The organism is Pseudomonas sp. UFMG81 (assembly GCF_015354575.1).
Taxonomy (GTDB): Bacteria; Pseudomonadota; Gammaproteobacteria; order Pseudomonadales; family Pseudomonadaceae; genus Aquipseudomonas.
On sequence record NZ_JACAFQ010000024.1, the window covers coordinates 1 to 90,831 of the forward strand.

Annotated in this window: 73 protein-coding genes, 2 tRNA genes and 1 pseudogene; 49 read left to right on the plus strand and 27 right to left on the minus strand. The window is 65.1% G+C overall.

Features of this window, described 5'->3' with window-relative positions; translation table 11 throughout:
• The 3 genes from IX761_RS17865 to IX761_RS17875 form a co-directional block, all read right to left on the minus strand.
• The coding region (locus tag IX761_RS17865) for a transposase (RefSeq protein ID WP_194790892.1) at positions 1–203 on the minus strand (203 nt) is incomplete at its 3' end.
• A gap of 885 nt (positions 204–1,088) precedes the next feature.
• Positions 1,089–2,375: a Zn-dependent hydrolase gene (locus IX761_RS17870; protein WP_194790893.1), complete on the minus strand. Its 1,287-nt coding sequence runs from the start codon at positions 2,373–2,375 to the stop codon at positions 1,089–1,091.
• A gap of 110 nt (positions 2,376–2,485) precedes the next feature.
• Positions 2,486–3,976, minus strand: coding sequence for an NCS1 family nucleobase:cation symporter-1 (locus IX761_RS17875; protein WP_194790894.1), 1,491 nt, complete (start codon positions 3,974–3,976; stop codon positions 2,486–2,488).
• Between the two features lie 602 nt (positions 3,977–4,578).
• Between IX761_RS17875 and hydA the strand changes: the two genes are divergently transcribed.
• From hydA to IX761_RS17895, 4 genes are all read left to right on the plus strand, one after another.
• On the plus strand, positions 4,579–6,018 hold the full coding sequence (gene hydA, locus IX761_RS17880) for a dihydropyrimidinase (protein WP_194790895.1): 1,440 nt from the start codon (positions 4,579–4,581) through the stop codon (positions 6,016–6,018).
• 183 nt (positions 6,019–6,201) lie between these two features.
• Positions 6,202–7,569, plus strand: a complete 1,368-nt coding sequence (locus IX761_RS17885) for an NAD(P)-dependent oxidoreductase (protein WP_194790896.1) — start codon at positions 6,202–6,204, stop codon at positions 7,567–7,569.
• Positions 7,570–8,844, plus strand: coding sequence for an NAD-dependent dihydropyrimidine dehydrogenase subunit PreA (gene preA / locus IX761_RS17890; RefSeq protein WP_194790897.1), 1,275 nt, complete (start codon positions 7,570–7,572; stop codon positions 8,842–8,844).
• 225 nt (positions 8,845–9,069) lie between these two features.
• A complete protein-coding gene (locus IX761_RS17895; RefSeq protein WP_194790898.1) occupies positions 9,070–10,683 on the plus strand; it encodes an ATP-dependent nuclease in 1,614 nt (537 codons plus the stop codon).
• 42 nt (positions 10,684–10,725) lie between these two features.
• Here IX761_RS17895 and IX761_RS17900 read toward each other — a convergent pair whose 3' ends face one another.
• Positions 10,726–11,346, minus strand: a complete 621-nt coding sequence (locus tag IX761_RS17900; RefSeq protein WP_194790899.1) for a TetR/AcrR family transcriptional regulator — start codon at positions 11,344–11,346, stop codon at positions 10,726–10,728.
• 114 nt (positions 11,347–11,460) lie between these two features.
• Between IX761_RS17900 and IX761_RS17905 the strand changes: the two genes are divergently transcribed.
• Positions 11,461–12,081: a LysE family translocator gene (locus IX761_RS17905; protein WP_194790900.1), complete on the plus strand. Its 621-nt coding sequence runs from the start codon at positions 11,461–11,463 to the stop codon at positions 12,079–12,081.
• A gap of 22 nt (positions 12,082–12,103) precedes the next feature.
• On the opposite strand, the gene IX761_RS17910 is transcribed toward IX761_RS17905, so the two are convergent.
• Entirely contained in the window at positions 12,104–13,654 is a 1,551-nt protein-coding gene (locus tag IX761_RS17910) for a DUF2357 domain-containing protein (protein ID WP_194790901.1), read from the minus strand.
• Positions 13,655–13,657: 3 nt separating this feature from the next.
• Positions 13,658–15,979, minus strand: a complete 2,322-nt coding sequence (locus tag IX761_RS17915; RefSeq protein ID WP_194790902.1) for an McrB family protein — start codon at positions 15,977–15,979, stop codon at positions 13,658–13,660.
• A 162-nt stretch (positions 15,980–16,141) separates the two neighbouring features.
• On the opposite strand from IX761_RS17915, the gene IX761_RS17920 reads away from it, so the two are divergent.
• Genes IX761_RS17920 through IX761_RS17950 form a run of 7 tightly spaced genes read left to right on the plus strand, consistent with a single transcriptional unit; the run spans position 16,142 to position 24,922 of the window.
• Positions 16,142–17,542, plus strand: coding sequence for a DUF3300 domain-containing protein (locus IX761_RS17920; protein WP_194790903.1), 1,401 nt, complete (start codon positions 16,142–16,144; stop codon positions 17,540–17,542).
• A complete protein-coding gene (locus IX761_RS17925; protein WP_194790904.1) occupies positions 17,539–18,429 on the plus strand; it encodes a DUF2950 domain-containing protein in 891 nt (296 codons plus the stop codon). Before IX761_RS17920 ends, IX761_RS17925 begins: the two co-directional genes overlap by 4 nt.
• A 36-nt stretch (positions 18,430–18,465) precedes the next feature.
• Positions 18,466–20,211 (plus strand): monovalent cation:proton antiporter-2 (CPA2) family protein, encoded by a 1,746-nt coding sequence (locus tag IX761_RS17930; protein ID WP_194790905.1) that lies wholly within the window; start codon positions 18,466–18,468, stop codon positions 20,209–20,211.
• A 36-nt stretch (positions 20,212–20,247) separates the two neighbouring features.
• Positions 20,248–21,345, plus strand: coding sequence for an AI-2E family transporter (locus tag IX761_RS17935; RefSeq protein WP_194790906.1), 1,098 nt, complete (start codon positions 20,248–20,250; stop codon positions 21,343–21,345).
• A 13-nt stretch (positions 21,346–21,358) separates the two neighbouring features.
• Positions 21,359–22,852 (plus strand): efflux transporter outer membrane subunit, encoded by a 1,494-nt coding sequence (locus tag IX761_RS17940; RefSeq protein ID WP_194790907.1) that lies wholly within the window; start codon positions 21,359–21,361, stop codon positions 22,850–22,852.
• Positions 22,849–23,922, plus strand: a complete 1,074-nt coding sequence (locus IX761_RS17945; RefSeq protein WP_228533684.1) for an HlyD family secretion protein — start codon at positions 22,849–22,851, stop codon at positions 23,920–23,922. The genes IX761_RS17940 and IX761_RS17945 overlap by 4 nt, the downstream gene beginning before the upstream one ends.
• Positions 23,912–24,922 (plus strand): DUF2955 domain-containing protein, encoded by a 1,011-nt coding sequence (locus IX761_RS17950; RefSeq protein WP_194790908.1) that lies wholly within the window; start codon positions 23,912–23,914, stop codon positions 24,920–24,922. Before IX761_RS17945 ends, IX761_RS17950 begins: the two co-directional genes overlap by 11 nt.
• Before the next feature lie 144 nt (positions 24,923–25,066).
• Here the strand turns inward: IX761_RS17950 and IX761_RS17955 are convergent, their stop codons facing one another.
• Both IX761_RS17955 and IX761_RS17960 read right to left on the minus strand, forming a co-directional pair.
• On the minus strand, positions 25,067–25,309 hold the full coding sequence (locus IX761_RS17955; RefSeq protein ID WP_194790909.1) for a hypothetical protein: 243 nt from the start codon (positions 25,307–25,309) through the stop codon (positions 25,067–25,069).
• Positions 25,310–25,407: 98 nt separating this feature from the next.
• Positions 25,408–26,109: a YoaK family protein gene (locus tag IX761_RS17960; protein ID WP_194790910.1), complete on the minus strand. Its 702-nt coding sequence runs from the start codon at positions 26,107–26,109 to the stop codon at positions 25,408–25,410.
• Between the two features lie 179 nt (positions 26,110–26,288).
• Between IX761_RS17960 and IX761_RS17965 the strand changes: the two genes are divergently transcribed.
• Positions 26,289–27,029 carry an alpha/beta fold hydrolase gene (locus IX761_RS17965; RefSeq protein ID WP_194790911.1) on the plus strand — a complete coding sequence of 247 codons (741 nt, stop codon included), beginning with the start codon at positions 26,289–26,291 and terminating at the stop codon, positions 27,027–27,029.
• On the opposite strand, the gene IX761_RS17970 is transcribed toward IX761_RS17965, so the two are convergent.
• Positions 27,030–27,644 (minus strand): dihydrofolate reductase family protein, encoded by a 615-nt coding sequence (locus IX761_RS17970; protein ID WP_194790912.1) that lies wholly within the window; start codon positions 27,642–27,644, stop codon positions 27,030–27,032.
• A 171-nt stretch (positions 27,645–27,815) separates the two neighbouring features.
• On the opposite strand from IX761_RS17970, the gene IX761_RS17975 reads away from it, so the two are divergent.
• Positions 27,816–32,231, plus strand: coding sequence for an NEL-type E3 ubiquitin ligase domain-containing protein (locus IX761_RS17975; RefSeq protein WP_194790913.1), 4,416 nt, complete (start codon positions 27,816–27,818; stop codon positions 32,229–32,231).
• Here IX761_RS17975 and nhaB read toward each other — a convergent pair.
• Entirely contained in the window at positions 32,188–33,690 is a 1,503-nt protein-coding gene (gene nhaB / locus IX761_RS17980; RefSeq protein ID WP_194790914.1) for a sodium/proton antiporter NhaB, read from the minus strand. The genes IX761_RS17975 and nhaB overlap by 44 nt on opposite strands.
• Positions 33,691–33,840: 150 nt before the next feature.
• On the opposite strand from nhaB, the gene IX761_RS17985 reads away from it, so the two are divergent.
• Positions 33,841–34,653 carry a crotonase/enoyl-CoA hydratase family protein gene (locus IX761_RS17985; RefSeq protein WP_194790915.1) on the plus strand — a complete coding sequence of 271 codons (813 nt, stop codon included), beginning with the start codon at positions 33,841–33,843 and terminating at the stop codon, positions 34,651–34,653.
• Positions 34,654–34,688: 35 nt separating this feature from the next.
• Positions 34,689–35,519, plus strand: a complete 831-nt coding sequence (nudC, locus tag IX761_RS17990) for an NAD(+) diphosphatase (protein ID WP_194790916.1) — start codon at positions 34,689–34,691, stop codon at positions 35,517–35,519.
• Here the strand turns inward: nudC and IX761_RS17995 are convergent.
• The 5 genes from IX761_RS17995 to IX761_RS18015 form a co-directional block, all read right to left on the minus strand.
• Entirely contained in the window at positions 35,513–36,346 is an 834-nt protein-coding gene (locus IX761_RS17995; protein WP_194790917.1) for an RHS repeat-associated core domain-containing protein, read from the minus strand. The genes nudC and IX761_RS17995 overlap by 7 nt on opposite strands.
• A 102-nt stretch (positions 36,347–36,448) precedes the next feature.
• Positions 36,449–37,228, minus strand: a complete 780-nt coding sequence (locus tag IX761_RS18000) for a TSUP family transporter (protein WP_194790918.1) — start codon at positions 37,226–37,228, stop codon at positions 36,449–36,451.
• Positions 37,229–37,511: 283 nt separating this feature from the next.
• The gene (locus IX761_RS18005; RefSeq protein ID WP_194790919.1) at positions 37,512–38,864 is read right to left on the minus strand and encodes a glutamine synthetase family protein; all 1,353 of its coding nucleotides are present in this window, start codon (positions 38,862–38,864) and stop codon (positions 37,512–37,514) included.
• A gap of 10 nt (positions 38,865–38,874) precedes the next feature.
• On the minus strand, positions 38,875–39,432 hold the full coding sequence (locus IX761_RS18010) for a helix-turn-helix domain-containing protein (protein WP_194790920.1): 558 nt from the start codon (positions 39,430–39,432) through the stop codon (positions 38,875–38,877).
• Entirely contained in the window at positions 39,425–40,714 is a 1,290-nt protein-coding gene (locus IX761_RS18015; protein ID WP_194790921.1) for an NAD(P)/FAD-dependent oxidoreductase, read from the minus strand. Before IX761_RS18015 ends, IX761_RS18010 begins: the two co-directional genes overlap by 8 nt.
• Positions 40,715–40,939: 225 nt before the next feature.
• Between IX761_RS18015 and IX761_RS18020 the strand changes: the two genes are divergently transcribed.
• From IX761_RS18020 to IX761_RS18030, 3 genes are all read left to right on the plus strand, one after another.
• Positions 40,940–41,827, plus strand: coding sequence for a LysR substrate-binding domain-containing protein (locus IX761_RS18020; protein WP_194790922.1), 888 nt, complete (start codon positions 40,940–40,942; stop codon positions 41,825–41,827).
• Positions 41,828–41,921: 94 nt separating this feature from the next.
• The gene (gene aguA / locus IX761_RS18025; protein ID WP_194790923.1) at positions 41,922–43,031 is read left to right on the plus strand and encodes an agmatine deiminase; all 1,110 of its coding nucleotides are present in this window, start codon (positions 41,922–41,924) and stop codon (positions 43,029–43,031) included.
• On the plus strand, positions 43,031–44,122 hold the full coding sequence (locus tag IX761_RS18030; RefSeq protein ID WP_194790924.1) for an extracellular solute-binding protein: 1,092 nt from the start codon (positions 43,031–43,033) through the stop codon (positions 44,120–44,122). The genes aguA and IX761_RS18030 overlap by 1 nt, the downstream gene beginning before the upstream one ends.
• A 2-nt stretch (positions 44,123–44,124) precedes the next feature.
• Here IX761_RS18030 and IX761_RS18035 read toward each other — a convergent pair whose 3' ends face one another.
• Entirely contained in the window at positions 44,125–44,304 is a 180-nt protein-coding gene (locus IX761_RS18035) for a hypothetical protein (RefSeq protein ID WP_194790925.1), read from the minus strand.
• 211 nt (positions 44,305–44,515) lie between these two features.
• On the opposite strand from IX761_RS18035, the gene IX761_RS18040 reads away from it, so the two are divergent.
• Positions 44,516–45,202 carry a peptidase C39 family protein gene (locus IX761_RS18040; protein WP_194790926.1) on the plus strand — a complete coding sequence of 229 codons (687 nt, stop codon included), beginning with the start codon at positions 44,516–44,518 and terminating at the stop codon, positions 45,200–45,202.
• 172 nt (positions 45,203–45,374) lie between these two features.
• Here the strand turns inward: IX761_RS18040 and IX761_RS18045 are convergent, their stop codons facing one another.
• The gene (locus tag IX761_RS18045; RefSeq protein WP_194790927.1) at positions 45,375–46,658 is read right to left on the minus strand and encodes an NAD(P)/FAD-dependent oxidoreductase; all 1,284 of its coding nucleotides are present in this window, start codon (positions 46,656–46,658) and stop codon (positions 45,375–45,377) included.
• A 201-nt stretch (positions 46,659–46,859) separates the two neighbouring features.
• On the opposite strand from IX761_RS18045, the gene IX761_RS18050 reads away from it, so the two are divergent.
• Positions 46,860–46,936, plus strand: a tRNA-Val gene (locus tag IX761_RS18050).
• A 274-nt stretch (positions 46,937–47,210) separates the two neighbouring features.
• Positions 47,211–47,663, plus strand: coding sequence for a hypothetical protein (locus tag IX761_RS18055; protein WP_194790928.1), 453 nt, complete (start codon positions 47,211–47,213; stop codon positions 47,661–47,663).
• Between the two features lie 129 nt (positions 47,664–47,792).
• On the opposite strand, the gene IX761_RS18060 is transcribed toward IX761_RS18055, so the two are convergent.
• Positions 47,793–49,370, minus strand: coding sequence for a winged helix-turn-helix domain-containing tetratricopeptide repeat protein (locus tag IX761_RS18060; protein ID WP_194790929.1), 1,578 nt, complete (start codon positions 49,368–49,370; stop codon positions 47,793–47,795).
• 245 nt (positions 49,371–49,615) lie between these two features.
• Here IX761_RS18060 and IX761_RS18065 point away from each other — a divergent pair, with 245 nt between their 5' ends.
• From IX761_RS18065 to IX761_RS18125, 14 genes are all read left to right on the plus strand, one after another.
• On the plus strand, positions 49,616–50,359 hold the full coding sequence (locus IX761_RS18065) for an SDR family oxidoreductase (RefSeq protein WP_194790930.1): 744 nt from the start codon (positions 49,616–49,618) through the stop codon (positions 50,357–50,359).
• A 38-nt stretch (positions 50,360–50,397) separates the two neighbouring features.
• On the plus strand, positions 50,398–50,811 hold the full coding sequence (locus IX761_RS18070; RefSeq protein WP_194790931.1) for a cupin domain-containing protein: 414 nt from the start codon (positions 50,398–50,400) through the stop codon (positions 50,809–50,811).
• Positions 50,812–50,840: 29 nt separating this feature from the next.
• Entirely contained in the window at positions 50,841–51,914 is a 1,074-nt protein-coding gene (locus IX761_RS18075) for an HlyD family secretion protein (RefSeq protein ID WP_228533686.1), read from the plus strand.
• Positions 51,911–53,488: an MFS transporter gene (locus IX761_RS18080; RefSeq protein WP_194790933.1), complete on the plus strand. Its 1,578-nt coding sequence runs from the start codon at positions 51,911–51,913 to the stop codon at positions 53,486–53,488. Before IX761_RS18075 ends, IX761_RS18080 begins: the two co-directional genes overlap by 4 nt.
• A gap of 106 nt (positions 53,489–53,594) precedes the next feature.
• Positions 53,595–53,671: transfer RNA gene (locus IX761_RS18085), tRNA-Val, on the plus strand.
• A gap of 246 nt (positions 53,672–53,917) precedes the next feature.
• Positions 53,918–55,978, plus strand: coding sequence for a type VI secretion system tip protein TssI/VgrG (gene tssI, locus IX761_RS18090; protein ID WP_194790934.1), 2,061 nt, complete (start codon positions 53,918–53,920; stop codon positions 55,976–55,978).
• Positions 55,975–56,793, plus strand: coding sequence for a DUF4123 domain-containing protein (locus IX761_RS18095; RefSeq protein WP_194790935.1), 819 nt, complete (start codon positions 55,975–55,977; stop codon positions 56,791–56,793). Before tssI ends, IX761_RS18095 begins: the two co-directional genes overlap by 4 nt.
• Positions 56,794–56,807: 14 nt before the next feature.
• The gene (locus IX761_RS18100; RefSeq protein ID WP_194790936.1) at positions 56,808–57,587 is read left to right on the plus strand and encodes a hypothetical protein; all 780 of its coding nucleotides are present in this window, start codon (positions 56,808–56,810) and stop codon (positions 57,585–57,587) included.
• A 40-nt stretch (positions 57,588–57,627) separates the two neighbouring features.
• Positions 57,628–58,401: a hypothetical protein gene (locus IX761_RS18105; protein ID WP_194790937.1), complete on the plus strand. Its 774-nt coding sequence runs from the start codon at positions 57,628–57,630 to the stop codon at positions 58,399–58,401.
• 3 nt (positions 58,402–58,404) lie between these two features.
• Positions 58,405–58,824, plus strand: a complete 420-nt coding sequence (locus tag IX761_RS27185; protein ID WP_228533688.1) for a hypothetical protein — start codon at positions 58,405–58,407, stop codon at positions 58,822–58,824.
• Between the two features lie 186 nt (positions 58,825–59,010).
• Positions 59,011–60,576 carry a lipase family protein gene (locus IX761_RS18110; RefSeq protein ID WP_228533690.1) on the plus strand — a complete coding sequence of 522 codons (1,566 nt, stop codon included), beginning with the start codon at positions 59,011–59,013 and terminating at the stop codon, positions 60,574–60,576.
• Positions 60,577–60,703: 127 nt separating this feature from the next.
• Positions 60,704–61,219 (plus strand): sigma-70 family RNA polymerase sigma factor, encoded by a 516-nt coding sequence (locus IX761_RS18115; protein ID WP_194790938.1) that lies wholly within the window; start codon positions 60,704–60,706, stop codon positions 61,217–61,219.
• Positions 61,216–62,136, plus strand: a complete 921-nt coding sequence (locus tag IX761_RS18120) for a FecR domain-containing protein (RefSeq protein WP_194790939.1) — start codon at positions 61,216–61,218, stop codon at positions 62,134–62,136. The genes IX761_RS18115 and IX761_RS18120 overlap by 4 nt, the downstream gene beginning before the upstream one ends.
• A gap of 184 nt (positions 62,137–62,320) precedes the next feature.
• A complete protein-coding gene (locus tag IX761_RS18125; protein WP_194790940.1) occupies positions 62,321–64,732 on the plus strand; it encodes a TonB-dependent siderophore receptor in 2,412 nt (803 codons plus the stop codon).
• A gap of 211 nt (positions 64,733–64,943) precedes the next feature.
• Here the strand turns inward: IX761_RS18125 and IX761_RS18130 are convergent, their stop codons facing one another.
• The 6 genes and pseudogenes from IX761_RS18130 to IX761_RS18155 form a co-directional block, all read right to left on the minus strand.
• A complete protein-coding gene (locus IX761_RS18130) occupies positions 64,944–65,858 on the minus strand; it encodes a LysR family transcriptional regulator (protein ID WP_194790941.1) in 915 nt (304 codons plus the stop codon).
• 17 nt (positions 65,859–65,875) lie between these two features.
• On the minus strand, positions 65,876–66,385 hold the full coding sequence (locus IX761_RS18135) for a flavin reductase family protein (protein ID WP_194790942.1): 510 nt from the start codon (positions 66,383–66,385) through the stop codon (positions 65,876–65,878).
• Positions 66,386–66,407: 22 nt separating this feature from the next.
• On the minus strand, positions 66,408–67,439 hold the full coding sequence (locus IX761_RS18140; protein WP_194790943.1) for a methionine synthase: 1,032 nt from the start codon (positions 67,437–67,439) through the stop codon (positions 66,408–66,410).
• 26 nt (positions 67,440–67,465) lie between these two features.
• Positions 67,466–68,452, minus strand: coding sequence for a DUF1852 domain-containing protein (locus IX761_RS18145; protein ID WP_194790944.1), 987 nt, complete (start codon positions 68,450–68,452; stop codon positions 67,466–67,468).
• A 592-nt stretch (positions 68,453–69,044) separates the two neighbouring features.
• A pseudogene (locus IX761_RS18150) lies at positions 69,045–69,266 on the minus strand (helix-turn-helix domain-containing protein); the annotation flags it as partial.
• A gap of 77 nt (positions 69,267–69,343) precedes the next feature.
• On the minus strand, positions 69,344–70,249 hold the full coding sequence (locus IX761_RS18155) for an AraC family transcriptional regulator (RefSeq protein ID WP_194790945.1): 906 nt from the start codon (positions 70,247–70,249) through the stop codon (positions 69,344–69,346).
• A gap of 180 nt (positions 70,250–70,429) precedes the next feature.
• Between IX761_RS18155 and IX761_RS18160 the strand changes: the two genes are divergently transcribed.
• Both IX761_RS18160 and IX761_RS18165 read left to right on the plus strand, forming a co-directional pair.
• Entirely contained in the window at positions 70,430–71,482 is a 1,053-nt protein-coding gene (locus IX761_RS18160) for an NAD(P)-dependent alcohol dehydrogenase (RefSeq protein WP_194790946.1), read from the plus strand.
• 483 nt (positions 71,483–71,965) lie between these two features.
• On the plus strand, positions 71,966–73,168 hold the full coding sequence (locus tag IX761_RS18165) for a sugar transporter (RefSeq protein ID WP_194790947.1): 1,203 nt from the start codon (positions 71,966–71,968) through the stop codon (positions 73,166–73,168).
• Between the two features lie 75 nt (positions 73,169–73,243).
• On the opposite strand, the gene IX761_RS18170 is transcribed toward IX761_RS18165, so the two are convergent.
• Together IX761_RS18170 and IX761_RS18175 are read right to left on the minus strand one after the other, a co-directional pair.
• A complete protein-coding gene (locus tag IX761_RS18170) occupies positions 73,244–73,876 on the minus strand; it encodes a cupin domain-containing protein (RefSeq protein ID WP_228533691.1) in 633 nt (210 codons plus the stop codon).
• A gap of 11 nt (positions 73,877–73,887) precedes the next feature.
• The gene (locus tag IX761_RS18175) at positions 73,888–74,043 is read right to left on the minus strand and encodes a hypothetical protein (RefSeq protein ID WP_194790948.1); all 156 of its coding nucleotides are present in this window, start codon (positions 74,041–74,043) and stop codon (positions 73,888–73,890) included.
• Between the two features lie 153 nt (positions 74,044–74,196).
• Here IX761_RS18175 and IX761_RS18180 point away from each other — a divergent pair, with 153 nt between their 5' ends.
• The 3 genes from IX761_RS18180 to IX761_RS18190 all read left to right on the plus strand — a co-directional run bounded on the left by IX761_RS18180 (position 74,197) and on the right by IX761_RS18190 (position 75,685).
• Positions 74,197–74,586 (plus strand): GFA family protein, encoded by a 390-nt coding sequence (locus IX761_RS18180; protein WP_194790949.1) that lies wholly within the window; start codon positions 74,197–74,199, stop codon positions 74,584–74,586.
• 36 nt (positions 74,587–74,622) lie between these two features.
• On the plus strand, positions 74,623–75,057 hold the full coding sequence (locus IX761_RS18185) for a bleomycin resistance protein (RefSeq protein ID WP_194790950.1): 435 nt from the start codon (positions 74,623–74,625) through the stop codon (positions 75,055–75,057).
• 226 nt (positions 75,058–75,283) lie between these two features.
• On the plus strand, positions 75,284–75,685 hold the full coding sequence (locus IX761_RS18190) for a hypothetical protein (RefSeq protein WP_194790951.1): 402 nt from the start codon (positions 75,284–75,286) through the stop codon (positions 75,683–75,685).
• 3 nt (positions 75,686–75,688) lie between these two features.
• Here IX761_RS18190 and IX761_RS18195 read toward each other — a convergent pair whose 3' ends face one another.
• A complete protein-coding gene (locus IX761_RS18195; protein ID WP_194790952.1) occupies positions 75,689–76,306 on the minus strand; it encodes a LysE family transporter in 618 nt (205 codons plus the stop codon).
• Between the two features lie 415 nt (positions 76,307–76,721).
• On the opposite strand from IX761_RS18195, the gene IX761_RS18200 reads away from it, so the two are divergent.
• The 8 genes from IX761_RS18200 to IX761_RS18235 all read left to right on the plus strand — a co-directional run.
• Positions 76,722–76,943 (plus strand): MbtH family protein, encoded by a 222-nt coding sequence (locus tag IX761_RS18200; RefSeq protein WP_194790953.1) that lies wholly within the window; start codon positions 76,722–76,724, stop codon positions 76,941–76,943.
• Entirely contained in the window at positions 76,940–77,659 is a 720-nt protein-coding gene (locus tag IX761_RS18205) for a thioesterase II family protein (protein ID WP_194790954.1), read from the plus strand. Before IX761_RS18200 ends, IX761_RS18205 begins: the two co-directional genes overlap by 4 nt.
• A gap of 59 nt (positions 77,660–77,718) precedes the next feature.
• Entirely contained in the window at positions 77,719–78,270 is a 552-nt protein-coding gene (locus IX761_RS18210) for a hydrolase (RefSeq protein ID WP_194790955.1), read from the plus strand.
• Positions 78,267–79,349: a DUF1615 domain-containing protein gene (locus tag IX761_RS18215; RefSeq protein WP_323744583.1), complete on the plus strand. Its 1,083-nt coding sequence runs from the start codon at positions 78,267–78,269 to the stop codon at positions 79,347–79,349. The genes IX761_RS18210 and IX761_RS18215 overlap by 4 nt, the downstream gene beginning before the upstream one ends.
• A 150-nt stretch (positions 79,350–79,499) precedes the next feature.
• On the plus strand, positions 79,500–85,355 hold the full coding sequence (gene mnxG, locus IX761_RS18220; protein WP_194790956.1) for a manganese-oxidizing multicopper oxidase MnxG: 5,856 nt from the start codon (positions 79,500–79,502) through the stop codon (positions 85,353–85,355).
• A 507-nt stretch (positions 85,356–85,862) separates the two neighbouring features.
• Entirely contained in the window at positions 85,863–88,139 is a 2,277-nt protein-coding gene (locus IX761_RS18225; protein ID WP_194790957.1) for a M60 family metallopeptidase, read from the plus strand.
• Positions 88,140–88,552: 413 nt separating this feature from the next.
• Complete coding sequence (locus IX761_RS18230) at positions 88,553–90,532, plus strand: cytochrome D1 domain-containing protein (protein WP_194790958.1); 1,980 nt, start codon at positions 88,553–88,555, stop codon at positions 90,530–90,532.
• A partial coding sequence (locus IX761_RS18235) for an SCO family protein (protein WP_194790959.1) occupies positions 90,529–90,831 on the plus strand: 303 nt, incomplete at its 3' end. The genes IX761_RS18230 and IX761_RS18235, both read left to right, overlap by 4 nt.

Here is a 90,831-nt window from a genome sequence, read left to right on the forward strand (position 1 = left end):
AGTTCGCTGTCTTCCTTGGTGATGGTTTTACGCTCGGGAGAGCTCAGCGGCAGGCCTTTACGCGTAGCATCAACCCAGTTGTCGAGCGTTTTGACGGACATCTCAAGCTGACGTGCAGCTTCAGTTCTGCCAACGCTTTCGGCTAGAGCTACGGCTTGCGTTTTGAACTCATCGGTGTAGTTGCGGCGAGTACGTGGGTACATGGCGACCTCCAAGAGAACGATGTAAGTATCGCTTCTTGGCGTCCGTTGTCAGGGGACAGGCCCACCAAAAAATGCTCGCTCCATTCATGCGGCCCCTACGCTGCGCTTCGGGGTTCCCTCACTCCGGTCTTGCTCCCGGGAGTACGCACCGAAGGGCCATCCATGGCCCATCGGTGCTCGACGGGCATCCATGCCCGTCGCCTCCCTCCGCAAGCCCTCCGATCGGCCTCCTGAAGTCGCGAAGTTAGGGGCGGTGCCTATATTGGCGCTGCTGTCGCTGGTTGATTATTGTGTTGGATATCAAATTGCATTCGCCGGCAAGCCGGCTCCTACGGTGTACGAACTTTTAATTGCACACTCCGTCCGTAGGAGCCGGCTTGCCGGCGAACAGGCCATTACCAACAACACATCAATAACAATTGAACACTCGCTGCTCTTGCTCTTGCTCTTGCTCTTGCTCTTGCTCTTGCTTCTAAGTGCGCAATAGTCCAGTCGCCGCCAATCGCGACTTCAGGAGGCCGAACGTAGGACTTGCGGAGCGGGGCGATGGGCATGGATGCCCATCGAGCACTGATCGGGCCATGGATGGCCCGTCAGTGCGTCCACGCGGGAGCAAGGCCGGAGCGAGGGAACCCCGGAGCGAAGCGTAGGGGCCGGATGATGGAGCAAGGATTTTTTGGTGACTTTTTGATCCTTCAAAAAGTTACCCGCCGTAAAGGCGGAACGGTGAATAAGCACCCCTATCGCCAATGGATATGCACTAAAAACTTAAAGTCGCATCCAAAGTTCAAAGTTCCAAGTTCCAAGTTCCAAGTTCCAAATTCCAAGTTCCAAGTTCCAAGTTCCAAGTTCCAAGTTCCAAGTTCCAAGTTCCAAGTTCCAAGCTCAAGCCGCCAACCGCCCCCCCGCAATCGCCTCCGAAGCCGCCAGCATGGCCCGCAACAGCACCGCGCACCCCGCCGCCAGATCCTGTTCCGAAGCATTCTCGATCTCGTTATGGCTGATCCCCCCCTCGCAAGGCACAAAGATCATCCCCGCCGGCCCAAGCTCGGCCAGGAAGATCGCGTCATGCCCGGCACCACTGACGATATCCATGTGCGGCAGGCCGAGCACACGCGCCGACTCCCGCACGGCATCGACGCAGGCCGTGTCGAAGTAAAGGGCCGGGAAGTCGGCGGTCGGGGTCAGTTCATAGCTCAGGCCATGCTTGGCCGCAGTCGCCTCGATCACCCCGCGCACCTCGCCGATCATCGCATCCAGGCGCTCACCTTCGAGGTGCCGGAAGTCCAGGGTCATGCGCACTTCCCCAGGGATCACATTGCGCGACCCAGGGTAGGCCTGCAGGCAGCCGACCGTGCCACAAGCGTGCGGCTGGTGGGCGAGGGCGGTGCGGTTGACCGCCTCGACCACTGCGGCGGCACCGACCAGGGCGTCCTTGCGCAGGTGCATCGGGGTCGGGCCGGCATGGGCTTCGACGCCCCGCAATGTCAGATCGAACCACTTCTGGCCCAGGGCACCGAGCACCACGCCGATGGTCTTTTGCTGATCCTCCAGGATCGGCCCCTGTTCGATGTGCGCCTCGAAGTAGGCACCCACCGGGTGCCCGAGCACGGCGCGTTCACCCGCGTAGCCGATGGCATTCAACGCTTCGCCCACGCTCACGCCCTGGGCATCACGCTTGGCCAGCGTTTCTTCAAGGGTGAACTTGCCGGCGAACACCCCCGACCCCATCATGCACGGCGCGAAGCGTGAGCCTTCCTCGTTGGTCCACACCACCACCTCCAGCGGCGCCTCGGTGTCCACGCCGAGGTCGTTGAGGGTGCGGATCACCTCGAGCCCGGCCATCACCCCGAAGCAGCCGTCGAACTTGCCGCCGGTGGGCTGGGTGTCGATATGGCTGCCGGTCATCACGGGCGGCAGCTTAGGGTTGCGGCCCGGGCGGCGGGCGAAGATGTTGCCGACTGCGTCGACCGTCACCGTGCAGCCGGCCGCTTCGCACCACTGCGTGAACAGGTCGCGGGCCTGGCGATCGAGGTCGGTGAGGGCCAGGCGGCACACACCGCCTTTCTGGGTGGCGCCGAGTTGGGCGAGGTCCATCAGCGACCGCCACAGGCGGGCGCTGTCGATGTGAAGGTGGGTGGATTGCAGGACTTCCTTGGCGGGCGTGCTCATCGGTATCTCCTCAGGCTGTTGTTTTCGCATGGTTTCATCGCGGGGCAAGCCCGCTCCCACGTCGTTCTGCATCCAGCGTGGGAGCGGGCTTGCCCCGCGAATGTCGTCCTTCAGGGCAACGGCTTGGCCAGGCGCGCCGGCCCACGCAGCGCCAGGCCACCAAGGGCGTAGTACAGCCCGCCACCGAGCAGCGAGCCGGTGAACCAGCCGTAGTCGTAGAACCAGCTGAAGCTGCTGTTGCCGATGGCCATCACGGTCAGCGCCACGGGCACCGCGAAGGCGGCGAAGCCGGCCCAGTTCCAGGCCGGGTACACGTCGTCACGGTACAGCCCGGCCAGGTCCAGCTGTTGGCGGCGCACCAGGAAGTAGTCCACCACCATGATCCCGGCGATGGGGCCGAGCAGGCTGGAGTAGCCCAGCAGCCAGTTGGAGTAGACGCTCTCAAGGCTCAGGTCGGAGACGATCCAGCCCAGCTTCTTGAGCAGCTCGTGGCCCATCAGCGCCAGGCCGATGAACCCGGTGAGCCACACCGCGCGGCTGCGCCCGATCAGGCGTGGGGCGATGTTCTGGAAGTCGTTGGTGGGCGAGACGATGTTGGCCGCGGTGTTGGTCGACAGCGTGGCGATGATGATCAACGCCATGGCCAGCGCCACCCAGCCCGGGCTCTGGATATGGCCGATCAGGCTGACCGGGTCGGACACCGTCTGCCCTACCAGAGAAGCCGAGGCGGCGGTCATGATCACCCCCAGGGAGGCAAACAGGAACATGGTCAGCGGCAGGCCGAAGATCTGCCCGAGGATCTGGTCCTTCTGGCTTTTCGCGTAGCGGCTGAAGTCCGGGATGTTCAGCGACAGGGTGGCCCAGAAGCCGACCATGGCGGTGAGCCCGGCGCAGAAGTAACTGACCACGCTGGCGCCCTCGGGGCGTTTCGGCGGTTGGGCCAGCAACTCGGTCATGGACATGTGCGGCATCGCCCAGAACAACAGGCCGAAACCGACCGCCACCAGCAGCGGCGCCGACAGGGTCTCCAGCCACTTGATCGACTCGGCGCCGCGCAATACCACCCACAGGTTCAGCGCCCAGAACAGCATGAAGCCGATCACCTCGCCGGTGCCACCCAGCGCCTTCCACTCGGGGAACAGCGAGCCGAGGAACAGGTGGATGGCCAGGCCGCCGAACATCGTCTGGATGCCGAACCAGCCACAGGCCACCACTGCACGGATCAGGCAGGGCACGTTTGAACCGAAGATGCCGAACGACGAGCGCAGCAGCACCGGGAACGGGATGCCGTACTTGGTACCGGGAAACGCGTTGAGGGTGAGCGGGATCAGCACGATCAGGTTGGCCAGCAGGATCGCCAACAGCGCCTCGCCCACGCTCAAACCGAAGTAGGCGGTGAGCACGCCGCCGAGGGTGTAGGTGGGCACGCAGATGGACATGCCCACCCACAGCGCGGTGATGTGCCACTTGTTCCAGGTGCGTTGGTGGACTTTGGTGGGGGCGATGTCGTGGTTGTAACGGGGGCTGTCGAGGACGTCGCTGCCGGCGTCGAGTTCGAACAGGCCATGCTGCTCGACCACTTGTGATCTGCTCTGTTGCATGGGGCCTTCTCCAGGGTTTTTTCTTTTTGTTCGCGCATCGGGCTAATGCGATGGCCGGAGTACACACACCACCAGTACTGCACCTGCGGTCCGGCCATGGCGGTTGTGGCCGGGCTTACAACAACCGTGCCGGGTTGGACTTGGCCGTTCCCAGTGGTCGCTGCTGACCGCAGGTAACTTACTGACTTGCAAAAGCATTCCTGATTGCTGCTGGAACGTGCGAATAACCGCGATGCTGACACAGGCCCGCACACCGTGATTCAAAGCGGTGCGGCCCGGCAAATCGGCTGCGCTGCCTGCGCCTGCCCAGCCGTTTTTAAACAGCTGAATTTGCGTAGAAAATCTTGACCAGATTTGCATCCTGTCAAGTGCGTCAAAATGGTGAAGGGGTGTTCCGTTTTGGTGATTTGCTCAATTAATTCATATAAATCAACAGGATAAAATTTTGAGTATTTGCATATATTTTTTCTTGAAGAATGCCAGATCCACAACTAGCCTCGATTCTTGTCAGGCCTGACAGGATTGATTCAAGCCCGCAGGCACTGGCCCATAAAAATTCCAAGAACCGGCCACAAGACCGGTCAGCCTGCGAGGAAGACGGCATGTCCCTGTTGATCCGTGGCGCCACCGTGGTTACCCATGAAGAAAGCTACCGCGCCGATGTCCTGTGTGCCGACGGCCTGATCCAGGCTGTCGGTGAACACCTCGAAGCCCCCACCGACTGCGAGATCCTCGACGGCAGCGGCCAGTACCTGATGCCCGGCGGCATCGACCCGCACACCCACATGCAGTTGCCGTTCATGGGCACGGTGGCCAGCGAAGACTTCTTCAGCGGCACCGCCGCAGGCCTGGCCGGCGGCACCACCTCGATCATCGATTTCGTCATCCCCAACCCGCAGCAGTCGCTGCTCGAAGCCTTCCACACCTGGCGTGGCTGGGCGCAGAAGAGCGCCTCGGACTACGGCTTCCACGTTGCCATCACCTGGTGGAGCGAGCAGGTCGCCGAGGAAATGGGCGAACTGGTGCACAAGCATGGGGTGAACAGCTTCAAGCATTTCATGGCCTACAAGAACGCGATCATGGCCGCCGACGACACGCTGGTGGCCAGCTTCGAGCGTTGCCTGCAACTGGGCGCGGTGCCTACCGTACATGCCGAGAACGGCGAGCTGGTCTACCACCTGCAGCGCAAGTTGCTGGCGCAAGGGCTCACCGGCCCCGAGGCGCACCCACTGTCACGCCCCTCGCAGGTGGAGGGGGAGGCCGCCAGCCGTGCCATTCGCATCGCCGAGACCCTGGGCACGCCGCTGTACCTGGTGCACGTCTCCAGCCGTGAGGCGCTGGATGAAATCACCTACGCCCGGGCCAAAGGCCAACCGGTCTACGGCGAGGTGCTGCCAGGCCACCTGCTGCTCGACGACAGCGTCTACCGCGACCCGGACTGGGCCACCGCCGCCGGCTACGTGATGAGCCCGCCGTTCCGGCCGCGCGAGCACCAGGACGCACTGTGGGGGGGATTGCAGTCGGGCAACCTGCACACCACCGCCACCGACCACTGCTGCTTCTGCGCCGAGCAGAAGGCCATGGGCCGCAACGATTTCAGCCGCATCCCCAACGGTACCGCCGGTATCGAGGACCGCATGGCGGTGCTGTGGGATGCCGGGGTGAACAGCGGGCGCCTGTCGATGCACGAGTTCGTCGCGCTGACCTCCACCAACACCGCGAAGATCTTCAACCTGTTCCCGCGCAAGGGCGCCATCCGCGTCGGCGCCGATGCTGACCTGGTGCTGTGGGACCCGCAAGGCACCCGCACCATCAGTGCCCAGACCCACCACCAGCGGGTCGACTTCAACATCTTCGAAGGCCGTACCGTGCGCGGTGTCCCCAGCCACACCATCAGCCAGGGCAAGGTGCTCTGGGCCGATGGCGACCTGCGCGCCGAGCAGGGCGCGGGGCGCTATGTGGAGCGGCCGGCGTATCCGTCGGTGTACGAGGTGCTGGAGCGCCGCGCCGAGCGGCACAAGCCGACGCCGGTTCAGCGCTGAACCCATCGCCGGCAAGCCGGCTCCCACAGAATCAGTGCAGGCCCTGTGGGAGCCGGCTTGCCGGCGAAAGGGGCGCAAAGCGCCCCCGATTACAACCCAGATACCCCTGTTGACTGCCATCCCCAAAACGGACGCGGCACCTGACCACCGCCGCCTCCAATAAAAACGAGAGAGGCTACAACCGTGATCGACGCCCTGAACCATTTGCCGCGCCCCCGGGCCGGCGCCGACCAGCTGGCCGAGGCCTTCGGCGACCTCGCGCCCCCGCTCACCGCCCGTCAGGCCGCCGTCGAAAGCGCCCGCTGCCTGTACTGCTACGACGCGCCCTGCGTCAACGCCTGCCCCAGCGAAATCGACATCCCCTCGTTCATTCACCGTATCAGCGACGAGAACCTGCAAGGCGCCGCCGAGCGCATCCTCTCGGCCAACATCCTCGGTGGTAGCTGCGCCCGGGTGTGCCCCACCGAGATCCTCTGCCAGCAGGCCTGCGTGCGCAACAACGCCCAGGAATGCGCACCGGTGCTGATCGGCCAGTTGCAGCGCTATGCCCTGGACAATGCCGGTTTCACCGAGCACCCGTTCCAGCGCGCCCCCGCCACCGGCAAGCGCATCGCCGTGGTCGGTGCCGGCCCCGCCGGGCTGTCCTGTGCCCATCGCCTGGCCATGCACGGTCACGACGTGGTGATCTTCGAGGCCCGTGAGAAGGCTGGCGGGCTCAACGAATACGGCATCGCCCGCTACAAGCTGGTGGATGACTTCGCCCAGCGCGAGGTCGAGTTCCTGTTGGGTATCGGTGGTATCGAGATCCGCCATGGCCAACGCCTGGGTGGCAACCTCACGCTGAGCGAGCTGCACAGTCAATACGCCGCGGTGTTCCTCGGTCTGGGCCTGGATGCCGTGCGCCAGTTGGGCCTGCCCGACGAAGACGCGCCGGGCCTGTTGGCCGCCACGGCGTACATCCGTGAACTGCGCCAGGCCGACGACCTCAGCCAACTGCCGTTGGCCGACCGCTGCCTGGTGATCGGCGCCGGCAACACCGCCATCGACATGGCCGTGCAGATGAGCCGCCTGGGCGCCCGCGACGTCAACCTGGTGTACCGCCGAGGCATTGCCGACATGGGCGCCACCGGCCATGAGCAGGACATCGCCAAGCACAACCAGGTGCGCCTGCACACCTGGGCACGCCCTGACGCGGTGCTGCTGGACGACCAGGGCCGGGTGCGTGGCATGCGTTTCGTGCGCACGCAGCAGGTCGATGGCCGCCTCGAAGACACCAGCGAGACCTTCGAGCTGGCCGCCGACGCGATCTTCAAAGCCATCGGCCAACGCTTCGACGACACAAGCCTGGGCGAGCCGCTGGCCGCGCAACTGGCCCGCGACGGCGAGCGCATCCGCGTCGACGCACACATGCAGACCAGCCTGCCGGGCGTCTATGCCGGTGGCGACTGCACCGCCCTGGGCCAGGACCTCACCGTCCAGGCCGTGCAACACGGCAAGCTGGCTGCCGAAGCCATCCATGCCCAACTCATGCTCAACGTGGAGGCTGCATAAATGGCCGACCTGTCCATCGTGTTCGCCGGCATCAAGTCGCCCAATCCGTTCTGGCTGGCTTCCGCGCCGCCCACCGACAAGGCCTACAACGTGGTCCGCGCCTACGAGGCGGGGTGGGGTGGGGTGGTGTGGAAGACCCTCGGTGAGGACCCGGCGGCGGTCAACGTGTCGTCGCGCTACTCGGCGCACTACGGCGCCAACCGCCTGGTGCAGGGCATCAACAACATCGAGTTGATCACTGACCGTTCGCTGGAGATCAACCTGCGCGAAATCACCCAGGTAAAGAAGGACTGGCCCGACCGCGCATTGATCGTGTCGCTGATGGTGCCGTGCGTTGAAGAATCGTGGAAGTTCATCCTGCCGCTGGTGGAGGCTACCGGCGCCGACGGCATCGAACTCAACTTCGGCTGCCCCCACGGCATGCCCGAGCGCGGCATGGGCGCTGCCGTCGGCCAGGTGCCGGAGTACGTGGAACTGGTCACCCGCTGGTGCAAGACCCACTGCTCGCTGCCGGTGATCGTCAAGCTCACCCCCAACATCACCGACATCCGCCAGTCGGCGCGTGCCGCCCATCGCGGTGGGGCGGACGCGGTGTCGTTGATCAACACCATCAACTCGATCACCAGCGTCGACCTCGACCGCATGGTCGCCCACCCCATCGTCGGCGACCAGAGCACCCATGGTGGCTACTGCGGCTCGGCGGTAAAACCCATCGCCCTGAACATGGTCGCCGAGATCGCCCGCGACCCCGAGACCCGCGGCCTGCCAATCTGCGGCATCGGCGGTATCGGTAACTGGCGCGACGCCGCCGAGTTCATGGCCTTGGGCAGCGGCGCGGTGCAGGTGTGCACGGCGGCGATGCTGCATGGTTTCCGTATCGTCGAGGACATGCAGGACGGCCTGGCGCGCTGGATGGACCAGCACGGGCACCGCAACCTGGACGCCTTCCGCGGCCAGGCGGTGGGGCATACCACCGACTGGAAGTACCTGGACATCAACTACAAGTCGGTGGCCCATATCGACCAGGCCGCCTGCATCGGCTGTGGGCGCTGCCACATCGCCTGCGAGGACACTTCGCACCAGGCCATCGCCAGCACCCTCAAGCCCGACGGCACTCATGCCTACAGCGTGATCGAAGAGGAGTGCGTGGGCTGCAACCTGTGCCAGATCACCTGCCCGGTGGAAAGCTGCATCGACATGCAAGCGCAGGACACCGGCAAGCCGTACATGAACTGGACCCAGGATCCGCGCAATCCCTACCGTGAGGTGGGTTGAATGCACGCAAGGCGGGTTGCCCTGAAGCACTGGACCGGGGCCACTCAGAGCCGTTACCTTGGGCGCACTGGGCGGTGGACATGCTCAAGCCCTTGCAATCTTCTGGTTGCACCTTGCTGACGGTGGTCGGTTCGACACTGCCAGCAAGTTGCCTACTGCGCCGCGTCCATCGCTCATATCAATGAAATCGGGTCGCTGGACGCGGCCCCTTGGTTCGGAAGTTTCATGCACATCAGGTTCATCGGATTCAAATCCATTCGCCAGCTCAACGCATCGGTTGAAGACAACTGGCCAGACTTCACCCAGGCATTCGAGCAGCTTCCTCGCCTGGAACTAGCCACTCTCAACATGCTGATCGGTGAAAATGGCGCTGGAAAGTCCACCGTCATCGACATGATTCGCGCATTGGTGACACCCGAAATCCTGCCCACGCTGGCCCGGGACAATCCTGAGTACGGGTGCATACCTGAGTTTTGCATCGAGCTTGAGGACCGGCGCGCCTTCCTCTACCGTTTCGTTACTTCGCCGCTGGATGGGAACTTTCAACGCATCATCTGCAAGATGGGCGCGAGAATGCCGGGAGGGCATTTCGAGAAAGTCGAACAATGCCTGATGAACCGCTTCATTCCAAACACCGGGCCGCGCAGGATTCCTCGGGTCGGGCGTGTCCGGGTGAACTACCTGGATTGCGCTCGCAGCCTGGAGAATTTCGATGCCAAGGCATTGGAACATCTGAATCAGTTTCCTGAATTGTTGACAGGACTGATCGATTGGAAGCGCCATGCCGGTCGCCGGGATGTACCGCTCGATGGTCATGCGATCACTGTGCGTGATGACGGTGTCGTTTCTACCTGGCTTGATCACATGGCGCATGCCGAAGAGCGGCAGCTGCGTATGCCGAATAATGTCAATGCCAGCGCCTTTCCGTCGGGCTGGAAGGTCTGCGCGGCGATCTTGCATTGGCTCACCAGCGCTGAACCTGGGAGCGTTTGTCTCCTGGAGGAACCAGAGGTGCACATGCACCCTAGGTTGCAGCGCAAGATGTTCGAATGGACACTGGCGATCGCCGAGCGCAAACGCCTGCAACTGGTGGTCAGCACCCATTCGGCGGTGCTGATCAATGCGGCGAGCAACCGCAACATCAAGATCATTCAGGCTCAAGGCGTAAAGGTTGTCGATGCTGACATAACGGGGGTCCTGGAACGCCTCGGTTACCAGGCCTCCGACCTGTTGCAGGCCAACTGTGTGATCTGGGTCGAAGGGCCGTCGGACCGTCTTTATCTCAAGGCGTGGCTGCACGCGAAGGACGCCAGCCTGAAAGAGGGGACGCACTACGCCATCATGTTCTACGGCGGGCGCTTGTTCAGTCATCTGAGCGCTGAACAGGCGCCGGAGGAAGACCTCATCTCGTTACGCCGGCTCAACCGCAACTCTGCAATCGTTTTCGACAGTGACAGGGCAAGGGCGACAGCGCCGCTGACTACCACCAAGCAACGCCTGCTTGCCGAGTTCTCCTGCAAGGATGGGCGCAGCCTGGCCTGGGTCACGGCTGGGCGGGAAATTGAAAACTACCTTGACGAGGCTGCCGTGAGGGCGAGCCTGAAGGCATTGTATCGGCACATGGTGCGCCCGCTGGGAAGAGGCAGGTGGGCGAACCTGCTGACCTATGAGGTGGACAGCAGCGCTTCCAGAGCCAAGGACCCGGATCCACGACGCAGTGGCAACAAGGTGGATGTGGCTAGCCATTACCTGCGGCACAACGCGGTCAGGCTGGATGTACTCGATCTGCAACAACGGCTTGATGAGCTCTGTAGCTTCATCCGGCGCAACAATACCTGAGCTTAGCGGCGCGTGGGGACGCTACGGTTTCGACGTCTGCGCTCAGGGCTCCAGGCCAATGCCACGCAGGATCACACTTGTCACTGTCTGCACCGCGCTTTCGAACGCCAGGTCGGTCAATGGCTCGCCCTCGTTGAGCAAGCTCACCTGATAGCCGAAGTCGGCATAGTGCTGGGTCGCCGCCCAGATCATGTACAACAAGGCCGATGGCTCTACGGGCAAGATCCGCTGGTCCTCCACCCAACTGCGGATCTTGGCCTGCTTGAGCTGCGCCCACGGCACGAGGGTGTCGTCCAGGGTGACGCCGAGCACGGGCGCGCCATGCAGGATCTCCTCGGCCCAGATCTTCGACCCCAGCGGCCGTGAGCGCGAGTGGCCCATCTTGGCGCGGATGTAGCTGGTCAGCACCACCCGCGGGTCGTCGAAGCGTTCGAAGCACAGCGCGTCCTGCTTCCACACGTCCAGCAGGTCCTGCAACACCGCGCGGTACAAGTCGTCCTTGGTGTTGAAGTAGTAATGCAGGTTGGAACGCGGCAGTTGCGCCTGCTCGGCGATATCGCCCATGGAAGTGGCAGCAAAGCCCTTGTCGGCGAACACCTGCTCGGCGGCCTGGAGGATCTTCTCGATGTTGCGTCGGCGGATCTCGATCTTGTGGTTGGCCATGGGCTTTCCGTGGTGACCTGAACGAGGCAAGGCTAACAGCTTTGGCAGGGGCGTGGTGAACGCTTGGCGGCCTTCTGTTACCGTGCTTGCACTCACCCGCCGAGCCCTTGCGCCATGCCCTTCGCCGACAACCTGATCGCCTTCACCCTTGCCGCCACCTTGCTCACCCTCACGCCAGGCCTGGACACCGCGCTGATCCTGCGCACCGCTGCCGTGGAAAGCCGCCAGCAGGCCCTGCGCGCCGCGCTGGGGATCAACGCTGGTTGCCTGCTATGGGGCGCCGCGGTGGCCTTCGGCCTGGGTGCGCTGATCGCCGTGTCAGAGCTGGCCTACAACGTGCTCAAGTACTGCGGCGCCGCCTACCTCGCCTGGCTGGGGGTGAACATGCTACTGCGTCCACGCCAGTCGATGGCGCCCGCCGCCGAGCACGGGCAGCCGGCGGGCAACTGGTTCGTCAAGGGCATGCTGGGCAACCTGCTCAACCCCAAGGTCGGTATTTTCTACGTATCCTTCCTGCCGCAGTTCATTCCCCAAGGGCAGCCGCTGGTGGCCTGGACCTTCGGGCTGGTCGGTATCCACGTGGTGCTGGGCCTGCTCTGGGCGGCTGGCCTGATCGCCGCCACCCGGCCACTGGCCGAGGTGCTGCGCCGCGAGCGGGTGATCCGCTGGATGGATCGCTGCACCGGGCTGGTGTTCGTGCTGTTTGCCGCCCGGCTGGCCTTGAGTCGGCGCTAGGCCAGCGGTGGCTGGCTTTCGGTCAGGCCGTCATCTGGACCGGCAGGCCAAGCCAATCCTCGAGGGTCTTGTGCAAGACACCTAGACCTGCACCATGAGGGTGGATTTGCCCGATTGCACCGACACGGTTGCGGATGATGAAGTCGTTTTGCCCAAGTTGCTGGTTGGCAAGTACGGCAGGGAGCATCAGCAAGCAACAATCCGGGCGGGCATCGCCGATGCGCAGGCTGTCATGGTAGAGGTGCGCAGACTCCATTGCCTCCAGCTCATGGTGCTCGCCGCTACGCCATTTTGCGTCGAGGATGAGCGAGCGTATGGTCTGCCCCTTGCGCTCGATGATCAGTATGTCGGGGATCCGTTTTCGACTGATACTGAAGCCCTCGCACCCTGGGCTTGGTTGGGTTTTGGGGAATACACCTTGGTAGAGCAGTTCGAGGCTGTGGCCTGGCGCCAGTTCGGCCCACCAGCACAGATCTGCCTCGACCGTGATCGGCGCTGCGGGGCGCAAACTGTTTGCTGTGCAGCTTTGAAGCGTGTGCAGCACTTGCACGAAGCACCACATTTCATAGATGCCCCAGGAATGGTTGGCATGCAGGTGGTCCCACAGTTGCTGGCCTTCAACGCCAAGCGCCAATGCCTGTGTGCCGAGCCGGTAGGCCTTGCCATATGAAGGCTGGGCTGCGACCTGGACAACGCCGGACGCGCTGCTCGCGCCTGCTGTGACACCTGGGAACGGATGCTGTCGCAGCACCCCCAGTACGCGCGCATCGAGTGCTTCGAGCAGTGCGATCCGGCGCTGGCTGCGCTGTGCCTGATGCTTTTTGGTGCCGTGCAGCGCGTTTGCCTTGACGCTGCGGTGCAGCGCGCAAACGGCCGCCCTGAACCTCTGGAGCAGGGCCAGCAAGGCGCGGTTGGCCTGAGTGTCGACACTCGCGCCAGACGTCCAGGCACTGACCGGCATGTTGCTGTGCTTGGCGGCAAGCGCAGGGTTGCGAATGAGGGCTGACAACTTGGGGTCTTGCAGCGCCGCCGGGTGCAGCCTTCGCACTTGCGAGAGTGGCAGCTTGCCCCGTTTGGCTTGCAACTTGACATGGGGCGTGCGTGCGACCTGTTCGACGGCATCGAGGAAGGCCTGGCCATGCTGGCGCAAGCGGGCCAGCAACACCATATCCGGAAATAGCGCGGGGCTGCCGTCACTGCCGAACGCCAGGGTCGCGGCACTCAGACCGCCCAGTTGGCGAGGGTAGAGGGCACGGATTTGTGTGACCATTTCTTCGAATGACAGGTTGTCGGCCTTGGCTGTCGACGCGCCCACGTGCAGAAAGTAGTCGTCAGCCGAACCCGTAGGCCGCAGGACTTCCACACGTACACGCCCGGCGTAAAGCGCAGGCGTCCAGTAAAACCATCCACGTGCCGACAACAGTTCCTCGTCATCGACATACAGGGTGCAACCCTCCTGGTCTGGCTTGAACGCGTAGTTTGCATCTTCCTCGAAACCGCCCAGTACAACGCCAATCTGTGCGACGACCTGCGTCTGCGCAGCCTGCCTGACACGCTTGCGAATGGTCAGCATGGTTCAGCGCCAGAAACGTGCAGAGCCGGTTTCAACCAGGTCGTCGAGCAAGGCCCGCACCTTCGCTTCGCAGCGTGCCAGGCCATGCTCGTGCAACACGTGATGAACCTGTGCGAGCGCTTTTGCGAACCGTGGCGAATGCTCGCCGCGCAACTTGGGCAGCACCTTGGCATACACCACCTCATCCAACGCCTTCATGTCGGCATCACTGGCATTGCAGAAGGTCAGGTAATTCAGCACATCGTTGATGGTACGCCAGCCAAAGTGCAGCCGAACCGGCTCCAGTGCCTGAACCAGCTGGGTCAGCAAGGTGCGGGTCAGTTGGCGCACGCTCTCGGGCAGGGCGGCGTTCGACCAGCCAGGAAAACGTTCGACATCAATGTCCCAGAACTCCAGGGTGTATGCCCGATCGAGTACCTTGTCCGACAGCCCGTGCGTGGTTTCATCCATGTTCAAGGTGCCAATGATGGCCAGGTTCGCCGGATAGCGAACGCGCATCGGAACTTGGCCGATGGCGTCGCCGAGCTGGTGGAGCTCGATATGCCCCTGGGTTTCCATCGCGGAGAGAATCGGTGCCATGTACTGTTCCGGATGGGACAGGTTCATCTCGTCGAGGATCGCCACGAAGGGAATGTCCGGGTTGTCCGCGGCCTGCAACAGCAGCTCCAGGAACGGGGTGCCCAGGTAGGTGGACTCCTGGATCGGGCTGACGTAGCCCAGCAATGGGCTGGGGTCGTACCAGCCGGGTTGCACGGGAATCATGCGGATCCTGTGCGTGTCGTGCGCTTGCACCTGGCACAGCGCCTGGGCGTACTTGAGTGCCAGCTGCGTCTTGCCGGAGCCGGATATCCCCGACAGCACCGCGAAATGCCGAACCGGGTGGCTCCAGAGGCCGGCGTGCAATGCACTGACCAGCCCTCCATCCAGCGTCAGTTGGTCGCCGAACAGCTGATCGAGACGTTCCTTGATGGTCGAGGCACTGGGAAGATCCGCCCGCTCACTTGCAGGCGCCGACGTTTGTTCATCCTCCAGTGCATCGGCTCTCAGGGTTTCCGGTACCCAATGGATCATGCTCGCCCAGCGTTGGCCGCGCTCGGTCAATTGCAGCAGCTTGCCTGCGGCCGGGACAATCAACCCCAGCGAGCTAAACCAACCGATGATCGACGAGGGTGCGAAGCTGGTGGTCCAGCCAGGATTGACCGACTGCAACAGCTCGATCAGTTGCACCTTGCGCCGTGGGCCGGTTGCCAGGGCCTTGAGCAGATGATCGGGACCCAGCACACGGGTCAGCAAATGTTCGGCAAACTCATCCGGATCCTGGCTTTCCAGCAGGTTCATGCCTCGCGCCGTCAGCTGGTAACTGTCGCCCTCGCGCTTGCACAGGTCGAATTCTCGGGAGATCACATTGATCATGGTCCCGATGCTGTTGTCGGCCAGGTTCGGGTTGTGCTGCCTGAGCAGGTCAGCAAACTCATCCCGGGTCACACCCTCATCGAGTTCCGGCAGCAACGCCAACAGGGTCTGCAAGCCTCCGCCCAGGGAGGTCAGGCCTTTGCGCCGCTTGAGTGCGGGGAGTGGGGAAAACTCATCCTCGTTTACGGCCAGCGAGGCGCTGCCCTCGGTCGTGTTGCTGGTGTCCAGACGCTCATACAGCAACCAGGGCATGCACACCCGAGTGACTTGCGATACCTCGCCTGCGCAGGCTTGCAATGCACGATCGGTCCTGGCGCGAATGGCCCTGTGCATGTGCACGGCATGGTCGTGGCGGTGACCGCCGAGCTTGCGGTGCAGTGTCTTGAGCCGCCCAAGATCCGCGAGCGTGGTGAAGTGTTCAGGGTACAGCGCGCACAGCACGCGATTGAGCTTCAACCACGGAATGCGGTCGCACAGTGTCCTGAGCCTGCTCACCAACCTGTCATACAACGCGATCAGATGAGCTTCCACTTGAACAGGATCATCTGGCAATTGCCGGGACACTGCGGATGCGAACCACACCACGAATGGCTCGTTGTGCAGCGCCGGTTCAATACGTACATGACCGTTGCCCGTGCTGGTTACTGGGTTCTCGTTCCAGAGTTTGTACAGGAAACGTGAATCATGCAGTTTGTAAGGCACTTGCTGGCGAACGTCGGCGAGGAATAGCTCAAGCTCGATCATCCAGCCGTTAGTGCCCTCGTTCAGAATCGAGCTGGCGAGGATGGACTCGATGTGGCCCTGCAATTCCTTTTCTGTCACGACACTGACGCTCACGGATCCCTCTGCTGTGCTTGTCCATTGACGAAGTCGGCATGCTAATGCCTTTGATGTCCTATGGCCATGATCCAATGCCGCTGGCTCGCGAAACAGACGAGCCTTTTATCCTCACAACCCTCTGCTACCCTTCACCCTCAGCACCGAGGCTGAAATCAGTCGCTCGCCGTTCCAGCGTTCACCTCCCTGGCTCCCACCCACTTCGTTCGAGCGTCACGACCCACCTGGGAGGTGTGTATGCGCACTCGATTCTCTGGTGTGCTGGCCGTACTGATGCTGTTGCAAGGCGCGCCGGCCCTGGCCGAAACCCAGGCCCCAGCGGCTGCGCCTGCCACTGCCGATGCCGCGAAAAGCACGGTGTTCAGCCAAGAGCAGTTGGACCAGATGCTCGCCCCCATCGCCCTCTACCCCGACCCGCTGCTGGCCCAGGTACTGATGGCCAGCACCTACCCCGGCGAGGTCGCCGAGGCGGTGGCCTGGTCCAAGGCAAACCCCAATGCCAAGGGCGACGACGCGGTCAAGCAGGTGGCCGGCCAGCCATGGGACCCGAGCGTGCAGGCGCTGGTGGCGTTCCCGCAGGTGCTGGCGACGCTGGGCCAGGACCCGGTGTGGGTGCAGCGCCTGGGCGATGCCTTCCTGGCCCAGCCGGACGACCTCATGAACGGCGTACAGCGCCTGCGACGCCAGGCCCAGGCTGCCGGCAACCTTACGAGCAACCAGTACCAGAACGTCACGGTGCAGGCGGCACCCGCTGCGCCTGCCGCCCAAGCTGCTCCAGCCAGCAGCGGCCAGCCCAGCCAGACCATCATCATCCAGCCCGCCGACCCACAGACGGTCTACGTGCCCACCTACAACCCCAACACCACCTACGGCACCTGGGCCTACCCGGCTTCACCCCCGGTCTACTATCCGCCGCCTCCCGCCTACTACCCAGGCCAGGCGCTGGTCGCGGGGCTGGCGTTCGGCACCGGGGTGGCGGTGGTGGCGTCGTTGTGGGGCGACTGCGACTGGAACGACCATGACGTCGATATCGACGTCAATCGCTACAACAACATCAACCGCAACAACCAGATCACCAACATCAGCAACAACAAATGGCAGCACAACCCTGTGCACCGTGACGGCGTGCCTTACCGCGACGCGCGCAACCGCGAGCAGTTCGGCCGCCAGCTGGCCGGTGCGCCCCAGCGTGTCGCCTACCGTGGCGACGACGCCCAACGTGCCCAGGCGCGGCAGAATGCGCTGAACTCGATGGACCGCCATGGCATCGAACGGCCCGCCGCCAACAACGTGCAGGCCCGCGAACGAGTACGTGAGGCGCAGAGCGAGCGCGGCGCCCCTGGCCTGGCCCAGCATCGGCAGGAGGCACCGCGAGGCAACCAGGGCGGCCAGCTCAACCAGCGCCGCCAGGGCGAGGGCCAGGCCCGCCAGCAACTGGCGCAACGGCAAAGCGCCGGCCACGCCCGCAACAATGCGTTCGACGGGGTGCGCTCACCCTCGCGCAGCAGCGCCCAGGCCAACCGCGGGCGTACCAGCCAGGCCTTCGCCCAGCGCGGCAACAGCCCGCGCGCGATGGGCCAGCAGGTGTCCCGACCCAGCGGCTTCGCCGGGCGTCAACGGGGAGGGGGACGGCGATGAGCAGGTTCAACGCAACGGCCGGGTGGCTGGCCTTGTGCCTGGCATGGCCAGGGCTGGCGATGGCCCAGGAAATGTTCGCCACCCCGGAGAAGGCCGTGGCCGCCTTCGTCGAGGCCCTGGGTGTACAACCGCCCGACGAGGCCCGCTTCGGCCAGTTGCTGGGCGAGGACTGGCGCACCTACATCCCCCGGGGCGGCGTGCAGCGCCGCGACGTCGACACCTTCCTCGAACAGTACCGGGCCCAGCATCGAATCGAGCGCAAAGGCCAGCACTCGGCGGTGCTGGCCGTGGGCAGCGCGCACTGGACCCTGCCCATCCCCCTGACCCACGGCGCCAACGGCTGGCACTTCGACCTCAAGGCCGGCAGCGCCGAGATCCGTGCCCGGCGCATCGGCCGCGACGAGCTGGCGGTGCTGCAATCGATGCTGGCCTACCACGATGCGCAGATGGAGTACGCAAGCCAAGACCGCAACGGCAATGGCGCGCTGGAATATGCGCGCAAGATCTTCAGCACCCCCGGCCAGCACGACGGCCTGTACTGGGCCGATGAAAGCGATGGCCAGGTCAGCCCACTGGGCCCGCTGTTCGGCCAGGAGAAAGCCGGCGACGACTGGTACGGCTACCACTTCCGCATCCTCGAAGCCCAGGGCCCCTCGGCGCCGGGCGGTGCCTACGACTACCTGATCGGCGGGCGCATGACCCGTGGCTTCGCCCTGGTCGCCTGGCCGGCCCGCTACGACGACAGTGGCGTGATGAGTTTCATGATCAGCCACGACGGTGAGGTCTTCGAAAAGGACCTTGGTCCCGAGGGCGAGCAGGTGGCGCGGGCGATGCAACGCTTCGACCCGGACAGCAGCTGGGAGTCGGTGGCGGTAGGCGACCAATAGCCGGGTGGGTGAGCGAGCGGTAAGGGGAGGGCAAAGATGCCAAACGACGGCAGCCTGTTGCAGGCGACGGTGGTTTTCCTGTTGGCGGTGGTGGTGCTGGTGCCATTGGCCCAGCGCTTGAAGCTGGGCGCGGTGCCCGGTTACCTGCTGGCCGGCATCCTCATCGGCCCCTCGGTGCTGGGGTTGATCGACAACCCGCACAACGTGGCGCGGCTGTCGGAGATGGGCGTGGTGATGCTGTTGTTCGTCATCGGCCTGGAGCTGTCGCCGCAGCGGCTGTGGACCATGCGCCGGGCGCTGTTCGGGGTGGGTTCGCTGCAGGTGGGGTTGACCGCCCTGGTACTGGGGCTGCTGGCCTGGTGGCTGTTCGGCCAGCCCCCCGCGACCGCTGCGGTGCTGGGCCTGGGCCTGGCGTTGTCGTCCACCGCCTTCGGCCTGCAAGTGCTGGCCGAGCGCAATGAACTGGGCAAGCCCCATGGTCGCCTGGCGGTGGCCATCCTGCTGTTCCAGGACATCGCCGCCATCCCCCTGATCGCCCTGGTGCCGTTGCTCGGCGGCAGCGTCAGCAATGCCGACGAAGGCGGTTGGCCGCTGCTGGCGGTGGTGCTGGGGATCGGCGTGGTGGTGATCGCCGGGCGCTATCTGCTGCGCCCGGTGTTCCGCTGGACCGTGGGTTCGGGGCTGCACGAACTGTCCACCGCCACCGCGTTGTTCCTGGTGCTGGGTACGGCCTGGGTGATGGAGCATGTTGGCGTGTCGATGGCGCTGGGGGCGTTTCTGGCAGGCGTGTTGATGGCCGAATCGGAGTTTCGTCACGAGCTGGAGTCGCAGATCGAACCGCTCAAGGGCCTGTTGCTGGGGCTGTTCTTCGTCGGGGTGGGCATGACTGCCGACCTGCGCCTGCTGGCCAGCATGCCCTTGCAGGTGGCGGGGCTGACGCTGCTGCTGGTGGCGGTCAAGCTGCCGCTGCTGTGGGGCATCGGCCGTCTGTTCGGTGGCCTCGACCGGCCCCAGGCACTGTGCCTGGCAGTGGTGCTGGCCTCGGGCGGCGAGTTCGCCTTCGTGGTGTTCAAGCTGGGGCTGCAATACCGGGTGCTGGCGCCGCAGGTCCACGACCTGCTGGTGTTGGCGATCACCCTGTCGATGGCATTGGTGCCGCTGGTGATGATGGCCCTGGCCCGTCAGTTGCGCCCGAGCGCTGTCGTTACCCCGCCAGCATCGTCACCGCCACTGGAGGACACCCCGCAGGTGGTGATCGCCGGCTTCGGCCGATTGGGCCGCGCTGTCGCCCGCATGCTGCATGCCGAAGGGGTACGCGTGGTGGCCCTGGATGCCTCGGTCGAAGCCTTGGCGCGCAAGGCCAGGCCCCGTGGCGATGGCCCGACGGTGTACTACGGCGACCCGTCGCGCTCGGAGATCCTGCGCGCCGCCAAGGTCGAGCAGGCGGCGCTGGTGATCGTTGCCGCGGACGATGCACAAGCCAACCAGAAGACCGTCGATGTGCTCACCCAACTGTTCCCCAAGGTGCAGGTGATCGCCGCCGCGCGCGATCACAAGGATGTCCTGCGCCTGCTCGACCAGGGCGTGAGCCCGGTGCGCGAGACCTTTCATTCCAGCCTGGAAATGGCCCGCCGCGCGTTCATCGCCCTTGGCCACAGCGAGGCCCAGGCGGCCGCCTGGGTGCAGCGCTATCGGCAGCAGGACGAGCAGTGGCTGCTGGCGCGTCATCGCCAAGGTGGCGCCTTGGATGAGGACGGGCTGCCCGCCGGTGAGCGGCACTAGGGCGCCTGCAAGCGAACTTCGACCTGGAGGTGAACCATGCAGCCGAGTTTCAAACTGGACAGTGCCCTGTCGCGAGGGCTGCTCGACGTACTGATCAAGGCGGGGCTGGTGGCGGCCTTGGTGCTGTTCGCCTACCGCGTGTTCCAGCCGTTTCTCAACCTGATGCTCTGGGCGGTGATCCTGGCGGTCACCCTGTACCCCTTGCATGGGCGGATCAAGCGCCTGGTGGGGCTGCGTGACGGCTATGCCGCGACACTGGTGGTGCTGCTGGTGTTGTTGGTGCTGCTGGTGCCGATCTACCTGGTGGTGGCGTCGATCATTGCGTCGGTGGACAGCCTGGCGACGCTGGTCAAGAGCGGTGCCTGGCACGTGCCGCCACCACCGGACACGGTGGCCGGCTGGCCGTTGATCGGGCCACAACTGCACGCCCTGTGGCAAGCGGCGTCCGAGAGCCTGAGCAGCGTGCTCGGCAACCAGGCCGCGCACCTCAAGGGCGCGGGGCTTGCGGTGCTGGGGGCTGCGGCCAGCGCGGGTGCGGCGTTCTTGATGTTCATCGGTGCGATCATCATCGGCGGGGTGATCATGGCCTTCGGCGAGAACGGCCAGCGGGCGGCGCAGCGCATCGCCATCCGGGTGTCCGGCGAGGCGCGCGGCAAGCCCATCGCCCAGCTGTGCACGGCGACGATTCGCGCAGTGGCCCAGGGGGTGATCGGTATCGCTTTCATCCAGATGCTGCTGATCGGTGTCGGCTTCGTGGTCAAGGGCGTGCCCGGCGCCGGCATGCTGGCGATCCTCATCCTCATGCTGGGCATCGCCCAGGCGCCGGCGACCCTGGTTACCCTGCCGGTGATCGCCTACGTGTTCTACAGCGAAGGCTTCACCGCCATGACCATCCTGTTCGCCGTCTACACCTTCGTCGCCGGCCTTGCCGACAACGTGCTCAAGCCGCTGTTGCTGGGGCGCGGGGTGGATGTGCCGATGCCGGTGGTGCTGATCGGCGCCCTGGGCGGGATGGTGGTGCAGGGCATCATCGGCTTGTTCCTCGGGCCGGTGATCCTGGCGGTGACCTACAACCTGTTCTGGCAGTGGGTCGACCAGCAGGTGCCGACGCCACCCGACGAGCCTGCGGCGTGAGCCCGGGTTCGCAATGTCTGGGCTCCTGCACGGCAGCGCGCTGAGCTTGCTGGCGATGCTGGCGGGGTGTGTCCAGGTCGGGCCGGACTTCACCCCCCCGCAGGATCCGTGGCTCGCGCACTGGGGCACGCCGCTGCTGGCCCAGGCCACCGGCCCTGGCGGTGACCTGCGCCAGTGGTGGGCGGTGTTCGCCGACCCGACCCTCGACGCGTTGATCGCCGAAGCCGACGCGCACAACGGCAACCTGCAGGTGGCCGGCCTGCGCATCGCCGAGGCACGGGCGCAGCTGGCCATCGTACGCACCGGGCGCTACCCGCAGTTGCAGCAGGTGCGTGCCCAGAGCCTGTACCTCAAGCAAGACCAGTCCGGCAGCGCGACAGCCCGTGATGTGGAGCTCTGGCAATCGAGCCTGGGTTTCGATATTGCCTGGGAGATCGATTTCTGGGGCCGCTTCAGCCGCGCCATCGAGTCGGCCGATGCTGCGTACTTCGCCTCCCGCGCCAACTACGCCGATGCCCTGGTGCTGCTGCGCGCGCAGGTGGCCGACAGCTACTTCGCCCTGCGCACCACCGAGGCGCGGCTGGACATCGCCCGCGACAACGCCCGGCGCCAGGCCCGCAGCCTGCAAATCACCGAGCGGCTGTTTCGCCACGGCGAGAACGACGAGCTGGACTGGCAGCAGGCGCGCAGCCAACTGCTGGCCACCGAGGCCACTATCCCGGAGCTTGAAAACCAGCTCAACGCCCTGCGCAATGTGCTCTGTTCGCTGCTCGGCCGCCCGCCGGGCCCGTTGCCGGAACTGGCCGCAGGCCATGGCCGGTTGCCGTTGCCGGACCGCGCCGTGTTGCAGGCGGTGCCGGCCGAACTGCTGCGCCGGCGCCCGGATATCCGCGCCGCCGAGCAGGCGGTGGCGGCGCAGTCGGCGTTGGTTGGGGTGGCCGAGGCCGACCTGTACCCGCAGCTGAGCCTGCTGGGCAGCATCGGCTGGAGCCTGGTGTCGGGCAGCCACCTGCCCGACAGTTTCGATATCGCCGCAGGCCCGGGGTTGATCTGGAACCCGTTCGACTATGGTCGGCGCAAGAACGCGGTGCGGGTCGAGGATGTCCGTTTGCAGCAGTTGATCACCCTCTACCACCAGCAGGTGCGCGAGGCCGCGCGCGAGGCCGACGACGCCGCCAGTGCGCTGGTGCGGGCGTTGCAGAGCGCGGCCATCCGCGACCGCGCCGCGGCGGCGGCCACCCGCTCGCTGGACCTGGCCAGCACCCAGTACCGTGAGGGGTTCGCCGACTTCCAGCGGGTGCTCGATGCCCAGCAACTGCTGTTGCAACAGCAGGATGGCTACCTGGTCAGCCGTGGCAACGCGGTGGGCAGCCTGGTGGCGCTGTACAAGGCCCTCGGTGGTGGCTGGGCGCGTCAGGCACCGGTGATCGACGCGCCGACCCGCCGGCAGATGGAGCAGCGCAGCGACTGGGGCGAGTTGCTCGACGAACGAGGTGCAGCCCAATGAGCGATACCCCCGACCGCAGCATGCGCTGGGTCCTGCTGCTGATCGTGGTCAGCCTGTCGTGGTACCTGCTGGCCGATCGCTTCACCCCCTATACCCAACAAGCGCGGTTGCAGGCCTACGTGGTGCCGGTGAGCGCCGAGGTGGCCGGGCAGGTGCAACGGGTGGCGGTGGGTAACAACCAGGAGGTCAGGCGCGGTGAGTTGCTGTTCGAGCTGGACCCGGCGCAGTACCGCATCGCGTTAGCCCGGGCCGAGGCCGACTTCGACGCGGCGCGGCGCCAGGTCGGCGCCCACAGCGCCGGCATCGAGTCGGCCCAGGCCTCGCTCGCGGCGGCCCAGGCCAACGAGCGCAAGGCGCGCCAGGACGCCGAGCGCTTGCGCCGGCTGTACCAGGAAGACCCGGGTACGGTGTCGGTGCGCCGCCTGGAAGGTGCCCAGGCCAGCGCCGAGCAGGCCCGCAGCCAGGTGGCCGCGGCGCGCGCCGAAGTCGCGCGGGCCCGGGAGCAGGAGGGCGGCAGCAGCGACGACAACGCGCAACTGCGCAGCGCCGCCGCCAACCTGGAAAAGGCCCGGCTCGACCTGGCCCGCACCCAGGTGCGCGCCGACTCAGAGGGGCGCATCACCGACCTGCGGGTGGACGTGGGGCACTATGTCGGTGCCGGCAGCCCGTTGATGACCCTGGTGGCCACCCACGACCTGTGGATCAGCGCCGACATGACCGAGAACAACCTCGGCCGCCTGCGCAGCGGCACACCGGTGCTGGTGGTGCTCGACAGCCTGCCGGGGCAGGTGTTGCGCGGCCGTATTCGCAGCATCGGCCAGGGCGTCAGCGTAGGCCAGGCGCCGCCGCCAGGGCAGTTGCCGACGGTGCAGAACAGCCGCGAGTGGCTGCGCTCGGCGCAGCGTTTCCCGGTGATTGTCGGGCTCGATGCGGAACAAGGGCTGGATGCCACCCAACTGCGTGTCGGTGGCCAGGCCGAAGTCATGGCGCTACCGGGCGAGGGCAATCCGCTGAACCTGCTGGGGAGGTTGTTCATGTTCTGCATGAGCTGGATGTCGTATGCCTACTGAGTGGCAGCGCCGCCGTGCGTTGCGCTTGGCCTGGGGTGCGGCGCTGAGCCTGGCGGTGAGTTTCGGCAGCGGCCTGCCGGTGCCGGTGCTGGCGCCAGTGTTGTGCGTGCTGCTGCTGGCCATGCGCAACCAGGCGTTGCCACTGCGCATGGCACCGGTGCTGGCGTTGCTGGTGTTGATCAGCTGTGGCAGCGGCCTGCTGCTGATTCCGGTTTTGCGCCATGCGCCGTTAACTGGTGTGCTGCTGGTGGCGGTCGGTTTGTTCCTGGTGTTCCGCTGGGCGCTGCGTGGCGGCAACGGCTTGCTGGCCAACCTGTTGGTGATCGGCCTGACCCTGATCGCCGCCGCCGGCACCAGCGATTTCACCCTGGCGCTCTCGGTGGTCGAGGCCATGGCCAAGGGCATGCTGCTGGCGGTGCTGTGCACCCTGGTGGCCCATGCGCTGTTCCCGGAGCCAGCGGATGCGCCGGCCGCACCGGTCGCGGCCAGGCCCGACGCCTTCGATGCCGGCTGGGTCGCCCTGCGCGCCACGCTGATCGTCATGCCGGCGTTCCTGCTGGCGCTGATCGCCCCGGATCGCTTCATGCCGTTGATCATGAAGTCGGTCAGCCTGGGCCAGCAGGCCGGTGAAACCGATGCCCGCCAGGCCGCCCGCGAGCTGGTGGGCTCGACCTTGCTGGCCGGGGTGCTGGCGATCCTGGTGTGGGGCGCGCTGAGCCTGTTCGTGCACCTGTGGATGTTGTTTCTGTGGGTGCTGCTGGCCGCCTTGTGGCAGGCGCGGCTCCTGCAACGGCTGGTGGCGAGCCGGCATGGCCCGGCGTTCTGGGTCAGCTGCCTGACCACGATGCTGATCCTGCTGGGGCAGTCGGTGCAGGACAGCGTGGCCGGGCAAGACGTGTATCGAGCGTTTGCCGTGCGCATGGTGCTGTTCCTGGCGGTGTCGCTGTATGCCAGCGCCATGCTGGTGTGGATCGACCGGCGTCGGGCCGTGCCGGGTTAGTGCGCGATACGTGGGCGAAGGTCGCTCGTGGAGCGCGTGGGCGCAACTGTCTTGCTCACAATTCAAAGACCTGGCGCGATCCCTGTGGGAGCGGCGGTTCGCCGCTGCGACTTGCCCGCGAACACGGGCGCAGCCCGTGCCAGGTTAGCCGCGATTGCCCGCAGCAGCGCCGGCCACCTCCGTGACCACCTGCTCCTGGCCCGCGCGCAGCACAGCCAGCCTGCGCTGCTCGTACTCCGCCTGGCTCAGCCCCTGGCGTTGCAGTGCTTCGAGCTGCAACTGGCGGGTTTCTTCGGCGGTGTACGGGCGCAGCTCGGGGTGGTTGGCACAGCCGCCAAGCACGGCGAGGGCAACGGCGGCGAGCAGCAGGCGGGAGAGAGTATTCATGGGGGCGTTCCGTCATCCGGGGGCGATGGTGCAAGGTTATGGCGCTCATCGGACGCGGAGAAATTGCCACGCTCGATAGTGACTATCGAGGCGCTTTGTCAGCGCGGCATGTAGCCCAGCTGCCACGCCCGCGGGATGAACAGCGTCACCAGCGCCAGCACGCAGGCCAGCGCGCAACTGGCCGAGAGAGCAAGCAGCCCGAGCCGCTGTTGCAGCCAGGCCCCCAGCGCAGCGCCCAGCAGCATGCCGCTCCACGGCACCAGCTGCACCCGCCAGCCATGCCGGCGCTCATCCAGCACCCAGCGCCCCAGGCCGCGACCAAAGCGCGACAGTGCACCGGTGACGTAGGTGAGGCCGATTGGCAGGCCGTTGACCTGCTCGACCACGGCGTTGAGCATGCCCATCGCCAGGATCGCCGCGACCAGTGCCGGGAAAGTCGTCGCCAGCGGCCAGGCGGCGGCGCACGCCAGCAGCACTGCGACCACCAGCAACAGCGGTGAGGCGCGGCGACGAAAGCGTCGGGCCAGCAACACACCCAAGGCGTTGCCCAGCACGAAGCTGAGGATCGCCAGGGCCAGGCGCAGCACCAGCGCGAAGTCGGCCTGGCTGATGGCCACCGCCAGGCGCGTGGTATTGCCGCTCATGAACGAGACGAAGTCGCCCATCGCCAGCAGGCCGATGGCGTCGGTCATACCGGCTAGTACCGACAGCCCGGCCACCAGCCCCAGGCCGACACGGCCGCGCAGCACCTGCAGCCTGGCGCGTCGGGCACTGTGGGATGAAGTGGCGGTGGGCAGCATGTGGCGTTCCCTGCATGGTCGGGGGCCCTGATCTTACACCCGCGCCGTTGACGGTGTGCCACAAGCGCAAGTGCGCCAGGGCAATTCATGGAATGAGCCGACGCAATCGGCCTGCGCTGTTCAACCGCCAGGGGCGACCGCATGCTGCGTTTTCCTTCCGACCGCCAGTGAGGTACGCAATGCCAGCAGGTACGCCCGTGGTCCTGGTCAATGGCCTGATCGGTTGCCTTGACCACCCTGTGCTGCACGCCACCCTGGCGCCCCGGGAGGTGTTCGCCCCCGACATGCTTGGCTACGGTGTGCTGCGGGAGGTGGCGCCTGCGCACGTCGACATCGTCGCCCAGGTCGCGCACCTGGCGCGGCAACTGCAAGCGCGCAACATAGCGCGGGTGCACCTGGTGGGGCATTCGGTCGGTGGCGTGGTGGCGATGCTGTTCGCTTACCGCTACCCGCAGCGGGTGGCCAGCGTGATCAATGTCGAAGGCAACTTCACCTTGAACGATGCGTTCTGGTCGGCCTCGGTGGCGCGCATGGAGCCCGAAGCGGTCGAAGGGCTGCTGGCGGGTTACCAGGGCGATGCCCGAGGGTGGCTGGCCGGGGCCGGTATCACAGTCGATGCGCAGCGCCTGGCCCTGGCGCAACGCTGGCTCGCCCATCAACCCGCGAGCACCTTGCAGGCCATGGCGCGCTCGGTGGTGGCGGTGACCGGCGCCGCGCGCTATCCACAACAGCTGCAAGCGGTGTTCGCGGCGACGCCTGTGCACCTGCTGGCCGGTGAGCGCTCTCGCAGCGGTTGGGACGTGCCGCACTGGGCCGAGCGCGAGGCGGCGAGCGTCACATTGTTGCCGGGCGTTGGCCACCTGATGATGCTCGAAGACCCGCAGGGCTTTGCCAGCGTCATCGCCCGCCTGCTGGGCTGATCAGAACGATCCCGTGCGCACCTCGCCACTGCGCACGTAGTGGGCGAGCAGGACGCCTTTCGGGGTCGCGCTGGATTCCACCAGTTCGAAGGCCGCCGCCTGGGCATCGTCGCCGAACAGGCGCTTGCCCCGGCCGAGCAGCAGCGGGTGGATCAGCAGGCGCAGCTCGTCCACCAGGCCGGCGGCCAGCAACTGGCGTACCAGCTCGCCGCTGCCCTGGGTCAGCAACGCCGGGCCGTCCTGCTGCTTGAGCGCACGCACCGCGCCGGTCACGTCCGCGCCCAGTGCATGGCTGTTGTGCCATTCGATCGATGCGCGGTGGTGGGTGGCGACGTGTTTCTTCACGCCATTGAACAGGTCGGCCAGTGGGCGGTCGGGGGCTTCGGCCGATACATGTGGCCAGAACCCGGCAAAGATGTCGTAGGTACGTCGCCCCAGCAGCAGCTCGAAGGGTTGGCTGAACAGCGTCTGCATCGCCTGGCCGAAGGCTTCGTCGGCCAGGGGTGGGATCCAGCCGCCGTATTTGAAGCCGCCGCTGGTGTCTTCTTCGGGCCCGCCGGGGGCCTGCATGACGCCGTCGAGGGTGATGAAGGCGGCGACGATGAGCTTGCGCATGGAGGGTGCTCCTTGGGTGGGTTTACCGGGTAGTCGAACGGCGTGAGCCGGAATCGACAGCGTGTTATTGCGTTGATCCACGGCCGGTGGTGCAACCCCCGGCAATATGTACCGCCCAGCGTGGGCGGCGCTCGGGTCTGCTGGGGCTTCTTAGCCACCGGGAGCCCCCTCATGACCGAACCCCTGATCCCCCACGACAGTGTCGATGCGTTCATTGCCCAGCGCCTGCCTGACTGGGTGGCCCGAGCCGATGCCGATCACTTGCAGGCGCTGCACCGGAGCCTGCAACGCCAGCAACGCGCCCAGCAGCAATTGCAGGAGTGCCTGGGCACATTGACGCCGCTCGAACAGTTCGCCGAGGACGCCTTGAGCGACGCGCTGACCGCCAGCACCGGACAGGTGCAGGATGTGCGTGCAACGCAACTGGTGCGCACCGTGACCCAACTGGTCGCGCCCATTTCCCCCAGCCTGCCGCTGCGCTACAGCACCCATGCCAGCCGGCAGAGCCTGCTGGCTGCGGCGCTGCACAACTTCGAGGCCAGCGAGGCATTGCCCGGTGGCCTGAATGCCCAGGCCACCCTGGAGGACGCTGGCGGCACTGCGCTGGCACTGAAGGCCGAGGCGTTTGTCCTGCTTTGTCGGAACCTGGACATCGGCGAGCAGTACCAAGCTTACCTGCGCACGCGCCTTGGCCGGCTGATCCCGGGCCTGGCTGAGCGCGACACGGAACAAGCGGCCCAGCCTGAACTACTGCGCGAATCGATCGCGGCCAGCATGGAAGTGGCCGTGCGGCTGGCACGCGTGCGGGGTGCGATCGATGAAACCACCTACCTGCGGTTGTTGCCCTGGGTTTCCCCGCAGCCCACCGTCGCCGCCGTGGCTGACGTGCTCGAACCCCGTCAGGTGCTGTTGCTGGGCAAGGTGGTACAGGGGATGGCGGCGTTCGCCGTGTACGCGGATACGACCCGCACCGGGCTTGCTGGGGTGATCGCGTGGATTCCGGGCGACCCGCAGGGCGAGGTGGTGCAGGCTGCGGACTGGGACGCACTGTATGCGATCCTGGGCCAGCGCCTGCGTGAACCGTCCTACGTGACGTTCTTTCAACGCTTCATCGGCCAGCACCAGCAGGGGGCGTTCGCTGCGGCCCTGGCGCAAGGGCCCAGCGCGAGCCTGGATGGGCGTGACCTGCCGATCAGTGACGAACTGTTCGATTACCTCGCCCGTCTGCAAGTTGCCAAGCAGTTGGAAGATGCCCAGGTGCTCGCCACCCCCACGCGGCTGGTGGACAAGGTTGCCCGGGACGCTCGGCTGCAGGGTTACCTGGAGGCGGGCCTGGACCTGCTGGGCCTGGCCAGCCTGTTCCTGCCGGGGCTGAACACCGTGATGCTGGGGATTGCCGCGCTGCAGGTTACCGACGAGTTGTTCGAAGGTTATGCCAGCTGGCGGCTGGGGGACCGCGAGGCGGCCCTGGAGCATGTGTTCGCGGTGGCCGGGCTGGTCGCCGGGGGCGTGCTGGTGGGGGCTGGCGCAGCACTGGCCGGGCAGACGCTCAGGCGCGTCGCGCTGGTCGACGACCTGGGCCTGCTGCGTGGCGCCGGTGGGCAGATGCGCCTGGCTGCGCGTGAGCCGGCCGATTATCGCCTCGCCACTGCGACTGCGGCGGGGCAGCTGAAGCAGGTGGGGGTGGACTGGCAGCTGGCCCTGCCCGATGGCACCTACGCGCTGACGCGCCTGACACCCAGCCATGCCTGGCGCATCCGCCACCCGCAACAGCCGCAGCAGGCGCTGCTGAGGTTGGAGCACAACGGTCGTGGCGGCTGGCGGCACGCCTTGGAGCGACCCGAGCAGTGGCAGGATACGCGGCAGTTGCTGGCGCGCCTGGACAACGAATTGGCCGGGCTGACCGAGCACGAGGCGCGGGTGATCCTCGACAGCACCGGGCTGGACGAGGCCAGGCTGCGACGTTTGCATCTGGACAATGCCCGTGCGCCGGCTCGCCTGCTCGATGCGTTGGAATACCATCGCCTGCGCACCGTGAGCGAGCCGCTGGCTGCGGACGAGATTGTGCGCCGGCTGGTGGGCGAGGACGCGCTCCTGTCACCAGCCGCACGCGTTGTGCGCCGTGATTTCCCTGGCCTGTCGCGGCGTGCCTGCGAAGAGGTCGTGGCGCGGGGCAATGGCCAGGCGCTGCGCAAGCTGCTCGACCAGCAGCGTGTGCCGTTGGCCATGGCCGAGCAGGCGCGCTGGCTGCTGCGCGACAGCCGGGTGGATCGGGCCTGTGCCGAGTTGCGCCAGGCGGGCAGGCTGACGCGCGACGGCGAGCACCTGGCCATGGCGCTGGCCGATGACCTGGCGCCGCTGGCCGACGATGTGCGTCTGGAGCTACGTCTGGAGGCGCTGGAGGGGGCATTGCTGGTCGGCGTGGGCAAGGCCGAGGCGAGGCAGGTGCGCACGATCGTGGCCAAGGCTGCTGGCTACCAGGCCGTGGATGCCAAGGGGGCGGCGTTGCCCAAGGCATCGGAACAGGCCAGCCTGGCCGAAGCGCTGTGGCTGCACCTGGACAGCCAGCAGCGAGCGTCGATCCGGCCGGGTGCATCGAGCGCGGCCGACCTGAGCGCGCGTTGGCCGGAACAGGCCGCGGCCCGACGCGACGAGGTCGCCGGCTGGATCGGCCTTGCGCCGCTGACCGGGGTACGCCCGCCGGTACACCTGGGTGACGGCAGGCTCGGCTATGCATTGGGCGGCCGTGGGCATTCGAGCCGGCAAGCCTTGCTGCAAGCCCTGCATCAGGTGTTCCCAAGCCTGGAGCAGGCGCAGTTACAGGATTACCTGGGCGAACGGCTGAGGGCGGGCGACAACCTCTGGAGCCATGTCGCCGACCTGCACCGACAGCTGGAGCAGTTGCAAGACCAACTGGCGTCGTGGCAACAGCGCGCCAGCGACCTGGAGCAGCGCAACGCGCGCGCACGGGCCGCCGACACCCTGCTGCGCGCCTGGCGGCGCCAGACCCCGTCGGCGCAGGCCGCCGAGCGCCTGCTGATCGAGGGTGAGCGCATCGGCAGCCTGCCCGAGCTGCCCGCGGGGCTGGCCTTCACCCACGTGCGTCACCTGGCCTTGCACAACCTGGAGCTGGACACCCTCGATGACGCCTGGCTGCGGCGCTTCAGCGGCGTACGTCGCCTCGACCTGGCAGGCAACCGCCTTACTGCGCTGCCAGCGGCGTTGGGCAGCCTGAGCGAGCTGGTCGAGCTGGACCTTTCCGACAACCGTATCGTGCTGGATGACGCGGGCAATGCCGTGCTCGATGGTTTGCGCGCGCTGGAGTCGCTCAAGCTCAACCGCAACCCGCTGGGGGTAACGCCAGACTTGCCGAGCCTGTCGCGGCTGCGCCAGGTCCATCTGCGCGATACCGGCTTGACCGCGGTGCCCGCTGTGGTGATGCGTCAGGGCGGGCTGGAGTTCGCCGACCTGCGCAACAATCGCATCGTTGATCTTGCCGAGTCGTTGTTCACCTTGCCCGCGCGCATGCGTGAGCACATTGCCTTGCATGACAATCCCTTGTCGGCACAGAGCCAGGCGCGGTTGCAGGCCCAGGCAGCGCACGGGCAGGCGTCGTTGCGGCAGATATTGCGGCACTTGGTGGGCGACCTGGAGGCCCGCGACGCCTGGACCGCCGGCCTGGATGAGCAGACCCGCACCCTGCGCAGGGAGCAATGGAACAACCTGGCCCAGGAGCCAGGCGGCAACGATTTGCTGCGCCTGCTCAGCGACTTGCGCGGCAGCGCCGACTACCGTGATCGAAAGGCAGACTTGCAGCGCCGGGTATGGACGGTGGTGGAGGCTTGCGAACAGGACAGCCAGCTGCGCCAGACGCTGTTCGAACTGGCGGCGCACCCGCGTAGCTGCAGTGACAGCGTGGCACTCAACTTCAGCCACCTGGAGGTGCGCGTTCTGGTTCATCAATGCGCCGCCGGCCGCGGCGAAGGCGAGGTCCAGGAAGCCCTGGTGACGCTGGGGCGGGGCTTGTTCCGGCTGGACGAAGTGGACCGGGCGGCGGCGCTGGAGATTCAGGCGCGGCACGCCAGCGGGGTGTTCGTCGATGAGGTCGAGGTGCGCCTGGCGTACCGTTCCGGGCTTGCCCAGGCCCTGGCGTTGCCGGGGCAACCCTCCGGCATGCGGTACTCGAGCTTTGCCAACGTCTCGCAGGTGCAACTCAACCGTGTCCGCGGCCAGGTACTCACCGCCGAGCGGGCGCCGCGCCTGGCGCAGTCCCTGGTCGAGCGCGACTTCTGGCAGGAACACCTGCTTAGCCAGCATGCCCAGCGGTTTGCCCAGCTCGATGCACCGTTCTTCGAGCGCATGGAGGCATTCGACGCCCTGCGCGAGGAGTTGTCCGACAGCGAGTACCTGGCTGTGGTGAACCAGCTGGGGGTGGAACGCGAGACCGCCCGGCAGGAACTGCTCGAGCAACTGACCCACGAGGCGCTGCGGGGTGTGGCGCGGCAGGAGCCGGCGGCGCAGGCCGCCAGCGCCACTGCCGAGGCTACAGCCAGTACGTCACCGCCCACCACCCCAGCCCACCCATGACCACGGTGTAGGGCAGGGCCATCCATACCATGCGCCCGTAGGACAGGCGGATCAGCGGCGCGATCGCCGAGGTCAGCAGGAACAGGAACGCCGCCTGGCCGTTGGGGGTGGCCACGCTGGGCAGGTTGGTGCCGGTGTTGATCGCCACCGCCAGGGTTTCGAAGTGCTCACGGCTCATGGCGCCGTTGACGAACGCCTGCTTGACCTCGGTGATGTAGATGGTGGCGACGAACACGTTGTCGCTGATTGCCGACAGCAAGCCGTTGGCCAGGTACAGCATGCCGGGTTGCTGCTCGCTGGGCAGGGCCAGCACCCAGGCGATCAGCGGGCTGAACAGTTGCTGCTGGTGGATCACCGCCACCACCGCGAAGAACACCACCAGCAGCGCGGTGAACGGCATGGCGTCCTGGAACGCGCGGCCCAGGCGGTGCTCGTCGGTGATGCCGGTGAAGGCGGTGATCAGCACGATCACCAGCAGGCCGATCAGGCCCACTTCAGCGATGTGCAGGCCCAGGCAGACGATCAGGATCAGCGCCGCCAGGCCCTGGACGATCAGCGCCAGGCGTTGGGCCGGTGTACGTGCTGCATCGTCCTCGGCGGCATAGGCGGCAAGCACCTGGCGCACGCGCTCGGGCATCAGCGTGCCGTAACCGAACAGGCGCAGCTTCTCCAGCAGCACGCAGGTCACCAGGCCTGCGGCCAGCACCGGCATCGACACCGGGGCGACCTTGAGGAAGAAGTCGGCGAAGTGCCAGCCCATCTCGTGGCCGATCAACAGGTTCTGCGGCTCACCCACCAGGGTGCATACGCCACCCAGCGCGGTGCCCACCGCACCGTGCATCAACAGGCTGCGCAGGAAGGCGCGGAACTGGTCGAGGTCGTCGCGGTGCAGTTGCTCGACCTGCTGGTCGCTGTCCAGCGCCGACTCTTCGCGCGGGTTGGTGCCCGAGGCCACCCGGTGGTAGACGGCATAGAAGCCCACCGCGGCGCTGATGATCACCGCGGTCACCGTCAGTGCGTCGAGGAACGCCGAGAGAAACGCCGACAGCACGCAGAACAGCAGGCTGAGCACGGCCTTGCTGCGCACGCCCAGCAGGATCCGTGAGAACAGGTACAGCAGCAGTTCTTTCATGAAGTGGATACCGGCGACCATGAACATCAGCAGCAGGATCACCGGGAAGTTGTGCTGCAACTCTTCATACAGCGCCTCGGGGGTGGCCATGCGCAGCAGTAGCGCTTCGACCAGCAGCAGGCCGCCGGGCATCAGCGGGTAGCACTTGAGCGCCATCCCCAAGGTGAAGATGAACTGCAGCACCAGCACCCAGCCGGTGACCACCGGGCCGAGGGTCGCCAGCAGCAAGGGGTTGAGGATCAGGAACAGGCCGATGACGGCCTTGTACCAACGCGGCGACTGGCCCAGGAAACTGTGGGCGAGGGCGCCGGTCAGGGAGCGGGACATGAATTTGTATCCTTTTGATTCAGCAATGCCGCACGGTGCCGCAATGCGCCCCACCACGCAAGGCATTCAGTCCCGCTTTTGGCACATGCGCGGCCTAGTGGGTGCGCTAAGATCCTGCGCGTGAACCCTTTCCCCACAGGAGTGCCGTCCGTGACCGAATACACCGCGTTCAAGGTCGAACTGACCGACAACATCGCCCACGTGCAGATCAATCGCCCGGAGAAGATCAACGCGATGAACGCCGCCTTCTGGGAGGAGATCATCGACATCTTCCAGTGGATCGACGACACCGACGCGGTGCGCGCGGTGGTGATCAGCGGCGCGGGCAAGCATTTCTCCTCGGGCATCGACCTGATGATGCTGGCCTCGCTGGCCGGGCAGATGGGCAAGGACGTGGGCCGCAACGCGCGCCTGCTGCGCCGCACCATCCTGCGCATGCAGCGCTCGTTCAACGCCGTGGACAACTGCCGCAAGCCGGTGCTGGCGGCGATCCAGGGCTACTGCATCGGTGGCGCCATCGACCTGGTGTCGGCCTGCGACATGCGCTACTGCGCCAGCGACGCGCAGTTCTCGATCAAGGAAATCGACATGGGCATGGCCGCCGACGTCGGCACCCTGCAACGTTTGCCGCGTATCATCGGCGACGGCATCATGCGTGAGCTGGCCTTCACCGGGCGCAAGGTCGAGGCCCACGAGGCGCAGCAGATCGGCCTGGTCAACCGGGTTTACGACGACCATGCGGCGCTGCTTGACGGGGTCTTTGCCATTGCCCGCGAGATTGCCGCAAAATCGCCGATCGCCGTGGCCGGCACCAAAGAGATGCTCAGCTACATGCGCGACCATCGCATCGACGATGGCCTGGAGTACATCGCCACCTGGAACGCCGCCATGCTGCAGTCCGAAGACCTGCGCGTGGCCGTGGCCGCCCACATGAGCAAACAGCAACCGACGTTCGCCGACTGACTGGGTTGGCGGGCGCCTTTGAAGGGACCGCAACCATGTCAGCACGCTGGACAACTGCAGTACTCGACCCGCAGATCACCGGGGGGCTGGCCGTGGCCCGCAGCCCGGAGGGATTTCTGGTGGACGCCAACGGCGCGCTGTTCGGGCGTGACTGGCTCAAGCGCCAGGCGCTGGATGTGCTGTGCGAGCACGGCATTGGCCACTTCGACGGCCAGCCGGTGTTCCTGCTCGAACTGCGCAGCGCCAGCGACGTGCCGGGCTGCCAGTGGCAGGGCCTGCGCCGGTTCATGCTCGAAGGCGATTTCGACACCTACAAGGTGCTGGGCTACGCGGCGCAGATCGGCACCTGGGCCCGCGAGCACCGCTTCTGCGGCAGCTGCGGCCAGGCGATGACGCAGATCCACTGGGAGCGGGCGATGTATTGCCAGCCCTGCGACCTGCGCAGCTACCCGCGCATTTCACCGAGCATGATCGTGCTGGTCACCCGCGGCGACGAGGTGCTGCTGGCCCGTTCGCCGCGCTTCGTCACCGGCGTCTACAGCACGCTCGCCGGCTTCGCCGAGCCGGGCGAGTCGGCCGAGGACTGCCTGGTGCGCGAGGTGCGCGAAGAGGTGGCGGTGGAGGTGAAGAACATCCAGTACGTCGGCAGCCAGTGCTGGCCGTTCCCGCACTCGATGATGCTGGGCTTCCATGCCGAGTACGCCGGTGGCGAGATCGTCATGCAGCCGGACGAGATCGAGGATGCGCAGTGGTTCAATGTGCATGACCTGCCGCCGTTGCCGGCGGGGCGGTCGATTGCACGGTATCTGATTGATCTTTATGTGGCACGGCGGTTGGGGATGCCCGAACCTGTGTTCCATCATTGATCGGGTGGCCCACTGCCAAGGGTGAACGAGTAGCAAACCCTGGCCTCAGCTGGGTTGATCCCCGTCGGTTGATTTGCGAAGTCCTGGCCCACCCTGATCTCGGCTGACTGCGTTGGTAGTGCAGAAACGGCAGTGCCTGTTGGCACCTGAGTGGTCAATTGCCGCGGCTCATGTGCAAAGACAGCCACTCCGGAGGCAGGCTGTTCGTCGGGAGTATCCGGTACCAGCATCTTGTTGACGTACCCGCCATCACCGGGCTTGTCCTTGCTTTGCGGTTGACGGTTTGTGCCCTCCCCAATCAAGTTCGATGTGTGCGATTGGGCAGCTTTAGCCTTGGGTCGTCGCTGGCCCTTTGGCGCACTTCCAGAGTGCTTCAAGGCCTTCGATTTTGGGCCCTTGCCGCGATTCGGGTCGTTTTTGTAACCCAATGCCCTCCATGCAAACTTGTAGAGTTTCTGCATCCAGTCATGCCCGGATGGATCCGCCCTGTTCACCGGATCACTTGAACAATATGCATAGGTATTGATCCCTCCTGCACCAAATGGGCTAAGGCTGTCAGGTGAGTGAAACCGCATCAGGCAGGGGTCGTAAGTTCGGTAGCCATTGCCGAGCAAGTAGCGAGCCGTGCCAGGCTCGCGGTATTGGCCGTTGAAGCCCAGATCCGTCGAGGCCCACAGTAATTGCGCGTGATGGCCGAAAGCGGTGTAGGCGAGGTGTTGCCAGGACTGCTCGGGCAACACGGCAATGACCGAGTCCTGACCATTGATAGCCAGCAGTGAAAGAACAGCTTGATCTTTGCGGTCTTGGACCGGCGGTTGACCAGACATGGCTGTTTCCAGGCATACGAGCGAATATGGATACACTCGCTCAGGCCGACTGCGGCAGGCAACTGGCAGAAGTGCCAGGTTGCAGCGGCTTGCGCCGGCCTCTCAAGCCTGGCCGAACCAGTGCTGCCACGCCAAACGCACGGTCAACGCCAGCACCACGGCGATGAACACCGGGCGGATGAACTTGCTGCCGCCGCTGATCGCCGTGCGGGCGCCGAAGAACGCGCCAACCATCACCGACAGGCCCATGCACAGGCCGACGATGTAGTCCACCTGCCCGGAAATGATGAACACCGTCAGCGCCGCGATATTGCTGACGAAGTTCATGCTGCGCGCCACGCCGCTGGCACGGACCAGATCGATGGGGTAGAGCAGCAGCGTGCTGACGGTCCAGAATGCACCGGTGCCGGGGCCGGCGACACCGTCGTAGAAGCCCAGGGTGAAGCCCTGGGGGAACTGCCACTTCTTCTTGATCGGTGCATCGGCGTCCAGCGGTGCCTTGGGCGTGCCGCCGAACAGCAGGTAGATGCCACAGGCGAAGACGATCACCGGCAGCATCTTGTTCAGCCACTCGGCCGGCATGTAGTGAGCGACCACCGCGCCGAGCAGCGCGCCCGCCAGGGTGCCCGCTATCGCCTGGCGCCACTGCGCCGGGTGGAACAGCTTGCGCCGGTAGTAGGTGATGCTGGCCGTGGCCGCGCCGAAGGTGGAACTGAGCTTGTTGGTGCCCAGCACCAGGTGCGGCGGCATGCCGGCGGTGAGCAGCGCCGGGGTGGTCAGCAGGCCGCCGCCGCCGGCGATGGCGTCGATGAAACCGGCGACGAAGGCGACCAGGGCGAGGATCAGCAGGGTGAGCGGTTCTACGGTGAGTTCGAAGGGCATGGGGATCGGGCAGGCGTAGAGGGCAGGGTGCGGCAAATGGCCGCGCTAGAGGGCTGACATGGTAATCCTCAGCGCCCGCTGTTGCCAGTTCCGCCCTCATCGCCGGCAAGCCGGCTCCCACATCTTGCGCGGACTCTGTAGGAGCGGCCTTGCCGGAGCGCCCGGCGAGGCCGCTCCTACAAAAAATTGTGCAAGACAGTTGCTCCCACAGGTACAGCGCAGGGCTTCAGGTTTGTGCTGTCCTGTGGGAGCGGGCTTGCCCGCGAAGGGGCCAACGCAGCGCTTACAGGAACCACCGATACTCCCGCGCACTCACCTCCTGCATGAACGCCAGATGGTCCTGGCGCTTGTTCTCGCAATACACCATCACGAATTCTGCCCCCAGCCCTTCGTTCACGGCCGGGTGCCCGCGCATGGCTGCCACCGCGCCGAGCATGTCCTTGGGGAAATCGATGCCGCTGCTGCGGTTTTCGTTCAGCGGCGCAATCGGCTCCTGCCCTGCGTCGAGCCCGTGCTCCATACCACACAGGATCGCCGCCAGCACCAGGTAAGGGTTGGCATCCGCCCCTGCCAGTCGATGCTCGATACGCAGGTTGCGTGGGTCGGACTCCGGGATACGGATGCACGCGTCGCGGTCCTCGAACCCCCAGCTGGCGCGGCTGGCGGCATTGACCATGGCGCCGTAGCGGCGGAACGCATTGTGGTTGGCGGCGAAGATCGGCATGCAGTGCGGCAGCAGCGCCAGGCAGCCGGCCACCGCGTGGCGCAAGGGGCGTTGGTCGTCGGCCGCGAGCAGGTTGTTGCCTTGCCGGTCGTACAGGCTGACATGCACATGCATGCCGCTGCCCGGCGCTTGCAGGTAGGGCTTGCTCATGAACGAGGCGCGCAGCCCGTGCTTGAGCGCCACGCCGCGAGTGCTGCGGCAGAACAACGCCGCCCAGTCGGCGGCGCGCAGGCCGTCGTCGCAGTGGCCGAAATTGATCTCGAACTGGCCCGGGCCCAGCTCGGCGGTGATGACGTTGGCGTCCACCCCTTGCTGGTTGGCGGTTTCGACCATGTCGCGCAGTACATCGGAGAACCGCGACAGGCGCTCGATATGCATGTTCGGCTGGTCGTCGGCGTCTGCACTGAACGGGTCGTGGGGGAACTGCGGCAGGCCCTCCTTGAGCGTCCGGTCGAACAGGTAGAATTCCAGTTCGAACGCCACCACCGGGCGGATGCCGCGCTGCTCCAGGCGCTGCAGCACGCGGGCGAGCACTTCGCGGGGTTCGAACTCGATGGGCGCGGCGGTGCCGTCGGAGGTGATCAGCATCTGCCCCAGCGGCTCGCGCTCCCAACTCACTGGCTTGAGCGTGCCGGGCACCAGGCGCCGTGGCGCGTCGGGGTCGCCGTCGTTGAAGCAGTAGTCGCCGATCGGGAACAGCCCGCCTTGCACGCCCAGCAGCACGCAGTTCTGCGGCAGCTTCAGCGGGCTGCCGGCGGCGACCTTTTCCAGCATGTCGATGGGGTAGCGCTTGCCATAGAAGTGCCCGGGGATGTCCAGGCTGATCAGGTCGACGTAGCGCACCTGCGGATGTTGGGCGCGGAAGGCGCGGACTTCGTTGAGCAGGTCGGGTGTGTTTGTTGTTCTTGTCATGGTCATGCTCTTAACGGAAGACCCAGAGGACCCGGGTCGGCTCGGTGGTCAGGTTGGCGTAGCGGAACTGGCTGTGCGGCGGCAGCTGGAAGCTGTCGTTGGGGAGCAGGGTGACGGCGTCACCCGCACCAAGCCACAGGGTCAGTTCGCCTTCGAGGACGAAACCGCCCTGTTCCGAGCTGTCGTCCAGGTGCCCGTCGCCACTGCTGGCACCCGGTGCCAGGTGGCTTTCGAGCATGGCGAAGCGGCCGTTGAGGGTGGGCGAAACCAGCACGTCGGTGACGCCGGCGGCGTAGTACAGGGTGCGCCGTTCACCCGGGCGGGTAACCCAGTCGAGCTCCCGCGGCGGCACGGCCTGGTAGAAGTAGGTGGTCGGCACTTGCAAGGCTTCGCTGATGGCGGTGAGGTCGGCCACGGTCGGGCGCGACAGGCCGCGCTCGACCTGCGAGAGAAAGCCCAGCGAGCGGTTGACCCGGCTGGCCAGTTCGTCGAGGGTCAGGCCGCGGTGCTTGCGCAGGTCGCGCACCAGCCGGGCCAGGGCTTGGCTGTCGTCAGTCAGTTCAGACATGGTCGCGCATCCTGTACCAGGCCTTGGCCGCGGCCTCCAGCGGTGCAGCCAGCAGGTCGCCGCCGGGGAAGCGGCCGTTGTCGATGCCCTGGTACAGCGCCAGCAGGTCGTCGTCGCCGAGGATCGCATCGCTGACTGCCCGCGCCCCGGCCAGGGTCGGCAGCACGCCGTGCCCGGAGAAGCCTTGCAGCCAGTAGCGCTGGCCTTGGCGGCCGATGTCCGGCGTGCGCTGGATGCTGCAGTCGATATGCCCGCCCCAGGCATGCTCGATGGCCACCCCGCGCAGTTGCGGGAACACCCGCTCCAGGTAGGGGCGGGTGGCGGCGGCGACGTCCTTGGGGATGCCGCCCAGGTAGGTGCAACCACCCCCAAACAGCAGGCGGTGGTCGGGGGTGAGACGGAAATAATCGGGGACGAACTGGTTGTCGATCACGCAGCTGTTGCGCGGCAGCAGCGAGGCGGCGAAGTCGGCCTCCAGCGGCGCGGTGGCCACCTGGTAGGAGCCCACGGGCAGCAGGCGCCGTGCCAGGTCGCGGTCGAGGCGGTCGATATAGGCATTGCAGGCGAGTACCAGCACGCTGCTGCGCACCTCGCCCTTGTCGGTGCGGGCGACGAAGCCTTCAGCCGTTTGCTGGTAGTCGAGCACCTGGCTTTGTTCGAAGATCTGCCCGCCGGCTCGCTCGATGGTCGCGGCCAGCCCCTGGGCCAGTTTCAGTGGGTTGAGGTGGGCGCCGTTGGGGTCGAGCAGGGCGGCCTGGTAGCGTGGGCTGTCGATCCATTCGGGCAGCTCGTCACGCTTGATCAGCCGCAGGCAGTCGTAGCCGAATTTTTCTGCCGCGTCGCGTTGCGCTTCCTCAAGCAGTTTCACCCGGCGCGGCAGCACCGCGGTCCACAGGCTGCCGAGGCGATAATCGATCTCGAAGCCGTGGCGCTGAGGCAGCTCGCGCATCTCGCCGGCGGCCCAGCACATGCTGTCCCACAGGCGCTGGCTGCGTTCCAGGCCCAGGGCCTTTTCCAGCGGTGGCATGTCGCACGACCAGCCCGGCAGGGCTTGGCCCCCATTGCGCCCGGACGCCGCCCAGGCCACCCGGCTGGCCTCGAGCAGGGTGACGCGCTTGCCGGCCAAGGCCAGGCGCAGGGCGGTGTGCAGGCCGCTGAAACCGGCGCCAATGATGAGGATGTCGGTGTCGTGCGGGCCTTGCAGGGTAGGGCGCAGCGGGATCGAAGTGGGGTAGGTCTGGGCGTAGTAACTGGCGACGTGCTGGGCGGATTGCTTGAACATGCCGGTGCCTCGTGAAATTTGTTGTGATTATTTTCATGAAAAAATAGCAGAGGATTTTCATTGCGCCAGTGAGTTGAAGTTGGGGATATGATCCGGGGACCGCGTTGCGGTCCTTTCGCGACACAAGGCCGCTCCTACAGGGGAAGCGCGCTGTTCTGTAGGAGCGGCCTTGTGTCGCGAAAGGGCTGCGCAGCAGCCCCAATAACAAGCAAAAGACCCAAGCTCATGCGCCGCCTGCCATCCCTCACCGCCCTGCGCACTTTTGAATGCGCCGCCCGCCACGGCCACTTCGGCCGCGCCGCCGCCGAGCTGTGCGTCACCGACAGCGCCGTCAGCCACCAGATCCGCCAGCTGGAAGAGCAACTGGGCGTGGCCCTGTTCGAGCGCATCGGCCGCCAGGTGCGGCCCAGCGCTGAAGCTGAACGCCTGCTGCACCACGTGCAGCAAGCCTTCGAACTGATCGGCAAGGCTTGCGACGAACTGCGCGACCCGGCCTCCCAGGCGGTGCTGCGGGTGGCGGTCACCGCCGAGCTTGCGCAGAAATGGCTGGTGGCGCGGCTGGCCGACTTCAGCAGCCGCTACCCGCACATCACCCTGCACCTGCACGACCAGCCCATCGACGCCGGCGCCCCGGCGCTGGACGTGGACCTGGCCATCACCTATGGCACCAGCACCCTGGATGCCAGCACCCACTTCGTGCGGCCCTTGCCGTTGTTGCAGTTCTTCCCGGTGTGCAGCCCGGGGCTGTTCAACCAGGGCGGGCTCAAGCGCCCACGCGACCTGGTGCGCCACTGCCTGCTGCACGATGACCAGGACGGTCGCACCTGGACCACCTGGCTGGCCACCCACGCCGAGGACGCCTTGCCCACTCGTCAGCTGTACTTCCCCCACGCCGCCCTGGCCTTGGAAGCGGCGCTGTTGGGGCAGGGGGTGGCCATGGGCGACAACCTCACCTGCCAGGCCGACCTGCAAAGCGGTCGCCTGGTGCGGCCGTTCAGCGCCAGTGTCACCGCCCAGGGGCAGTACGCGCTGGTGTGCGAACGGCTGCGGCTGGAGCGCGGCGCAGTGGCGCAATTCATCGAATGGTTCATCGAACAGCTGGGCGATAGCTGAATTGAATTCAGCTATCGCTGAGTTTTCATCGTTGGAAGCCCCGGAATTTGCGGCGTAGCGTGCAGTCATCACTCACCGACCCCGAGGTTGACCCATGGCACGTTCGCTCACCACCACCCCCAAGGCCGATGGTTTCCGCTTGCCCGGCGAATTCGAAGCCAAGGCCGGCTGCTGGCTCGGCTGGCCGGAGCGCCCGGATGTGTGGCGCAACGGCGGCAAGCCGGCGCAGAAGGTCTGGGTCGAGATCGTCACGGCGATTGCCAGCAGCGAGCCGGTGACCGTCTGCGCCTCCGCCGCCCAGTACACCAACGCCCGCAACCAGCTGCCGGCCCATGTGCGGGTGGTGGAGATGACCTGCAACGACACCTGGTTCCGCGACAGCGGGCCGTGCTTCGTGGTCAATGACGCCAGCGGTGAGGTGCGTGGCGTGGACTTCGAGTTCAACGCCTATGGCGGGCTGGACGGTGGCCTCTACTACCCCTGGGACAAGGACGACCAGATTGCCCGCAAGATCCTCGAGATCGAAAACCTCGACCGCTACCGCGCACCGCTGATCGCCGAGCTGGGGGGCATCCAGAGCGATGGCCAGGGCAGCCTGCTGACCACCGAGCAGTGCCTGCTCAACCGCAACCGCAATGCCCACCTGGGCAAGGATGAAGTCACTCGCCGCCTGCAGGACTACCTGGGTGCCGAGCAGGTGATCTGGCTGCCACGCGGCTGCAAGTTCGACGAGACCGACGGCCACGTCGACGACCTGGCCTGCTTCGTGCGCCCCGGCGAAGTGGTGCTGCAATGGACCGACAACCGCGACGACCCGCAGTGGGAAATCTACCAGGAGGCCTACGACATCCTGCGCAGCACCCGCGACAGCCGGGGGCGCGAACTCAAGGTGCACAAGCTGCCACAACCCGAGGTGCTGCGCTGGACCGCTGAGGAGGCCGCAGGGCTGGACCAGGTGGAGGGCACCCATGTGCGCCAGGCCGGCACGCAGATCTGCGCCTCGTACATCAACTACTACGCCGGCAACTCGGCGATCGTCGTGCCGCTGTTCGGCGACCGCAACGACAGCGTGGCCCAGGCCACCCTGGCCGAGCTGTTCCCGGGCCATCGCATCATCGGCATCGACAACAGCCGCGAGATCCTGCTCGGTGGTGGCAATGTCGCCTGCATCACCATGCCCCAGTACGCCGGAGGTCGCCGCTGATGAAGCGCCTGGCCCTTGCGTTCGCCTTGGGCTGCATGGCGTCGGCGGCCAGCGCCGCCGACGCCGACAAGCCCAGTGTCAACCTGTTCATCTGGGGCGAATACCTCGCCCCGGACACGCTGGCCAACTTCGAGAAGCAAACCGGCATCCGCGTGGTGGCCGACCATTTCGACTCGCTGGAAACCGCCGAGACCAAGCTGCTCACCGGTGGCAGTGGGTATGACGTGGTGCTCAGCGCCGGCCAGCACCTGAGCCGGGCCATCGCCAGCGGCGCCTTGCAGCCGCTGGACAAGGCGCGGCTACCGCACCTGCAAGGGATAGGCGAGGAATTCCGCCAGCACATGGCCGTGTTCGACCCCGGTAACCGCTATGCCGGCACTTACGCGTGGGGTACCACCGGGGTGGGCTTCCAGCAGCAGGCGGTGGCCGCACGGCTGGCGGACGCGCCGAAGGACAGCTGGGCAATGCTGTTCGACCCGCAGGTGGTGGCGAAATTCGCCGATTGCGGGGTGAGCCTGCTCAACGACCCCAACGAAGTGTTCGCTGCGGTGATGCGCTACATGGGGCTGGATATCAACCAGCAGCGCATCGAGGACCTCAAGGCCGCCGAAGCCCAGCTACGCAAGGTGCGCCCGTATATCCGCTACTTCGACAACGACCGCAACATCAACGACCTGGCCAATGGCGAGACCTGCGTGGCGATGTCGTGGAACGGCAACGTGGCCATCGCCCAGGCCCAGGCGCAACAGGCCGGCAAGCCGTTCAGCCTGGACTACCGCATCCCAAGCGAAGGGACGTTGATCTGGCTCGATGCGCTGGTGGTGCCCAAGGATGCGCCGCACCCGCAGGCGGCGTGGGCATTGATGGATTACCTGATGCGCCCGGAGGTGATCGCGCCGATCACCGACAGCATTCACTACGCCAATGCCATCACCGCGGCCGACAACCTGGTGGATGCACAGATTCGCAATGCCCCGGGCACCTACCCGCCGGCCGAGGTGCGGGCGCGTCTGTATACCAAGAACGATAACGGCAAGGCGTTCAACCGCGAGCTGACCCGGGCCTTCAGCCGCCTGAAGAGCGGTACCTGAGTTCAGTGCGCCCCGGCGTGGCGCCGTGCGCGTCGCGCCGGCTGGGGCCTGGCCTGGGGTTGCGCGGGCAGGTGGTGGGGGTGGGAATGCCGGCGCACGATGCGCAGCACGCCCCAGAGCATGGCGGCGGCAACGCTGAGCCACATGCCGACCAACATGAGGATTGCCATAGTCAGGGTCATGTGTGCCTCCTTCTTTGTGGCAGGCAAGCCCGCCATCCAGACACAGGTATCAGTCTAGCCCGGCGCCTGTGACGTTCCATTGACCGAAGGTCTAGTGCTTGGGCCGATTCGTTCCAAGCGCGGCCCGGGCTATACCCGGAGTGCACGGCGGCCTATCATCGATGCCCTTGGCCGGGCGCTGCCTGCCCGGCGTCGGAACAAGCGAGTGCCCATGTCGCAACAACCCCTCAAGCTTCGGGCCTTCGGCCCACGTCGCCTGCTGGTTGCAGGTTTGCTGGCGGTCACCCTGGCCGGTTGCGCCAGCGCGCCACCCGCGGCGCTCAAGAGCCTGCCGCAGAAGGTCGAGATCAGCAGCGTGCCGTTCTACCGCGGCAATGCCAACCACAGCGGCTCGATGGCGCTGGCGGCGGTGCTGTCGGCGAAGGGCGCGCCGATCACCCCGGGGCTGCTGGACAAATCCCTGGGCCTGCCCAATGCCGCCGAGTCGCTGGACACCGGTATCCCCAGGGTGGCGCGTGAATATGGGATGGTCGTCTACCCGCTGGACAAACGCCTGGACGCCTTGTTGGCGCAAGTGGCCGCCGGCTACCCGGTACTGCTGCGTTATGAAGAGGGCTCGGCCTGGTGGAGCGAGCCGCGCTATGCCGTGTTGATCGGCTATGACCGCTACAAGCAGCGGGTGCTGTTGCGCGCGGGCATGCACCGGCGACAGTTGATGAGCTTTGGCGATTTCGAATCGGCCTGGGCGAAGGAGGGCAGTTGGGCGGTGCTGGTGCAGTCGCCACGGCAGTTGCCGGCGCAGGTGGACCGGCAGCGCTGGTTGCAGGCGGCGGATGAGCTGGCGCGGGCGGGGCAGGAGATTGCGGCGAAGCAGGCGGTGAATAGCCTGGGGCGGTGACTGTTACGGCCCTATCACCGTTGTAGGAGCGGCCTTGTGTCGCGAAAGGGCTTGCAGAGCAGCCCCCGGGGATTTCTGCTTTCACGGTGAAATCCTGGGGCCGCGCTGCGGCCCTTTCGCGACACAAGGCCGCTCCTACAGGCGCCAATTTACCGGCGATAGGCTAGTTGGATCAGAAGCCCAGACGGTCACGCAGGCTGTAGTACCAGGCACCGAGGGCGCTGAACGGCACGCGCAGCATCTGGCCACCCGGGAACGGGTAGTGCGGCAGGCCGGCGAACGCATCGAAGCGCTCGGCCTGGCCGCGCAGGGCTTCGGCCAGCACCTTGCCCGCCAGGTGGGTGTAGGTCACACCGTGACCCGAGCAGCCTTGCGAGTAGTAGATGTTGTCGCCGATGCGGCCAACCTGCGGCAGGCGCGACAGGGTCAGCAGGAAGTTGCCGGTCCAGGCGAAGTCGATCTTCACATCCTTGAGCTGCGGGAAGGCCTTGAGCATTTTCGGGCGGATGATCGCCTCGATGTTGGCCGGGTCGCGCGCACCGTACACCACGCCACCGCCGAAGATCAGGCGCTTGTCACCGGTCAGGCGGTAGTAGTCGAGCAGGTAGTTGCAGTCTTCGACGCAGTAGTCCTGCGGCAGCAGGGTGCGGGCCAGTTCTTCGCCCAGCGGCTCGGTGGTGATCACCTGGGTGCCGCACGGCATGGACTTGGCGGCCAGCTCCGGCACCAGGTTGCCCAGGTAGGCGTTGCCGGCGACGATGATGTACTTGGCGCGGACCTTGCCCTGCGGGGTGTGTACCACCGGGTTGGCGCCACGCTCGATGCGCACGGCCGGGGTCTGTTCGTAGATGATGCCGCCCAGCGACTCGACCGCGGCGGCTTCGCCCAGGGCCAGGTTGAGGGGGTGGATGTGGCCGCCGCTCATGTCGAGCATGCCGCCCACGTAGCTGTCGCAGGCAACCACTTCACGGATGCGCTTCTGGTCCATCAGTTCCAGCTGGGTGTGGCCAAAGCGTTCCCACAGGCGTTTTTGCGATTCCAGGTGGCCCATCTGCTTGCTGGTCAGCGCGGCGAACACACCGCCGTCCTTCAGGTCGCACTGGATGTTGTACTTGGCCACGCGCTCACGAATGATGCGTCCGCCTTCGAAGGCCATCTGACCCAGCAGTTGGGCTTCTTTAGGGCCGACGGTGCGTTCGATCACGTCGATGTCGCGGCTATAGCTGTTGACGATCTGGCCGCCGTTGCGGCCCGAAGCGCCGAAACCGACCTTGGCGGCTTCGACGATGCTCACCTTGAAGCCGTTCTCCAGCAGGAACAGGGCGCTGGACAGGCCGGTGTAGCCGGCACCGATGATGCAGATATCGGTTTCCACCTCACCCTGCAGCGCCGGACGTGGCGGCACCGGGTTGGCCGAGGCGGCGTAGTAGGACTGGGGGTAGGGGGTAGTGGCCATGCTCGAGAAACCTCGTGTTTTATATTTTTAACGAATGTACCGATGCTATCAATAATAATAAACACCCGCTAGTCGTCCGGTGAAAATCCTTTACACCTACCCGTGTGGAGCTTTCTTTAAATATTTTTAAGATTCAGTAGCTTAGCGTGAAAAAAACGGTTGACACTGAATTTGTAACGCGTAGAATGCGCCCCACACGACAGGCACATAGCTCAGTTGGTTAGAGCACCACCTTGACATGGTGGGGGTCGTTGGTTCGAGTCCAATTGTGCCTACCAAACAAAAGTCCCGGTTTCCGGGCATCGAGAAGGGCGACCCGCAAGGGTCGCCCTTTTTGTTTGCGCTGCGTTTATCGAGCATCGCGCCAGGGCGATGTATCCAGTTGTATCAGGAAAACGCCTCAGCGAATTTTCCTACAAATACCGCTCCTGCTGGATACGCCTGGGATACATGCCTCGGGCCAAATGCGTCTGCCCGAACGACAAGCCTGCCGGCGTCGCTCCGGGCCATTGCGCCTTTGAGGCATAACCCCGCACCTATCGGAGCATCACCATGACCCACGCCAAAACCCGTATCGGCCTGCTCACCATCGCCCTGGTCGGCGGTATCAACCTCACATCCTCCGCCTTCGCCGTGGAAGCGCTGCCCCAGGGCTACCAGATCGCCGCCGCCGACAAGGCCGCGGAAGGTAAATGTGGCGAGGGTAAGTGTGGCGCAGGCGCAGCCCAAGCCAAAGGTACGCAGACGGAAGGCAAGTGCGGTGAGGGCAAGTGCGGCGATGCCTCTTTCGCCCGTACCGACACCGACCACGACGGCCGCGTGTCCCGTGCCGAACTGCTGGCGGTGGCGCCCAAGGCCAACGCCGAGTTCGACGCCATTGACGCCAACCACGATGGCTTCCTCTCCGAAGGCGAGGTGTACCAGTTCCGCAAAGGCCAGTTCGATGCCAACGGCAAGCCGTTCCCGGCCGACCTGTACAGCAAGCTGAGCCAGGCCAAGAACTGAGGTTCAACATTGTTCAAGGCATAGCGCCGGGCAGCGCGCCCGGCCAAGCCATTCCGAGCGCACGGGGTTGAAGATTGAGTGACGGCCCCGTTGGCCAGGAACGCCGTGCGCCGGTCGGGCAATGTGAGTTCAGTCCGGCAGGCCCGCCAGCCGAAGCCCTTGGACAAACCGCGCCAGGTCCTCGTCGCGATGGATCGGCAGCCATTCGCGCAAGCGCGATGCCCGCAGCTGCGGGTCCAGTTGCCGCAGCCTGGCCATCGCCTGGCTGGCCTCGGCCTGGCGCCCGCCGAGTGCAAGGCTGGCCGCCAGCAGCGCCATTGCGGCAAGCAGGCTGGGCAGGTTGCCCAAGGCTTTCTCGGCCCAGCCGATGGCGCACGCGTCGCGCCCGGCGAAGAAGTGCGCCAGGGCCATGCCCACCTGCATGCGGAACATTTCCGGGTCCAGCGGGCTGAGGCGGGTGGCATGTTCCAGGTTGGCGATCGCCGTTTCGGTCTCGCCGCGCAGCGCGCGCAGGATACCGCCCAGGTACCAGGCCGGGGCGAGGTTGGGGTTGAGCAGGCGCGCGCGGTCGAGCAGGGCGATGGCGCCGTCCAGATCACCGGTCAGGTGGCCCAGCGCATGCCCGCCACGGGTCAGCGCCACGGCGTCGTCGCGGCCCAGCTCCACCGCCAGCCTGGCCAGGCGCGCGCCTTCGGCGATCTCCTCGGCGCGGTCGGCCATCCAGCCGTTCAACTTGCGCCAGAAATGGCACCACGCGGCCATGCCGTAGGCCGAGGCGAACTCCGCGTCCATCTCGATGGCCTGGTAGAACAGTGCCAAGGCTTCTGCCACGGCCTCGCGCGTTCCGTGGTGCAGTTTCGCGGTGCCACGCAGGTAGTAGTCGTAGGCGCACAGGCTGTCGGTGGGTTTGCGCTTGGCCCGCTCGATTTCGGCCCGCTCCAGCTGTGGGGCGATGGCGCCGACCACGCTTTCGGCGATCTGGTCCTGCAGGTCGAAGAGGTTGTCCAACGCGCCTTCGAAGCGCTCGGCCCAGATATGCGTGCCTTGGCTGGCGTCGATCAGCTGGCCGGTGATGCGCACGCGGTTGCCGGCCTTGCGCACGCTGCCTTCGAGCACATAGCGCACGCCCAGCTCGCGGCCCACGTCGCTGACGTCGACCCGGCGATCCTTGAAGGTGAAGCTGGAGTTGCGGGCGATGACGAACAGCCAGCGGATCCGCGACAGGGCGACGATGATGTCCTCGACGATGCCGTCGGCGAAGTAGTCCTGTCCGGGGTCGCCGCTGAGGTTCTGGAAGGGCAGGACGGTGATGGACGGCTTGTCCGGCAGCGCCAGGCTGGCCTGCGGGGCTGGCTGCAGGGGCAGCGGCGGTTGATCGTCGGGCCGCTCAGGCCCAGGCACTTCACGGATGACGCCGACAAAGCGGTAGCCCTTGCGGGCCACGGTGCGCAGCAGGCGCTGCTGCTCGCCCGAGTCGCCGATGGCCTTGCGCACCGCGTTGATATGGCTGGCGACGGTCGACTCGGAGACGATCCGCCCACTCCACACAGCCTGCAGCAGCTCGTCCTTGCTGACCACCCGATCACCGTTGCTGACCAGTTGCAGCAACAGGTCGAACACCTGCGGGCCAAGGGTCACGGTCTGGCCGCGCAGGGTCAGCTCCCGGCGCTGTTGATCCAGCACGTAGTCTTCGAAGGCGAATGGCAACGTCGTGTCCCCTGGCCGAGCGCCCTAGGCATCGTGTCCGAGGCGATTGTGAAAGTGTCCGTCGTCGATGATACGGCAGGCCGCGGCGGGCCGCATTGCCTGCAACCCTCGGCGCCGCCGTTTGGACGTAAAACCAAGCATTCCTGAAGGTTAATCCAGCCGCCGCGCAAGGACTTGGCGAGCGCCTGGGCGCATCGTGTAGCGGTATCGACGGCAATGCCTGCCGTCGCCCACGGGAGACCCCCATGAAGATCGTCGTGATCGGAGGCACAGGCCTCATTGGCTCCAAGGTCGTCAACAGCCTGCGCGAACGTGGCCACGAGGCCGTCGCCGCGGCACCCAGCACCGGCATCGACAGCATCACCCGCGAAGGCCTGGCCGCCGCCATGGACGGCGCCCAGGTGGTGGTCGACGTGACCAACGCGCCGTCCTGGGAAGACCAGGCCGTGCTCGCGTTCTTCCAGACCTCCACCAGCAACCTGCTGGCCGCCGAGAAGGCCGCCGGGGTCAAGCACCATGTCGCGCTGTCGATCGTCGGGTGCGAGCGCTTGCCGGAGAACGGCTACTTCCGCGCCAAGGTGGCGCAAGAGCGGCTGATCAAGGACGCCGGCGTGCCTTACACCCTGCTGCGCGCCACCCAGTTCTTCGAATTTGTCGGTGGCATCGCCCAGGCCGCGACCCAGGGTGACCAGGTGCGCCTGTCGCCCGCGTTGATCCAGCCCATGGCTTCGGCCGACGTGGCGGCAGCGCTGGTGGAGGTGGTGCTCGCCGCGCCGGCCAACGCCACCCTGGAAGTGGCCGGCCCCGAGGCGCTGCCACTGGATGAGCTGGTGCGCCGCTTCCTGCGCCTGACCGGCGATGGGCGCAAGGTCGTGCCTGACGTGCATGCGCGCTATTTCGGCGCCGAACTCAATGACCAGTCGCTCACCCCCGGCGCTCAGGCCCGCCTCGGCGCCACCCGTTTCGAAGACTGGCTGGCGCGGTCCTGACCACCAGCCCGACCCCATCATTGCTGAGGAGTATCGCCATGTTCCGTCGAATCCTGCTGGCCGCCGCCATCGCGGCCCTGTCCATCACCGCGGTCTCGGCCGATGAGCGGCCGGCGAGCAAGGTCACCGTGGTCTTCGACCACCCGCTGCCGAACGTCCCGGGCAAGAGCATGCGCGGGGTGGTCGTCGACTATGCGCCGGGCGCCGCGTCGCCTTCGCACCGCCACCCGAGTTCCGCGTTCATCTATGCCACCGTGCTCGAAGGCGAAGTGCGCAGCAGCGTCAATGGCGAGCCGGCGCGCACCTACAAGGTTGGCGAAAACTGGTACGAGGCCCCCGGCGCCTTCCATGGGGTGAGCGCCAATGCCAGCGACACCAAGCCTGCGCGGTTGATGGCGGTGTTCGTGCTCGACAGCACGGAAACCGTGCTGGTGACCCCGAGCAGCAAGTGAGCGCATGGCTTTTGTCAGGAGTCGCGATGATGAACAGATGCCCGGAACAGGCCGACACCGCCGCCCCAGTGCCCGGGCGCAGCCGCAGGCAGAAGCTTGGCATCCTGTTGTGCATCGTGGCTCTGCTGGTCGTGGCCGGCGGCTGGGTTATCGCTCGTTCGAGCGAAGTGGCATCGACCGATAACGCCTATGTGCGCGGCGATGTCACCTCGCTCGCCGCCAAGGTGGCGGGCTACGTGGTCAGCGTCGAGGTCGAGGACAACCAGCGTGTGGCGGCGGGGGACGTGCTGTTTCGCATCGACGATCGTGACTACCGGGCGCACCTGGCGCAGGCCGAGGCCAACGTCAGGGTGGCCGAAGCGCGGCTGGCCAATGTCGAGGCCGAAACCCGCCAGCAGCAGGCGCAGATCCGCCAGGCCGTGGCGGGCCGGCAGTCGGCGCTGGCGCAACGCGGCCTGGCCGACAAGAGCCATGAGCGCAGCCGCAAGCTGATCGCCTTCAGCGCCGTCAGCCAGGCCGTGGTCGACCAGACCGACGCCGCCCGTAGCAGTGCCCAGGCCACGCTGTCGGCAGCGTCGGCGACACTGGACGCCGAACAGCAACGCATTGCCGTGCTCACGGCGCAGCGCGCGTCGGCACTGGCGGCCATCGCCCAGGCCCAGGCCGCGCGCGAGCTGGCCAGCCTGGAACTGGAGCACACCGTGGTGCGCGCCCCGGTCGCCGGTGTGGTCGGCAACCGCCAGGTGCGGGTTGGGCGCTTCGTCACCCCGGGCGGGGCACTGCTGGATGTCGTGCCGGTCGACAACGTCTGGGTGGTGGCCAACTTCAAGGAGACCCAGGTGGAGCACCTGCAACCCGGCCAGCGCGTGCGGGTGACCCTCGATGGCTTCCCCGACGACACCCTCGATGGTGTGGTCGACAGCTTTGCCCCCGGCAGCGGAGCGGCGTTCAGCCTACTGCCGCCGGACAATGCCACGGGTAACTTCGTGCGCGTGGTACAGCGCGTACCGGTGAAGATCCACCTGATGCACAACCCGCTACCTGGGCGCATCGTGCCGGGGCTGTCGGCACGGGTGGTGGTCGAGCTCGGCGGTGGGGCATGAACGGCGGCGGTCGCGGTGGCTTGGTGCTGATGGCCGGCATCCTGCTCGCCGCGCTGACCGAGGCCCTTGCCGGGTCGGTGCTGGCGCTCGGGCGCAACGATATCCTGGGTGATACCGCGGCAACACCGGACGAGTTCGCCTGGCTGGATGTCGGCTACACCGCCTGCAAGCTCATCGGTTTTCTGTTGGCGCCGTGGCTGCTGGCCCGTTGGCGGCCGCGTGAGGTGATCATTGCGGCCACCGCTGCAATGGGCCTGGCCTGCGCGGTTACAGCGGCCACCACCAGCCTTGAGCTGCTGATCGCGCTGCGGGCGATACATGGCCTGGCTGGTGGCACGTTGCTGGTCACCGGGCAGGCGATGATCTTCCTGGCCTATCCACGCGGCCGGCAACCCTTGCTGCAAGCCTTGTTCGCCATGGCGGCGGTGGTCGCCCCGGGTACGCTGGCGTCGGCCCTGCAAGGGTGGCTGATCGACAGTCAGGCGTGGGCCTGGATCTTCTTCAGCGTCGTGCCCCTGGCCCTGGTGGCCGTCGGCCTGTTGTTGCTTGCGCCCGCGCCGGCCTGTGCCATGCCGTTCGCTGGCCATCACGGCGGAGTCGGCTACCTGTTGGGCGCCATCGGGTTATCCTGCCTGGCCTACGCGCTCAGCCAGGGCAGCCGCTGGGATTGGTTCGAGGCACCGCACATCATCGTCGCGACGGCATTGGGCCTGGGCGCGTTGCTGGCGTTGCTCGGCCACCGGCTACTGACCCGTGGCCCCGGCGCACTGGACCTCAGCCTGTTCAGGTCGAGCGATTTCACCTTCGCCTTCATCGTCAGCTTCGTCGCGGGGGCGGCCTTGTTCGGCAGCGCCTACCTGATCCCGGCCTTCGCCCTTTCGGTGCTGGCGTTCACGCCCACCGATGCGGGCTTGCTATTGCTGCCCAGTGCCGCGACGTTCATCGCCACCTTGCTGCTGGCGGCCTGGCTCATGCAGGCGAAAGGCGTGGCACCGTTCGCCACGGTGCCGTTCGGCATCCTTTTGATCATGCTGGCGATGTGGGTGTTGTCGGGCTCGACCAGCCAGAGCGGGGCAGCCGACATGATGCTCGGAGTGCTGCTACGGGGCCTGGGCTTGGGCTTGCTGTTCCTGTCGATCACCTTGATTGCCTTCGGCGGCCTGGAACCAGGCAAGCTGGCCGCCGGTATCGGCCTGTTCAACATCGGCCGGCAGCTGGGTGGGCTGATGGGCGTTGCCGGGCTGCAAACCCTGATCGACCATGAGCTGGCCGTTAACACCACGGCCCTGGGTGCGCACCTCACGGCAGGCACGACGGCACTCATCGAGCGCCTGGCGGGCATGGCGGCGATGCTGGAGGGCAGGGGGCTGGACACCCTGAGCGCCGGGCGGGGCGCGCTGGCGCTGCTGGCGCGGGCCGTGGCGGGGCAAGCCGCGGTCATCGCCTTCGACAGGGCATTCGCCGCAGTGAGCGTGTTCTTTGCCATCGCCGCCCCCCTGCTGGTGTGCATCAAGCGCCTGCTGGCACGCCGGGCCTCTCTGGCAGCAGGCGCAGTTGTCGCTGCGAGGCCTTGAGCGAGCGAGTAGCGGGTGGGTTGGCTTGCCTCGCAAAGTTTTTGATTTTTTTGAAAAAAACGCTTTACAGGTGTTCGATCGATCACTAATATGCGCCCCACACGACAGGCACATAGCTCAGTTGGTTAGAGCACCACCTTGACATGGTGGGGGTCGTTGGTTCGAGTCCAATTGTGCCTACCAAACAAAGTCCCGGTTTCCGGGCATCGAAAAGGGCGACCCGCAAGGGTCGCCCTTTTTGCTTTGCGCACCAAGTCAGGTGGTGCGTTAGCGCCTCGAAATGCCTGACATCTTGCTGGGAAAAGTACTACAAATCCTCGGACCGATCCGGCATATCTTGTTGAGAAACCTCGTTAGCTTGGCAGTTTTCCCCACTTGGCAGGGGCGCTGCACAAGCCCTTGCCAGGCTGACCTGACGAGGGACAACGGATGTTCGACTCAACCACCCCAGACCGCCTGCACTTCCACGTGCCGGCGGCCCAGCATGACCTTCAGGTACTGACGTTCAAGGGCGACGAAGCCATCAGCACGCTGTACAGCTTCGATATCGAGCTGGTCAGCGAAAATCCCCGCCTGCCGCTCGAGCGCATGCTCAACCAGCCGGCCTTCCTCGCCTTCGACAACCGAGGCGCCGGCGTACATGGGGTGATCAGCCATTTTCGCCAGGGCGCCATCGGCAAGCGGCTCACCCACTACCACGCCCGGCTCGAGCCGCGCCTGGCACGCCTGGGCCTGCGCCACAACCACCGGGTGTTCCAGCAGCGCACGGTGGCGCAGATCGTCGGCCAGGTGCTCGATGAGCATGGCGTGCTGCGCGACAGCTACCAGTTTTTCCTCGAAGAACCCTACCCACCCCGTGACTACTGCGTGCAGTACGGCGAGAGCGACCTGGCGTTCATCGAGCGGCTGTGCCAGGAGGACGGCATTCACTACCACTTCCGCCATTCGCCCCAGGGCCACCAGCTGGTGTTCGGCGATCATCAGTCGCACTTCCCCCGCCTCGAACCTGCCGTGGGCTTTCACCTGCCGTCTGGCTTGCAGGCCGACGGCGTGGTGGTCAGCCGCTTCGGCGTGGGCGTGCGCACCGCGGTCAACCAGGTGGAGCTGCGTGACCACGACTTTCGCAAGGCCGCCTTGCCGCTGGCCTACCCCAGCAAAAGCGCCGAGGCCCAGGCGCTGCCCCTGGAACATTACAGCTACCCCGGCGGCCTGCGCCACACCCTCGACCAGCAGCGCGGCGGCTCGCAGAGCAAGCGGGCGCTGCAACGTTGCCGCGCCAACCACTGCCAGGCCGAGGGCGCCAGTGACGCCCCGCATCTGGTCAGCGGCCACCTGCTGCAACTGACCGGCCACCCGCGCGAGCCGTGGAACGACCTGTGGCTGCTGACCCACGTGCACCACGAAGGGCGCCAGCCCCAGGTGCTCGAAGAGCACGCCGAAGCCGACGCCACCGTGCAGCGTTACGACAACACCTTCACCGCCACCCCCTGGGACCTGCTGTTCCGCCCGCCGCTGAGCCGCCCCAGGCCACGCATACCCGGCAGCCAGGTGGCCAGGGTCACCGGCCCGGCCGGCGAGGAGGTGTATTGCGACGCGCTGGGTCGGGTCAAGGTGCAGTTCCACTGGGACCGCGAAGGCCGCGGCGACGCGCACAGCAGCTGCTGGCTGCGGGTGATGTCCAGCTGGTCGGGCGATCGCCACGGCGCCGTCACGCTGCCCCGGGTGGGCATGGCGGTGGTGGTCAGTTTCCTCGACGACGACCCCGACCAGCCGGTGGTCAGCGGCTGCCTGCCCGACAGCCTGCACCCGCCACCCTATGCCTTGCCCGACTACCGCAGCCGCACGGTGCTGCGCAGCCGCAGCCTGGGCGGCGGCGGGGGCTACAACGAGCTGGCCATGGAAGACCGCGAAGGCCAGGAACTGCTGTACCTGCGCGCCCAGCGCGACTTCGAGCAACAGGTGGGCAACGACAGCCAGGTGCAGATAGGCCGCCACCGCCAGCTGCTGGTCGGCGGCGACAGCCGGGTCACAGTGGAGGCCGACGAGCAGCGCAGCGTGGGCGGGGAGCGCAAGGTACTGGTGCGGGCCAGTGACCACCTGGTGGTCGAGCAGGGCAGCCAGACCCGGGTCGGCACGGTGCTGGTGCAGCATGCCGGGCGCCAGGTGCAGCTGTCGGCGGACGGCGAAGTGGTGGTGGAGGGCGGGGCCAGCATCAGCCTCAAGGTCGGCGGCCAACACCTGGTGATCAACAGCGCCGGAATTTTTGCCAGCAGTCCGATCCAGGTGGGGGGCGCGCCGGCGGCCAGCGTCATGGCGCAACCGTTGCTGCCGGGCGACAGCCAGGCACAGCCTGCCCTGTTGCTGTCGACCACGGTGGGCCCGGTGCAGCTGGCACTGGTGACGGCAAGCCGAGCACTTTGCAGCGCGCTGTGCCCAGTGTGTGACAGCTGTTGCGAGGCACTGCCCGCGCCCCTGGGAGGTGCCGCATGAGCGCGCCGACCCCTTGGCAATGGATGGCCCGGGAGCGGGCCAGTGGCCGCGATATCGTGCTGCTGCTCGATGCCGGCTTCGACGCCCGCCAGGCGCTCATGGCCCGCCTGGGCTCGGAGCGCTGGTGCGTGCTGTACCAGCAAACCGAGGTCGCCCACCTCGCCGCGCATGGGCCGGTGTGCTTCCTGATCGGCGAAGGCGAGGTGCGTTTGCTGCAGGGCCTGCTGGAGGCGCCACACGACAACTGGGGCTGGCTGGCCAGCCTGGCACCAGGTGAATTGCCGGCCTGGGCCGAGCATTGGCGTGCCCGGCTGCTGCTGGGCCAGCGCCCGCAACGGGCGTTGTACCGCTTCCACGACAACCGCGAGCTGGCCCGGGTGATGACGGTGCCGGAGCACAGGGCCGCCTGGCTCGGCCAGGCGACCAGCGTGTGCTACTGGCAGGCCACGACCTGGCAGGTGGTGGACAACCCGGCGCCACGCGCCTACCCGGCACCGCCCGACCCAAGCTGGTTTCCCACCCCGGCCGAGGCCGCAGACGATGGCGTCGCCCTGGCCAATGCCCACCGCTACCTCTACAGCCGGCATCTGCACGCCTACAGCGCCCTCGCGCAAAGCCAGGTGCCCCTCGAGTGGCTGGCACGTCAGCTGCGCCAGGCCCTGGCCTGGGGTTGGCATTCGGGGGAGGCGATCGAGTTCCTGCTGATGCTGAGCCTGCACTCGCCGGGGTACGACGTGCCGCGTGAGTGTGCGCCGCTGGTTGATGAGAGCCCCCGGGCGCACCTGGAGCGGTTGCGGCTACGGACAGTGTTTTGAACTGGGAGGAAGGTATGACGAGTTCGATATTGAAGTGTGGGGTGCTGGTCGGTTTGGTCGCAGTGGTTGGATGCGCTGAAGAAAAGTCGAATACGTTCAAGTTAGTGGGGGAATTGCCGCCTGACTTTGCATATGAGGCGGTTGCGCACTATGAGCCGGAGCCCGGGACAAAGTGCGAAGTAACCGATTGGCGTAGAACCATGCCGTCGTTCAATAGGCCTTGGCCTAAAGAATACAACCCGACGTCGATCATTGAGATTCGAAAAGCGATCAAGGACTGCCGGATAATTGTTAGTCATATAGAAATCAGAATTATGGCGACTTACCGAGGCGCTTTTTACCAAGAGGCCGAAGACAGGGCTGATGTTGGGATTTATACCGAGCTTGACGACAAATACAAACGTGTCATGAATGCTGAGGATGGAGATACATTCTACGGTGAGTGTCAGTGGGTATTTCGCACCAAGGGGTCGGATCGCGTTATTGCAAAGTTTCTAGATTGCAAAAAGGACAATGAGCGTGGTGAGCGTTCTGTTGGAAGCCCCTTCGGTGCTTATTTGGTTGATCAATTGCCAGGAAAAACGATCAGGATGAATATACGGCTTGCCGATGAGGAGCGCCCGTATATAAAGATGGCATGGGAAAAATTCCCAAATGGCTGGAAGCGCTGTTTGGGCGATGGACCGCATGATGTTGATGGGTTTTGCGATGACAATCCAGGTAAGTTTAGTAATTTTAAAATGCCAGATGGGCGAATCTGCAATATCTACCCAGGCTGTGAAGTCGCGAACTGAAAAGCTCGGCTAACCCTGGGTGATTCATTAAAGGAAAGTTATGAAAAGAAGAATATCGAAATATTTGTTGATGATTGGCTTGATTGCAGTGGCTGGATGCGCTGAAGAAAAGCCGAATACGTTCAAGCTTGTGGGTGAATTACCGCCTGACTTTGGATATGAGGCGGTTGCGCTCTATGAACCGGAGCCCGGGGCAAAGTGCGAAGTGACCGATTGGCGTAGAACCATGCCGTCGTTCAATAGGAATTGGCCTAAAGAGTACAGCCCGACGTCGAACATTGAGATTCGAAAAATGATCAAGGGCTGCCGGATGATTGTTAGACATATAAAAATCAAAATAATGGCGACTTATGGGAACGCATTTCATCAGAGGTCAGAGGATAGGGCGAATATTGGTGTTTATACAGAGCTGGATGAAAAGTATCGGCGCGTCATGAATGCCGAAGATGGAGATACGTTCTACGGTGAATGCCAGTGGCGCTTTCGCACCATGGGGCCAGATCGTAATCTTAGAAAATTGCTAAATTGCAAAAAAGATAATGAGCGCGGCGAACTTTTTGTTGGGAGCCCCTTCGGTGCCTATTTGGTTGATCAATTGCCAGGAAAAACGATCAGAATGAATATTAGGCTCTCGGAAAATGAGCGTCCTTCTGGAGGAGACACCTGGGTTGAGTTTCCAACTGGCTGGAAACGGTGTCTAGGGAAGGGGGTTGATGATATGTATGGTTTTTGTCGGGGCAATACAACTGATTTCATTGATTTCAAGATGCCGGATGGACGCATCTGCAGCATTTATCCAAACTGTGGTGAGTAACCAATGATAAGTCGAGACGAATTCATAAAAGAGATAAACCATCCAGTGAATGGCCTCATGTTGATCTGCCCAAGTCGTGATGGATCAACAAGTTTTCAGTTGGTCGATGAATTTGGAAGTGGGGTTAGTTATGCGGGGGCTTTCTATGAAGTAATTGATATTGAAGGGGTTGTGTACAACGGCTCACTAAATGCAGAGGGCAAAGGAGAAGTCTCAAGTCATTATGCTGGCCCGGTATGCTTGCGATTCAAAACAAATTATGCAGGTAGCAACGACTACTACTCATCGTTGCAAAAACGCGACAATTATCCATTGATGATTACGGATCTTCAGGTTCGTGCAGAACAGACTCGCTATGTGAACCACGACAGCACTCGAACGACCTCCAACCCGGCAGGCGAGCATGCGGACTATTTCCTTTAAGTAGAAGTTCGGGAGCTTGTCCGTCATGGCTGCCACCTTCCTCCGCTATCAGCACGGTCCTTCCCACCCGCCGAGGGGCTGCGGCGAATCATGGGCAAGCACTGCGAGTGGGGCGTGGCGCTCATGCCCGGCAAGCATACTGTGCTGGAGGTCCGCCCGCTTCGAGCGTTCCGGCCCGTGCTATCAATGGACCCTCAGTTCTGCGCGCTGAATCTTTATCAGTTGGCCTTGATGGCCACGCTCAGCTACAACCCGTTCGGCCAGGAACCACCGGGCCATCCCGTGCTGGCCGCTTCGGTCAGCTTTCCCCATGCCCCCACTGTCGGAAACTGGTTTGGCGAGGCGCTGGCCTGTGGCCAGGAGATCTGGCGCGTTGATTCGTCTCAGCGCAAAGAATACTTCCCACTGTACGAGGATGTGCCCTACTCCCAGCGATGGGAAATCGCGCCATTCGATCCTGATCTCTATGAGAAGAACAGTCCCGACTTGGGTGAAGAGCAGGAGAACCCGGCCTCTATTCATTTCCTGGACGACAGGAAGGAGCTAGACGCTACGGACACGCAGGCCTTTATTACCCACAACGCCGATGTGATGATCATCGCCATTCGCGGCACCAGCGAGATGATCCCCGACCTGCTTCGTGATGTTGATGCCCGGCAGGTGCCGTTCGAAGAGGGCAGCGGCATGGTTCATCGGGGCTTTTACCTGGCGGCGAAGCGAGCAATGCAGTTCGTCACAAGCTACCTGGACAAGTTCTACCAGTCACAGCAACTCATCATCTGTGGCCACAGCCTTGGCGGTGCGATCGCCTTGCTGCTGGCGCAGATGCTGCGCGTATCCGACAGCCGCTACCCCCTGCAGCTCTACACCTACGGCGCCCCGCGCGCTGGTGACGCCACCTTCACCCGCAGCGCCGCCGACCTGCTGCACCACCGCATCGTCAGCAACGACGACCTCATCCCCAACCTGCCGCTGCCGTGGATGAACACCCGCTACGAGGTGATCGCCCAAGGCGCCATCCTGGCGCAGGTCAACTTCCCGCTGGGGGTGAAGAAAATGCACTCAGGCCTGGTGAACCAGGACGGCGAGCCCTACCAGCACCATGGTGACCTGCGCCACTTCATGCCGATCGAGCTCAGTGGCCAGGAGGCGTCGGCCATCCTCTGGAGCCCGGGCTGCACCACCATCACCGCGCAAGCTGCCTGCAACCATTACCTGAGGCAGGTGGACAACCTGCCCGAGTACCGCTCGTTCAGCCTCAACGATCATTACATGGTCACCAGCTATGTCCCGGCCTGCTGGGCCATGCTGCGCCGCCACCAGCAGGCGCTGGCCAACCGCACGCCGGCGGTGACTGTGCGGGAACTGGAAGTGGTGGAGGATGCACTGGAGGAGATCGGCAAGCAGTTGCGCGAGCGCCGTACCCGACTGGTGCGGGGCGACTTCTACCCGCGTGCTCATGAGGCTAGCCTGCCGCTGATCGAGCAGGAGCTGGAGCGCCTGCAGGCCACCCGCGAGAGGCTGGCCAGCCTGCGCCGCGCCCCAGTCAGTGAGGCCGACGTCTACGGCACCCTCGCCGGCCAACCGCAACTGGCCGAAGCCTTGGCCCGTTGGCAGGCCCAGGTCGCCAACACCCGGGTCGAGCCATTGGCCATGGCGCCGGCGGAGCGTGCCTCCAGGGTGCCGCCCATCAAGGTGGTCACCTTCGATGAGCTGTTCGCCAGCCTCGACGACCCGCTGGACCTTATATAAGAAAAGGGCCCGGAGCGTGCGCTCGGGCCCTTGAAAGGTTTGATACTCGCCATTCCCAACCCCGCCCTGACTCAGTACACTTGAGACAAATTCTTATTTGCACCTAATAATCCTTTTAGGAGGCGTGATGTCCACCGTTGTTGCCGACGTCGCTGCGCAGAGGGGGCTGGAAACGCTGTACCGCGAACACAGCAGTTGGCTCCACGGCTGGCTGCGCCAGCGGTTGAACAGTTCCGCCGATGCCGCTGACCTGGCCCAGGACACCTTCATCCGGGTACTGCTGGCACGCACTGCGGGCACCCTCAACCAGCCACGTCACTACCTGGCGACGATCGCCCGGGGCCTGGTCATCGATCTGTATCGGCGGCGCAGCCTGGAAAACGCCTACCTCGAAGCCTTGGCATTGCAGCCGGAATGCTACGCGCCCTCAGCCGAAGCCCGGGCCGCCATCCTCGATAGCCTGATGGCCATCGATCGCATGCTCGATGGCCTCGGCCCGCGCACGCGGGCGATCTTTCTCGCCGTGCAACTGGACGGCCTCAGCTACGACAAGGCCGCCGCACGGCTCGGCGTTTCGGTAAGCACCGTGCGCAAGCACCTGGCGCGTGGGTTGATGCATTGCTTGCTGATCGAGGGTGCATGAAGGCCATTCTCGGCGAGGCCGTGGACTGGTACGTACGCTTGCACGACAGCCATGTGGATGATGCCACCCGGGCCGCGTGGCAAGCCTGGTGCGCCGCCGACCCTCGGCATGCCGAAGCCTGGGCGCGCCTGGAGCAGCTGCAGTGCCGCCTGGGCAACGCCCCCAGCGGTGCCGCGCAGGCGCTGGAAAGCGCACGGCGAGATCGCCGCAACGCAGTGAAGGCACTCGTGTTGTTGCTCGGTGCCGGGGTGGCGGGTTGGCAGGGCTATCGGGTATCGCCATGGAGCGCCGATTATTCGACACGCATCGGCGAGCGGCGGCACCTGACCCTGGCCGATGGCACGCGCCTGGACCTCAACAGCGGCAGCCGTGTCGACATCCGCTTCGATGCGGGCCGGCGCCTGATCCATCTGCGCCAGGGTGAAATCCTGGTGCAAACCGCCAAGGACCCGCGCCCACTCAGCGTGCGCACCGGCGAAGGCGACATCCTGGCCCTTGGTACCCGTTTCAGCGTGCGCCAGCACGCCGGCATGAGCCAGGTGGCGGTGGCCGCCCATGCCGTGGCAGTGCGCCCCAACCGCACAGGGCAGGTGGTGCGCCTCGATGCGGGATACCGCCTGAGCTTCAGCGCCGACACTGTCGGACCGCTGCACCCCCTGGCCCCCGATGCCCTGGCGTGGGTCCAGGGCATGCTGGTCAGCGTCGACTGGCGATTGGCCGATGTGGTTGATGAGCTGGCGCGCTATCGGCCCGGTTATCTCGGGTGCGCCGAGCGGGTCGCCGGGCTGCGCCTGTCCGGCGCGTTCAACCTCGATGACACCGACATCGCCCTGGCCAGCCTGGAGGATGCCTTGCCCATCCGCGCACGGCGCATGACGCGCTACTGGGTGCGTCTGGAGCCGCTCGAAATGGCTTGAGGCAGCATTGCCGCGAGCCTTCGAGGTGGCCATCAAGCCCCGTGCTTACTCATCCCCTAACCCCTGCCTCACAACTTTTGAGAATTTTTCGCATTTGGGGTAGCAGATTTTCGTCGTTGCTTCGGCTCATGAGGACGCGCGCATCAGGTGCGCCGAAACCAACCACAACAGGAACCCCACACCCATGTTCGTAAGCCGTACCTCGCTAGCCTGCAGTATTCGTCAGGCGACCATCGCGCTCAGCCTTTGCGGTGCCGCACTGGTGACCTCGACCGCCTGGGCCGCCCCGCAGCGCTACGATATCCCGGCCGGCAGCCTGGCCTCGGCGATCAGCCAGTTCGCCGCCGCCAGCGGCTTGACCATCAGCTTCAGCAGCGAAGAAACCAGCGGGTTGCAGTCATCCGGGCTGCAGGGCAGCTTCGAGCTGGAGCAGGGGTTTGCCACGTTGCTGCAGGGCACTGGCTTGCAGGTGCAGCAGGCGGGGGAGAAGCGTTATGTGCTGACCAAGGCACTCACTGGCGGTGCCGTTGAGCTGGGGGCCACCAGCATCGATGCCACGGGCTTGGGCAGTACCAGCGAAGGCACCGGCAGCTACACCACCGGCTCGGCCAGTACCGCCACCGGGCTGCGCCTTTCCGCGCGCGAGACGCCGCAGTCGGTCAGCGTGGTGACCCGCCAGCAGATCGAAGACCAGAACCTGACCGATATCGCCCAGGTGCTCGAACAGACCCCGGGCGTGGTGGTCGACAGCATGGGGCCGGCCGGTAGCGACGCCAACCATATCTATGTGCGTGGCTTCGAGGTCGGCAGCATCCAGGTCGACGGCATCAACCGCCCCGACACCTATGGCTTTCGCGACGACCTCGCCGACATGGTGTCGTACGACCGGGTGGAGGTGGTCCGCGGGGCCACCGGCCTGATGTCGGGAACCGGCGACCCCGGTGCCAGCATCAACCTGATTCGCAAAAAGCCGACACTGGACACCCAACGCAAGCTGACGCTCAAGGCCGGCTCCTGGGACAGCTACCGCACCGAGCTGGATGTGTCGGGCAAGTTGTCGGACAGTGGCCATGTACGTGGGCGGTTCGTGGCGTCGAGCACCGACAGCCAGAGCCATATCGACCGCCAGTCGCTGGAAAAACAGGTGGCCTACGGGGTGGTGGAGTGGGACGTCACCGACAGCACCCTGCTGACGGTGGGTGCGGAATACCAGGAGATGGACAACGACGGCGCCGGCAACCACGGCTTCCCGATGTACAACACCGATGGCAGTCACTTCAGCCCATCGCGCTCGTTCAACTCGGCCTCGGACTGGAGCTACCACAAGCGTCGCACCAAAACCCTGTTCAGCACCCTGGAGCATCAGCTGGACAACGGCTGGCAGCTCAAACTCAATGCCGAACACAGCCGCCGCAGCTTTGACGATGCCTTCGCCACCGCGGCCAGCGGCACCGTCAACCCCGATGGCAGCGGCGTCAGCACCTGGACCGGGCGCTGGGCGGGTGAGCCTCGGCAGACCTCGTTCGACCTCTCGGCCTCCGGCCCGTTCGAGCTGTTTGCCCGCGAGCACCAGTTGTACCTCGGGGCCAGCCACTACAAGGCCTATTCGCGCAACGACGGCTATCCGCTCTGGACCATCCAGCCCATCGACAACATCTTCACCTGGGACGGTTCGCTGGCGATTCCGAATGCCATCCACACCAAATCGTCGCAAGAAGCGCTGGATGAAACCCAGGACGGCCTGGTGGCGTCGGTGCGCTGGAGCCTGGCCGACGACCTGTCGCTGATTACCGGCGCGCGGGTGATCGACTGGAAACGCGATGAGGCCTCCACCACGCTGTCAACCGGCGAGACCCGCCGTACCTCGCGCAGTGAAACCGGCGTGGTCACGCCCTACGTGGGGCTTGTGTATGACTTCGCCGAGCATTGGTCGGCCTACGCCAGCTACACCACCATCTTCAAGCCGCAGAGCAGAGAGGATGTCGGCGGCAGCTACCTTGACCCGGAAGAGGGCGTTAACTACGAGCTGGGCATCAAGAGCGAGTTCTGGGACAAGCGCCTGACCACCGCCTTCAGCGTCTTCGAAGTGCGCCAGGACAACCTTGCCGTGGCTGACGGCAGCAACCTGGCGCCGGACGGCAACCAGGCCTACCGCGCCGAGTCCGGCACCAAGACCCGCGGTTTCGAGATGGAGATGGCGGGGGAGATCCTGCCCGACTGGCAAGTATCGGCCAGCTACACCTATGCCGAGATCAAGGACTCGGATAACGAGCGCCTGCTCACCGAAGTGCCGCGCGATACCCTCAAACTGTTCACCAGTTATCGCCTGCAGTCCCTGCCGCAGTTGAAAGTGGGCGGTGGCGTGCGATGGCAGGGTACGGAGTACTACAAAGGTGCCGGGCCCAACGACGAGACGTTCACCCAGGACCCGTACAGTGTGGTCGACTTGATGGCGCAATACGCGTTCACGCCCCAGACCAGCGTGTCGTTGAACCTGAACAACGTGTTTGACCAGAAGTATTACACCGCGATCGGTTCGCGCGGGTGGTATGGCACCCCGCGTAGCGCCACGGCCACGCTGGTGTACGCGTTCTGACCGCGATGCACTGCCTAGTGTGGTGTTTAACAAATAACGACCATAACTCGCGGCGCTTTTTGTGCTCATGCAGCGTTGTCGCTCCTCGCCGTAGCTGGGCTACGACTCGTCGCGACGCCTTGCCTGAGCGCAAAAATCACTCGCGAGTTATTGGTCGTATTTGCAAAACACCACACTAGGATGGCTCCCCTGCGGGGAGCCATGTCTTTGCTCACACCGCGTTGACGCCTTCCAACGTCGCAAAGGAGATATCCTTTGCCGTGAGCAGGAAATCGCTCATGTAAGGCATTTCGAGCATGTCGCTGCGCACCGCCGCGAACAGCATGGCCTGCAACCCGGTCTCGCCCAGGCGCTTGGCAATCACGTAGCCGCGAGAGCTGTACTCGTGCACCGCCCAGTTCGGCAGGCAGCAGACTCCCCGGCCGCTGGCCACCAGTTGCATCATCATCACGGTCATCTCGGCGGTGCGTACCTGGGCCGGTTCGAGGTCGGCCGGGTCGAAGAAACGGGTGAAGATGTCCAGGCGGTTGCGCTCGATCGGGTAGATGATCAGGGTCTGGCTGGCGATGTCGGCGGGTTGCAGGTACGGCTTTTCGCGCAGGGCATGATGCTTGTCGATGGCCAGCATGGCCTCGTACCCGAACAGCGGCACGTAGGTGATCCCCGGTAGGGTCACCGGATCGGAGGTCACCACCAGGTCGAGGTCCCCCCGTTGCAGGGCCGGCAGCGGCGCGAACGCCAACCCCGAGGCCAGGTCGAGTTCCACCTCCGGCCAGGCGCTGCGAAACTCGTCCAGCGAGGGCATCAGCCACTGGTAGCAGCTATGGCACTCGATGGCGATGTGCAGCCGGTCGGCAGCGCCGCCCGCCAGCTTGCTCAGGTTGCGTTCGGTGGTGCGGATCAGCGGCAGCACCTGGTCAGCCAGTTGCAGCAGCTTGAGGCCTGCGGTGGTGAAGCGCACCGGCTTGGACTTGCGCACGAACACCGGCATGCCGAGGCGATGCTCCAGCTCGCGGAACTGGTGCGACAGCGCCGACTGTGTCAGGTGCAGGCGCTCGGCGGCTTCGGGCAGGCTGTCTGTTTCGCGCAGGGCCTGGAGCGTGCGCAGGTGTCTCAAGTCGATCATGGGCAGAAGGCAAACACTCAAGCCACGCTGTGCGCGGCGAGGTTGCAATAGTGTCCTTTGAAATACAGCAAGGGTTGCGTGGCTGCCGTGTCTTGCACGTTCAAGGCTTTCACTTCGCCAACCACGATCAGGTGATCGCCGGCCACGTGTTCGGCATGAACCTCACAGTCGAGCCAGTGCAGGCAGCCGGCAATCAGCGGATTACCCAGCGGCGACGGCTGCCAGTGGACACCCTGCCACTTGTCCGCGCCTCGGCGGGCGAACGTGTTGGAAATCCCGACCTGTTCACCCGCCAGGATATTGACCGCGAAGCGACCTGCCTGGCGAATGCCGGGATAGCTGGCCGAGCTGGCCATTACGCTGAATGACACCAGCGGTGGGCTCATCGACACGCTGTAGAACGACTGGCAGGTGAAGCCGAGCGGTTCGCCATCGACAAGCGACGTGATCACCGTGATACCGGAGGCGAAGTGCCCGAGCGCTTGGCGAAAGTGCATTGGCTCGATGGCCGTGCTGGGAAGTGACATGGCAGGTCCTGAGGGTGGGGCTTCAAGCGTTCGTGAGCTCTTTGCGCACGATCTCTGCGCCAGCGCTCAAGGCGCGCAGCTTGCCGCTGGCTACCTGGCGGGGTAACGGCGCCATGCCACAGTTGGTGCACGGGTAGAGCTTGTCGGCATCCACGAACTGAAGCGCCTTGCGCAGGGTATTGGCGACTTCCTCGAGGGTCTCGACGGTGTGGCTCGCCACGTCGATGGCGCCGACCATCACCTTCTTGCCGCGGATGAGTTCAATCAGGTCCATGGGCACACGCGAGTTGTGGCACTCCAGCGAAATGATGTCGATGCTGGACGTTTGCAGCTTGGGGAAGGCTTCTTCATATTGCCGCCATTGCGACCCCAGGGTCTTTTTCCAGTCGGTGTTGGCCTTGATGCCGTAGCCATAGCAGATATGCACGGCCGTTTCGCACTTGAGGCCTTCGATGGCCCTTTCCAGGGTGGCCACCCCCCAGTCATTCACCTCGTCGAAGAACACGTTGAAGGCGGGCTCATCGAACTGGATGATGTCGACACCGGCAGCCTCAAGCTCCCGGGCTTCCTGGTTGAGGATCCTGGCAAACTCCCAGGCCAGTTTCTCGCGGCTCTTGTAGTGGCTGTCGTACAGCGTATCGATCATGGTCATGGGGCCAGGCAGCGCCCATTTGATGGGCTGCCGGGTTTGCTCGCGCAGGAACCTTGCGTCTTCGACGAATACCGGCTTTTGCCGCGCAACGGCGCCCACCACCGTCGGTACGCTGGCATCGTAGCGATCACGGATCCTGACGGTTTGACGCTTCTCGAAATCGACGCCGCTCAGGTGCTCGATGAAGGTCGTCACGAAGTGCTGGCGCGTCTGCTCGCCATCGCTGACGATGTCGATGCCAGCGTGTTGTTGCTCCTGCAATGCCAAGCGCAGGGCATCCTGCTTGCCTTCGAGCAATGCTTCATCCTGCAGTTTCCAGGGCGACCAGAGGGTCTCGGGTTGTGCCAGCCAGGAGGGTTTGGGCAGGCTGCCGGCGGTCGATGTGGGTAACAGTTTTTTCATGGGTGAAGACCTTGTGGTGGCAGGCGTCAGCAGGCGTAGTTGGCGGACCACTGCTCAAGCATTGCGCGGTAGGGTTCGATAAAGTGCGTCTCGGCGAATCGGCCCTGTTCAATGGCCAGCCGGCTACGCTCTTCGCGGTCATACACGATCCGCGTCAGCGAGTAGTCCTCATGCTTGAGGCTGGGCTGATAGGCCTTTCCGGCCGCGGAATTGGCGTTGTAGATTTCCGGGCGGTAGATTTTCTGGAAAGTATCCATCGTGCTGATGGTGCTGATCAGCTCAAGGTTGGTGTAGTCACTGAGCAAATCACCGGAAAAATAGAATGCCAGCGGTGCGGCACTGTTGGGCGGCATGAAGTAACGAACCTTCAAGCCCATCTTGTCGAAGTAATCATCCGTCAAGGAATGTTCATCTTGCTGATATTCAAAACCCAATACCGGGTGCTGATTGTCGGTTCGATGATAGGTCTTGCTGCTGGAAACACTCAGGCAGATAACCGGCGGCTTGGCGAAGTGTTGCTGATAGGTAGTTGAGTTGACGAAGCGTTTGAACAGCTTTCCGTGCAGTACGCCAAACTGGGCGGGGGTGCTGAATGCGGGTTGGCCTTTATTGTGTTCCAGCAGCAGGACGCTGAAGTCATAATCCCGTACATAGGAGGAGAAATTATTGCCCACCATGCCTGCGGTGCGCTCGCCGGTTTGACGATCGACAATGTCTGTTTTCAATATTTCAATGAGCGGCAGGGCGTTGCCGACGCTGTCACCCGCCATGCGCATTTCGACTGAAATGATTTCAAGCTCGATGCGGTAGCGATCACCATTGGGGTTGTCCCAATGCGCCAGGGCATTGAAGCGGTTATCAATCATCTTCAAGGTGTTGCGCAGATTCTGTTGACGGCTCGCACCCCGCGCCAGGTTGGCGAAGTTGGTGGTGATGCGCGTATTTTCGGCGGGGCGATAATCTTCATCGAAGCCAATGCGCTTGATGGAGAAATTGAAATCTGCATTCGTCATGATTGAGTGTTTCGCTCGACTTTGTATAGGCTCGCTAAGTGGTCGGCATTCTAGGGCGGCGTATTGATCGCATGGAACTGAATTGATTTCACAAAACCTTTAGTCACGCTCATGACGCAGGCGCAGCGCTGTGGCTGAAGCAGATACGATCTTGTGGGAGCGGATAACACTGGCCGTTGTCGGCCCACCAGGTTCGCTTTGTTTACTGACGGGCCCCGCCTTGAGCGCCCTTACACCCATCCCTTCAAGGTGTTCGCGTGAGGGTCGCCAAGTGTTCGGCGGGAGTCGTGCTGCGTTCTTGAGATCGAGCGCCTGTTTCGGGCCAATTATTCCTGTGAAGGTACAGCTGCCCGCCTTGGCGCATGTCTCAAGTCAGGCGGGGCGCCAGTGGTGCCCACCTCAAGACCGCGTCGTACCAACAAGGCGGACAGCGATGAACTTGCAGGAGTAACTGGCCCGAAACAGATGTGGGAGCTGGCTTGCCAGCGATGCGCCGCGCGGGCGGCGCTCGATCTAAAGAGCGCCACAAAGTTTTCGACAAGCGCCTGGTGGCCCTCATGCGATAGCGGTCAGGACCTTGAAAGGTATGGCCCTACACCGGCAGGCTCTGGTACGGCTGCTCCTCCCCCGGGCTACGGGCGAACTCGCGCTTGTACTCGCGGCTGAACTGCGAGGTGCTCTGGTAGCCGACCCGGTGCGCCGCCTGGGCCACGCCCAGGCCTTCGCCGATCAGCATCTGCTGGGCCTTGAGCAGGCGCAGGCGCTTGAGGTACTGCATCGGCGCCAGGTCGGTGCTGCGCTTGAAGTGCTCGTGGANGAGCGCCACAAAGTTTTCGACAAGCGCCTGGTGGCCCTCATGCGATAGCGGTCAGGACCTTGAAAGGTATGGCCCTACACCGGCAGGCTCTGGTACGGCTGCTCCTCCCCCGGGCTACGGGCGAACTCGCGCTTGTACTCGCGGCTGAACTGCGAGGTGCTCTGGTAGCCGACCCGGTGCGCCGCCTGGGCCACGCCCAGGCCTTCGCCGATCAGCATCTGCTGGGCCTTGAGCAGGCGCAGGCGCTTGAGGTACTGCATCGGCGCCAGGTCGGTGCTGCGCTTGAAGTGCTCGTGGAAGGTCGACACGCTCATGTTGGCGCGGCTGGCAAGTTCCTCCACGCTCAAGGCTTCGGCGTAGTGCTCGCGCAGGAAGGCCAGCGCGGCGCCGATACGGGCAAAATGCCCCTGCTGCTCGACCAGCGCCCGCAACACGCCGGCTTGTGGGCCACGCAAGGCGCAGTACAGCACCTCGCGCACCCGCGCCGGGCCCAGCACCTTGGCGTCCAACGGGTCCTGAAGGCACTGCAACAGCCGTTCGACGCTGTCGCGCATGGGCGCGTCCAGCGCCGCCGAGCTCATCGACTGCGGCGTCTGTACCTGCACCGCCGGGTCCGGCCCCAGGTTCATGTGCTGCACCAGTTCCCCCAGCATTGCCCGGTCGATATCCACCGAAACACCCAGCAGCGGCGCATCGGGGGTGGCGAAGGTCTCGCACATGAACGGCACCGACAGCGCCTGGATCAGGTAATGCCCGGCGCCATACTCCAGGGTGCGGGGCCCCAGGCGCGCCAGCTTGCTGCCCTGGGCGAGGATGATCAGGCTGGGCTCGTAGATCTGCGGGCTGCTGGCCACGTAGTGGTCCCACGTCAGCACCTTGACATGTGCCAGCGCGGTGGGCATGAAGCCGGGGCGCGTGGCGAGGCCGCGGATCAACGAACAGAGGGTGGCATTGGCATCCACGTGACGGGTGAGCTGCATGGTCAACCTGGGCAGAGAATCGGACAGTGGCATCTTCGCAGATTCGCTGGTCGGCGCCAGGTGCGTGGCGGCGATTCCGGAGAATCAGGCATGCATGCCGGAGGATCGGCGGTGGGCGAGGGCGGTTTCGGCGCAGAAAATACGCCGACTTAATCGTTTCACTTACCTGAGGTACCGTGCATGTACACCGCCATCGGCTACGCCGCCCAGTCTCCCACCAGCCCATTGGCCCCGATGACCTTCCAGCGCCGCAGCCCGCGTGCCGACGATGTCGCCATCGAGATCCTCTACTGTGGCGTGTGCCACTCCGATATCCACCAGGCGCGCAACGAATGGGGCATCGCCGTGTACCCGCTGATGCCGGGGCACGAGATCGTCGGCCGGGTCACCGCGGTGGGCGAGCGCGTCAGCCGCTATCAGGTCGGCGACCTGGTCGGTGTGGGTTGCATGGTCGACTCCTGCCGTCAGTGCGAGGCCTGTCGCCAGGATGTCGAGCAGTACTGCCTGCAAGGCCCGACCATGACCTACGCCACACCGGATCGCGTCGACGGCAGCAACACCATGGGGGGCTACGCCAACAGCATCGTGGTCAGCGAGCACTTCGTGCTGCGCATCCCGCAAGGCCTGGAGCTGGCCAGCGCGGCGCCGATCCTCTGCGCCGGCATCACCACCTATTCACCGCTCAAGCACCACGGTGTCGGCCCCGGCCACAAGGTCGGCGTGCTGGGCATGGGTGGCCTGGGCCACATGGGCATCAAGTTCGCCAAGGCCTTGGGCGCCGAAGTGACCTTGTTCACACGTTCCGAGAGCAAGGCCGAGGAAGCTCGCCGCCAGGGCGCCGATCATGTGATCGTATCCACCGACGCCGAGCAGATGCGCGCCGCTGCCGGGCGTTTCGACTTTCTGCTCGACACCATTCCGGTGCAGCATGACCTCAACCCGTACCTGGAAACCCTGGCGTTCGGTGGCGTGCACATCCTGGTTGGGCTGATCGAGCCGGTCGACCCGCCAGTGCATGCCGCGAACCTGGTGATGAAGCGCCGGGTGCTGGCCGGGTCGTTGATCGGCGGTATCGCCGAAACCCAGGAGGTGCTGGAGTTCTGTGCCGAGCACGGGATCAGCTGCGATATCGAGATGCTTGATATCCGCAATATCAACCAGGCGTATGAGCGGATGATCGTTGGGGATGTGAAGTATCGGTTTGTGATTGACATGGCGACATTGCAGGCCTGAAGGCATGCCTTGGGATCGCATGAGGGCGACCAGGTGCATGGCGATAGATGTGCAGCGCCCTCAAGATCGAGCGCCGCCCGCGCGGCGCATCGCTGGCAAGCCAGCTCCCACATCTGTTTCGGGCCAGTTTTTCCTGGTCCATCTCCACTGTCCGCCTTGTTNGTACGACGCGGTTTCTGCGTTGACGCTGATGCCGCACTACCAGACTTGAGACATGCACCAAGGCGGACAGTGGAGACCTCACAGGATAGATTGGCCCGAAACAAATGTGGGAGCTGGCTTGCCAGCGATGCGCCGCGCGGGCGGCGCTCGATCTTGAGGGCGCTGCAAAAACACCGGCGGGCATCTGTTTGGTTGTTACCCCCGGCCTTGATGCGTACCATGCCCGACATCCTTCCAATAACAACACGTGCGTCATCGGCCTTGAAGTCCGAGCATCGACGCGCGCCCTGTTGCCTTGCCCGCGGAGAAACACCCCTTCACATGAATGGCCCCGTCCCCACCTCAATGCCACCCACCGCCGGCACCGGCAGTTGGCTGAGCGTCATCGCCCTGGCGCTGGCGGCGTTCATCTTCAACACCACCGAGTTCGTCCCGGTGGCGCTGCTCAGCGACATCGGCCGCAGCTTCGACATGAGCACCGCCCAGGTCGGGCTGATGCTGACCATCTACGCCTGGGTGGTGGCGCTAGCCTCGCTGCCGATGATGCTGATGACCCGCAACATCGAACGGCGGCGCCTGCTGTTGCTGGTGTTCCTGGTGTTCATCGTCAGCCATGTGTTGTCGTGGCTGGCGCAGAGCTTTGCCATGCTGCTGGTCAGCCGTATCGGCATCGCCCTGGCCCACGCGGTGTTCTGGGCCATCACCGCGTCACTGGCGGTGCGTGTGGCGCCGCCGGGGCAGCAGGCCAAGGCGCTCGGGCTGCTGGCCACGGGCACTACCCTGGCGATGGTGCTGGGCATTCCGCTGGGGCGCGTGGTCGGCGAAGCACTGGGCTGGCGCGTGACCTTCCTGGGCATCGCCGGGGTGGCCCTGGCGACCATGCTCTGCCTGATGAAGTCGCTGCCGTTGCTGCCCAGCCAGAACTCGGGCTCGCTGCGCAGCCTGCCAATTCTGTTCAAGCGCCCGGCGCTGGTGATCACCTATGTGCTGGTGACGCTGGTGATCACCGCGCAGTTCACCGCCTACAGCTATATCGAACCGTTCGCCCTGCACGTGGCGCAGATTGGCGGCGAGCGCACCACGTTGCTGCTGTTGCTGTTCGGTGGCGCTGGCGTGTTCGGTTCGCTGCTGTTCAGCCGTTACAGCGAGCGATTCCCGCATGGCTTCCTGGTGGGATCGATCGGCGCGCTGGCGGCCTGCCTGCTGTTGCTGCTGCCGCTGTCGGGCAATTTCTACCTGTTCGCTGGCCTGAGCATGGTCTGGGGCGTGGCGATCCTGAGCTTCAGCCTGTCGCTGCAATCGAAGACCCTCAAGCTCGCCTCGGACGCCACCGATGTGGCCATGGCGCTGTTCTCGGGCATCTACAACATCGGCATCGGTGGTGGTGCGCTGTTGGGCAGTATCGTCAGCAGCCAGGCGGGTGTAGCGGACATCGGGATGGTGGGCGGTGGTGTGGCGGTGGCTGGGCTGTTGCTGGCGTTGGCCAGCACCCGGCGCTTCCAGGAGGCGCTGGGCCGGGGCTGATTGGGCCGCGATACCTGTGGGAGCCGGCTTGCCGGCGATGGGCTGCGCAGCTGCCCCAATACAGACAGTTTGGCGTTACAGCGTCAGCGCAGCCTCTTTCAGCCAGACCCGCGCGCCCTCAGCACCGGCCTTGACTTCAAGCGCCTGCCCCGCCGGCAGGCGCATCCAGCTGAGTGCCGGCAGGCAGCCGTCCACGCCGTGCAGTTGCCCCGCCAACACCAGCAGCTCCAGCCCACGGCCAGAGTCCCAGCGCAGATTGTCAGCGGGTTGCAACACGTCCACCCAAACCCGTTCATGGTCATTTTCGAACAACATCCCACCCTGCGCCGGCAACGGCATCACCAGTGCCTGGCGATCCTCTGGATGGAACTGGCGCAAGCGCACGAAGATCACACAGCCGTCGCTGGCGCCCGGGCTATGGGCGCTGCCCGGTGGATTGCGCACATAGGTGCCCGCCGGATAGTGCCCATGTTCATCTTCGAACACCCCCTCAAGCACGACGAACTCTTCACCGCCACCGTGCACATGGGCGCTGAAGTGGCTGCCCGGCGCATAGCGCACCAGCGAGGTCGCCCGTGCCTGCTCGCCACCGACCCGGTACAGCATGCGCCGCTCCACCCCAGGCAATGGGCTGGGCAGCCACGGCAGCTCGGCGCCGTGCACGATCACGCGTTGGCCAAGGTCGGCGTTCAAGCGCAGGTCTTGCATGGCGGCTCCGGTCAGCGCAGGAACGGGTTGCGCAGGCGCACCCAAACGATCGCCGGCAGGGCCATCAGCAACCATTTGAGGTAGCGGTTCACTTCGAACTGCTCACAGGCCACGCCGATGACGGTGCACACCACCACCACCGCGAGGAATTCGATCATCTTGTGCATCGGCTTTTCCACAATTGCCGCAAAGGAGGGCGCGCACTCTACCAGTTGAAGCGTCAGCATAGCGCCCTTGCAGTTCGCCGAAACACTTTCGCGCTTTACAGCCCAGGGTGTTCAGCTACCGTCCCGCCAGCAACATCAACCAAGGACGCCCCCATGCCCACTTACAAAGGCGGTTGCCTGTGTGGCCGTATCCGCTTCAGCGCCCGCGGCACGCCGCGCTTCCCCCACACCTGCTCCTGCCGTATGTGCCAGCGCCACTCCGGCAGCCTTACCCTGTGCTGGGTGGAGTTCGACAAGGTCGACGTTTTGTGGGTCGGGGAGGGCGGCGCGCCGAGCCTGTACCGCTCATCCGAAGGCTCCAGCCGCGCCTTTTGCCCGACCTGCGGCAGCTCGCTGGGGGCCATCGACGATGCGCCTACGATCGCCCTGCTGCTAGGGTGCTTTGATACCAAGGCGGCCATGGTACTGCGGCCGACCTCGCATTCATTCACCTCATCACGACCGCGCTGGTGGACGCCCAGCGTGTGCGCTGACACTCTGTGAGCGGGTTGCCCCGTCAACTCTTCATGGAAGAACACAATGCTCAAACGCAACAGCCTGGTCCCCGAACTGATCGTCAGCGACCTCGAGGCCAGCCTCGGTTTCTGGGTTTCACTGCTGGGTTTCCATATTGCGTATCAGCGCCCGGAACAGCGTTTCGCCTACCTGGACCTGCACGGGTCGCAGGTCATGCTCGAACAGCTCGACCCCGATGACAACTGGCTCACCGGCCCGCTGGAAAAGCCCCTGGGGCGGGGCATGCACCTGCAGATCGACGTGTTGGCGGTCGAGCCACTGATCGAGCGCCTTGAGCAGCATCGCTGGCCGCTGTTCAGGCCCTGCGAAGAGGTGTGGTACCGGGTGGGAGAGGCTGAAGTGGGGCTGCGCCAGTTCCTGGTGCAGGACCCTGACGGCTATTTGCTGCGGCTGGCGCAGCCGCTGGGTGAAAGGCCCGTTCAAGCGACATCATGCTGACCCCTTGAGTGACTGGGGCCGCCTTGCGGCCCTTCGCGGGCAAGCCCGCTCCCACAGGTACAGCGCATGATTCAAGCAATGCGAGAATTCTGTGGGAGCGGCGGTGCGCCGATGCGACTTGCCCGCGAAGGGCTGCAAGGCAGCCCCAATAGACGCGATGCCAGTGCCTGGATTGCCGAGGTTGTGTGGCCTGCAGCCAGCCCATTAAAGGCGCTATTCTTGCTCCATGACCAACCAACCTCCACTACGCCACCCATGCCCCCCGGGCGCCTGCGACTGCGGCCGCGAGCAACTGCTCGACGGCTCGGTCGAGGGCCGGCGTATCCTGCTGCTCACCCGCGAGGAAGAAAAGCGCCTGGTCGAGCGCCTGGAAAACCTCCAGGACCTCGATCACCTGCATCGTCTGCAAGTGCTCATGTACCAGAACCTCGGCCTGCGCGTGCACATCGCCCCCGGCTACAACGAGGTGCGCACCATGCGCGGCATCGTCATCGAGCTGGAGGCGCTGCCCGGCCTGTGCCGCAAGACCCGCCAGGCGATCCCCGCCGCGATCCGTCGCGGCCTGGAGCGTAACCCCGAGGTGGCCTACCGCCTGCTCGATGCCCACGACCTGCTGGGTGGTGCCTGACCCTCAGCGCATCGCCGCAAGCTTGATGCCAAACCCAACCAGGCAGGCGCCGGCCAGGCGCTCGAGCACATTGCTGATGCGTGGGCTGGCGCGCATGCGTTCGGCCAGGTGGTGGGTGAGCAGCACGGCGATCAAACCGTACAGCAAGGTCAGCGCCGCCACCGTCACTGCCATGAAGGCGAAGGTGATCACGCCCTGGTGACGTACCGGGTCGATGAACAGCGGGAAGAACGCCATGTAGAACATGATCGCCTTGGGGTTGAGCAGGGTGATCATCATGGTCTGGCGCAGGTAGCGGCCGTTGCTCATGCCACTGTCGCGCGGCGCCGCGCCGGGCTTGCTCAGCACCATGCGCAAACCCAGCCAGGCAAGGTAGGCGGCGCCGGCCCACTGCACCACATGGAAGGCCGCAGGGTAAGCGGCCAGCAGGGTAGCCACGCCGGCCACCGCCAGCCACATCAGCACCTGGTCGCCGAGGATCACCCCGAAGGTGGCGGCCAGCCCGCCCTTGATGCCGCCCTTGCCGGTGGCGGTGATCAGGGCGAAGTTGCCGGGCCCGGGGATCGCCAGGAGGATGAGGAACGCGATCACGAAAGCGCCGTAGTCGGTCACGCCGAGCATGGTGAGGTCTCCTGGTGGGGGTGGAACAGGATATATGCCACCGTGGCCCATCACTGGCAAGCCATCTCTGTGCATCCATGCAGGTGGCCGCCAGGGCGGTGGGAGCAACTGTCTTGCTCAGCTGTTCTGTAGGAGCGGCCTTGTGTCGCGAAAGGGGTGCGCAGCGCCCCCAGGATCTCGAGTACGCCCAAGTTCGCCGGGGCCGCTCTGCGGCCCTTTCGCGACACAAGGCCGCTCCTACGGGGGGCGTGCTACCCGGTGGAAGCCGGCTTGCCGGCGATGAGGCCAGGGCAGGCATTACAAGACAGTCGCTGCCACAGCCTTGGCACTAATTTTCCAGCACCGCGCTTCGTTCCCTAGGAAGCCGCCCTGCGCCTTCGACGCGTTCGGCCCTCATCATTCAAGGAGACAGGCAATGACTTCCGTTTTCGACCGCGACGACATCCAGTTCCAGGTAGTGGTCAACCACGAAGAGCAGTATTCCATCTGGCCTGAATACAAGGCGATCCCCAACGGCTGGCGCGCTGCCGGCAAGAGCGGCCTGAAGAAGGAGTGCCTGGCCTGGATCGACGAAGTGTGGACCGACATGCGCCCGCTGAGCCTGCGTCAGCAGATGGCCGCAGCCGCCGCCCAGTGACTGCCGTCAACCTGCTGTGCCTGCCGTACTCCGGTGCCAGCGCCATGGTCTACAGCCGCTGGCGGCGCAAGCTGCCGGCCTGGCTGCAGGTGCGCCCGGTCGAGCTGCCCGGGCGTGGTGCGCGCATGGGCGAGGAACCGCTCACCGACCTGCAGGCGCTGGCCCGGCAACTGGCCGGCGAACAGCGCCTGGCGGCGGGCACGCCCTATGCGTTGTTCGGCCATAGCCTGGGGGCGCTGGTGGCTTTCGAGCTGGCCCACGAGTTGCAAGCGTTGGGCTGTCCGGCACCCCTGGCACTGTTCGCCAGCGGCACCGCCGCGCCGACTCGGCGCGAGGACTACGACGGCGCCAACTGGCGTGAACCCAGAAGCGATGCCGCGCTGATCGATGAGCTGCGTCGGCTCGGTGGCACCCCGGAAGCGGTGCTGGGCAATGCCGAGCTGATGAGCCTCACCCTGCCGGTGGTGCGCGCCGACTTCCTGCTGTGTGGCCGCTACGCCTACCGCCAGCGTCCGCCGTTGCAGTGCCCGCTGCATGTGCTAGGTGGCGACACGGACCGCGCCAACGATGAGCAGTTGCAGGCCTGGCGCCGGGAATCGCGGGGTGAGTTCACGCTGAACATGTTCCCTGGCGGACACTTCTTCCTGCACGAGCACGAAGACCGGGTGCTGGCCTTGCTCGGCGAAGCCCTGGAGCCCCGTCGGCTGTTCGCCTGATTGACATAGGCCCTTGCCTGGGGGAGGCTAGCGCTTTTCCCACAGGCAAGGGGTTGCCAATGCTGATCGATGCAACACGGGCCACGCTGCTGGTGGTCGATATCCAGGAAAAGCTCATCGGCGCCATGAGCGACCCGGCAGGCACCGAGGCGCGCGCCCGCTGGTTGCTGGCAGCCACCACTGACCTGGAACTGCCCACGGTGATCTCCGAGCAGTACCCCAAAGGCCTTGGCCACACCCTGGCATCGCTCAAGGCCGCCGCACCGAACGCCGACATCGTCGAGAAAAACCACTTCTCCTGCGTGGCCGCCGAGTGCCTGCCGGCCAGCCTGTTGCAGCGTGAGCAGGTGATCGTCTGCGGCATGGAAACCCACGTTTGCGTGCTGCAAACCGTGCTCGGCCTGCTTGGGCTGGGCAAGCAGGTGTTCGTCGTCGAGGACGCCTGTGACAGCCGCACCGCAGCCAGCAAGGCGGCGGGCCTGGCGCGCATGCGTGCTGCCGGGGCACAGATCGTCACCCGCGAGATGGTGCTGTTCGAGCTGATGGGCAGTGCCAGCCACCCGCTGTTTCGCCATATCAGCAAGACCTACCTGGTCGGTGAGCAGCCCTGAACGGCCGGCTGCTGGCCGCAGGCCTGCTGTGCCTGGGCCTGCTGCAGGGTTGCGCCGGGCGCCGCGAGGAAGCGCCCGAAGCGGACCCGGCCAAGGTCCGCGCCCAGCTGCTGCGCCTGCTGCCGGCGCAGGTCAAGGACCGCCAGGGCTGGGCCGAGGATATCCAGGTGGCGTTCCAGGCCCAGGGCATCGCGCCGAGCAAGGGCAACCTGTGCGCCGTGCTGGCGGTGACCGAGCAGGAATCGACCTTCAACGCCGACCCACAGGTGCCCAACCTGGGCCATATCGCCCGCGAAGAAATCGACCGCCGCGCGGCGCGCCTGCATATCCCCAGGCTGCTGGTCGATGGTGCGCTGCAAACACCGTCGAGCAACGGCAAGACCTACCAGCAGCGGCTGCTCGCGGTGCGCAGCGAAAAACAGCTCAGCGCTCTGTATGACGAGGTGATTGGCCGCCTGCCCCTCGGGCGGACCCTGCTCGACGGCCTCAACCCGGTGCACACCGGTGGGCCGATGCAGGTCAGCATCGATTTCGCCGAGCAGCATGCCAAAGGCTACCCCTACACGTATCAAGGCACGATTCGCCAGGAAGTGTTCAGCCGGCGCGGTGGCATGTACTTCGGCATCGCCCACCTGCTGGGTTACCCCACCCACTACGAGCGCCCGCTGTACCGCTTCGCCGACTTCAACGCCGGCTGGTACGCCAGCCGCAACGCGGCGTTCCAGGCGGCCTTGGGCCGCGCCGCGGTCGTCACCCTGGCGCTGGACGGCGACCTGATCGCCCCGGGTGCGATCCTGCCTGGCAAGACCGAACAGGCGGCGCGCAAGCTGGGGCCGACGCTCGGGCTGCGCAACCCGCAGATCCGCGCACAGCTGGAGCAGGAGGGCAGCCTCGATCTGGAGGACACCGACCTCTACCAAGGTGTGTTCAAGCTGGCCGAAGCGAAGGCGGGCCAGGCCCTGCCACGGGCGGTGCTGCCGGGCATCGAGCTGAAGAGCCCGAAGATCACCCGCAAGCTGACCACAGCCTGGTTCGCCGGCCGGGTGGATGAGCGTTATCAGCGCTGCATGAAGCGCTGAACGCCCCCCGATTGAGGGCCCCTCAATCGGGGTATTCCCCCCGTTTTACCGTAAGCGCTTATCCAACCAGCTGAAAATTAAAGGTATTTTTACTGGCACGCGGCTTGCTCACCTCCTTCGCAGAGTCCTTGCGTCCTCTGGAGGTGACCCATGACGACCCTTCGCAAAGGCCATGCGCTGACCACCCTGGTCCTGGCCCTGCTGGGCTGGCAGGAAAGTGCCGAATCCGCCGTGCAATGCCAGCGTAACCTGACCGCCAATGTGGTGGCCCTCGACCAGCCGCTGATGTTCAACCGCCTCGGCGCGCAGAACGCCAACGGCATGATGTTCGCCCTGCGCCACGACGTGGTGGACGAGCACCTGGTGCCCCTGAGCCGCGGCGGCGCCGCGGTGCCGGGCAAGGTCACCCTGCGCCCGGACAAGCGCCCACGGCCGATCGTGCTGCGGGTGGCCGCCGGTGACTGCCTGACGGTCAACCTCACCAACCTGCTGGCCTACCAGGCCAACCCCAACAAGCACGGGATCGATCACGAGGAACCCGAGGGTGAGGAGGAGGGCGAGGAAGAGGTCGAGCTGCCGGAAAACGAGGGCAACGAGCACTTCATCGCCGACGAGCAGGTTACCGACCGCCATGTTGGCTTCCAGGTCAACGGCATGCAGGCGGTCACCAGCATCGGCGACATCGCCGCCAACACCGGGCGCAACGGCAACTTCCTGGTGGCCCCGGGCGGCACCCGCAGCTACACCCTGTACGCCGAGCGCGAGGGTGCCTTCGCCGTCACCAGCCAGGGCGCCACCTTCGGCGGCCAGGGCAACGCCGGCAACGTCGCCAACGGCCTGTTCGGCCAGGTAGCGGTGGTGCCCAAGGCCGGGCGCACCTACCGCAACACCCTCACCGAAGAAGAAATGCGCCTGGCCACCACTGGCCGCACCGCCACCGGCCAGCCGGTGATCGACTACGAGGCGCGCTACCCGCAAGTCGAGCCCTGGATCGCCGAGGGCAAGGCCGGCAAGCCGATCATCGCCATGGTCGACGGCAACGAGATCCTCAGCAGCGAGACCGACGCCATCGTCATGGGCCCCAACCCCGACGGCAGTTTCCCGAAAAATACCTACCCGCTGGAGAACGTCGGCAAGCGCAACCCGGCGTTGCCCAACCGGCTGGAGGCGTTCCGCGACTTCGCCGCGCAGTTCGCCGACGAGGTGGCCGGCACCCAGGCCTTCCCCGCCTATTGGGCGGACCCGGTGATGGGCCATGTGCTGGAACCGACCCGCGACTCGTTCATGATCAACTATGGCTCCGGTGGCATGGGCGCCGAGGTGGTGGCCAACCGCCTGGGCGTTGGGCCGATGCACGACTGCCTGTCGTGCGCCTACGAGGAGTTCTTCCTCAGCGCCCACACCGTGGGTGATATCGGCACCTTGGTCGACGTGCCGGCCAACGTCGGCCTGGAGCATATCCGCCCGGGCGAGACGCCGCCGGCCAGCGCCACCGGGGTCAAGGCCAGCATGGCCCTGTACCCCTCGGAGCCGGCCAACGTGCACCACAGCTACATCGGCGACTTCACCAAGTTCCGCAACACCCACAACGGCCACGAGCAGCACATCTTCCACCTGCACGGGCACCAGTGGCTGTTCAACCCCAACGACGACAACTCCGATTACATCGACGCCCAGGGCATCGGCCCGGGGGTGGGCTACACCTACGAGATCGCCAACGGCGGTTCGGGCAACCGCAACCGCGTGGCCGGCGATGCCATCTACCACTGCCACTTCTACCCGCACTTCGCCCAGGGCATGTGGGCCATGTGGCGGGTGCACGATGTGTTCGAGCCCGGCACCCGGCTGGAAGTCAGTGGCGAAGGCGAGAACGGCTTCCACAGCACCCCGTTCGGCCTGCGCAGTGGCAAACCGGCCAACGGCGCCCGCGCGCTGCCGGACGGCGAGATCGTCGCCGGCACACCGATCCCGGCCATCGTGCCGCTGCCGGGCAAGGCCATGGCGCCGATGCCGGGCAAGGTCACCGTGGTGCCCAAACTGGGCGAGACGCTGGTGGCCCAGCATGACGATGATGATGAGGAGGAGGGCGACGACCACCCCTCGGATGAGCCCGCCACGCCGCGCGCTGTGGGCTCCCTGGCCCTGGTCGATCGCAGCGAGAGCAACCGCAATGCCGACGGCAGCCTGAAGAACCCCGGCTATCCATTCTGGATCGGCGGCATGGAAAGCAGCGTCGGCCAGCGCCCGCCGACCCCACCGCTGGACATGCTCGACCCAGCCCTGGCCCGGCAGCTCAAGGACAGCGGCAAGGCGCTGTGGGCCAACCTCGACCCCAACCAGGTCGATGGCTGGGACGGTGGCCTTGGCCGCCATGCGCTGGACGGCGTGTCCGCCGGTGGCGAGGCGACCACCACCACCACCCGGCTGGACTTCTCCAAGGTGCTGCACAAGGCCAAGCCGATCTACCTGCCCGAGGAGGGCACCGAGGTGGAACAGGCGGCCATGCAGTTCCACGCCAAGGCCGAGCACCCCAGCTACGCGCTGATCCCCGGCAGCCAGCCGGTGGCCAAGGCGTTCCGCACCAACGGCGCCTTGCCCACCGCCGGTGCGCCGTACTACGAGCCGTGCATGGATGACCGTGGCAAGCGCCTGACCCAGAGCTCCGGGGTGGGTGAGTTCTTCAGCGGCGAGAATCTGACCGGCATGAGCTTCCGTGGCGCATCCACCTTCACCGCCGACCGCCCGCGCATCTACAAGGCCGCCAACATCCAGTTCGACGCGGTGTACAACAAGGTCGGCTACCACTTCCCGCAGGCGCGCATCCTCGCCCTGTGGGAGGACGCCTGGCCGGTGATCACCAAGCAGCGCCCACCGGAGCCACTGGTGATGCGCATGAACACCTTCGACTGCACCCAGTACATGCAGACCAACCTGATCCCGTCGTTCTACGAGATGGACGACTACCAGGTGCGCACCCCCACCGACGTGATCGGCCAGCATATCCACCTGCCCAAGTGGGACCTGACCGCCGCCGACGGTTCGGCCAACGGCTGGAACTATGAGGACGGCATCCTCTCGCCCGGTAGCGTGGTCGAACGTGTGCAGGCCATCCGCAGCTTCAACCAGTGCAGCGAAGGCGATGCCCGCGACGGCACGGCGGCCTGCCCGAGCGCCAAGCAGCACCCGTACTTCGGGCGCTTCGGCCGGGCTGACTGGTTAGGTGCGCGCACGGCCATGCAGCGCTGGTTCGCCGACCCCTTGGTGAACGTGCACAACGTCGACCGTGGCCTGGGCACCATCTTCACCCACGACCACCTCGGCCCATCGACTCACCAGCAGCTGGGCCTGTACGCCACCGTGCTGGCCGAGCCCGCCGGCTCCACCTGGTTCCACGCCGAGACCGGCGAGAAGCTGTACAACCCGGCCACCCGCCAGGATGGTGGGCCGACTTCGTGGCAGGCGGTGATCCAGACCGGCGACCATGACGGCGACGGCAAGAACGACACCTACCGCGAGTTCTTCCTCGAGTACAGCGACTTCCAGCACGCCTATGAAGCCGGTGTGTATGTGGGTGCCGGCCCCAACGGCGTGCCCGACGGCCAGGCCTACCCGGCCACCGCCGACAGCTTCCGCTACGCCATCAACCCACCAGTGCGGCAGAAGGCCTCCAACCTGCTGGAGTCGGTGGTCGAGTCCCGCGGTGGGCTGAACCCCGGTTGCCCGACCCGGCCGTGCCCGCAGGCGATCTCGGTGGATGACCCGGGCATGTTCGTCGTCAACTACCGCAACGAGCCGCTGGCCCTGCGGGTGTTCGACCCGAACAAGGTCGGCCCGGACGGCAAGCGCGGCATGCAGGCCGACGGCCTGGGCGGCGACCTGGCCTACGCCATGCAGTCGCGTACCGACCGCGCCATCCCGGCGATGAACCTGGCGCCTTCGGCGATCACCCAGGCGGTCGGCCCCACTGGCGGCACCACGCAGTTCCCGCCGCACATCAACAAGGCCGGCAGCGAGCCGGGCGACCCGTTCACCCCGATGCTGCGCACCTACAGCGGCGACAACGTGCGCCTGCGCCTGCACGCTGGGGGGCATGAAGAGGAGCACAACGTCACCCTGCACGGCGTGAAGTGGCTGCAGAACGGCTCGGGCTTCGGCAACAGCTCCAACTCCGGCTGGAAGTCGTCGCAGATGATCGGCATCTCCGAGCAGATGGGCTTCATGGCGCCGGTGTCGATGATCTCAAGCTCCGCCGCCACCAACGGCGACTACCTGTACTCCATGGACGCGGCACTGGAGGGCTACTGGAACGGCATCTGGGGCATCATGCGCAACTACACCGCCCAGCGCGCCGACCTGTTCGCCTTGCCCAACAACCCGCAGCCGGTGGCCATGCGCAACACCGTCAACTTCGACGGCATCTGCCCGAAAACCACGGCCAACGCCAATGGCGTCGGCACCCGGCCGACGGTCAAGCGCAGCTACGAGATCGTCGCGGTGCTGGCCAACGACATCCTCGAGAACCGCCACGGCGTGAGCATCAATGACCCGGCCGGCATCGGCCAGCACGTAGGTGGCGCGCTCAAGGCCAACGGCGGCACCCTGGTGTTCAACAGCCGCAAGGTTGAAATCCCCATGGCCACGGTGACCGACGAAGAGGATGGCGCGACCTTCACCGTCGGCGGCCACAGCTCGCCGCTGCACGACCCGACCGCGGTGCTGTACGTGCGCAAGGCCGACCTCGACACCAGCACCGGCAAGCTCAAGGCCGGGGTGCCGGTGGAACCGCTGGTGCTGCGGGCCAACGCCGGTGACTGCATCAGCATCACCCTGGAGAACCGCCTGCCGCTGATGATGCCCGACCTGCCGAGCACCGCAGTGATGCAGAACGTGGTCAAGCGCGACCGCAACGACAGCGAGGGTTCCACCGCCTTCAACAACAACCTGATGCGCCCCTCCAGCCATGTGGGCCTGCATGCCCAACTGCTGGCCTACGACATCACCAAGTCCGATGGCGTCAACGTCGGCATCAACCCGGTGCAGACCGTACCGCCCCGGGCGGGTAACAGTGGTGCCTACCCGACCCGGGTGTACCAGTACTACGCCGGGCACCTGGAGCGTGAAGGCAAGCCGACCCTGCAACTGGGCCGCACGGTGGACAACATCAACGCCACGGCCATCGAGTTCGGCGGCCTCAACCTGACCCCGGCGGATGTCATCAAGCAGCCGCAGAAAGGGCTGGTGGGTGCCATGAGCATCGTGCCGCAGACCGCCACCTGGACCGAGGACACGGCCAGCCGCGCCCAGGCCACGGTCAAGGTCAGCGGCCAGCCCGACTACCGCGACTTCGTCACGGTGTGGCAGCGCTCGATGAACATGCGCTGGGCCGATGGCCGCCCGGTGGAGGGTATCGCCACCGAGGGCAATGGCGTACCGGGCGATCCAAAGGACAACGGCAACATGGCCCTGAACTACAAGACCGAGCCGCTGTGGCTGCGCTTCGGCCTGGCGCCGGACGCGCCGTTCGGTCGCGCCGATGGCTTCGGCTTCGCCGATGTGCCCAACGCCCACATGGCCTACAGCAACGCCCTGGTCGGCGGCGACCCGCAGACCCCTGTGCTGTACGCCAAGCCCGGGCAACCGGCACGCAGCCATGTGCTGATGCCCAGCGGGGGGAGCCGCGGTATCACCTACCAGCTCGACGGGCATATCTGGCCGTTGCACAACTACCAGGCCGAGAAGAACGATGTGGATGGCTACCCCATGGGCCTGCCGGGGATCGGTTCGGTGCGCTTCGGCTACAACCCCATGGCCATGTACATCGGCGCCCAGGAGAGCGTGCTGCCGGCGGCGCACTTCAGCTTCATGCTGCCCAGCGCCGGGGGCGCCAACGCGGTGCCGGGGGACTACCTGTTCCGCGACTATGCGGCGTACGGGAACATGTCGGGGTTGTGGGGGATCTTGCGGGTGAGCAACGAGCCGCCGCCGGCGGTGGCGCCGGCGCAGTAGGGGGTAATCGAGGGGAAGGCCGCTGTGGGGGACTGCAGCGGCCTTCTTGTCTGCAGCTATGCATGGCTCGCGACATGAAGCCAGGCGGGCACCGCCCTCTTCACAGGCATAAATTGTCCGAAACCGGTAAAGGAACGATATCGCTAAAAATCTAAAAAACTCGCGTCACCCTGCGGGTGTGGGCCGCTCGCGAAAGAGTCATAGAACGGCGGGCGTTGCTGCCGCCCAGTGCGGGTGCCCAATGAGTTGCCATCGGCGGTGGCAGTAACACCGTGAAGTGGCTGCGGCACATGCAGTGGCCACTTCATTTCGCAATGACCTGATTGTTCATCCTATTGCACGCCAAGACGTGCACAAGGAAGATTTATGAGGCGTGCCAGGTAATGTCAACTATCAATAATCACAGTAGTGGGCTCGACATCTCGTTGGTAATGTCTTGGGCGACCCTGTATCTGAGAGGGTATTGGGCTCTGCGGATGTTATTCAGCGTCTATCGAGGCATTGATCATGGCAGCCTTTGCAAAGACATTGCCGCTCCCTGCGGCCAAACCGGCCCGTTATCTCCAACGTGCCGCTTTCGATACCTACGTGGCGGATGACTCGCGCCTTTCACGCAACGATGACGTCACGTTGATCGTCAAGCATGACGTTCACAAACTCGCTCATCGTGTGGCCTATCTGGGGTTTGATACTGCGCGTTATGTACCAGGGCAAATGATCGGCGAACTTCGCCTGCGGCTGCATGCTGACATGTTGAATGGTCAAGGCGCTGTAGACGTTTACAAGGTCAATGACCACGCATTCTGGGGGACCAGTTTTACCTATGCCAGCAGGCCCGTTGAGAGTGCGCGGGTTGCGTCATTCTCCATCAACGACCAGGCGGTGGACGGTTGGCTGACCTTGACTATTACGGACGAAGAGCTGATCAGGCAGATGCTCGCTGATGGAAAGCTTTCGTTGATGCTCAAGGGGAAAGAGAACGGCGTCTTTCATGCCATTTCTTCGTCAAGAAGTGGGCAATTCTCTCCCCTGTTGGAAGTGACGGTTGCCAGCGATGAGATAGCCTCATCGGATGATGTGCGTTATGTGTGCTTCGTTGGTGTGAAAGAGGAAAACGGTGCGTCCGTCTTCCAGGTAAGCGAATTCGACGTGATTGATACTCAGGGGCGAATCCTCGAGAAAAGCGATTGGCACGTGATCGGAGCCACCTCGAGCGAGAACTGGCAACATCTTTTTGATGGCGATAGACGCACGGTTTGGACGGTCAGGCAGCCAACCCCTGTCCATTTTATTGTCGACTTGAACAAGCCGTGCGATATGGCTGCCGTCGTGTTTGCGCCGCAGGCAGCAGGCTACACCGGCCGTCCTGCCGACGTATTGATATACGGCAAATCGACAGAGGCTGAGCCATGGCGGCTGATGGGTTCGCGTACGATTCGTCATGGCGATGGCAATGCCCCGCATATTGTCTTCACGGGTGCGCTGGCGCAAACCAAACAAGCAGAAAAGACCTATTCGTTACCGTTGAAGACCGCCCCGAGAACCGAGAAAGCCAGGCTCAGAACCTCAATGGCGCGTAGCCCACTCAATGTCACAGGCTTGTACTTCAAGCAGCCCGGAATTGTTTGCATTTGGATCGAAGCAGCCGAGCCAAAAGCGTCCGACTTTCTGGGGGCGCGCGAGGGCCATTGGGCCGGGTCTGTCAGCCACAGTTTACATTATGGCTTGAACAGCTTTCACTTCAGCAGCGAAGAGCAGCCGCTGTACCTGCAACTCTCTACGGCGGACGTCGATGACAATGACCGTTGTGCCCTCGTCAGGATCATGGCGAGCAACGTAGATTATTACCCCGTCTTCACCTCCGGTGTCACCTCTCAGGCAGACTGGTTGAACATGGTAGCGGCGTATGACAATACGCGCTTTCTTGAAGTCAATGCCAAGCGCCTGATACTGACCTTGCACAGGGAGCATGCTGTTAAATTTCTCAGCGACATAAACATGCAGGCACTTGCGGACACTTACGACACCAACCTGATGCCGGTTGAAACGTCTGCGGGTATCACTCAGGGGGCGCTGAGGTGGCTGCACTCGCATGATGTAAACCCCTATCATTTTGTGCCTGCCGCTGACGGATATATGTCAGCAACGGAAAACAGAATGAAGTACCAGTTTGGATTGACTCGCAGGATGCTCACCGAGGCTCATACGTTCTGGGGGATTTGGCATGAAGTGGGCCATACATTGCAGACCACTGGGCTGAGGTGGGCAGGGCAGGGTGAAGTGAGTGTCAATATCTATGCGTTCGGGCAGAGAGCCTGGACCCGTACGGCTACCGAATTGGCCCAAGCTTATGATGGGCCTTTTACCACTGCCTTTAATGATCTTGCACGCGTGGACAGCTATTCGCAGTTGCAGCAGTCAAACCGCGAAATACTGTTTCATCATCTGTTCTTTGTTTTAGGTGAGCGTCATATGTTCGACCTGCATCAGCGCTATCGCGCGAATATGGCGGGTGAGATCGCAGATCCCGAGTTTCTGCTTGGCACAACTGCAGAGGAACAGATGAATGTCATGGCCATGATGTCATCGAAGGTGAGCGGTCGCGATCTGAGCGGTTTCTTTCAGTTCTGGAAGTTCCCACTGACTGAACAAACACTTGCCATTATTAGCGGTTATGCTTTTCCGGCGGTTGAAAAATTTGACCAGCTGCCGTCAGCGCTGATCGTTGGCCGCCCCCCGGAAGATTTCAACATGGTATTTAATCAGGCGCACGCAGCATCCTGACCTGTATCAGCTGCTGTTCTGCGTTCAACCGACGTAGAGGAACATGTTGGGGTTGTGGGGGACTGCAGCGGCCCTTTGGGTTTCTGCTGGGGTTGCCGGGTGCATAGCGGGATGTTGGGTGAGGTTCACCGGCTTGCACCTTGTGGCCCTCACACGATCGCAAGCCAGGTCCATGCGCCTAACTGCACCACCCCTCAGCCCCCGGCATCGGGGAAATCACCCGGGGAATCCTCCCCAATATTCTCGGATTGATCACGCAACCAATTGAATAAAAAGCATTTTATTCATGGCATAGCCCTTGCTACCTCCTCCACAGAACCCAGGCCCTTCCGGAGGTGCAGCATGGTCGTCCCGCTCCAATCCGCAGCCCCGTGCTCGCGCATAGCCACCCTGTCCCCCGGGGAGACCTGCCCATGAACCGCAAGTTGCGCCCCCCGTACGTGGGGCTGTTGCTGGGCCTGACCCTGATCGGCCTGGGTGTGGCCTACGAAAAGCTCTGGTGCGACCCGCGCGAACTGCTGCAAGAAAGCCAGGACGCCCAGGCCCGGCACACGCTCAGCCGCGACGGGGTGACCGTGGAGTTCGAAGCCCGGCCCCTGGCGGGCGGTGAACTGCGCGAAGGTGATTTCGCCAGCATCCGCTTCAAGGTCAGCGACCAGAACAGCGGCCAGCCCCTGTCGGGCATGGCCCCGGGCGCCTGGCTGGACCCGGCGCAGTCGGCGCCGATAGGTGACCGTGACAGCAGCTGCAAGGCGCGGGTGGCGTTGTTCCTCAAGAGCAGCATCGGCGCGCGGCCGCTGCTGGACCTGAACAGCTACTTCCTGCTGGTGCTGAACAAGGACGCCAGCCTCACGGTGATCGACCCGACGGTGTCGGTGGGGGGCGTGACCAGCACCCTGGCGCGCATCGACCTGCCGGGCCGGCCGATGGACTGGGTCGCCACGGGTGACGACAAGCAGGTGTTCGTGTCCATGCCCGAACGCAACCAGGTGGCGTTGATCGACACCGAGACCTTCCGCCGCGTGGCTACCCTCGACGCCGGCGAGCAGCCGCTGCGCGTGGCCCTGCAACCCGATCAGCGCCTGCTGTGGGTGGGCAACAACAGCAGCGACCCGGCCAAGGGCGGGGTGACGGTGATCGACGTGCCCAGCCGCGCACCGCTCAAGACCTTCATCACCGGCACCGGCCACCACGAAATCGCCTTCAGCGCCGATTCGCGCTACGCCTTCGTCAGCAACCGCGACGCCGGCACCCTGAGCGTGATCGACATCGCCGCGATGAACCTGGTCAAGACCCTCCAGGTCGGCCCACACCCGTTGTCCGTCGCCTATTCGGCCCTGTCCCAGGCGGTCTATGTGGTCGATGGCCAGGAGGGCTCGGTGCGGGTGATCGACGCACGCAGCCACCATGTGCGGCACACGGTCCAGGCCGAACAGGGCCTGGGGCCGATGCGTTTCAGCAGCGACGGGCGCTTTGGCGTGGTGCTCAACACCCTGGAGAACCAGGCGCTGGTGATCGACGCCAGCAGCGACCAGCTGATCCACCGCATCCCGGTGGCCGCCGAGCCCTACCAGCTGACCTTCACCAAGAACTACGCCTACGTGCGCGGCCTGGCTTCGCCGAAAGTCAGCATGATCAACCTGAGCAGCCTCGGCCAAGGCCGTACGCCGATCGTCCAGGGCTTCGAGGCCGGTCCTGCGGCGCCACGCCAGGCCGGCGACCTGCCACTGGCCCAGGGTGTGAGCGTGGCGCGCGACGACAACTCGGTGTTCGTGGTCAACCCGGTGGACAACACCACCTACTTCTACGCCGAGGGCATGAACGCGCCGATGTCGGGCTACAACAACCGCGGCCACCAGGCCCGTGCGGCCATCGTCATCGACCGCAGCCTGCGCGAGGTGGCGCCGGGGGTGTACGGCTCGACGGTCAAGCTGCCCGCCGCCGGCACCTTCGATGTGGCTTTCCTGCTCAACCAGCCGCAGATCATCCACTGTTTCAGCACCGACGTGGCGGCGCTGCCCGATGCCGGCCAGCGCAAGGGCGTGCACGCCGAGTTCATCGGCACCGACCGGCCGCTGTTGCAGAACAGCCCGTTCGTGGCCCAGGTGCGCATCCTCGGCGAGGACGGCAAGCCCCGTGGTGGGCTCGACGACCTGAGCCTGCGCTACTTCCTGGCGCCCTCGTCGCTGCCGCGCAGCCTGCCGCTGACCGAAGTGGGCGAGGGGGTGTACCAAGCCTCGCTGCAACTGGCCGAGGCCGGCGCCTGGTACCTGCATGTGCAGTCGCCCAGCCTCGGGCGCAGCTTCGCCGAACAGAACTACACCAGCCTGCGCGTGCTGCCGGCCGCTGCGGCGCCAACCGCTTCCCAAGGGGAACCCAGGAGTGTGCGATGAACGCCGACCGTCCCTGCAAGCTGCTTGCCCTGAGCCTGCTGCTGGCCAGCAACCTGGCCCTGGCCCACGCCGGCCATGACCATGGCGGCCCGCCTGCGCCACCGCCCGAGGCGCGCCAGGAAAAGGCCAGCGTGCAGTTCGCCGACGTGCAACTGCTCGACCAGGCCGGCATGCCGGTGCGCCTGGAGAAGGACCTGGTGGGCGACCACCTGGTGGTCATGGGCTTCATCTACACCAGCTGCACCACGGTGTGCCCGGTGGTGTCGTCGATCATGAGCAAGGTCCAGCAGCAGTTGGGG

Coding starts and splice junctions, on each gene's coding strand:
- IX761_RS17870 (WP_194790893.1), bottom strand. CDS start 2,375: ATGAGCACGCCCGCCAAGGAAGTCCTGCAATCCACCCACCTTCACATC.
- IX761_RS17875 (WP_194790894.1), bottom strand. CDS start 3,976: ATGCAACAGAGCAGATCACAAGTGGTCGAGCAGCATGGCCTGTTCGAA.
- hydA (WP_194790895.1), top strand. CDS start 4,579: ATGTCCCTGTTGATCCGTGGCGCCACCGTGGTTACCCATGAAGAAAGC.
- preA (WP_194790897.1), top strand. CDS start 7,570: ATGGCCGACCTGTCCATCGTGTTCGCCGGCATCAAGTCGCCCAATCCG.
- IX761_RS17895 (WP_194790898.1), top strand. CDS start 9,070: ATGCACATCAGGTTCATCGGATTCAAATCCATTCGCCAGCTCAACGCA.
- IX761_RS17900 (WP_194790899.1), bottom strand. CDS start 11,346: ATGGCCAACCACAAGATCGAGATCCGCCGACGCAACATCGAGAAGATC.
- IX761_RS17905 (WP_194790900.1), top strand. CDS start 11,461: ATGCCCTTCGCCGACAACCTGATCGCCTTCACCCTTGCCGCCACCTTG.
- IX761_RS17910 (WP_194790901.1), bottom strand. CDS start 13,654: ATGCTGACCATTCGCAAGCGTGTCAGGCAGGCTGCGCAGACGCAGGTC.
- IX761_RS17920 (WP_194790903.1), top strand. CDS start 16,142: ATGCGCACTCGATTCTCTGGTGTGCTGGCCGTACTGATGCTGTTGCAA.
- IX761_RS17925 (WP_194790904.1), top strand. CDS start 17,539: ATGAGCAGGTTCAACGCAACGGCCGGGTGGCTGGCCTTGTGCCTGGCA.
- IX761_RS17930 (WP_194790905.1), top strand. CDS start 18,466: ATGCCAAACGACGGCAGCCTGTTGCAGGCGACGGTGGTTTTCCTGTTG.
- IX761_RS17935 (WP_194790906.1), top strand. CDS start 20,248: ATGCAGCCGAGTTTCAAACTGGACAGTGCCCTGTCGCGAGGGCTGCTC.
- IX761_RS17940 (WP_194790907.1), top strand. CDS start 21,359: ATGTCTGGGCTCCTGCACGGCAGCGCGCTGAGCTTGCTGGCGATGCTG.
- IX761_RS17945 (WP_228533684.1), top strand. CDS start 22,849: ATGAGCGATACCCCCGACCGCAGCATGCGCTGGGTCCTGCTGCTGATC.
- IX761_RS17950 (WP_194790908.1), top strand. CDS start 23,912: ATGCCTACTGAGTGGCAGCGCCGCCGTGCGTTGCGCTTGGCCTGGGGT.
- IX761_RS17955 (WP_194790909.1), bottom strand. CDS start 25,309: ATGAATACTCTCTCCCGCCTGCTGCTCGCCGCCGTTGCCCTCGCCGTG.
- IX761_RS17960 (WP_194790910.1), bottom strand. CDS start 26,109: ATGCTGCCCACCGCCACTTCATCCCACAGTGCCCGACGCGCCAGGCTG.
- IX761_RS17965 (WP_194790911.1), top strand. CDS start 26,289: ATGCCAGCAGGTACGCCCGTGGTCCTGGTCAATGGCCTGATCGGTTGC.
- IX761_RS17970 (WP_194790912.1), bottom strand. CDS start 27,644: ATGCGCAAGCTCATCGTCGCCGCCTTCATCACCCTCGACGGCGTCATG.
- IX761_RS17975 (WP_194790913.1), top strand. CDS start 27,816: ATGACCGAACCCCTGATCCCCCACGACAGTGTCGATGCGTTCATTGCC.
- nhaB (WP_194790914.1), bottom strand. CDS start 33,690: ATGTCCCGCTCCCTGACCGGCGCCCTCGCCCACAGTTTCCTGGGCCAG.
- nudC (WP_194790916.1), top strand. CDS start 34,689: ATGTCAGCACGCTGGACAACTGCAGTACTCGACCCGCAGATCACCGGG.
- IX761_RS17995 (WP_194790917.1), bottom strand. CDS start 36,346: ATGTCTGGTCAACCGCCGGTCCAAGACCGCAAAGATCAAGCTGTTCTT.
- IX761_RS18000 (WP_194790918.1), bottom strand. CDS start 37,228: ATGCCCTTCGAACTCACCGTAGAACCGCTCACCCTGCTGATCCTCGCC.
- IX761_RS18005 (WP_194790919.1), bottom strand. CDS start 38,864: ATGACAAGAACAACAAACACACCCGACCTGCTCAACGAAGTCCGCGCC.
- IX761_RS18010 (WP_194790920.1), bottom strand. CDS start 39,432: ATGTCTGAACTGACTGACGACAGCCAAGCCCTGGCCCGGCTGGTGCGC.
- IX761_RS18015 (WP_194790921.1), bottom strand. CDS start 40,714: ATGTTCAAGCAATCCGCCCAGCACGTCGCCAGTTACTACGCCCAGACC.
- IX761_RS18020 (WP_194790922.1), top strand. CDS start 40,940: ATGCGCCGCCTGCCATCCCTCACCGCCCTGCGCACTTTTGAATGCGCC.
- aguA (WP_194790923.1), top strand. CDS start 41,922: ATGGCACGTTCGCTCACCACCACCCCCAAGGCCGATGGTTTCCGCTTG.
- IX761_RS18030 (WP_194790924.1), top strand. CDS start 43,031: ATGAAGCGCCTGGCCCTTGCGTTCGCCTTGGGCTGCATGGCGTCGGCG.
- IX761_RS18035 (WP_194790925.1), bottom strand. CDS start 44,304: ATGACCCTGACTATGGCAATCCTCATGTTGGTCGGCATGTGGCTCAGC.
- IX761_RS18040 (WP_194790926.1), top strand. CDS start 44,516: ATGTCGCAACAACCCCTCAAGCTTCGGGCCTTCGGCCCACGTCGCCTG.
- IX761_RS18045 (WP_194790927.1), bottom strand. CDS start 46,658: ATGGCCACTACCCCCTACCCCCAGTCCTACTACGCCGCCTCGGCCAAC.
- IX761_RS18055 (WP_194790928.1), top strand. CDS start 47,211: ATGACCCACGCCAAAACCCGTATCGGCCTGCTCACCATCGCCCTGGTC.
- IX761_RS18065 (WP_194790930.1), top strand. CDS start 49,616: ATGAAGATCGTCGTGATCGGAGGCACAGGCCTCATTGGCTCCAAGGTC.
- IX761_RS18070 (WP_194790931.1), top strand. CDS start 50,398: ATGTTCCGTCGAATCCTGCTGGCCGCCGCCATCGCGGCCCTGTCCATC.
- IX761_RS18075 (WP_228533686.1), top strand. CDS start 50,841: ATGAACAGATGCCCGGAACAGGCCGACACCGCCGCCCCAGTGCCCGGG.
- IX761_RS18080 (WP_194790933.1), top strand. CDS start 51,911: ATGAACGGCGGCGGTCGCGGTGGCTTGGTGCTGATGGCCGGCATCCTG.
- tssI (WP_194790934.1), top strand. CDS start 53,918: ATGTTCGACTCAACCACCCCAGACCGCCTGCACTTCCACGTGCCGGCG.
- IX761_RS18095 (WP_194790935.1), top strand. CDS start 55,975: ATGAGCGCGCCGACCCCTTGGCAATGGATGGCCCGGGAGCGGGCCAGT.
- IX761_RS18100 (WP_194790936.1), top strand. CDS start 56,808: ATGACGAGTTCGATATTGAAGTGTGGGGTGCTGGTCGGTTTGGTCGCA.
- IX761_RS18105 (WP_194790937.1), top strand. CDS start 57,628: ATGAAAAGAAGAATATCGAAATATTTGTTGATGATTGGCTTGATTGCA.
- IX761_RS27185 (WP_228533688.1), top strand. CDS start 58,405: ATGATAAGTCGAGACGAATTCATAAAAGAGATAAACCATCCAGTGAAT.
- IX761_RS18110 (WP_228533690.1), top strand. CDS start 59,011: ATGGACCCTCAGTTCTGCGCGCTGAATCTTTATCAGTTGGCCTTGATG.
- IX761_RS18115 (WP_194790938.1), top strand. CDS start 60,704: ATGTCCACCGTTGTTGCCGACGTCGCTGCGCAGAGGGGGCTGGAAACG.
- IX761_RS18120 (WP_194790939.1), top strand. CDS start 61,216: ATGAAGGCCATTCTCGGCGAGGCCGTGGACTGGTACGTACGCTTGCAC.
- IX761_RS18125 (WP_194790940.1), top strand. CDS start 62,321: ATGTTCGTAAGCCGTACCTCGCTAGCCTGCAGTATTCGTCAGGCGACC.
- IX761_RS18130 (WP_194790941.1), bottom strand. CDS start 65,858: ATGATCGACTTGAGACACCTGCGCACGCTCCAGGCCCTGCGCGAAACA.
- IX761_RS18135 (WP_194790942.1), bottom strand. CDS start 66,385: ATGTCACTTCCCAGCACGGCCATCGAGCCAATGCACTTTCGCCAAGCG.
- IX761_RS18140 (WP_194790943.1), bottom strand. CDS start 67,439: ATGAAAAAACTGTTACCCACATCGACCGCCGGCAGCCTGCCCAAACCC.
- IX761_RS18145 (WP_194790944.1), bottom strand. CDS start 68,452: ATGACGAATGCAGATTTCAATTTCTCCATCAAGCGCATTGGCTTCGAT.
- IX761_RS18155 (WP_194790945.1), bottom strand. CDS start 70,249: ATGCAGCTCACCCGTCACGTGGATGCCAATGCCACCCTCTGTTCGTTG.
- IX761_RS18160 (WP_194790946.1), top strand. CDS start 70,430: ATGTACACCGCCATCGGCTACGCCGCCCAGTCTCCCACCAGCCCATTG.
- IX761_RS18165 (WP_194790947.1), top strand. CDS start 71,966: ATGAATGGCCCCGTCCCCACCTCAATGCCACCCACCGCCGGCACCGGC.
- IX761_RS18170 (WP_228533691.1), bottom strand. CDS start 73,876: ATGCAAGACCTGCGCTTGAACGCCGACCTTGGCCAACGCGTGATCGTG.
- IX761_RS18175 (WP_194790948.1), bottom strand. CDS start 74,043: ATGCACAAGATGATCGAATTCCTCGCGGTGGTGGTGGTGTGCACCGTC.
- IX761_RS18180 (WP_194790949.1), top strand. CDS start 74,197: ATGCCCACTTACAAAGGCGGTTGCCTGTGTGGCCGTATCCGCTTCAGC.
- IX761_RS18185 (WP_194790950.1), top strand. CDS start 74,623: ATGCTCAAACGCAACAGCCTGGTCCCCGAACTGATCGTCAGCGACCTC.
- IX761_RS18190 (WP_194790951.1), top strand. CDS start 75,284: ATGACCAACCAACCTCCACTACGCCACCCATGCCCCCCGGGCGCCTGC.
- IX761_RS18195 (WP_194790952.1), bottom strand. CDS start 76,306: ATGCTCGGCGTGACCGACTACGGCGCTTTCGTGATCGCGTTCCTCATC.
- IX761_RS18200 (WP_194790953.1), top strand. CDS start 76,722: ATGACTTCCGTTTTCGACCGCGACGACATCCAGTTCCAGGTAGTGGTC.
- IX761_RS18210 (WP_194790955.1), top strand. CDS start 77,719: ATGCTGATCGATGCAACACGGGCCACGCTGCTGGTGGTCGATATCCAG.
- mnxG (WP_194790956.1), top strand. CDS start 79,500: ATGACGACCCTTCGCAAAGGCCATGCGCTGACCACCCTGGTCCTGGCC.
- IX761_RS18225 (WP_194790957.1), top strand. CDS start 85,863: ATGGCAGCCTTTGCAAAGACATTGCCGCTCCCTGCGGCCAAACCGGCC.
- IX761_RS18230 (WP_194790958.1), top strand. CDS start 88,553: ATGAACCGCAAGTTGCGCCCCCCGTACGTGGGGCTGTTGCTGGGCCTG.